General features: G+C 70.5%; 85 protein-coding genes (1 of these 85 cut by a window edge). 44 read left to right on the top strand and 41 right to left on the bottom strand.

What is annotated here, in order from left to right:
• Both ACIBQ1_RS48400 and ACIBQ1_RS48395 read left to right on the top strand, forming a co-directional pair.
• On the top strand, positions 1-187 hold a 187-nt coding region (locus ACIBQ1_RS48400), incomplete at its 5' end, for a hypothetical protein (protein ID WP_397288386.1).
• An 84-nt stretch (positions 188-271) separates the two neighbouring features.
• A complete protein-coding gene (locus ACIBQ1_RS48395) occupies positions 272-820 on the top strand; it encodes a hypothetical protein (RefSeq protein WP_397288384.1) in 549 nt (182 codons plus the stop codon).
• Here the strand turns inward: ACIBQ1_RS48395 and ACIBQ1_RS48390 are convergent.
• The 4 genes from ACIBQ1_RS48390 to ACIBQ1_RS48375 all read right to left on the bottom strand — a co-directional run bounded on the left by ACIBQ1_RS48390 (position 777) and on the right by ACIBQ1_RS48375 (position 4,055).
• Positions 777-1,520: a TetR/AcrR family transcriptional regulator gene (locus ACIBQ1_RS48390; RefSeq protein ID WP_397288382.1), complete on the bottom strand. Its 744-nt coding sequence runs from the start codon at positions 1,518-1,520 to the stop codon at positions 777-779. The genes ACIBQ1_RS48395 and ACIBQ1_RS48390 overlap by 44 nt on opposite strands.
• Positions 1,521-1,852: 332 nt before the next feature.
• The gene (locus ACIBQ1_RS48385; protein WP_397288380.1) at positions 1,853-2,491 is read right to left on the bottom strand and encodes an HNH endonuclease family protein; all 639 of its coding nucleotides are present in this window, start codon (positions 2,489-2,491) and stop codon (positions 1,853-1,855) included.
• Positions 2,492-2,812: 321 nt separating this feature from the next.
• Positions 2,813-3,448 carry a LysE family translocator gene (locus ACIBQ1_RS48380; RefSeq protein ID WP_397288378.1) on the bottom strand — a complete coding sequence of 212 codons (636 nt, stop codon included), beginning with the start codon at positions 3,446-3,448 and terminating at the stop codon, positions 2,813-2,815.
• Between the two features lie 211 nt (positions 3,449-3,659).
• Complete coding sequence (locus ACIBQ1_RS48375) at positions 3,660-4,055, bottom strand: STAS domain-containing protein (RefSeq protein WP_397288376.1); 396 nt, start codon at positions 4,053-4,055, stop codon at positions 3,660-3,662.
• Between the two features lie 415 nt (positions 4,056-4,470).
• Between ACIBQ1_RS48375 and ACIBQ1_RS48370 the strand changes: the two genes are divergently transcribed.
• On the top strand, positions 4,471-5,253 hold the full coding sequence (locus ACIBQ1_RS48370; protein WP_397288374.1) for an ArsR/SmtB family transcription factor: 783 nt from the start codon (positions 4,471-4,473) through the stop codon (positions 5,251-5,253).
• A 151-nt stretch (positions 5,254-5,404) separates the two neighbouring features.
• On the opposite strand, the gene ACIBQ1_RS48365 is transcribed toward ACIBQ1_RS48370, so the two are convergent.
• The 3 genes from ACIBQ1_RS48365 to ACIBQ1_RS48355 form a co-directional block, all read right to left on the bottom strand.
• Positions 5,405-5,953: a hypothetical protein gene (locus ACIBQ1_RS48365; protein WP_397288373.1), complete on the bottom strand. Its 549-nt coding sequence runs from the start codon at positions 5,951-5,953 to the stop codon at positions 5,405-5,407.
• 147 nt (positions 5,954-6,100) lie between these two features.
• Positions 6,101-6,754 carry a C39 family peptidase gene (locus ACIBQ1_RS48360; protein ID WP_397288371.1) on the bottom strand — a complete coding sequence of 218 codons (654 nt, stop codon included), beginning with the start codon at positions 6,752-6,754 and terminating at the stop codon, positions 6,101-6,103.
• 51 nt (positions 6,755-6,805) lie between these two features.
• The gene (locus tag ACIBQ1_RS48355) at positions 6,806-8,353 is read right to left on the bottom strand and encodes a glycoside hydrolase family 88 protein (protein ID WP_397288369.1); all 1,548 of its coding nucleotides are present in this window, start codon (positions 8,351-8,353) and stop codon (positions 6,806-6,808) included.
• Between the two features lie 280 nt (positions 8,354-8,633).
• On the opposite strand from ACIBQ1_RS48355, the gene ACIBQ1_RS48350 reads away from it, so the two are divergent.
• The 8 genes from ACIBQ1_RS48350 to ACIBQ1_RS48315 all read left to right on the top strand — a co-directional run bounded on the left by ACIBQ1_RS48350 (position 8,634) and on the right by ACIBQ1_RS48315 (position 23,443).
• On the top strand, positions 8,634-11,048 hold the full coding sequence (locus tag ACIBQ1_RS48350) for a PQQ-dependent sugar dehydrogenase (RefSeq protein WP_397288367.1): 2,415 nt from the start codon (positions 8,634-8,636) through the stop codon (positions 11,046-11,048).
• A 66-nt stretch (positions 11,049-11,114) separates the two neighbouring features.
• Positions 11,115-12,908 (top strand): glycosyl hydrolase family 28 protein, encoded by a 1,794-nt coding sequence (locus ACIBQ1_RS48345; RefSeq protein WP_397288365.1) that lies wholly within the window; start codon positions 11,115-11,117, stop codon positions 12,906-12,908.
• Positions 12,905-14,086: a carbohydrate-binding protein gene (locus tag ACIBQ1_RS48340; RefSeq protein ID WP_397288363.1), complete on the top strand. Its 1,182-nt coding sequence runs from the start codon at positions 12,905-12,907 to the stop codon at positions 14,084-14,086. The genes ACIBQ1_RS48345 and ACIBQ1_RS48340 overlap by 4 nt, the downstream gene beginning before the upstream one ends.
• Entirely contained in the window at positions 14,083-15,894 is a 1,812-nt protein-coding gene (locus ACIBQ1_RS48335) for a glycosyl hydrolase family 28 protein (RefSeq protein WP_397288361.1), read from the top strand. Before ACIBQ1_RS48340 ends, ACIBQ1_RS48335 begins: the two co-directional genes overlap by 4 nt.
• Complete coding sequence (locus tag ACIBQ1_RS48330; protein WP_397288360.1) at positions 15,891-17,843, top strand: glycoside hydrolase family 28 protein; 1,953 nt, start codon at positions 15,891-15,893, stop codon at positions 17,841-17,843. The genes ACIBQ1_RS48335 and ACIBQ1_RS48330 overlap by 4 nt, the downstream gene beginning before the upstream one ends.
• Positions 17,844-17,852: 9 nt before the next feature.
• On the top strand, positions 17,853-19,985 hold the full coding sequence (locus tag ACIBQ1_RS48325) for a discoidin domain-containing protein (RefSeq protein WP_397288358.1): 2,133 nt from the start codon (positions 17,853-17,855) through the stop codon (positions 19,983-19,985).
• Complete coding sequence (locus ACIBQ1_RS48320; protein ID WP_397288356.1) at positions 19,982-21,682, top strand: CBM35 domain-containing protein; 1,701 nt, start codon at positions 19,982-19,984, stop codon at positions 21,680-21,682. Before ACIBQ1_RS48325 ends, ACIBQ1_RS48320 begins: the two co-directional genes overlap by 4 nt.
• Positions 21,683-21,697: 15 nt before the next feature.
• A complete protein-coding gene (locus ACIBQ1_RS48315) occupies positions 21,698-23,443 on the top strand; it encodes a glycoside hydrolase family 75 protein (protein WP_397288354.1) in 1,746 nt (581 codons plus the stop codon).
• A gap of 48 nt (positions 23,444-23,491) precedes the next feature.
• Here ACIBQ1_RS48315 and ACIBQ1_RS48310 read toward each other — a convergent pair whose 3' ends face one another.
• Positions 23,492-25,108: an AMP-binding protein gene (locus ACIBQ1_RS48310; protein ID WP_397288352.1), complete on the bottom strand. Its 1,617-nt coding sequence runs from the start codon at positions 25,106-25,108 to the stop codon at positions 23,492-23,494.
• 85 nt (positions 25,109-25,193) lie between these two features.
• On the opposite strand from ACIBQ1_RS48310, the gene ACIBQ1_RS48305 reads away from it, so the two are divergent.
• On the top strand, positions 25,194-26,054 hold the full coding sequence (locus tag ACIBQ1_RS48305; protein ID WP_397288350.1) for a LuxR C-terminal-related transcriptional regulator: 861 nt from the start codon (positions 25,194-25,196) through the stop codon (positions 26,052-26,054).
• A 7-nt stretch (positions 26,055-26,061) separates the two neighbouring features.
• On the opposite strand, the gene ACIBQ1_RS48300 is transcribed toward ACIBQ1_RS48305, so the two are convergent.
• Positions 26,062-27,324 carry an ABC transporter substrate-binding protein gene (locus ACIBQ1_RS48300; RefSeq protein WP_397288348.1) on the bottom strand — a complete coding sequence of 421 codons (1,263 nt, stop codon included), beginning with the start codon at positions 27,322-27,324 and terminating at the stop codon, positions 26,062-26,064.
• Between the two features lie 42 nt (positions 27,325-27,366).
• Positions 27,367-28,227: an AraC family transcriptional regulator gene (locus ACIBQ1_RS48295; protein WP_397288346.1), complete on the bottom strand. Its 861-nt coding sequence runs from the start codon at positions 28,225-28,227 to the stop codon at positions 27,367-27,369.
• Positions 28,228-28,321: 94 nt separating this feature from the next.
• Here ACIBQ1_RS48295 and ACIBQ1_RS48290 point away from each other — a divergent pair, with 94 nt between their 5' ends.
• The 3 genes from ACIBQ1_RS48290 to ACIBQ1_RS48280 all read left to right on the top strand — a co-directional run bounded on the left by ACIBQ1_RS48290 (position 28,322) and on the right by ACIBQ1_RS48280 (position 30,929).
• On the top strand, positions 28,322-29,098 hold the full coding sequence (locus ACIBQ1_RS48290; RefSeq protein ID WP_397288344.1) for a phytanoyl-CoA dioxygenase family protein: 777 nt from the start codon (positions 28,322-28,324) through the stop codon (positions 29,096-29,098).
• Between the two features lie 209 nt (positions 29,099-29,307).
• Entirely contained in the window at positions 29,308-30,777 is a 1,470-nt protein-coding gene (locus ACIBQ1_RS48285) for a hypothetical protein (protein ID WP_397288342.1), read from the top strand.
• A complete protein-coding gene (locus tag ACIBQ1_RS48280; protein WP_397288340.1) occupies positions 30,774-30,929 on the top strand; it encodes a hypothetical protein in 156 nt (51 codons plus the stop codon). The genes ACIBQ1_RS48285 and ACIBQ1_RS48280 overlap by 4 nt, the downstream gene beginning before the upstream one ends.
• A gap of 13 nt (positions 30,930-30,942) precedes the next feature.
• On the opposite strand, the gene ACIBQ1_RS48275 is transcribed toward ACIBQ1_RS48280, so the two are convergent.
• Positions 30,943-31,284, bottom strand: coding sequence for a DUF5713 family protein (locus tag ACIBQ1_RS48275; RefSeq protein ID WP_397288338.1), 342 nt, complete (start codon positions 31,282-31,284; stop codon positions 30,943-30,945).
• 208 nt (positions 31,285-31,492) lie between these two features.
• Between ACIBQ1_RS48275 and ACIBQ1_RS48270 the strand changes: the two genes are divergently transcribed.
• On the top strand, positions 31,493-31,786 hold the full coding sequence (locus ACIBQ1_RS48270) for a hypothetical protein (RefSeq protein WP_397288336.1): 294 nt from the start codon (positions 31,493-31,495) through the stop codon (positions 31,784-31,786).
• Positions 31,787-31,997: 211 nt separating this feature from the next.
• Positions 31,998-33,011 (top strand): hypothetical protein, encoded by a 1,014-nt coding sequence (locus ACIBQ1_RS48265; protein ID WP_397288334.1) that lies wholly within the window; start codon positions 31,998-32,000, stop codon positions 33,009-33,011.
• A gap of 29 nt (positions 33,012-33,040) precedes the next feature.
• On the opposite strand, the gene ACIBQ1_RS48260 is transcribed toward ACIBQ1_RS48265, so the two are convergent.
• Entirely contained in the window at positions 33,041-33,205 is a 165-nt protein-coding gene (locus ACIBQ1_RS48260) for a hypothetical protein (RefSeq protein ID WP_397288332.1), read from the bottom strand.
• A gap of 301 nt (positions 33,206-33,506) precedes the next feature.
• On the opposite strand from ACIBQ1_RS48260, the gene ACIBQ1_RS48255 reads away from it, so the two are divergent.
• Positions 33,507-34,340: a DUF5829 family protein gene (locus tag ACIBQ1_RS48255; protein ID WP_397288330.1), complete on the top strand. Its 834-nt coding sequence runs from the start codon at positions 33,507-33,509 to the stop codon at positions 34,338-34,340.
• A gap of 107 nt (positions 34,341-34,447) precedes the next feature.
• Here the strand turns inward: ACIBQ1_RS48255 and ACIBQ1_RS48250 are convergent, their stop codons facing one another.
• Entirely contained in the window at positions 34,448-34,822 is a 375-nt protein-coding gene (locus ACIBQ1_RS48250) for a hypothetical protein (RefSeq protein ID WP_397288328.1), read from the bottom strand.
• Positions 34,823-34,997: 175 nt separating this feature from the next.
• Between ACIBQ1_RS48250 and ACIBQ1_RS48245 the strand changes: the two genes are divergently transcribed.
• Complete coding sequence (locus ACIBQ1_RS48245) at positions 34,998-36,149, top strand: hypothetical protein (RefSeq protein ID WP_397288326.1); 1,152 nt, start codon at positions 34,998-35,000, stop codon at positions 36,147-36,149.
• Between the two features lie 160 nt (positions 36,150-36,309).
• On the opposite strand, the gene ACIBQ1_RS48240 is transcribed toward ACIBQ1_RS48245, so the two are convergent.
• Positions 36,310-36,792, bottom strand: coding sequence for an Lrp/AsnC family transcriptional regulator (locus tag ACIBQ1_RS48240; RefSeq protein WP_397288325.1), 483 nt, complete (start codon positions 36,790-36,792; stop codon positions 36,310-36,312).
• Between the two features lie 214 nt (positions 36,793-37,006).
• On the opposite strand from ACIBQ1_RS48240, the gene ACIBQ1_RS48235 reads away from it, so the two are divergent.
• From ACIBQ1_RS48235 to ACIBQ1_RS48220, 4 genes are all read left to right on the top strand, one after another.
• Positions 37,007-37,987: an aldo/keto reductase gene (locus ACIBQ1_RS48235; RefSeq protein WP_397288323.1), complete on the top strand. Its 981-nt coding sequence runs from the start codon at positions 37,007-37,009 to the stop codon at positions 37,985-37,987.
• 77 nt (positions 37,988-38,064) lie between these two features.
• Positions 38,065-38,736 (top strand): TetR family transcriptional regulator, encoded by a 672-nt coding sequence (locus ACIBQ1_RS48230; RefSeq protein WP_397288321.1) that lies wholly within the window; start codon positions 38,065-38,067, stop codon positions 38,734-38,736.
• The gene (locus tag ACIBQ1_RS48225) at positions 38,733-38,933 is read left to right on the top strand and encodes a ferredoxin (protein WP_397288319.1); all 201 of its coding nucleotides are present in this window, start codon (positions 38,733-38,735) and stop codon (positions 38,931-38,933) included. The genes ACIBQ1_RS48230 and ACIBQ1_RS48225 overlap by 4 nt, the downstream gene beginning before the upstream one ends.
• Before the next feature lies 1 nt (position 38,934).
• Positions 38,935-40,206, top strand: a complete 1,272-nt coding sequence (locus ACIBQ1_RS48220; protein ID WP_397288317.1) for a cytochrome P450 — start codon at positions 38,935-38,937, stop codon at positions 40,204-40,206.
• Between the two features lie 157 nt (positions 40,207-40,363).
• Here ACIBQ1_RS48220 and ACIBQ1_RS48215 read toward each other — a convergent pair whose 3' ends face one another.
• From ACIBQ1_RS48215 to ACIBQ1_RS48200, 4 genes are read right to left on the bottom strand one after another with little or no spacing between them, the layout of a single operon-like run.
• A complete protein-coding gene (locus ACIBQ1_RS48215; RefSeq protein ID WP_397288315.1) occupies positions 40,364-42,931 on the bottom strand; it encodes a family 78 glycoside hydrolase catalytic domain in 2,568 nt (855 codons plus the stop codon).
• 7 nt (positions 42,932-42,938) lie between these two features.
• A complete protein-coding gene (locus ACIBQ1_RS48210; protein ID WP_397288313.1) occupies positions 42,939-43,766 on the bottom strand; it encodes a carbohydrate ABC transporter permease in 828 nt (275 codons plus the stop codon).
• Positions 43,763-44,653, bottom strand: coding sequence for a carbohydrate ABC transporter permease (locus ACIBQ1_RS48205; RefSeq protein ID WP_397288311.1), 891 nt, complete (start codon positions 44,651-44,653; stop codon positions 43,763-43,765). The genes ACIBQ1_RS48210 and ACIBQ1_RS48205 overlap by 4 nt, the downstream gene beginning before the upstream one ends.
• Before the next feature lie 32 nt (positions 44,654-44,685).
• Positions 44,686-45,951, bottom strand: a complete 1,266-nt coding sequence (locus ACIBQ1_RS48200) for an ABC transporter substrate-binding protein (protein WP_397288309.1) — start codon at positions 45,949-45,951, stop codon at positions 44,686-44,688.
• A 201-nt stretch (positions 45,952-46,152) separates the two neighbouring features.
• On the opposite strand from ACIBQ1_RS48200, the gene ACIBQ1_RS48195 reads away from it, so the two are divergent.
• Entirely contained in the window at positions 46,153-47,271 is a 1,119-nt protein-coding gene (locus ACIBQ1_RS48195; RefSeq protein WP_397288307.1) for a LacI family DNA-binding transcriptional regulator, read from the top strand.
• 108 nt (positions 47,272-47,379) lie between these two features.
• Here the strand turns inward: ACIBQ1_RS48195 and ACIBQ1_RS48190 are convergent, their stop codons facing one another.
• Entirely contained in the window at positions 47,380-47,754 is a 375-nt protein-coding gene (locus tag ACIBQ1_RS48190; RefSeq protein ID WP_397288305.1) for a DoxX family protein, read from the bottom strand.
• A gap of 122 nt (positions 47,755-47,876) precedes the next feature.
• On the opposite strand from ACIBQ1_RS48190, the gene ACIBQ1_RS48185 reads away from it, so the two are divergent.
• The 3 genes from ACIBQ1_RS48185 to ACIBQ1_RS48175 all read left to right on the top strand — a co-directional run bounded on the left by ACIBQ1_RS48185 (position 47,877) and on the right by ACIBQ1_RS48175 (position 49,393).
• Positions 47,877-48,524, top strand: coding sequence for a MarR family winged helix-turn-helix transcriptional regulator (locus ACIBQ1_RS48185; protein WP_397288303.1), 648 nt, complete (start codon positions 47,877-47,879; stop codon positions 48,522-48,524).
• Positions 48,521-48,805 carry a hypothetical protein gene (locus ACIBQ1_RS48180; RefSeq protein WP_397288301.1) on the top strand — a complete coding sequence of 95 codons (285 nt, stop codon included), beginning with the start codon at positions 48,521-48,523 and terminating at the stop codon, positions 48,803-48,805. The genes ACIBQ1_RS48185 and ACIBQ1_RS48180 overlap by 4 nt, the downstream gene beginning before the upstream one ends.
• A 153-nt stretch (positions 48,806-48,958) precedes the next feature.
• Positions 48,959-49,393: a dioxygenase gene (locus ACIBQ1_RS48175; RefSeq protein ID WP_397288299.1), complete on the top strand. Its 435-nt coding sequence runs from the start codon at positions 48,959-48,961 to the stop codon at positions 49,391-49,393.
• 66 nt (positions 49,394-49,459) lie between these two features.
• On the opposite strand, the gene ACIBQ1_RS48170 is transcribed toward ACIBQ1_RS48175, so the two are convergent.
• A complete protein-coding gene (locus tag ACIBQ1_RS48170) occupies positions 49,460-50,482 on the bottom strand; it encodes a LacI family DNA-binding transcriptional regulator (protein WP_397288297.1) in 1,023 nt (340 codons plus the stop codon).
• A 173-nt stretch (positions 50,483-50,655) separates the two neighbouring features.
• Between ACIBQ1_RS48170 and ACIBQ1_RS48165 the strand changes: the two genes are divergently transcribed.
• The 9 genes from ACIBQ1_RS48165 (at position 50,656) to ACIBQ1_RS48125 (ending at position 61,182) form a co-directional block, all read left to right on the top strand.
• A complete protein-coding gene (locus ACIBQ1_RS48165) occupies positions 50,656-50,832 on the top strand; it encodes an endo-1,4-beta-xylanase (protein ID WP_397288295.1) in 177 nt (58 codons plus the stop codon).
• 29 nt (positions 50,833-50,861) lie between these two features.
• Positions 50,862-52,145, top strand: a complete 1,284-nt coding sequence (locus ACIBQ1_RS48160; protein WP_397288293.1) for an ABC transporter substrate-binding protein — start codon at positions 50,862-50,864, stop codon at positions 52,143-52,145.
• A 7-nt stretch (positions 52,146-52,152) separates the two neighbouring features.
• Positions 52,153-53,106, top strand: a complete 954-nt coding sequence (locus ACIBQ1_RS48155; protein WP_397288291.1) for a carbohydrate ABC transporter permease — start codon at positions 52,153-52,155, stop codon at positions 53,104-53,106.
• On the top strand, positions 53,103-53,936 hold the full coding sequence (locus tag ACIBQ1_RS48150; protein ID WP_397288289.1) for a carbohydrate ABC transporter permease: 834 nt from the start codon (positions 53,103-53,105) through the stop codon (positions 53,934-53,936). The genes ACIBQ1_RS48155 and ACIBQ1_RS48150 overlap by 4 nt, the downstream gene beginning before the upstream one ends.
• A gap of 20 nt (positions 53,937-53,956) precedes the next feature.
• Positions 53,957-56,227 (top strand): glycoside hydrolase family 3 N-terminal domain-containing protein, encoded by a 2,271-nt coding sequence (locus ACIBQ1_RS48145; RefSeq protein WP_397288287.1) that lies wholly within the window; start codon positions 53,957-53,959, stop codon positions 56,225-56,227.
• Positions 56,228-56,235: 8 nt separating this feature from the next.
• On the top strand, positions 56,236-57,735 hold the full coding sequence (locus ACIBQ1_RS48140) for a glycoside hydrolase family 43 protein (protein ID WP_397288390.1): 1,500 nt from the start codon (positions 56,236-56,238) through the stop codon (positions 57,733-57,735).
• A gap of 106 nt (positions 57,736-57,841) precedes the next feature.
• Complete coding sequence (locus ACIBQ1_RS48135) at positions 57,842-59,035, top strand: cytochrome P450 (RefSeq protein ID WP_397288285.1); 1,194 nt, start codon at positions 57,842-57,844, stop codon at positions 59,033-59,035.
• A gap of 7 nt (positions 59,036-59,042) precedes the next feature.
• Positions 59,043-59,735, top strand: coding sequence for a TetR/AcrR family transcriptional regulator (locus ACIBQ1_RS48130; protein ID WP_397288283.1), 693 nt, complete (start codon positions 59,043-59,045; stop codon positions 59,733-59,735).
• A 178-nt stretch (positions 59,736-59,913) separates the two neighbouring features.
• Positions 59,914-61,182: an SGNH/GDSL hydrolase family protein gene (locus ACIBQ1_RS48125; protein WP_397288281.1), complete on the top strand. Its 1,269-nt coding sequence runs from the start codon at positions 59,914-59,916 to the stop codon at positions 61,180-61,182.
• A 19-nt stretch (positions 61,183-61,201) separates the two neighbouring features.
• Here ACIBQ1_RS48125 and ACIBQ1_RS48120 read toward each other — a convergent pair whose 3' ends face one another.
• From ACIBQ1_RS48120 to ACIBQ1_RS48105, 4 genes are read right to left on the bottom strand one after another with little or no spacing between them, the layout of a single operon-like run.
• Entirely contained in the window at positions 61,202-63,103 is a 1,902-nt protein-coding gene (locus tag ACIBQ1_RS48120; RefSeq protein ID WP_397288280.1) for a hypothetical protein, read from the bottom strand.
• 20 nt (positions 63,104-63,123) lie between these two features.
• On the bottom strand, positions 63,124-64,005 hold the full coding sequence (locus tag ACIBQ1_RS48115) for a carbohydrate ABC transporter permease (RefSeq protein ID WP_397288278.1): 882 nt from the start codon (positions 64,003-64,005) through the stop codon (positions 63,124-63,126).
• The gene (locus ACIBQ1_RS48110; RefSeq protein ID WP_397288276.1) at positions 63,992-64,864 is read right to left on the bottom strand and encodes a carbohydrate ABC transporter permease; all 873 of its coding nucleotides are present in this window, start codon (positions 64,862-64,864) and stop codon (positions 63,992-63,994) included. The genes ACIBQ1_RS48115 and ACIBQ1_RS48110 overlap by 14 nt, the downstream gene beginning before the upstream one ends.
• Positions 64,861-66,210, bottom strand: coding sequence for an ABC transporter substrate-binding protein (locus tag ACIBQ1_RS48105; RefSeq protein ID WP_397288274.1), 1,350 nt, complete (start codon positions 66,208-66,210; stop codon positions 64,861-64,863). The genes ACIBQ1_RS48110 and ACIBQ1_RS48105 overlap by 4 nt, the downstream gene beginning before the upstream one ends.
• A 124-nt stretch (positions 66,211-66,334) precedes the next feature.
• Between ACIBQ1_RS48105 and ACIBQ1_RS48100 the strand changes: the two genes are divergently transcribed.
• On the top strand, positions 66,335-67,108 hold the full coding sequence (locus ACIBQ1_RS48100) for a FadR/GntR family transcriptional regulator (RefSeq protein WP_397288272.1): 774 nt from the start codon (positions 66,335-66,337) through the stop codon (positions 67,106-67,108).
• Positions 67,109-67,464: 356 nt separating this feature from the next.
• Positions 67,465-68,334 (top strand): glycerophosphodiester phosphodiesterase, encoded by an 870-nt coding sequence (locus tag ACIBQ1_RS48095; protein ID WP_397288270.1) that lies wholly within the window; start codon positions 67,465-67,467, stop codon positions 68,332-68,334.
• Between the two features lie 58 nt (positions 68,335-68,392).
• Here the strand turns inward: ACIBQ1_RS48095 and ACIBQ1_RS48090 are convergent, their stop codons facing one another.
• Positions 68,393-68,824: a MarR family winged helix-turn-helix transcriptional regulator gene (locus ACIBQ1_RS48090; RefSeq protein ID WP_397288268.1), complete on the bottom strand. Its 432-nt coding sequence runs from the start codon at positions 68,822-68,824 to the stop codon at positions 68,393-68,395.
• Between the two features lie 101 nt (positions 68,825-68,925).
• Between ACIBQ1_RS48090 and ACIBQ1_RS48085 the strand changes: the two genes are divergently transcribed.
• Positions 68,926-70,374, top strand: coding sequence for an MFS transporter (locus ACIBQ1_RS48085; protein ID WP_397288266.1), 1,449 nt, complete (start codon positions 68,926-68,928; stop codon positions 70,372-70,374).
• Positions 70,375-70,571: 197 nt separating this feature from the next.
• Here the strand turns inward: ACIBQ1_RS48085 and ACIBQ1_RS48080 are convergent, their stop codons facing one another.
• The 4 genes from ACIBQ1_RS48080 to ACIBQ1_RS48065 are packed head-to-tail and all read right to left on the bottom strand — an operon-like array spanning position 70,572 to position 73,917.
• Positions 70,572-71,726, bottom strand: coding sequence for an NAD(P)/FAD-dependent oxidoreductase (locus ACIBQ1_RS48080; RefSeq protein WP_397288264.1), 1,155 nt, complete (start codon positions 71,724-71,726; stop codon positions 70,572-70,574).
• Positions 71,723-71,923, bottom strand: coding sequence for a ferredoxin (locus ACIBQ1_RS48075; RefSeq protein ID WP_397288262.1), 201 nt, complete (start codon positions 71,921-71,923; stop codon positions 71,723-71,725). The genes ACIBQ1_RS48080 and ACIBQ1_RS48075 overlap by 4 nt, the downstream gene beginning before the upstream one ends.
• A 19-nt stretch (positions 71,924-71,942) precedes the next feature.
• Entirely contained in the window at positions 71,943-73,142 is a 1,200-nt protein-coding gene (locus ACIBQ1_RS48070) for a cytochrome P450 (RefSeq protein ID WP_397288260.1), read from the bottom strand.
• A 25-nt stretch (positions 73,143-73,167) separates the two neighbouring features.
• A complete protein-coding gene (locus ACIBQ1_RS48065) occupies positions 73,168-73,917 on the bottom strand; it encodes an SDR family NAD(P)-dependent oxidoreductase (protein ID WP_397288258.1) in 750 nt (249 codons plus the stop codon).
• A 75-nt stretch (positions 73,918-73,992) separates the two neighbouring features.
• On the opposite strand from ACIBQ1_RS48065, the gene ACIBQ1_RS48060 reads away from it, so the two are divergent.
• Positions 73,993-74,556, top strand: coding sequence for a TetR family transcriptional regulator (locus ACIBQ1_RS48060; protein WP_397288256.1), 564 nt, complete (start codon positions 73,993-73,995; stop codon positions 74,554-74,556).
• Between the two features lie 138 nt (positions 74,557-74,694).
• Here ACIBQ1_RS48060 and ACIBQ1_RS48055 read toward each other — a convergent pair whose 3' ends face one another.
• Complete coding sequence (locus tag ACIBQ1_RS48055; RefSeq protein WP_397288254.1) at positions 74,695-74,853, bottom strand: hypothetical protein; 159 nt, start codon at positions 74,851-74,853, stop codon at positions 74,695-74,697.
• Positions 74,850-75,053: an alpha/beta fold hydrolase gene (locus ACIBQ1_RS48050; protein WP_397288252.1), complete on the bottom strand. Its 204-nt coding sequence runs from the start codon at positions 75,051-75,053 to the stop codon at positions 74,850-74,852. The genes ACIBQ1_RS48055 and ACIBQ1_RS48050 overlap by 4 nt, the downstream gene beginning before the upstream one ends.
• Before the next feature lie 182 nt (positions 75,054-75,235).
• On the opposite strand from ACIBQ1_RS48050, the gene ACIBQ1_RS48045 reads away from it, so the two are divergent.
• The gene (locus ACIBQ1_RS48045; protein ID WP_397288250.1) at positions 75,236-78,100 is read left to right on the top strand and encodes an AfsR/SARP family transcriptional regulator; all 2,865 of its coding nucleotides are present in this window, start codon (positions 75,236-75,238) and stop codon (positions 78,098-78,100) included.
• 75 nt (positions 78,101-78,175) lie between these two features.
• Here ACIBQ1_RS48045 and ACIBQ1_RS48040 read toward each other — a convergent pair whose 3' ends face one another.
• From ACIBQ1_RS48040 to ACIBQ1_RS48005, 8 genes are all read right to left on the bottom strand, one after another.
• Positions 78,176-79,459 (bottom strand): MFS transporter, encoded by a 1,284-nt coding sequence (locus tag ACIBQ1_RS48040; RefSeq protein WP_397288248.1) that lies wholly within the window; start codon positions 79,457-79,459, stop codon positions 78,176-78,178.
• The gene (locus ACIBQ1_RS48035) at positions 79,456-80,607 is read right to left on the bottom strand and encodes an FxsB family cyclophane-forming radical SAM/SPASM peptide maturase (protein WP_397288246.1); all 1,152 of its coding nucleotides are present in this window, start codon (positions 80,605-80,607) and stop codon (positions 79,456-79,458) included. The genes ACIBQ1_RS48040 and ACIBQ1_RS48035 overlap by 4 nt, the downstream gene beginning before the upstream one ends.
• A 252-nt stretch (positions 80,608-80,859) precedes the next feature.
• Positions 80,860-81,321 carry a hypothetical protein gene (locus ACIBQ1_RS48030; protein WP_397288244.1) on the bottom strand — a complete coding sequence of 154 codons (462 nt, stop codon included), beginning with the start codon at positions 81,319-81,321 and terminating at the stop codon, positions 80,860-80,862.
• Between the two features lie 113 nt (positions 81,322-81,434).
• The gene (locus tag ACIBQ1_RS48025; RefSeq protein WP_397288243.1) at positions 81,435-82,232 is read right to left on the bottom strand and encodes an ABC transporter permease; all 798 of its coding nucleotides are present in this window, start codon (positions 82,230-82,232) and stop codon (positions 81,435-81,437) included.
• On the bottom strand, positions 82,229-83,185 hold the full coding sequence (locus ACIBQ1_RS48020) for an ATP-binding cassette domain-containing protein (protein ID WP_397288241.1): 957 nt from the start codon (positions 83,183-83,185) through the stop codon (positions 82,229-82,231). Before ACIBQ1_RS48020 ends, ACIBQ1_RS48025 begins: the two co-directional genes overlap by 4 nt.
• A gap of 93 nt (positions 83,186-83,278) precedes the next feature.
• Positions 83,279-83,803 (bottom strand): EXLDI protein, encoded by a 525-nt coding sequence (locus ACIBQ1_RS48015; protein WP_397288239.1) that lies wholly within the window; start codon positions 83,801-83,803, stop codon positions 83,279-83,281.
• 66 nt (positions 83,804-83,869) lie between these two features.
• Positions 83,870-84,757 carry a DNA-3-methyladenine glycosylase family protein gene (locus ACIBQ1_RS48010; protein ID WP_397288237.1) on the bottom strand — a complete coding sequence of 296 codons (888 nt, stop codon included), beginning with the start codon at positions 84,755-84,757 and terminating at the stop codon, positions 83,870-83,872.
• Between the two features lie 203 nt (positions 84,758-84,960).
• Positions 84,961-85,914 carry a LysR family transcriptional regulator gene (locus tag ACIBQ1_RS48005; RefSeq protein ID WP_397288235.1) on the bottom strand — a complete coding sequence of 318 codons (954 nt, stop codon included), beginning with the start codon at positions 85,912-85,914 and terminating at the stop codon, positions 84,961-84,963.
• Positions 85,915-86,010: 96 nt separating this feature from the next.
• Here ACIBQ1_RS48005 and ACIBQ1_RS48000 point away from each other — a divergent pair, with 96 nt between their 5' ends.
• The 3 genes from ACIBQ1_RS48000 (at position 86,011) to ACIBQ1_RS47990 (ending at position 88,824) form a co-directional block, all read left to right on the top strand.
• Positions 86,011-86,535, top strand: coding sequence for an SRPBCC domain-containing protein (locus tag ACIBQ1_RS48000; RefSeq protein WP_397288233.1), 525 nt, complete (start codon positions 86,011-86,013; stop codon positions 86,533-86,535).
• A gap of 316 nt (positions 86,536-86,851) precedes the next feature.
• Positions 86,852-87,985, top strand: coding sequence for a globin domain-containing protein (locus ACIBQ1_RS47995; protein WP_397288231.1), 1,134 nt, complete (start codon positions 86,852-86,854; stop codon positions 87,983-87,985).
• Entirely contained in the window at positions 87,982-88,824 is an 843-nt protein-coding gene (locus ACIBQ1_RS47990) for a DivIVA domain-containing protein (RefSeq protein ID WP_397288229.1), read from the top strand. Before ACIBQ1_RS47995 ends, ACIBQ1_RS47990 begins: the two co-directional genes overlap by 4 nt.
• Positions 88,825-88,856: 32 nt before the next feature.
• Here ACIBQ1_RS47990 and ACIBQ1_RS47985 read toward each other — a convergent pair whose 3' ends face one another.
• Both ACIBQ1_RS47985 and ACIBQ1_RS47980 read right to left on the bottom strand, forming a co-directional pair.
• On the bottom strand, positions 88,857-90,047 hold the full coding sequence (locus ACIBQ1_RS47985) for an ABC transporter permease (protein ID WP_397288227.1): 1,191 nt from the start codon (positions 90,045-90,047) through the stop codon (positions 88,857-88,859).
• Positions 90,048-90,089: 42 nt separating this feature from the next.
• Positions 90,090-90,701, bottom strand: partial view of an ABC transporter ATP-binding protein gene (locus ACIBQ1_RS47980; protein ID WP_397288225.1) — the 3' portion only. The gene runs 54 nt beyond the window's last position; 612 of the gene's 666 nt are visible here — the last part of the coding sequence; the start codon falls outside the window, past its right edge — the gene reads right to left on this strand; the stop codon is at positions 90,090-90,092.

Raw genomic sequence — 90,701 nt, 5'->3', positions numbered from 1 at the left:
CCGCCACCACTCCGACGGCCGCACCGTCCTGCTCATCACCCACCGCCTGGCCAGCGTCCGCTACGCCGACCGCATCTACGTCCTCGACCACGGCAAGATCACCGAACAGGGCGACCACCACACCCTGATGGCCCTCAACGGCCTCTACGCCGACCTCTACACCCTCCAGGCCACCGCCTACCGCTGACTCTCCGGACAGTACTTGCACAATGTTCAAGTCGCGCCTACCGTCAGACTTGAACATTGTGCAAGTCGTCCCCGGGAGGGTCCCATGCCGGTTTCCGTCGTCATCGCGTCCACGCTGCAGTACGCGCTCGCGGTGCTGTTCTTCGTCATGTCCGTCATCGTCCACACCCACGGAGAGCGGGCCCAGCGCGCCGCCGAAGCGGTCGTGACCCGGCAGGGTCTGCCGGCCGGCGTGCTCGCCCGGCACGGGGTCAAGTTCGCGGAGAGCGTCGTGGAGCTGCTGTTCCCCCTCGCCATCTCCGCCGCCCTGGCGACGCTGGCCTCACTCGGCCTCGCGGGGAGCGGGACCGGCCGGATCCTGTCGTGGATCGCCGCCGCGGTCCTCATGACCGCGGGCGGGTTCGTCACCGGCGGTCAGGTCTTCGCGGCCCGCTACGTCGAGGCGGCCTTCAAGAGGTCCGAGGAGCCGGGCGTGCGGGAGCTCGACGGGAGAGAGGTGGTGCGCGCGGCGGCGGAGGCGTTCCCCGCGATCGCGCGCCCGCTGATCGTGATCCGGTTCGTGCTGACGACCGTGGGCTCGCTGGCCGTCATCATCCTGCTGGCGACTCCGGCCGCGAGCGCGTACGTCCATTAGCCGCGTTAGCCGCGTCAGCCGCGTCAGCCGCCACCAGCCGCGCCTCCAGCCCGTCGAGGATCGTGCGCAGCCCGAACTCGAACGAGTCCTCGTTCGGCAGGGAAGGGGCGGCCTCCATCGACGGCGTGGTGCGCGCCCGCAACCGGGGGAACTGCTCGGCGATCTCGCTGATGCGCGCGATGGTCTCGCGCAGCTGCTGCTCCTCGTCCGCTCCGGCCCTGCGCAGCCGGGCCCGCCACGCCAGCTCCGCCGCCTCGCCCTGGGCGGCGCCGATGACGAACATGAGCACGGTCGCCGCCGCCTGGTCCGCGTCCGGCCCGCTGAACCCGGCGGTCTCGTAGACGGCCAGGCAGCGGTCGTCGTAGCGGGCCTTGTTGGGGCCGTGGATGAGGTGGGTGCTCATGGCCGGGAGCATCCAGAAGTGGCGGCCCAGCATGCCGTGCGCACCGGCGGCCAGCGCCGCCGCGGCCTCCCGCCAGCCGACCTCGGCGAGGTCGGGCAGCTCGATCTCGTCCCACACGTGGTCGGCGGCCAGCACGACCAGCTCGTCCTTGCTCTTGACGTGCCAGTACATCGCCGTGGCCGCCGCCCCCAGCCGGCTGCCCAGGCGCCGCATGTTCAGCCCGTCCACGCCTTCGGCGTCCAGCACCGAGACGGCGGCCCGGACGATCTGGTCCCGGGTCAGGGTGTCACGCGGCATGCCCCCAACCTACCGCCCACCCCCCTGCCCTTCCGCTGCCCGACCTGCCGCCTCCCGAGCCACCGTCTCCCGAGCCATTCGCTCAGAGTGGTCGCCTCCGGGTTTCCACCTCCGGGCTGTGGCCATCTGGGACATCGCCATCTGGGACATCGCCACTCGGGTGGCCGCCGCTGGGAGCATCAGCACCTGACCCGCCGGCACCTGACCCGCCGCCGGACCTCTCGCCTGCCAGCCGTGGAGGGCGGCCGACGAGAGGTCCGTGAGGTGGGGTGCGGATCGGACGGAGACGTGAGAGCGCGCGAGCACCATGCGCCTCCGGCAGAGCGGCGGTGTCAGCAGGAGGTGAGCATGTCGCCCAGCGCCGCCTTCTCCGAGCTGTCGGTGCTCAGCCCCCAGTACCACTTGACCTGGATCCAGGCGCGGGCGTACCGGCAACGTTCGGCGGTGCGGGGCGGCTGCCACTCGGCCGGGTCCTGGTCCGACTTGGACTGGTTGACGTTGTCCGTGACGGCCCACAGCTGGGGGCCGCCCAGGTCGTTGGCGAACTGCTGGCGGCGGGAGGTCGTCCACGCCCACGCGCCCGAGGCCCAGGCCTCGGCGAGCGCGACCATGTGGTCGATGTCGACGTCGGAGGCGGCGGTCCAGGTCGCGCCGTCGTACGGGCTGTACCAGGAGCCGGAGGTGGCGGCGCAGGAGGAGTTGGTCACGACATTGGTGCCGTCGCGCTTGAGCACTTCCTCGCGGGTGTTGCAGGAGCCGCTGATCGTGATCCAGTGCGGGAACAGGTCGCGGTCGTACGTGCTGCCGTGAGATTCGGCCGCCACCGTGAGCTGGGCGAGGCGGGTGGCGGCGGTGCCGGCGGAGGGGATGTTCGGGGGGATCGCGGCGGCGGGTTGGGTGGCCACCGTGAGGGTCAGCGCGGCGGCGCAGGCAACGGTGAGGGCGGCAGGTAACACGCGGTCGCGGTGCATGAGGGGTCGGCCCTTCTGCCGCCGTCCTCGGCCGGCCACAGGCGCCGGTCAGGGGCGAGGAGGGCGGGCACCTCGACCGTGTCATTGTCCGCATTAGTCCATATATGGCCAGGTTTGCTGAGCTCGCAGGGAGGTGTCGGGCGATTCCTGACATGAGCAGTCATGCGGCCATTGACGCGTCCGTCAACGTTGGAATGACGTTCATCGCCCCGTCACGCGCCCCCCGAAACGGCGGCCGTCACCATCCCGAACGGCCGCCCGCACGCAAACCAGCGGGTGTCCGCCTCGCACCGACATGCGGTGCCGCTCCGCTCCGTGGGCTCACCGCTCGACGGCCAGTCGCACCCCCAGGCCGATGAAGATGCCACCCGTGGCGACGTCCACGCGGCGGCGGGCGGCGGCCCTGTGGCGCAGCCAGCCGCCGATCCGCCCGGCGAGCACCCCGACCGCGCCGTCCACCACGAACTCCAGCGCGATGAGAATGGCCCCGAGGATGGCGAACTGCAGCCACACCTGGCCCAGTTGCGGGTTGATGAACTGGGGGAGGAAGGCGATGGTGAAGGTGACCATCTTCGGGTTCAGCAGGTTGGTCAGCAGCCCGCTGGCGAACGCCCGGCGGCCCGACATCCCACCCCCGCTCTCCACGGGCATCTCGCTCTCGACCCCCTTGCGGTTACGGAGCATCTGCACGCCGAGATAGATCAAGTACGCGGCTCCGACGATCCGTACCACGGTGAAGGCCACCGGCACCGCCTCGAAGAGAGCCGCCAGTCCCGCGGCCGCCACGGCGACGTGGACGGCCTCGCTCGTGGCCACCCCTGCCGTGGCCAGCAGACCGGCACGCGGACCGCCGCGCATCCCGCAGCCCAGGATGAACAGCATGTCGGGCCCGGGAGTGATCATGGCGACGATCGTGGTCAGAGTGAAGAGCACCAGCAGGTGTGAGTCGATCGGCATGAGTAAATCATCCCAAATGTCCACGCCAGAGCTTGCCCCGGAGAGCGATCAGGAGGACTGGCTCAGTCGTCCTCCAGGAGAGTGGTCGGCTTTGGGCCGGTGGTTCGGGTGGGGCGGCTTGCGGCTGGGTGCGGGGGGTCTGGAACCGCTGCTCCGTCTTGACCGAGTGCGGCCGGAGCGTTTCGGAGGGAAGTGCCCCGCCTCTTCAGGCTCAGCAGGGGCCGCCGGCGTCGACGGAGCCGAGTGATTCGCGGGACGTGCCGCTCAGGGCGGCGAGTACGGCCTCTTCCACTGTGCCGTGCACGTGCAGGACCGTGTGCGCCCACGTGAGCTCCATGATCCGTGCCAGCTTCGGATCCGGGGCGGCCAGGTGCAGGCCGCCGCCGTGCTGGCGGGCGAAGGCATGGGTGTTGAGCAGGACGCGAAGGCCCGCGCTGCCCATGAACTGCGCCTCGCTGAGGTCGATCACCACGTGCTCGCCGGGCTGCCGCCTGCTGTCGCGGATATGTCGATCGAGCTGCCCGGCGGTGGCGACGTCGACTTCGCCGGCCACCGAGATCACGCTCACGCCCGGCAATCTCTGAATGGCGAACGTCAGATCCGGCATGCGGTGCCCACCGATCGGAATCCGGAGACGATGCACTGTTATGGCTTGCCCGTATCGCACCATATCCGGGCGCCCGCCTTTCGCCTAGACATCAGCACTTACTTCTTCCCGGCCGGCGATCCCCGCCCGGCATTCCCGAGGTGAGCAGGGGATTCAAAGAACCCACACGATCCGTGCAAGACCGGCCCGGCACAGTGGAACGTACGGGACGAGTGATTGGCGGTCGGACATATTCAGCACGCGAGAACGGACAGAAATACGAATATCCGCGACGCCGCGAATTTCGGTGTCGCTCTCCCCGAGTTTGACCGCGCTCGCCATGATCACGGATGCGCTCGCGGGCCGATATCGCGGTCTGCCCCAATCGTGGCGACGGACGATTCAGGCGCGGGCAGGCTGGCGGTCGAAGGAGGCGGTGCGGCCGCTGGGCGCGCCCGGCCACTCGGTGGTGCCGGACAGCGTCGTGCCCCGGGCCCCGGTCGATGACGTCTCCGTTCAGGAGCAGATCGACCGCCTGCGTGACATGCCGCCCGACCTCCTGCTCAAGGATCTGGAGCAGGCGTTCGGGCCGCTGCCCGCGCACTGGCACGCCGCCGCCGACCGGCCCGATCGCTGGTTGCGCGGGTACGCCGGCGCGCTGGCCGACGTGTGGGCCACCGCCGAGCCGTTGTGGAGAAGGGCGCGCCCGCTCCTCGACCGGGAGGTCGCGCGGGTGGGCGTCGCGAGCGTGCGCGGCGGCGCCGACGCGCTGCTCGGCTCGCTCGCCGGGCGGCTCGTCCGCGACGCGAAAGGCCTGGTCATCGAGGGGGTCGCGGCCGGTGTCCACGAGCTGGGGGACCGGTCGCTGGTGCTCGTGCCGATGCTGGCGGGCAAGGACGCGCTGATCGTCGGGCTGGACGACCCGGAGGCGGTGTGGATCGGGTATCCGGTGCCCACGGCGGGAAGGCTGTGGCGTACGGACAGCGACGACCTCTCGGAGCTGCTGGGACCGGTGCGGGCGGAGCTGCTGCGTGCGCTCGACCGGCCCATGACCATGACCAGGCTGGCCGGCGGCATGAACATCCCGCCCAGCAGCCTCACGTTCCACTGCGACCGGCTGGTCGCGGCGCGGCTCGTCGCCCGCGAGCGCCGGGGCCGCGAGGTGTGGATCGACCGCACGCCTCGGGCGGGGGCGCTGCTGGAGCTGTGCCTTCGCTGAGCTGAAGGTGCGGCGGCCGCCGTTCAGGAAACGGGCCCGCCTGCGATCAGGGTCGCCGTTCAGGACTCGGGCGCGCTCGCGATCAGGGTCGCCGTTCAGGAAACGGGGGCGCCCGCGGTCGGGCGCGCCCCGTTCGACGAGCTCGAAGTGCTCAGCCGGCCGTGGTGAACTGGTTGAACAGCGGGCCGTCGAGGTTCCAGCCCGGCTCGTTGGCCAGGATCTTGTCGGTGTGCGAGTCGATGGCCAGGCGCCACTTGTTGTTGTTCGACAGGCGGAAGATCTTCACCGTCTTCCCGGGGGAGGCCGCGGCGGGCGCGTACCCGAGGATGCCCTCGTAGCGGAACTTGCCCGAGGACACGAGCGACTCCCGCTCGGTGACGGAGCCGGTGACGATGTAGGAGGCCTTGTTCTCCCAGCGCAGCCGGAAGAGCGGCTTGCCGCCCGCGAAGGGGGCGCGCGAGATGTAGTAGAGCGGGGTCTGGGTGACCGACCAGCCGTGCTTGGTGATCGCGGTCTGCTTCTCCGCCTCGTTGCTGGTGTAGAAGAACCCGCCGTCCTTCGTCATCAGCTCGTAGACCTTCACCCGCTGCTCGGCGACGCTCTGGGCCGACGCCGTGGCGGCGGACGCCTGCGCGGCGACCCCGAAGGACAGCGTGGCGCCGAGCGCCACGGCGAGCCCGAGGCCGACGGGACGGGTCATCCGGCCGAACGATATTGCCATGAAAGCTGTTTCCCTCCGAATGGGTGGCGATGCCCGGCCAGCTAACAGCGTGCTGCGTAGGCGCCTCGTCCATTTCGAGTAACGTCTAAGGGTTGCCGGCCGGCCTGGCATCGTAGGGGGCGGTCGTCACCGCGACGGGAGCGGCTTGGACAGCTCGAACATCCCGCCGAGCCCCTTGCCGGGGAGGTCGAAGACGACGGCGGCGAGGTCCTTGGCGGGGATCACGTGGGTGCCCGTGGCGCCCCGGCGCGGGTTCGGGTCCCAGACGGTGATCGTGCCCTTCGCGGTGTCGTAGCCGTAGGCGACGATGGCGTGCCCGAAGTCGCGCTTCTTCCTGCTCCAGGGCAACCGGTTGCCGAGGACCGCGACGATCGTGGGCCTCCCGAGCACGCCGACCGCCTGGGAGACCTGCGCCATCAGCGCGGCGGGATCGTCCTTCGCGTACGCGAGCCGGAACCGGTAGCCCTTCGGCCCGACGTACGCGTTGAGGACGGCCACCACGTCCTCCCGCTTGGTCGAGCGGGCCGCGGCGCTCGTCTTCATCTCCTCGGCCAGCTGGTCCTGGCCGCGCTTGACGCCGAACGCGCGCAGCACGATCGAGGCGGAGGCCGGGGCGCAGTAGTAGCTCGTCCGCTGCGCCTGCCCCTTGATGCCCACCGAGCCCGTGCCTGCGGGGACGAGCAGCCGGGCGGTGGGCGGAACCGCCGCGGCGGGCGGAGCGGCGATGGGCAGGACGCAGGCGGCGAGGGCGGCGCCGAGGACGAGTCTTGCGGAACGCACGCGGTCTCTCTCCGTGTTGCAGGCGATACGGAAGTGACCAAAATACACACCTCAGCGGCTCAGCTGCTCGTTCATGATGAGGAACGCCCCCAGCCCGTGGAAGTCGTTGACCGGCCGGGCGCGCCCGAAGTAGTAGCTGAGCGAGTCGCCGGCGTTGGTGCCCTCGCTGACGCCGACGAGGTTCGTCCGCCCGTCGGAGCCGAGCGACACCTGGGCCAGCACCCCCTGGTAGCCGCGGTCCGCGTTCGCGCGGTAGGAGGCGTCCACGTACCCGCGCTCGACGGCCCGCGAGATCGTGTACGTGTACATCGCCGAGCACGACGTCTCCGTCCAGTTCGACGGGTTCGACGGCTCGGTGACCACCTGCCACCAGCGGCCCGTGGCCGGGTCCTGCCAGCGGGCGTACGCGGGCACGAGCTCGCGCAGGATGTCGATCAGCGCCGCCCGGCGCGGATGGTCGGCCGGGATCAGTTCGAGGATGTCGGTCACGGCCATCCCGAACCAGCCCATCGCCCGGCACCAGGAGATCCCGTTCGTGTTGCCCAGCGCGGGTTTGACCCAGGACGCGGTCGGGCCGCCCGGCTCGTCGTAGGCGTGGTAGAGCAGCCCGGCGGCCTGGCCCGACGTGCGGCGCAGGTGGCTCCAGTAGATCTCGAGCTGCTTGGCAGGCTCGGTGCCGGTGAAGGAGTCGCCCGCCACCCAGGCGCCGTACCGGGCGAGGAACGGGTCGGCCATGTAGACGCCGTCGCCCCAGAGCTGGCCCTCGCGGGAGGCGGAGGTGGAGTGCCACCAGCCGCCGTCGGAGGTGCGCGGGTACGTGTTCAGCCGGGTCCTGATCTTGGCCGCGGCCGTGCGGTAGCGGGCCTGCCCGGTCTCCCGGTAGAGGGCGAGCAGGACGTTGCCCGCCTGCATGCTGTCGAGGTTGCCGAAGCTCTGGGAGATGCCGCCGGAGGAGTCCACGAACCGGTCGGCCCAGTCCTTGATGTACTGCAGGTAGCGGGGCTCACCCGTGCGCTGGTAGACGAGGTACTGGCCCCACAGGTAGAGGCCCTGCGGGTAGCTCCAGCCGCCGAGCGTGCCGGGGGAGAAGCGGGCCATCGTCGAGTCGACCATCGCCCTGGACCAGTCGGTGCCCGTCGAGGAGTCCACGCTCAGCGAGTCGAGGTTCGGGCCGCCGTTGGCGGTGGTGGCCGTGGCCCTGACCGCGTTCGCGCCCGCCGCCAGCGTGACCCGTACGCTCGCGGTCCGCCAGGAGGTCCAGGAGCCGGTGCCGGGGAAGGACAGGGTCGTGCTCGTGCCGCCGGCGGCGACGGTCATGGGCCGGTCGGCGCCCGTGCCGTTGGCGTAGCGGAAGGTCAGGCTCTGGGGGCCGGCGGCGGAGGCGCTGACGGCGAACTCGACGGAGGAGCCGGCGAGGTTGTCGTAGTTGACGAAGCCGGCGCCGGTGAACCCGGCGTGGTTCGACTCGACGGCGCCCTGCGAGATCGTCCCGTCCTCGGCCTCGTAGAGGGTGGCCGCCGCGGCCGAGCTGACGGCAACCGGTTGCAGGAATAACAGTCCGCCGAGTGCTGCGGCGGTGATTGCGCGAAGACGTCCCATGTATCACTCCGGGTCTGACGAGCTGTGATGCCGTGCCGCCGGTGCGGTCCTGCACGATCGTCGCCGCATGGCTCCGATCTCCTTGCGCACTTCAGGCATACATCCCGGCGCGCCGCCCTGTCTACCGGTCGATGTCATCCGATGTATCGATGCAACAAAGTTAGGAAACTTTCCTAAGCAATGGACCGTTCCAACTATTGACGGACATAGCGGTTTATGGCAAACGTTTGGAAAGCTCCCCTTCCTTACACCAGGCATCACTCTCAGCCAGGAGCGCCCGATGAACTTCAGCAAGTCCCGGGCCTGCGTCATCGCCTGCTTACTCGCCCTGGGAACGGCCCCGGCCCTTCCTGCGGACGCGGCGCCCACCCGGTACGAAGCCGAGAACGCGACGATCTCCCAAGGGGCCGTCGAGTCCAACCACGCCGGCTACTCCGGCACCGGCTTCGTCAACGGCGACAACGTCGCCGGTTCCTCCACCGAATGGACGATCAACGCCCCGGCCGCGGGCACGGCCACGCTGGCCTTCCGCTACGCCAACGGCACCGGCGCCGACCGGCCCAGCGACATCGCGGTCAACGGCACGACCGTCGCCGCCGCCCGGTCCTTCCCCGCCACCGGCGCCTGGACCACGTGGACCACGATCACGCTGACCGCCCAGGTCACCGCGGGCACGAACACGATCAGGGCCACCGCCGCCGGTTCGGGCGGCAACCCGAACTGGGACTACCTCGACGCCGAGGTCCAGTCGTCGAACTTCACCGACTACCAGGCGGAGTCCGCGACGATCTCGCAGGGCGTCGTGGAGTCGAACCACGCCGGGTTCACCGGCTCGGGCTTCGTCAACTACGACAACGTCACCGGCTCCTCCGTCGAGTTCGCCGTCAGCGCGGCGGCCGCCGGCACGCAGAGCCTGACCTTCCGCTTCGCCAACGGCACCACCACCGACCGGCCGATGACCATCACCGTCAACGGCACCGCGGTCGCCACCGCCCGGTCCTTCCCCGGCACCGGCGCCTGGACGACCTGGCAGGAGATCACCGTCGACGCGCCGCTGAACGCGGGCGCCAACACGGTCAAGGCCACGGCCACCACCGCCAACGGCGGCCCGAACCTCGACCGGCTGCGGGTCACCGGCCCCGGCGACACCGAGAAGCCGACCTCGCCGGGCCAGCCGTCGTGCTCCGACATCACGCACAACGCCCTGACCCTGGCCTGGCCGCCGTCCACCGACAACATCGGCGTGGCGGCCTACGACATCTACTACCTGGGCCAGCAGATCGCGACCGCCCCCGCGCCGCCGTACCGGCTGACCGGGCTCAACCCGAACTTCACCTACCAGCTGTCGGTGTTCGCGCGTGACGCCTCCGGGAACGTGTCGCTGAGCAGCCCGGAAGTGACCTGCCAGACGCAGCCCGCGCCCGCCGACGACCCGCCGTCGCAGCCGGGGCAGCCCACCGTCAGCGGCGTGCAGGCCGCCTCGGCGACCGTGACCTGGAGCGCCTCCACCGACGACAACGGCGTGCGGGCCTACCTGGTGCGCGACAACGCCACCAACGCCGTGCTCGCCACGGTGACCGGCACCCCGCCGGCCACGACGGCCAGCGTGCCGCTCGAGTGCGCGCACACGTACCAGGTGCACGTGGTCGCGCGGGACACGGCCAACCAGCTCTCCACGCCGAGCGCGCCGTCCGCGTCGTTCACCACGGGGAGCTGCGGCACCGTGCCGCAGACGCCGACCAGCATCGCCGGCGGCTGGGACGTGCCGTGGGACATCTCCTGGGCACCCGACGGCTCGTACGCGCTGGTGACCGAGCGCGACACGTTCAAGGTGTTCAAGGTGACCCCGTCGGGCACCAAGACGCAGGTCGGCACCGTGCCCAACGCGCAGACCACCGGCGGCGAGGGCGGCCTGATGGGCCTGGACTTCTCGCCCACCTGGAACGGCACGAGCGACCAGGAGGTGTTCTTCATGCACACCGCCTCCGAGGGCAACCGGGTCGCGAAGATGAACTTCAACGGCACCGCGCTCAGCGGCTACGCCGGCATCTTGCAGGGCATCGACAAGAACCGGTACCACAACGGCGGGCGCATCAGGTTCGGCCCCGACGGCTACCTGTACGTCAGCACCGGCGACGCGCAGTCGTCGAGCAACGCGCCCGACCTCGACTCGCTCAACGGCAAGATCCTGCGCATCACCAAGACCGGCGCCGCCGCGCCCGGCAACCCGTTCGGCACCCGCGTCTACAGCTACGGCCACCGCAACCCGCAGGGCCTGGCCTGGGACTCGGCCGGCCGGCTGTGGTCGTCGGAGCTGGGCAACTCCTCGCGTGACGAGCTCAACCTCATCCAGCCGGGCAAGAACTACGGCTGGCCCACCTGCGAGGGCACCTGCAGCACCTCCGGCATGACGAACCCGAAGTACACCTGGAGCGTCTCCGAGGCCTCACCGAGCGGCATCGCCATCGTCAACAACACGGTCTTCATGGCCGCACTGCGCGGCGAGCGGCTGTGGCGCATCGTGCTGAACGGCGAGAACGTCTCGACGGTCAACTCGTACTTCAACGGCACGTACGGCCGGCTCCGCGCGGTCGAGAAGGTGCCCGGCGCCAACGCCATCTGGTTCGGCTCCACCAACTCCGACAACAACGGCGACGGCTCGGCCGACACCATCCGCCGCTCCAACATCCAGTAGTCACCCCCCTCATCGCCGGCGGCCGCGCCATCGCGCGGTCGCCGGATCCACCCCCCGGAGCCTCCGATGCCTCCCTCCAGAAGGGCCGTGCTCAAAGGAGCGCTGCTCGTCCCCGTGCAGGCGGGCGCCGTGCTGCCGCCGGCGCCCGCCACGGCCCAGACGCTCGACTCCTCCTGGGACCAGGTGCCCGCGATCCTGGCCAGGATCGTGCCGCCCACCTTCCCCGACCGCACGTTCCCGATCACCGATTACGGTGCCAAGCCGGACAACTCCACCGACTGCACGGCCGCCTTCCGTTCCGCCATCGCGGCCTGCAACGCGGCGGGCGGCGGCACGGTGCTCGTGCCCGGCACCGGCAAGTTCCGCACCGGCAAGATCCACCTGCTGTCCGGCGTGCGGCTGCACGTCGAGGCGGGCGGCACGATCCGGTTCAGGTCGGACGCGGGCTCGTACCTGCCGACGGTCTTCACCCGCTGGCAGGGGATCGAGTGCTTCAACTACTCGCCCTTCATCTACGCCAGGAACCAGACCGACCTCGCCCTGACCGGCACCGGCACGATCGACGGGAACGCGGCGGCCGGGCCCTGGTTCGACTTCGACGACCGGCGCGGACCCGACTGGGACCGGCTGCAGCAGCAGGCCGTGGACGGCGTGCCGGTCGAGCAGCGCCAGTTCGGCGACGGCCACTACCTCAAGCCGAACATGATCCAGTTCTACGGCTGCCGGAACATCCTCGTCGAGGACCTGGACATCAGGAACCCCGCGATGTGGACCATCCACCCCGTCCTGTCCAGGAATGTCACGGTCAGGCGGGTCAAGATCTACAGCCGGGGCGCGATGGTGGACGGCGTCGACCCCGAGTCCTCGTCGGACGTGCTCATCGAGGGCTGCACGTTCGACACCGGCGACGACGGCACCGTCATCAAGTCGGGCCGCGACACCGACGGCCGCCGCGTGGGTGTGCCGTCCACCGACATCGTCATCCGCGACAACGCCTACTACGGCCGCTGGGGCGCGATCACGGTCGGCAGCGAGATGTCCGGCGGCGTCCGCAACGTCTTCGCCGAGAACAACCGCATCCTCGCCGGCGCCGGCTACCACTCCTTCTACGCCCTCTACCTGAAGACCAACAACCGGCGCGGCGGGACGGTGGACGGCGTGCACGTCCGCAACCTGACGGGCGGCCCGTGCGACCGGGGCGGCTTCTACATCGACATGAACTACAGCCTGACCGGCCCCGGCAACGGCCCGATCGTCAACCCGGTCATCCAGAACATCACCGTGGACGGGCTGAACATCGACGACTCGCCGTTCGCGATCAAGCTGTCGGGCTCCGCCGCCAGCCACATCCGGAACGTGACGATCGCCAACAGCACCTTCACGCGGATCGACACGCCGGCCCCCCAACTCTCCAACGCCGACAACGTCGTGCTGCGCGACGTCCGCGTCAACGGCGTCCTGTACGGGGGCTCCCCGCCGGGCAACCGGTACGAGGCCGAGAACGCGACGATCTCGCAGGGCGCCGTCGAGTCCAACCACGCCGGGTTCTCCGGCACCGGGTTCGTGAACTACGACAACGCGGCCGGCTCGTACGTGGAGTTCGCGGTGAACGCCGCCGCGGCGGGGACGGCGACGCTCACCCTCCGCTACGCCAACGGCACCACGGCCAACCGGGCGATGGACATCGCGGTCAACGGCACGGTCGTCGCCGCGGCCAAACCCTTCAACGGCACGGGCGCCTGGACCACCTGGCAGTCCACCACGGTCTCCGCCCAGGTGGTCGCCGGCGCCAACACCGTCAGAGCGACCGCGACCACCGCCAACGGCGGCCCCAACCTCGACTACCTGGAGGTCCAGTGAGTGTCACCCGCCGTCAGCTCGGCGCCCTGGTCGGGGCCGCGTTCCTGGCCCCCGCCCTGCCCCCCAGGCCCGTCTGGGCCGCCACCTCGGCCGTCGCCCCGGCCTGGAAGCTCATGTGGGCGCCCGACCCGGCCGCCGTCGGGCTGCGCGCGTTCGAGACGCTCGAGGACGACCGCGCCGACTCGCACCCGGCCGGGCAGCCCCACATCTACGTCGAGGGCGACGCCTTCCGCTTCAACATGCACACGGTCGACCGCGACACGTCGACGGACCGGCAGCGCCAGGAGGTCACCGGCAACCGGAACCCGGACGGCTACCTGCGCTGGCTGACCGGGGAGACCTGGCGCGTCACGTACTCCATGTACATCCCGAGCTCGCTGAAGGCCACGACGACCTTCACCCACATCAGCCAGACCAAGATGCCGGGCACCGGCACCAGCCCGATCACCGTCACGTCGCTGCGCCGCGTGAACGGCGTCCAGACCATCGAACACAAGATCTTCGAGTCCGACACCCTGGTGGGGCGCACCGAGCTCGAGCCGCTGCACGACAAGTGGATCGACGCCGAGTACGAGATCAAGATCGGCGACGGCAGCTCGGGCTCGGTGCGCTGGGTGCTGCGCAGCGGCGGCGTCACCCTTGTGGACGCCACCAGGACCGGCGACACCTTCCTCGGCGACCGGGTCCGCCCCAAGTGGGGCATCTACCGCTCGCTCGGCGACACCTCCGGCTCCCTGCAGAACTGCTACCTGCTGCTCCGCGACATGCGCGCCTACAAGCAGGTGCAGGCCACCGCCACCCGGCTGGAGGCGGAGAGCGCGACGATCTCGCAGGGCGTCGTCGAGTCGAACCACGCGGGGTTCTCCGGCACCGGGTTCGTCAACTCCGACAACGTGGCGGGCGCGTATGTCGAGTGGCGGCACGACGCCGCCGCGGCCGGTTCCGCCACGCTGACCGTCCGGTACGCCAACGGCACCGGCGCCGACCGCCCCGTGGACGTGGCCGTCAACGGCCGCGTCGTGGCCTCCGGCCTGTCCTTCCCCGGCACCGGCGCCTGGACCACCTGGGCCTCCCGCAGCGTGGTCGCCGACCTCGCCGCCGGGTCCAACACCGTCCGCCTCACCGCCGCCACCGCGGGCGGCTGCCCGAACCTCGACTACTTAGAGGTGGTCCAATGACGATCTCCCGGCGTGACCTGCTCAAAGCCGGCGGCGTGGCGGGCGGCGTCCTCCTGGCGGGCACCGGCACGGCCCGCGCCGCCGCCGGGCCGGCCGGCCCTGTCACCGGGGTTGCCGCCGCTGCCTCGCCGTGGGATCGGGTGCCCGAGATCCTGGCCAGGATCGTGCCGCCGGCCTTCCCCGACCGCACGTTCCCGATCACCGATTACGGCGCCAAGCCAGACAACTCCACCGACTGCACGGCCGCGTTCCGCGACGCCATCGCCGCGTGCAACGCGGCCGGCGGCGGGCGCGTGGTGGTGCCGGCGGGAACGTTCCGCACGGGCAAGATCCACCTGCTGTCGAACGTCAACCTCCAGGTGAGCGGCACCATCAGGTTCCGCACGGACCCCGGCTCCTACCTGCCGACGGTGCTGACCCGCTGGGAGGGCATCGAGTGCTACAACTACTCGCCCTTCATCTACGCCAACGGCCAGACCAACGTCGCCATCACGGGCACCGGCACGATCGACGGCAACGCGCCCGCCGGCGACTGGTCGTCGTGGGGGAGCGGCGGCGCGGACCGCGACCAGCTCAGGTCCTGGGGCGCGAACGACCACCCGGTGGCGCAGCGCCAGTTCGGCAGCGGCCACAAGCTGCGGCCCAACCTGATCGGCCTCTACAACTGCACGGCGGTCCTGGTCGAGGGCGTCAACCTGCGCAACCCGGCGATGTGGACCCTGCACCCGGTCTACTGCACCAACGTCACCGTCCGGAACGTCACCTTCTACTCCACCAACTCCCAGGGTGACGGCTGCGACCCCGACTCCTGCACCGACGTGCTGATCACCGGCTGCGAGTTCGACACCAACGACGACTGCGTTCCCGTCAAGTCGGGCCGCGACCGCGACGGCCGCCGGGTGAACCGCCCCTCGCAGAACATCGTGATCCAGAACTGCAAGTTCAGCGGCCGGTGGGGCGGGGTGACCATCGGCAGCGAGATGTCCGGCGGGGTCCGGGACGTGTTCGCCGAGGACTGCGAGTGCAACGCGCCCGACTTCCCCGGCCGCTACCCGGTCAAGTACGCCCTCTACGTCAAGACCAGCTTCAACCGCGGCGGCTTCGTGGACGGCGTGCACCTGCGCCGCATCACCGGCCACGACCTGGAGCGCAGCGCCCTCTACGTCACGCTCAACTACGAGACCTCAGGCTCCCTGCCGCCGGTCGTGCAGAACCTCACCGCCGACGGCCTCACGATCGACGGCGCGGCCAAGGCGTACGACCTGGACGGCCGCTCGACCGACCACATCAAGAACGTCACGATCTCCAACAGCACGTTCACCGGGATCACGACGGCCACGCCGACCGCCTCGAACGTCGACAACCTCGTGCTGTCCCGGGTGACCGTCAACGGCAAGGACATCTCCACCACCCAGCCGCCGGCCGGCACGCGGTACGAGGCCGAGGACGCCGTGATCTCCCAGGGCGCCGCCGAGTCGAACCACGCCGGCTACTCCGGCACGGGGTTCGTCAACTCCGACAACGTGACCGGCGCGTACGTGGAGTTCGCGGTGAGCGCGGCGGCGGCCGGCAGCCGGGCGCTCACGATCAGGTACGCCAACGGCACGAGCACCAACCGGCCGTTCGCGGTCACCGTCAACGGCACCGCCGCCGGATCCGCCGTGAACGCCCCCGGCACCGGCGCGTGGACCACCTGGGTGTCCACCGCCGCCACCGTGCCCCTCGCCTCCGGGGCCAACGCCGTCCGGCTCACCGCCACCACCGCCGGCGGCCTGCCCAACCTCGACTATGTGGAGCTCCAGCCATGAAACCGCTCGCCAGAGCCCTGCTGGTATGCGCTCTCGCCCTGCTCGGAGCCGCGCCCCTCCCGGCGCAGGCCCTCGCCGAGTTCAACGTGCGCGACTACGGCGCCACCGGCAACGGCTCGACCAACGACGACGACGCCATCGACCGCGCCATCAACGCAGCAAGCGCGGCCCCCGGCGGCACGGTCGTCTTCCCCTCCGGCCGCTACCGGGCCCGCACCATCCACCTGAAGTCGAACGTCACGCTCCGGCTCGACTCCGGCGCGACCCTCCTGGCCGCGAGCAGCGGCATGGACGCCGCCGAGTCCAACCCCAACGACGACTACCAGGACTACGGCCACAGCCACTTCCACAACTCGCTCATGTGGGGCAGCGGCATCACCGACTTCCACATCACCGGCACCGGCACGATCGACGGCGACGGCAACCTCATCACCGGCAACCCGTCCTCCGGCCAGGCCGACAAGGCGCTGACGCTCACCGAGTGCTCGAACATCAGCATCGAGGGCGTCACGTTCCGGCGCGGCGGCCACTTCGCCGCCCTGATCAACGGCTGCCACGACATCACCATCGACAACCTCAAGACGATCCACAGCAGCAGCGGCGTGCGCGACGGCATCAACCTGATCAACAGCTGGAACGTCACCGTCACCAACAGCCGCATCGAGGCCAGCGACGACGCCCTGGTGTTCAAGAGCGACTACGCGCTCGGCCACACCTACACCAGCCAGAACGTCCGCGTGCGCGACACCACCGTCTACTCGCACGAGAACAACGCGCTCCAGTTCGGCTCGGAGACCTGCGGGAGCTTCCGCGACTTCCGGTTCGAGAACATCACCGTGCTGGGTGCGGGCAAGGCCGGCATCGGCATCGTGTCCATGGACGGCGCGATCATCGAGGACATCCACTACGACAACGTGACGCTCACCAAGACCACGTCGCCGTTCTTCTTCAAGATCGGTGAGCGGAAGCGCTGCCCCGGCTCGCCCCCCGCCGGACGGATCCGGAACATCACGATCTCCGACGTGACCGGGACCGACCTGACCGCGCCCGTGGTCACCGGCACGGTCGGCGCGTCCGACTACACCAGCACGCTGACCGGCACGCCGTCCGTGGACCTCGGCCCCGGCATCACGTTCCGGAACGTCGACCTCACCGTCCCCGGCGGCCACCCCGCCTCGGAGGCGAGCAGGGTGCCCGGCGAGTTCCTCACCACGTACCCGCCGCGCGACTACGGCGCGCGCCCCTCGTACGGCTACTGGATCAGGCACGCCGCCGGCATCACGCTCAACGGCGAGACCCGGTTCGACGACAACGACAACCGGCCCTACGTGATCGCCGACGACGCCTCCGACGTGCAGGTGAACGGCGTCGTCGCGCAGCGCGGCAGCGGCAGCGCCTACGACGTCGGATTCAGCGGCGTCACCGGCTACGCCGTGCGCGACAGCGCCAACACCTCCGGCGACGCGCTGCGCGTGCGCGCCACCAACTCCACGCCGGTCCCCGGCACCCCGGAGAGCCTGTACGCCGAGGCGGAGGCGGGCACGGTCACCGCTCCCATGCAGGTGGCCGCCGACACGGCCGCGTCCGGCGGCTCGTACGTGACCGTCGCCGCCGGCAACAACAGCAAGTCGAGCGCGCCCTCCACCGGCTGGACGACGATCCCGTTCACGGTCGAGCACGACGGCAGATTCGCCGTCTGGGCCCGCGTGATCGCCGCCAACGACGGCGACGACTCGTTCTGGGTGCGCTCGGGCACCGGCTCGTGGACGAACTGGAACAGCGTCCCGATCGGCACCTCCTGGCACTGGGCCAAGCTGCCCGTCACGTACGACCTGGCGGCCGGAGCACGCACGATCACCTTCGCCTACCGCGAGGACGGCGCCCGCCTCGACCGGGTCGCCATCTCCAGCGACCCCGCGTTCAACCCCACTGGCACCCCCAGATCCTAGGAGAGCACCATGAGACGCACGGCGACGCTCGCCGTCTTCGCGCTCCTGCTCGGCCTGATCACCGCCCTCCCGGCGCGGGCCGACCTGCAACACCCGCGCCAGGCGTTCCTGCGCAACTCGATCTCCGGCCTCTTCCTGCACTGGGGCGAGCGGACCTCGCCGCAGCACACCAGTTGCAGCGCGTGGGAGGCCGACGTCACCAACGGCGGCTGGAGCGCCTCCTACTGGGTGAACGAGGCCAAGAAGCTGCACGCCCAGTACATCGTGCTGGCCACCTTCCACAGCCGGCTCGGCTACGCCCGGCCGTACCCGTCGGCGATCCCGGGCTCCTGCCGCACCACGCGGGACTTCCTCGGCGAGCTGATCGACGCCGCCGACGCGCAGGGCCTGAAGGTCATCCACTACATGACCGACGACCCGCAGTGGCACAACGAGGGACTGTCGTCGGGGTCGTGGCTCAACTCCTCGGCCTTCTCCGGCTACGTCGGCCACGACGTGGACCTGACCACCCGCGACGGGTTCGGTGAGTTCAGCTACCTGCAGTTCTTCGAGCAGATGCAGCGCTATCCCAAGCTCGCCGGGTTCTGGATCGACAACGACAACGCCTACTGGGAGCGCAACGACCTCTACGCCAAGATCTACCAGCAGCGCCCCGACATGACGATCTCGAACAACAACGAAGACACGCCGATCATGGACATGATCAGCAACGAGCAGAAGACCGGCATGACGCCGTCGTACGACTACCCGCAGGCGGTCTACACGGCGCTTCCCCGGCTGATCGAGGCCGACTTCAAGCTGCCCACCGGCGGCCCCTGGTGGTACGGCGGCTCCGACCAGGCCGTGGACCGCAAGCTCACGCTCGGCCGGCTCATCACGAACGCGGGATCGTCGGTCAAGGCGCTGATGGCCGAGACACCCATGGTCAACGGCAAGTTCCCCGCCCAGCAGGTCAGCTTCAACAACTTCGCGAACACGTACCTGGAGGAGATCTGGGAGTCGCTCGGCGGCACCGAAGGCGGCGGTTACATGTTCGGCGGGCTCAAGCCGGGCTTCTGGAACAACGGCGCGCACGGCGTGACCACCGTCGCCAGGAACGACCCCGACCGGCACTACATCCACGTGATCACGCCGCCGTCCGGCAGCACGCTGTCGCTGCGCGACAACGGCTACCGCGTCAGCTCGGTGACGAACCTGCGCACGGGCGCGCCGGTCGCGTTCACGCAGTCGGGCGGCACGCTGACGCTCAGCGGGATCTCCGCCTGGGACCAGTACGACACCGTCTTCAAGGTCGTCACCGGCGGCCGCCAGGGCATCCACACCGGCGTCACGCTGTCGGCGAGCTCGTCCACCAGCGGCCACGGCGCGGCGGCGGCCGGCGACGGGAACTACCTGACCTACTGGGACAGCGACGCCGCCGAGCCCGCGCGGCTCACCTTCGACCTGGGCGCGGCCAAGCCGATCCAGTACCTGGCGCTCAACCAGCGGGAGGACTCCACCGTCTACCCGTCGTCCGGCTCGGCGCGGATCTCCGGCTACCAGGTGCACGTCAGCAACGACGGCTCGACCTGGGGGAGCGCGGTCAAGACCGGGACCGTGCCGAACGCGCGCGGCGTGCAGTTCATCGACCTGAACGGGGTCACCGCCCGCTACGTCCGGCTCTCCAAGACCGGGCACCACGGCGTCGCCCGCTGGCGGGTGGACGAGGCATGGGTCGGCGGCCAGTACGCGGGCGGCGACGGCTCCACCGGAGCCCGCTACGAGGCCGAGAACGCGACGGTCTCCCAGGGCGCCGTCGAGTCCAACCACGCCGGCTACTCCGGCACCGGCTTCGTCAACGGCGACAACGTCACCGGCTCCTACACCGAATGGACGATCAACGCGCCTGCCGCCGGGACCGCCACGATCGCCCTGCGCTACGCCAACGGCACCACGACCGCCCGCCCGGCGGCCGTCACCGTGAACGGCGGCGCCGCGCAGACGCGCGACTACCCCGGCACCGGCGCTTGGACCACCTGGGCGAGCGACACGTTCACCGTCCCGCTCAACGCCGGGGCCAACACGCTGCGGGTGACCGCGACGACCGACGGCGGCAACCCGAACCTCGACCGCATCGACGTCACGACGGGAGGCGCCTCATGAAAGCGTTACTCGCGGCACTGGCGCTGGTCGCCACGTGCCTGACCCTGCCCGCGGCCCCGGCCGCCGCCTCGGACAACGGGCTGTCGATCAGGCCCGCGATGGGCTGGAGCAGCTGGAGCTTCGTCCGCCGCTGGCCCGACGAGACCAAGATGAAGGCCCAGGCGGACGCCCTGGTCAGCAGCGGCCTGGCGGACAAGGGGTTCGTCTACATCAACCTCGACGACTTCTATCAGAAGTGCGACTCCAACGGCTTCGTCGTCGACGACTACGGCCGCTGGGCGGTCGACACCGCCAAGTTCCCGTCCGGGATCAAGGCGCTGGCCGACTACGTGCACGCCAAGGGGCTGAAGTTCGGCTTCTACGTCACCCCGGGCATCGCGAAGAACGCCGTCACGGCCAACAAGCCGATCGAGGGCACGTCGTACCACGCGCAGGACATCGCGGACACCTCGCAGACCCACAAGAACTACAACTGCAAGAACATGTACCGGCTCAAGTACTCCCACCCGGGCGCGCAGGCGTTCATCAACTCGTGGGCCGACCAGATGGCCTCGTGGGGCGTGGACTACCTCAAGATCGACGGCGCGGACGCCTCCACGGTCGCGGACGTGGAGGCGTGGGACAAGGCGCTGCGCCAGACGGGCCGGCCGATCAACTTCGCGCTCTCCAACAACCTGCCGATCGCCCAGGCCACCACCTGGAAGCGGCTGGCCAACAGCTGGCGCACCCAGGGCGACGTCGAGTGCTACTGCGGCCCCGGCCCGAACGGCAGCGGCTACCCGCTCACCGACTGGTCGCACGTCGTCAGCCGGTTCACCTCGGCCGCCTCCTGGCAGCAGTACGCCGGCCCCGGCGGCTGGAACGACTACGACTCGCTGCAGATCGGCAACGGCGACCAGGTCGGGCTCACCGCCGACCAGCGCCGCTCGCACATGACGCACTGGGCGATGGCCGCCAGTCCGCTGCTGCTCGGCACCGACCTGACCGCGCTCACCTCGGTCGACCTGGCGATGCTGAAGAACGACCGGCTCATCGCGGTCGACCAGGACGGCGTGGCCGCCGACCGCATCGTCAACAGCGGCGTCAAGCAGGTGTGGCGCAAGCGCGAGGCCAACGGCGACTACGTCGTCGCGCTCTACAACACCGGCACGTCGGGCAACTCCACGGTGAGCGTCACCTGGTCGCAAGTCGGCTTCACCGGCCCGGCCGCCGTCACGAACCTGTGGTCGGGAGCCTCGGAGGGCACCGTCAGCTCCTCCTACAGCGCCACCCTGCGCCCCGGTGAGACCCGCCTCATCCGCGCCAGGCCGGCCGCCTCCGCGATCCGATACGAGGCCGAGAACGCGACGATCTCGCAGGGCGCCGCCGAGTCGAACCACGCCGGCTACTCCGGCACCGGGTTCGTCAACGCCGACAACGTGACCGGCTCGTACGTGGAGTTCACCGTGAACGCCGCCGAGGCCGGCTCGCGCACCGTCACCATCCGCTACGCCAACGGCACCTCGGTGAACCGGCCGATGGCCGTCGCGGTCAACGGCGCCGTCGCCCAGACCCGCGACTTCCCCGGCACCGGAAACTGGGACGCCTGGGCGGACTCCACGTTCACGGTCTCGCTGAACGCCGGGGCCAACACCGTCCGCCTGACGGGCACCACCGCCAACGGCGGACCCAACGTCGACTTTCTCGACGTCTTCTGATCGGAAGGGACGCCCGTGCATCCCCCACGCTTACGCCGCCTGGTCATCCTGGCCGTCTCCTGCCTGGCCCTCACCGGCCTGGTCGCGTTACCCGCCCGCGCCGCTACGGTGCGGTACGAGGCCGAGAACGCCACCAACGTCCAGGGCGCCGCCGAGTCCAACCACGCCGGGTTCTCCGGCACCGGCTTCGTCAACAGCGACAACGCGGCGGGCCCGTACACCGAGTGGACGGTGAACGCGCCCGCGGCCGGCACCGCCACGCTCGCCATCCGCTACGCCAACGGCACCACCACGACCCGCACCACCGACGTCGCGGTCAACGGCACAGTCGTCTCGGCCGGGCGCACGTTCGGCCCCACGGGGGCCTGGACCACGTGGACCACCTCCACCCTGACCGCCACGCTCGCCGCGGGCGACAACAAGATCCGGATCACCTCGACGGGCTCGGGCGGCAACCCCAACCTCGACTACCTCGAAGCCACCATGGCCGACGTGCCCGCGACCGAGTACCAGGCGGAGGCCGCCACGCTGTCGCAGGCCTCGGTGGCGACCAACCACACCGGCTACACCGGCTCCGGCTTCGTCGACTACGTCAACGCCGCGGGCGGCTACATCGAGTGGTCCGTCAACGTGGCCGAGGCCGGCACGCACACCCTCACGCTGAGGTACGCCAACGGCACGACCGTCAACCGGCCGATGGCCGTCGCGGTGAACGGCGCCACCGTCCAGACCCGCGACTTCCCCGGCACCGGAAACTGGGACACCTGGGCGGACGCCGCGCTGACGGTCTCGCTGAACGCCGGCGTCAACACCGTCCGCGCGACCGGCACCACCGCCAACGGCGGCCCCAACGTGGACCGGCTCTCGGTCAGCGGCTCCGGGGGGCCCGACGGGCAGGCGCCGACCGTGCCCGCGGACGTCCGCGTCACCGGCACCTCGGCCTCCAGCATCACGCTGGCCTGGACGGACTCCGCCGACAACGTGGCCGTCACCGGCTACCGCGTCTACGAGGGGACGACCGTGGTCACGACCACGCCGACGGCCGGCGCCACGATCGGCGGGCTCACCGCCGGGTCCACGCACGCGTACACGGTCACCGCGATCGACGCGGCGGGCAACGAGTCCGGGCACAGCGCCGCGGCCACCGGCACGACCGGCGGCGGTGGCACCGGGCCGACGGCCGACCAGCTCCTCGCGAAGGTGACCGCGTGCAGCCAGATCTCCAACGGCAAGTACAAGACGGACTCCGACGTGAGCTCGGCGACGGTCGCGGTGTGCGAGAAGACCGGGGCCGTGTTCTGGAAGGGAGACATGGACATCGACTGCGACGGGGTGCGCACGTCGCAGTGCAACGAGGACACCGACTGCTGCTTCCAGCCGGACACGTTCTGCCACACCAGCGGGGACTCGCCGCTCAACGCGGCGCAGCTCGCGTACATGGTGGTGCCGAGCCCCAGCTCCGTCTGGGACTACCGGACGAAGGGCATCGGCTGCGGCACGGTGGTGGCGATCGTCTACAACGGGCAGGTGGAGTACGCCGTGATGGGTGACACGGGGCCGAGCGGGATCATCGGCGAGGCGTCCTACCGGACGGCCGCCGACCTCGGCATCAACCCCGACCCGAGCAACGGCGGCACGGACACCGGCGTCACGTACATCGTCTTCACCGGCTCCGGCACCAAGGTCGGGACCGTCGAGAACCACACCCAGGCGGTCAACCTGGGCCGCACGCTGGCCCAGCGCTTCCTCGACCAGAACTGACGCGCCCCTGGTGCGGCGCCGCGCCCGTGCGGCGCCGCACCAGGGATCTCATGAGCGGCCGAGGATGCCGGCGGCCCGCTCGCGCATCTCCACCTTGCGGATCTTGCCGGTGACCGTCATGGGGAACGCGTCCACCACGTGCACGTACCGGGGGATCTTGTAGTGCGCCAGGCGGTCCAGGCAGAACTCCCTGACCCGCTCGGCCGTCAGCGGCTCGGCGCCCGGCCGCATGACGATCCAGGCCATCAGCTCCTCCCCGTACTTCTCGTCGGGCACGCCGATCACCTGCACGTCGCTGACGTCCGGGTGGCCGTAGAGGAACTCCTCGATCTCACGGGGATAGATGTTCTCGCCGCCGCGGATGACCATGTCCTTGATGCGGCCGACGATGTTGACGTAGCCGTCGGCGTCCATGGTGGCCAGGTCGCCGGTGCGCATCCAGCGGGCGGCGTCGATGGCCTCGGCGGTGGCGTCGGGCTGGGCCCAGTAGCCGAGCATGACCGAGTAGCCGCGGGTGCACAGCTCGCCCGGCACGCCGCGGGGGAGCGCCAGCCGGGTCTCCGGGTCGACGACCTTGACCTCGATGTGCGGCATGACGCGGCCGACGGTCTCGGTGCGGCGGGCCAGGCCGTCGTCCCGCCGGGTCATCGTGGAGACGGGGGAGGTCTCGGTCATGCCGTAGCAGATGGCGACCTCGGTCATGTTCATCTCGCTGACGACGCGTTTCATGACCTCGACCGGGCACGGGGAGCCGGCCATGATCCCCGTTCTGAGCGTCGAAAGATCGAAATTTCCGGACTCGGACAGCAGGGCCAGCTCGGCGATGAACATCGTCGGCACCCCGTACAGGGACGTGCATCCCTCCGCCTGCACGGCGCGCAGCGTCGCCTCCGGGTCGAACCCCGGCGAGGGCAGCACGACGCACGAGCCGTGGGAGGTCGCGCCGAGGTTGCCCATGACCATCCCGAAACAGTGGTAAAGCGGCACCGGCAGGCACACCCGGTCGGCCTCCGTGTAGCCGACCAGCTCGCCGACGAAGTAGCCGTTGTTGAGGATGTTGTGGTGGGACAGCGTGGCGCCCTTGGGGAAGCCGGTGGTGCCCGACGTGTACTGGATGTTGATCGGGTCGTCGAACGTCAGCCACGCCGCCCGCTCCGCCAGCAGGGCCGGGTCGGCGCGCCTGCCGCTTTCGACCAGCTCGTCCCAGCCGGGCTCCCCGATGAACACCGCGTCCGCGAACCCGATCTCGCCGATCATCGCCCGGTAGTCGCTGGTCTTGTGCGCGACCGCGCTGACGAGCAGCCGCATGCCCGACTGCTTCACGACGTAGGCCAGCTCGTGGGCCCGGTACGCGGGGTTGACGTTGACCAGGATCGCGCCGATCTTGGCGGTGGCGTACTGGACGAGCACCCACTCGGCGCAGTTGGGCGACCAGATGCCGACCCGGTCGCCCTTGGCGATGCCGCGGGCCAGCAGGCCGAGCGCCACCTCGTTCACGGCGGCGTCGAGCTCCGCGTAGGTCCAGCGGCGCCCGGAGGCCACGTCCACCAGTGCCTCGCGCTCGCCGAACCGCGCCACGGCGCGCTCGAAGTTCTCCCCGATCGTCTCGCCCAGCAGGGGGACCTCGGACACGCCCGAGGCGTACGAGAGCAATGCATCAGCCATGACCGGAGAATTCCTCCGTACCCGGTCCGGCGCCACCCCCTTTCGGGGGTGGCTCTCGGCTACGGGCCTCGTCCATCCTGGTGTCATGGCCGCACCATACGCGCCCGCCGACCGTGAGGCGTTCCGAACCGCCGTCGGCCGCCTACGCCGTGTGACGGGGCTGCCGGTCGTGTTCGGCGGTGCGGTGGGGGCCCGCTCGCTCGGCGTCACGCTCACGGAGTTCAGCGGCACCCTGACCGGCGCGCTGCGCGGCCTGGTCGTCAGCGCGGGCAACGGGCTCGGCGGCCGGGTGATCACCACCGCGCGCCCCGGCAGCGTCGACGACTACGCCGCCGACCCGCGCATCAGCCACGAGTACGACAAGCCCGTGACCGCCGAAGGGCTGCGGGCCATCGCGGCCGTGCCGGTCACGGTGGACGGCGGGGTGTGCGGGGTCCTGTACGGCGGGATCCGCGAGCCCCTGTCGATCAGCGACCGCGTGGTGGAGGCCATGACCCAGGTCGCCGGGCGGGTGGGCTTCGAGCTGACCGTCCGGCGGGAGGTGGAGCGGCGGCTGGCCGAGATGGAGACGGCGGCGATCACCCGGGCCGCCCGCGAGTCGCCGACCGCCGCCGAGTGGGAGGCGGTCCGCCAGGCGCACGCCCAGCTCAGGGCCATCACCCAGGACGTCGCCGACGCCGGGATCCGGGCCCGCCTGCAGGACGTGTGCGACCGCCTGGCCCGCCCGAACGGCCGGCCCCCGGAGCAGCCGAGCCCGCTGTCGCCGCGCGAGCTCGACGTCCTCGCCCTGGTCGCCATGGGCTGCGGCAACGCGGAGACCGGGGTCAGGCTCGGGATCCGGCCCGAGACGGTCAAGAGCTACCTGCGCAACGCGATGCGCAAGCTGGGGACGCACACCCGCATGGAGACGGTCGTCGCCGCCCGCCACCGCGGCTTCCTGCCCTGACCCGGGGTCAGCTCCCCTGAGGGCGAGTGCTCCAGTATTCGTCGGCGGCCGCCTGGATGTCGGTCAGGACCTTCTGGTAGCTGTCCGGCTTGACGACGAAGGCGCCGAAGCCGTCCAGCGCGGCGGTGAGCACCGGGGGCGGGGTGGCCTCGAAGTAGCGGTTCACCAGGCGGTACTCACCGCTGCCTGCCGCCTTGCTGACCTCGGCGATGGCCTGGTCGGCGATGGCGACCTTGGGGTTGGCCGAGACATCGCCCCTGGCCGTGGCCCACTTCTCCTGGGCGGAGGCCCCCACCCACCACTTGAGGTACTTCGTGCTCGCGCCGGGATCGGGCGCCTTGGCCAGCGAGCAGAGCGGGCCGCTCTCGAAGATCATCGACGTCTTGGGGAGCGCGGGGTTGACGTTCGGGATGACGAAGAAGCCGTAGTCGGTGCCCGCCTTCATGTCGCGCTGCGTCATGCTCGTGTTGAACCACGTGCCGAACGAGACCATCGCGGCCTTGCCGGTCTTGAGCACGTCGCCCGGGTCGGTCTTGTCACCGGGGTTGTTGAAGTACCCGGCGTCGATCATCGACTTCCACCGCTTCATGACGTCGACCACGCCGGGGTCGGTGTACTTGGCCTGGCCTGTCGCGAGCCGGTCGTAGAGGTCGGGGTCGGTGCCGGCCAGGAGCTGCTCGAACCAGACGAAGGAGAACAGCACCGACGTGTGGTAGAAGGCGGTCACGCCGTTCTTCTTGAGGGTGTCGGCGACCTTGATCAGCTCGTCCCACGTCGTCGGGGGCTTGAGCTGGTATTTGTCGAAGACGCTCTTGTTGTAGAACATGCCCCAGTACGCGGCGTTCAGCGGCACGCAGTACTGCTTGCCGTTCACCGTGTAGTACTTGGCCAGGTCCGCCGACAGGTCGCCGCTCTTGATCGCCTCCTGCCAGATGGCGGTGGTGTCCGAGACCTGCTTCTGCGCGACGATCTCCGCCAGCCGCCCGCCCGTCGTCCACGTGAACAGGTCGGGCTTCACGTCCGTGCGGAAGGACGCCTTGATGAACGCCTGGTACGTCGGTTCGTCGGTGTAGCCGACCGGCTTCATGGACAGGCCGATCTGCTGCTTGGACAGGCTGCCCATCTCGTCGAAGTATTTGCTCCAGGCGCCCTTGTCGTTGTAGAGCTTCAGCTCCGTCTTGCCGGCCGCCTGCTGGGGCGCGGACCCGCCGGAGGAGCAGGCGCTGAGAGCGAGGCAGATGACGGCGGCGACACCAAGTGACCGGATCATGCCCGGCCTCCTCTTCGATCTTGGGGGGATTAAGTCATCTAATCACTTGATATCTTGGCTGTCCATAGGGACGACCGCTCGCCGCGTAACCTCCCGGTAACATCGCGGGGCCAGGCCGTACCGCTCCTGGAAGAGCCGGCCGAAATACGACTGGCCGGAGAAGCCGCAGCGCTGGGCGATCCGGCCGATGCCCTCCGTCGTCGTGGTCAGCAGCAGGGCGGCGTGCTCCAGCCGCCGCCCGGCCACGAACCCGACCGGCGTGCACCCGTAATGCCGGCGCATCGAGCGGGCCAGATGTCCGGGGCTGACCGCGGCCAGGGCCTGCAGCCGGGGCAGGCCCTCGCGCAGGTTCTCCTCGCGCCGCATCGCGAGGCAGGCCGACACCAGCCAGCCGGGCCGCCGGTCCACGGCCGTCCCGTCGGCGGCCTCCAGCAGCGGGACGACCGCCGTCAGCAGCCCGACCAGGTCGAGCACGCGGGGCACGCCGGAATAGGCGGCCAGCACGCGGCCGAACCCGGCCGCCACCGGCCCGTCCAGGTCGGCGCGGGCCGACAGCGGGAGCTCGCGGCGGTCCCAGTCCGCCGGTCCCGCCAGCCCGGCCAGGTCGGCGAAAGCCCGCCAGCGCTCGCTCGGGAAGGCGATGTTGACGAAGCGCATGCCGTCGTCCGAGGCGAACTCGTGCCGGTCGTGCGGCCGTACCAGCACCAGGTCGCCCGCGCGCAGCGGCAGCTCCGCCTCGCCCACGCGCTGCGCGCCCGCCCCGGCGGTCACGAGGACCAGCTCGTGGAAGTCGGCGTGGGAGTGCGGCTCCGGCCGGTCCCTTCGGCCGCCCTTCACCGGCACCAGGGCCGCGTGGTACGGCAGGCCGGCCGCGAACTCGGCCCAGCGCAGGACGGTCGGCATGTCAGGAAATTAATACTTGTGGGGCGGCGATTACTAGTAACCCGTCCCGCGAAGACCGAAGAATCCGAGTGACGCCCACCCCTACAAGGAGCGCATGGTGAGAGTCGACCGGACCCTTCAGGACTACGACCGCGACGGCTACACGATCTTCCGCGACGTCCTCGACCGCGACCTGATCGCCGAGGCGAGCGACCACGTCGCCTGGCTCCAGGCCAGGCACCCCGACCTGAACGGCGAGGACCTGGGCACCGAGCTGGTCGCCCGCGACCCGTTCTGGGTGCGGCTGGTCGGGGACGACCGGCTGCTGGACATCGCCGAGCTCTTCGTCGGCCCCGACGTCGCGCTGTTCGCCTCGCACTACATCAGCAAGCCGCCGTTCTCCGGCAAGCCGGTCCTGTGGCACCAGGACGGCGCGTACTGGCCGCTGGAGCCGATGCGCGTCGTCACGCTCTGGCTGGCCGTGGACGAGGCCACCACGGAGAACGGCTGCCTGCGCGTGATCCCCGGCTCGCACCGGCAGGACCTGCACGAGCTGCGGCGGCGCGACGACATCGACAACGTGCTCGGCTCGGAGAGCGCGGTGACGGTGGACGAGTCGCAGGCCGTGGACCTGGTCCTCGCGCGCGGCGACGTGGAGGTCCACCACCCCAACATCCTGCACGCCTCCAACGCCAACACCTCGCCGCGCCGGCGCTGCGGCCTGACCATCCGCTACATCCCGACCTCGACGCGGATCACCAGCGAGGAGCAGCCGTTCGTGTCGGCCCTGCTGTTCCGCGGGGACCCGGGCGTGAACGTCTACCAGCCGTTTCCCGCGTACGTGGAGGGCGAGCACATGCCGTTCGCCGGAGCGGGTCATCACGCGCGGTAGACGACGTCCCCGTCGAGCATGGTCAGCCACGCGTCCAGGCCTCGGGCCGCCCCCCTTACCGGCCCATGGCACCGGCTCCAGCTCTGGCCGGCGCTCTCCCTCGGCGACCTCGTCCCGCCCGGCAGGAGCTCATGGCTGGGCATTCCTTCAGGCAAGTCGCGGCCCTGTCCGGGAGACGAGGCCGGGCGGCCTGCACTAGGAAGAGGCCCGTGGGATCTTCGCTTCGCTCATGGCTGCGCGCCGATCCATGGCGGGCGCTGCTGGTTCTGGTGGCCGCCTGCTACGGGGTCGCCCAGCTGATCGTGGTCACCCCCGGCATGGGGCTCGGGTGGGACGAGGTCGTCTACGTCAGCCAGGTCGATCCCCGCGTGCCGGCCACCGAGTTCATCGCGCCGCGGGCCAGGGGGATCACCCTGATCGTCGGCCCCTTGGTGGCGATCACGTCCTCCACGGAGGCGCTGCGGGTCTACCTGTGCCTGCTGTCGGCCCTGGCGCTCTACGCGTCGTTCGGGACGTGGCGCCGGGTGTGCCCGGGGCCGGTGGTGCCGCTCGCCGCGCTGCTGTTCGCGTCGCTGTGGCTGTCGCTGTTCTACGGCGGCCAGGTCATGCCGAACCTGTGGGTGGCCTTCGGCGCGGTGGCCGCCACGGGCTGCCTCCTGCGCTGCCTGCGGCCGGGCGGCGGCTGGGGCCCGGCGGCCGGGCTGGGCGCGAGCGTGGCGGCGGTGGCCGTGCTGCGCCCGCCGGACAGCGTCTGGCTGGCCCTCGCGCTCGCCCTGGCGGCGGTCCTGGCCAGGCGGTGGCGGGCCGGGCTCGCCGTGAACGCGGGGCTGGCCGCGGGCTGGGCCGACTGGATCGTCGAGGCGTACGTACGCTTCGACGGGCCGGCCGCCCGCTGGCACGCCGCGGGGGCGGCGAACGAGACCGGGCTGCACTTCTCGCTGCCAGAGCACGCCCGTGCGCTCAACGGCCCGCTGCTCTGCCGCCCTCCCGCGCACTGCGGGCCCGTCTCGCTGTCCTGGCTGCTGTGGTGGAGCGCCATCCCCCTCCTCGCCCTGCTCGGCCTGTACGCCGCCCACCGCCGGGGCCGCCTGGCCGAATGCGCGCTGCCTGCCGCCGCCGGCCTGCTGATGGCCGTGCCGTACGCCTTCCTGGTCGGCTACGCGGCGCCCCGCTTCCTGCTGCCCACGTACGCGCTGCTGGCGTTCCCGCTCGCGCACGGCGCCGTCTTCCTGCTGGACGGGCGGCGCGGGCCGGCCCGCCGCGCCGGCTGGGGCCTGGTGGCGGCGGGCGTTCTGGCCCAGTTCACCCTGCAAGGGATCACGCTCGAGAAGATCGCCGGGTGGCGGCTGTCCAAGCGCGAGGCCGACGCCGAGGTGGCCCGGGCGCTCCGCGTCCAGCCGCCCTGCCTGGTGTACGGGGAGCACGCGGCGATGATCGCCTACCGGACGGGCTGCGAGGCCCACGCGGTGCTGCGCTGGCCCCAGGAGGCGCAGCCGCCCGGCGCGGTCCGCGGCGCCCTGGCCGCGGGGAAGCACGTGGTCGCCGTCAACCGCGGCCACCCGACCCCGGCGCCGTTCCTCCGGTCCTGGGTCCGGGCCCGCCTGCCGGGAGCGCACCCGGGCAGGTGGCACGCGTACTATCCGCATCCCGAGGAGGGCGGCCGGCCGAGTGCCGGATGAACAGGTGGCGAGGGGAGGGACAGGACGAGGCGGACACCCGGGGCGAGGGGTTCGGCGCGGACCGCGCCGCCGTGCGCCTCGGCGGTCTCCCGCACGGCGACCAAGGGGACCGCTACCTCCCCGACGAGCCCTACCGGGTCATCTGCCCCTGAGCCGCGGTGTCCGTCACCAGTCGCGGGTCTCGATCAGCTCTTCCATGTCCGCGTCCGCGAACCCGTAGGCCGTCGCCACGAACCAGAAGTCCTCGGCGATCACCTCGCGCGCCACGGTCTCCATCTGGCTGCCCGCCGCCAGGAACTCGACCGCCAACTCGTTGAACTCGTCCGTCGCCGCCTGCGTGAAGGCGTAGAGCGCCGCGAGGTCCGACGGGCGCTCGGACTCGATCCGCTCGCACAGGCGCAGCAGGATCTCTGTGCCCTTGTCGACGAGATGGCGGGGGTAGTAGCCGTCCCCGTACATGCCCTTGAGGAAGGCGTGGCCGGCTGTCCGCTGGTTGGTGGGGGGCACCCTGATCTCCTTCTCGCCGTGACCCGGTGCTGCCGATACTGCCCGATCCCACCGACAACCACCCGCCCGGCGCCGCGTGGGCCAGGATTGATCGCGTGAACGCGAAGCCTGGGCGTCCGCGTCTGTTACGTGAGCTGAACGACCGCGCTGCGCTGGAGTCGCTGGGCTCGTCGGGAGCGCTGACCCGGGCGCAGGTGAGCTCGGCGGGATGCCCGTTCCCGGCGCGGCGGTGAGCGACGGCGGGTTCGACCGCGGCCGCCACGAGGTGGACGCCGCCTTCCAGGCTCTGGCGGACTGGCGGGCGGTGCAGGAACTCGCCGAGACGCACCAGATCGCGGCCGAGGACGCCGCGCGGAGCGTGGCGAGGGCGGCGAGAGAGGTGGCCGCGGAGATGGCCTTCCTGGACGAGCCGGCCCGGCGGATCGCCTTGGGGGTCGCGTCCATCTGCGCCGTCCTCGATCCCGAGCCGGTCGTGCTGGGCAGCCACGTCGGTTCCGCCTGAGGCGACGCGCTCGCCGGTCGCGTTCAGCGGGCTGTCGCCCGCATGTGCCTGGCGCGGCCCCGGGTGGAGGCGAGCACGATCCCGGACCGCCCCGTGGTGCGCGGCGCCCTGCTGGCCGCGGTCGAACAGGCACGCGACCGGGTGTTCTTCGGCGATCTGTGAACTATGGTGTTTTCGCGGCGATTCGAGGGTGCCCGGCTACTCTGCCACAATGTCATTCCCTTACCGATCACCTGGCGCGCTCGCGCTCGCGCTGGCCGCGGCCCTCACCACCCCTTCGATCGCGCAAGCGGCGCCCATGACCGCGGCGACCGACCGGGTCTTACGGGTCTACAACAACAACATCGAGAACCTGGTGAGAAACAACGCCGACGGCTCGTGCACCCGGGTCTCGGGCCCGGACCACCTCGCGTCGATGCTGGTCGACGACAGCGGCAAGACGGGCACCTCCGGCGTGCAGGCTCCCGATCTCCTGATCGTGCAGCAGGTACGAGGCACCGGACAGGCCACGGCGTACGCCGACCAGCTCTCGGCCATGTTCGGATATCCGGCGGGCACCTACAAGGCGCTCGTGGCCTGGGACGACCCCGAGGCGTGGGGCAGCACGCACAAATGCAGCCAGCAGGCGCTCGGCGACCTGAAGAAGAAGCAGACCAACGGGATCATCTACAACACCAGGACGCTGAGCCTGGCGGCGGCCGACGTCTCGAAATACTGGAGCGCGGGCTGGTTGAAGCCCGGGACATCGTACGGCGGCGGGGCCGGATGCACCCTCTACAAGCCGCCGAACAGCGACGACGGCACCACCAACCAGTACAAGTGGAAGCGCACGAGCGCTGTCGCGGCGAGGTTCACGATCAAGGCAACGGGGACGACGGTCTTCGCCGCGACCATGCACCTCCCGGAGCAGAACGGCGCGAACGCCTGCGCGGGCGATGACTACACGGGCATCGCGAACTCCGGCATCCATGTCGGCGCGGACGCCACGAGCCTCATGAACGCGTCCACGATCCGCGTGATCGGGATCGACGCGAACCGCGCGAACATCGCCTCCACCACTCTCAGCGGCTTCGGCATGACCGGCTATGGAGCGAAAGCGACCAGCGGCTCCAGGAAGATCGACTACCTCTTCGTCAAGGGAGCCGTACAGTCGTCGAGCATTGATCACACGGTGAGCAGCACGAAGTCGAACCATCTCGCGCTGTACGGATTCATCGAGTTCTGACGCGCGCCACCCGCGAGCGGGCGCCCCGGTCAGGCTCGGACGAACGCCGCGGCCGGCTCGGCATCGCGCCGGGCGAACTCGGCCCATTCAGGCGGCCTGACCGAGCCGCACACCACCGCCTCGACCCGGGCGACCCGGGCGACCATCTCCGCCGGGTGCGGGCGATCGCGCAGGTCACGCCAGTAGGACCGCACCCGGCTCCGGAGGTCGGTGGCGCGACCCAGGTAGAGGATCCGGCCGCGCCGGTCGCGGAAGCGATGGACGCCGGGCTCACGAGGCGGCCGCGCCGCCGCCCGGACTCGCTACATAGCCACTATAGGATCGCCACATTGGCAGTATGGGTCCTGTCAAAATGATAGTAAAGGTGATCATCCGCGTTTTACGATCATTCCCATGCTGATTCGCCGGACATTACGGATGATGACCGCTGTCGCCGCGACCTGCACCGTTGCGCTCGCCGGGGGTGCGGGGACGGCTCAGGCAGAAGAGTCCCGCGTGTCGTCCCAAGGGCAGTTGCTGTTCTACAACCACGCCTACAGCGTGGTGGACCGCGAGACGGCCGACGCCGTCGAGAACTCCACCTACCTGCGCGAGTTCGCCAACTTCGAGGTCCGCACCACGACCGGTGGCGGGTTGACCTGGAAGGGCCGCTACCTCAAGGGCCGCGAGACCTACATCGAGCTGTTCGGCGAGGGCGACCTGCCCGGCCAGGACGCTCTCTTCGGCTCCGCCGGGCTGGCCGTCTCGACCGAGCGCGTCGGCGACCTGGCCAAGGTGACCGCGGCGCTGAAGGCCCAGGGCATCTCCGACCCGGCCGAATACCGTCAGACGCGTGACTTCGGCGATGGCGTGCCGATCCCGTGGTTCGACACCATCCGCACCACCTCCGCCCAGTACGAGGCATTCGACCCGTGGTCCATGGAGTACTTCCCGGAGTACTTCGCGGACCCGCGCAGCCAGACCGAGCCGGAGAGCTACCCCGGTGACGTCAGCCGGGAACGCTACCTGCCCGACGCCTACCAGGACCACCTGATGCGCGACATCACCTACATCCGCATCGGCGTCACCGCGCGGGACCTGGCCAACACGGTGCCGCTGCTCAAGGCGGGCGGATTCGACGTCGCGACCACCGGTGGCGGCGCCATCGCGACCGGCGGCGGCACCACCGTCCAGCTCGACTCCGTCGCGCGTGAGCAGGCGGGCCTGAAGCAGGTCTCCATGTCGCTCAACCGCTCCGTGGAGACTCGTACCGAGGAGCGGATCGGGCGTTCGACCCTTGCCGTGGGCCCGGGCGCCCGCGCCGAGTGGACCTTCGACGCCCCGCAGTAAAGCCCCATAGCGCCACCTCCTCCTGTACGCGCCCGGCCGGCGACGACATCGAGCGTCGCCGGCCGGGCGTCGTCGTCCCGCGTCCCGTCTCGCGAGGGCAGAAGGGATCAGCCAGGGCCGGCGTTCCGGCGCGCGCTCCACACGGCCGGCCCGGCCGGCAGGACGAGGACGCCGGCGAGCCGCAGGACCCCCTGGAGCGGCACGGCATCGACGATCGCGCCGCCGGTCGGCGCTCCGAGACCGGGCACCACCGGCCCCGAAGTCCAGCGGAAGACCGAGGCCGCGTTCGAGGCCACCCGGGACACCCTGGCGTCACTGCCGCGCCGCGGCATCCGCGACGGCGACCTGCCCGCCGCATCGGACGTCGACGCCTCGGTGGAGCTGCCGTTCACGACGGTGCTCGGACCGCGCGTACGCGAACGCGCCGGCCACGACCCCCAGCGGCTCGCCACGGCGATCGACTTCACGATCAAAACGCTCACGACATCCGCGCCCTGACTGCCCGAACGACGTCCAGGGGCTCCTCAGGGTCGCGTCGCCACGCACGATCCTCGAGGCGGTTCATCGTGAGGGCCCTGACTTACGTCAGGTCCGTAAATGTCGCCCACGGTCGCTAGCGTCCGCCTTCACAGGTGATGATCGCGATGGAGGGACGAGATGCCGGAACTGATCCGCAGCGTCGAGGACGAGGTCCCGACCTCGTACGGCGGCTTCGACCTGAACGACGCATCCGGCCTGGGCGACGACGCTGACCGGGAGAGCGAGTCCGGCGCCTTGCTGACCGGGCCCGGTGGCATCGCGCTGGGCTGTGTCGGCCTGGTGAGCAAGGTCCGGGCGCGGATGGCCCGCGTACGGATGGAGGCCTGGAACGCCGAGCCCGGGGTCGAGGACGCACCCGGCGCGCCCTGGGCGGAGGCGGGGCAGGTCCTCTATCTGAGCCCGGGTGGCATCGTGGAGTCGCGCTGCCCCGGACTCAGCCCCACCGGCCAGAAACTGCTGCTTGGCCCGCCGTTTTGCGCCTACGGACTGCGCGTCTACACCGGTGCGGTGCGTACCCGGCCGGCCGCGTGGGACGACAGCGAGATCGAGGCCGTCGAGGAGCACTGGCTGCTGCGGTTCTGGCCGCTGGCCGACGCCGCCGGTCCCGCCCTGCGCGCGGAATCGGAGGCGGGCGGGCCGGCGGCGGCCAGGATGCGCGAGATCCTTCCGCTCGCTCGCGGCTCCCGCGCCCCGCAGCCGGGGCAGTGGCCCGCGCTGCGGCCGCACCCCTGGGCCGATCCCGACACCTCGGTGATCAGGTACAACCCTGAGGTGGATCGCCTGGAACGCGTTCCGGGCGACGAGGCCGGACCCTCGACCCCCGACGAAGCCTGGCGGCGCGTCGAGGAGACGCTGGGCGACCTGCGGTACGACATGCTCGGCAACCTGCCGCGGAACGTGGAATCCTGGTCGCGGTCGAGTCTGGAGTACTACGCCACGGAGTTGCGCGTGGACAGGCGCATCGGCCGGGAGCTGAACCCGGACGACGCTCCCACTCTGGTGCTGAAAGCGTCCAGCGTGCGTACCGTCCTGGTCGGGCCCGGTCAGGGACACAGCGGCCGGGCCTGGGTGTGGGCCAAGGACGAGAACGCGCACGCCGACGTGCTGTCGGTGGACCGGCAGGTCGTCGCCCGTGACGCCACCCGGATGAACAGCCTGCTGACCGGGATCGTCACTATCCTGCGGAACGAGAACGATTTCGTAGAGGTCCGGGCGGCGACAGAGGCGGAAGCCGCCCGAGTGATCACGGTCGAACGGCTGCGCGGCTGACCGAGGCGAAGGCGTGCCGGTCGCGCAGGGCCGCGGTACGCGCCGACCGGCGCATTTCAACGTGCGGACCGACGACTGCTCGACCTCAAGACCCAGGTCGGTGACCAGGCGGGAGTTCGGAGCCCCCTGAACGCTTGTGGCCCGGCCCGCCGCCGGAGCATCAGTCCAGGGGGAGGGGGCGGCGTGGTACGGGCGCGGTGTGGATGAGAGACGTGGTCGTGTGACCGTACGGGGTGAACAGGTCGAGGATCGGTTCGAGCTCGTCGACCGCCCGCAGGTGCATCGTGAAGTAGAAGCAGTCGTCGCCCGTCATCCGGTAGCACTCGACGATCTGGGGAACCTCCTGGGCGATCTTGGAGATGCGGTGCAGCTCCCGGATCGCCGGGCGGATGCGAACCATCACGGTGACCGGAAAGCCCACGGCCCGCGGGTCGACCTCGGCGTGATAGCCGGTGATCACTCCGGTCTCCTCCAGCCGCTGCACCCTGTCGGCCACCGCGGGGGCCGAGAGGGCGACCCGGCGGCCCAGCTCGGCGAAGCTCACTCTGGCGTCGACCTGCAGCTCGGCGAGGATACGAAGGTCGAGGGCGTCGATTCCCTTGGATTCGTGTGCCCGCTCGGGCCTGATCTTTCGATTCGCCATTCTCCTAAATTACGGGTTGGCCGACGATGGGGGTCATGCCGCTCACCGGCCCTCGCGCCGTCCTGTCCGCGGCGCCTCCACGGACCTACTTCATCGGGAGCGCCGCACGTGCTCGGCAGGCCGCCCCCGCGATGACCGACCCGGTCGCGCCGCTCCATCGGGAACGTTCGGCCTCCGCGGTGAAGACCGCGCTCTCACAGGAAGATAAGACGAAATGCGATACGTGAAGCTGGGCTCGTCAGGACTGCGGGTCTCCCGGATCTGCCTGGGCATGATGACGTACGGCGATCCGGGTTCCCGGGAGTGGATGCTGCGCGAGGACGCGGCCGAGCCGATCGTGCGGCGCGCGGTCGAGGCCGGTGTGACGTTCTTCGACACCGCCGACATGTACTCCGACGGCGTGAGCGAGGAGATCACCGGGCGGCTGCTCGGCAAGCTCTTCGCCCGCCGCGACGACTACGTTCTCGCCACGAAGGTCTACTTCCCGACGGGGCCGGGCCCGAACGACCGAGGGCTGTCCCGCAAACACGTGCTGTCCGCCATCGACGCCTCGCTGACCAGGCTCGGAACCGACTATGTCGATCTGTACCAGATCCACCGCTGGGACGACGAGACACCGATCGAGGAGACCATGGAGGCCCTGCACGACGTGGTGCGGGCCGGCAAGGCGCGTTACATCGGCGCCTCCAGCATGTACGCCTGGCAGTTCGCCAAGGCGCAGCACACCGCTCAGGCAGCCGGCTGGACCAGGTTCGTGTCGATGCAGAACCACTACAACCTCGTGTACCGGGAGGAGGAGCGGGAGATGATCCCGCTCTGCCTGGACCAGGGGGTGGGCGCCATCCCGTGGAGCCCGCTGGCGCGCGGACTGCTCACCGGGAGCCGCCACCGCGACGGCCGGCGGCGCACGGTCCGATCCGGCAGCGACCCGCTGGCCGACAGCATGTACGAGGACGCGGACTTCGACGTCGTCGACGTGTTGCGGGCGGTCGCCGGCGAACGAGGACTGCCTCCGGCACAGCTTGCGCTCGCATGGCTGCTCGGGAGACCCGCTGTGAGCGCGCCGATCGTCGGGGCGAGCAAGGTGGGCCATCTGGACGACGCGATCGCGGCGGTGGAGGTGTCCCTGAGCGAAGAGGAGGCGGCCCGCCTGGAGGCCCCCTACCGGCCACATCGAATCATCGGGCACTCCTGAAAGCCGGCCGCCGCAAGATACGGCCTTCGGCGCGTCCAGGCATTGACGAATGAAATGAACAATCTTTAAATTCACTCATGGGTCGCATCGCGGGCGTCACGGCCGCCGAGACGCGGGAGCGGTTGTTGAAGGCGGCTGCCGAGGTGTTCGCCGCGCGTGGGTACGACGGCACGCGCGTGGCCGACATCGCCGCCGCCGCAGGGGTGAGCAACGGCGCGCTGTACGCGCACTTCGGCTCCAAGGCCGAGCTGCTCGTCGCCGCGCTGCGCGCCCACGGGCGGCGGATCCTGGCCGGCCTGTTCGCGGCCGACCCCGACCGGTCGGTCGCGGAGCTGCTCCTGGTGCTCGGGCGTCGGCTGCCGCGCCCCCGCGAGGCCGCCGGTTACCTCGTCGTCGAGGCGCTGGTCGCGGCCAGGCGTGACGAGGATGTCGCCCGCCCGATGCGCGACTACGTGGGCGAGCGGGCCGACTGGATCGCCGAGCTGGTACGCGCGGGCCAGGGCGACGGGGAGCTGGACCCCGGGCTGTCGCCGGACGCGCTGGCCCATTTCTGCCTGCTGCTGGCGATGGGCAGCGCGCTCATCACGCCGGACCTGCACGGCGTCGACGAAGCCGAGTGGTCGGCCCTGCTGACCCGCGTCGTGGCCGCCGTCGCCCCACCCGACGGAGCCGTCGCCCCGTCGGACGAAGTCGTTGCCCCGCAGGACAGAGCCGTCGACCCGTCGGACCGAGAGGAGCACCCGCGGTGAAAGTACAGATCGATCCTGGGCGCTGCCAGGGACACGGCCGATGCTACGACCTGGCCCCGAGCCTGTTCGGCGAGGACGACGAGGGCTACGGGCAGGTCGCCGGCGACGGTGTCGTGCCGCCGGGCGAGGAGCCGGCGGCGCGCCGGGCGGCGGCCAACTGCCCGGAGCGAGCGATCGACCTCGTGGAGGAGGCGTGAGATGACCGTTGACGACCGTTTCAGCGAGGACTTCCGGGACACGGGGGACGACCGGCCCCTCGGCACGCGCAGCGAGATCGTCACCGGTCCGGTGGCCGACTGGGCGACCGACTTCTCCCACCTGGAGCCCGAGTGGGCCGCGGACCCGTACCCGATCCAGGACGAGCTGCGGCAGCGCTGCCCGATCGCGCACACCGAGCGGTTCGGCGGCGGCTGGCTGCCGACGCGGCACGAGGACGTGGCCGCCATCGCGTACGACACCGAGCGTTTCTCCTCGCGCTCGATCATCATGAGCAACTTCCGGCCGCCCCGCGAGGTGGCCCCGATCGGCGGCTCGCCGCCGATCTCCTCCGACCCGCCGTTCCATCACGACGCGCGCAGGTTGCTGCTGCCGGCGTTCACCAAGACCGCCGTCGCCAGGCGGGAGGCGGCGACGCGGGCGTTCTGCCATTCGCTCATCGACGCGTTGGCCGGCCAGGACGTCGTCGACGCGGCCCGCGACTACGCCCAGCACATCCCGGTACGGGTCATCGCCGACATGCTCGGCTTCCCGCCCGAGGACGGGCCCCGGTTCCGCGAGTTCATCGAGAACGTGCTCGAAGGCGTGAACCTGCCGCCGGAGGAGCGCATGGACCGGATGGAGCAGCTGTTCGACTATCTGCTCGTCCAGATCCGCGACCACGTGGACCACCCGCGCGACGACCTGACGACCTACCTCATCGACGCCGAGCTGTACGGGCAGAAGCTGCAGTCCGCGCACGTGGCCGGGACGATGGCGCTGCTGCTCATCGCCGGGATCGACACCACGTGGAGCGCGATCGGCGCCTCGCTGTGGCATCTGGCCAGGACGCCGCGGGACCGCGAGCGGCTGGTGGCCGAGCCCGGACTGCTGCCGACCGCGATGGAGGAGCTCCTGCGGGCCTACGCGCCGGTCACCATGGCGCGCCTGGTCAAGGAGGACATGAGCTGGAACGGCGTCGACATGAAGGCCGACGACTGGGTCCTGCTGTCGTTCCCGGCGGCCAACCGCGATCCGCGGCAGTTCGACCGGGCCGGCGAGGTCGTCATCGACCGCGAGGTCAACCGGCACACCGCCTTCGGCCTGGGCATCCACCGCTGCGTGGGCTCGCACCTGGCCCGCATGGAGCTGCGGGTCGCCCTGGAGGTGTGGCTGGAGCGCATCCCCGCCTTCAGCCTCGCCGACCCGGCGGCGGTCACCTGGGCCACAGGCCAGGTGCGCGGCCCGCGTACGCTGCCGCTCCGCATCGGCTGACCACGGCGCCGCGAGAGCGCGTCTGACCACGACGTCGCGAGAGGGCGGCTGACCACGGCGCCGCGAGAGGCCGGATGGGCTCGGCGGTGCCGAGCCCGTCCGGGCAGCTGGCGCCGGCACCCGGGCTCGGCGGCACCGAGTCCGGGCGCCGGGCGGCTCACATCGTCGTGGTGAACGTGTGGGTCCCGGCGCCCACCTCCTGCGGGATGGCCCCCGGCAGGTCCACCTCGGCGAGCGTCCCCGGGGGCACGGACGCCATGACCGTGAGCGTCTCGCCGTCCCGCTCCCACGAGACGGATGCGGGGCCGTACGGGGTGTCGAGGCGGGCCGAGGCGTGCGTGAGCTCGCCCCCAGGGCGGGGAGCCACGCGCAGGCGGCGGTAGCCGGGCGCGGCCGGGGCGAGCCCGGCGACGGTGCGGTGCATCCAGTCGGCCACCGCGCCGAGCGCGTAGTGGTTGAAGGAGGTCATCTCGCCGGGGTTGACCGAACCGTCGGGGAGCATGCTGTCCCACCGCTCCCAGATGGTGGTGGCGCCCATCGTCACCGGATACAGCCAGGACGGGCAGTTGCGCTGGAGCAGCAGCGTGTACGCCGTGTCGTACGCCCCGACCGAGCAGAGCGCGTCACAGACGAGCGGCGTGCCGACGAACCCGGTGCCGATGCGGTGGTCGTCCTGGACGACCAGCTCGACCAGGCGCCGCCCGGCCCGCTCCCGCTGCTCGGGCCCCTCCAGCAGGTCGAAGGTCAGGGCCAGGGCATAGGCGGTCTGGGTGTCGCAGGCCAGCCGCCCCGACGGCGTGACGAACTCCCGGCGGAACGCCGCACGCACCTCCCGGGCCAGGGCCGCGTAGTGCCCGGCGTCGGAGTCGTGCCCCAGCAGGGCCGCCGTCTCGGCCAGGACCGCGGCGGTGTGGGCGTGGTACGCGGTGGCGACGAGCGCGTGGTCGGTACGGGCCTTGCCGGGGTCGTCCGGCGGCGCGGCCGGGTCCAGCCAGTCGCCGAACTGGAAGCCCTCGTCCCACAGGTGGTCCTCTCCGGCCAGCCCGGCGACCTGGTCCACCCACGCCTTCATGCTCGGATACTGCCGGCCCAGCAGCCCGAGGTCCCCGAACCGCTGGTAGAGCGTCCACGGCACGAGCACCGCGGCGTCGCCCCACGCGGCGGTCGGTGAGACGCCGAACAGCAGCGGCACCCACGGCACGTAATGCGGCACGGTGCCCTGCTCGACCTGCTCGGCGGCCAGGTCGGCCAGCCAGGACGCGAGCGGGCCCGCGCAGTCGTACAGGAAGGCGGCGGCCGGTGCGAAGACCTGGATGTCGCCGGTCCAGCCCAGGCGCTCGTCCCGCTGGGGGCAGTCGGTGGGCAGGTCGACGAAGTTGCCGCGCATGCTCCACCGGACGTTGTCGTGCAGGCGGTTCAGCAGCGGGTCGGAGCAGTCGAACTCGCCGATGGGCCGCATGTCGGTGTGGCAGACGACGGCCACGACGTCGGAGGCCGGGTCCAGCTCGCCGGGCCAGCCGTCGATCTGGGCGTAACGGAAGCCGTGCGTGGTGAAGCGCGGCTCCCATTCCTCGGGCCCGTCGTCGCCGCGCAGCGTGTACTGGTCGAGCGCGGCGGCGTCGCGCAGCGGGCGCAGGGCGAGCGCGCCGTTCTCCAGGACCTCGGCGTGGCGGAGGGTGACGGTGTGCCCGGCCGGTCCCTGAACGCGGATGCGCAGACGGCCGGCGATGTTCTGGCCGAAGTCGAGGATCGTCTCCCCGTCCGGGCCGGCCAGCACCTCGACCGGCGCGAGCGTCTCCACGCGCCGGACCGGCGGGCCCGTCGGCGCGATGAGCAGGGCCGGGTCGTGCGTCAGGGAGTCGGCGGGCAGCCAGGCCGCGTCGTCGAAGCCGGAGCTCGACCAGCCGGACGGCAGCAGTCGGGCGTCGTGCCGCTCGCCGTCGTACAGGCTGGTGGCGGTGACGGGCCCGGTCGCGCAGCGCCAGCTTCCGTCGGTGGTCACCACGTCAGTGGTGCCGTCGGCGTAGGCGATCTCCAGTTGGGCGATGAAGGCGGTGCGGTCGCCGTACAGGTCTGTCTTGCCGCCGCGGAAGCCGATGCGGCCCCGGTACCAGCCGTCGGCGAGGGTGGCGCCGATGGCGTTGCCGCCCTCGGTCAGCAGGGCGGTGACGTCGTGCGTGCGGTAGCGCAGGCGGTGGCCGTAGCTGGTCCAGCCGGGGGCGAGGACGTCGTCGCCGACGACCTGGCCGTTGATCTCGGTCTCGTGAATGCCGTGGGCGGTGACGTACAGGCGGGCCCGCTCGACCGGGCCCCGGACGGTGAAGCCGCGGCGCAGCAGCAGCGCGGGGCCGTCGGGCAGGCCCAGCAGCTCCAGCGGCGGGGCGGCCGCGCCCGCCGTCCAGTCGGCCGGCTCCAGCAGCCCGGTCTCCGCCCACGACCAGGCGCTCCAGTCGCTGACAGAGCCGTCGCGACCGTGCACGCGCACCCGGACGCCGCGCTGTTCGCGCGAGCCCAGCGGCGCGCCCGGCCAGGACACGAGCACCGACTCCGCCGACTCGACGCGGCCGCTCGCCGTGCCGTCGCTGAGCTCGATCTCGTACGCGGCCTGCCGCCAGCCGGGGAGCTCGGTGGTGATGGTCCACGACAGGCGCGGAGCGCTTTCGCCGATGCCGAGGGGGTCGTGGTGGTGTTCGAAGACGGGCGCTTCGACATGCACGAGGGTCACGGGTCTCCTAGCCCTTGATGGCGCCGGCGGTCATGCCGGCGACGATCTTGCGGTTGAAGAAGATGAAGAGCAGCAACGGTGGGATCGTGATGAGCACGATGTCCATGAAGAGCAGGTTCCACTGGGTGTTGTACTGGCTCTGGAAGTTGTAGAGGGTGACCTGCACGGTGGCGTTGTCGTCGCCGGGGGTGAAGTACAGCGGGTTGACGAAGTCGTTGAAGATGGCCACCGAGCTGGTCAGGATCACGGTGATGGTGACCGGGCGCAGCAGCGGGAAGATCACCCGGAAGAAGAGCGAGAGGCCGGTGCAGCCGTCGATCTGGGCGGCCTCGTCCAGTTCGCGCGGGATGGCCGCGATGAACGCCCGGAACAGCAGCACCGCGTACGACAGCCCGAACGCGACCTCCACCAGGATCAGCCCCGGGAGGGTCTTGAACAGGCCGAGGGCCTGCAGCAGCCAGATGGTGGGCACGATCGCGGGCGGGATGATCAGCCCGGACAGCACCAGGAAGTTGGCCACCGAGCCGAGCCTGCCCGAGCGGCGCTGCAGCACGAACGCGGCCATGGAGGCGAACACCACGATCAGCGCGACCGACGCGACGGTCAGGACGGTGCTGTTGACGTAGGCGCGCAGCAGCACGTAGTCGCGGGCCTCGATCACGTCCACGAAGTTCTGCACGATCGGCCAGTTGGCCGGCCAGGCGAAGTCCAGGTCGGTGGCCTGCGTCTGGTCCTTGACCGCGGTCAGCAGCATGAGCGCGAACGGGATGAGGAAGATGACCCCGGCCAGCACCAGCGCGATCGCCTCCGCGCCGAGCCTTCTCAGTGCGGTCATGCGGCCACCTGCCTCTTGCCGAGGAAGTAGTTGAGCGGGACGACGATGATGGTGACGACGACGAACAGCAGCACGTTGCCGGCGGTGGACAGGCCGAAGAAGCCGGCCTGGTACTGCTTGTAGATGATCGAGGCGATGGTGTCGCTGGTGAAGCCGGGGCCGCCGCGGGTCATCGTCCAGATGAGGTCGAAGGAGCGCAGGCCCCCGATGAACGACAGGATGATGACGGAGTAGGTGGCGGGCCAGCTCAGGGGCAGGGTCACGTGGCGGAAGCGGTGCCAGGCCCCGCCGCCGTCCACGGCCACGGCCTGGTAGTAGTCGCGGGGGATGGACAGGATGCCGGCGATGTAGATGACGGTGGCGATGCCGACGCCCTTCCACACGTCGACCAGGGCGACCGACAGCAGGGCGGTGTTGGCGTCGCCGAGCCAGTCGGGGCCGTCGATGCCGACCAGGGCCAGGGCCTTGTTGACCAGGCCGGTGTCGGGCCGCAGCAGCGCGCTGAAGGTGATGCCGACCGCGACCGTGGAGACCAGGACGGGGAAGAACACCACCGAGCGCAGGAATCCGCGCAGCCGCAGCCTGCTGGTGAGCAGCACGCCGAGGAGCAGGCCGAGGACGACCTTGAGGCCGCTGGTGACGACGGCGTAGAAGAGCGTGTTGACGAAGCCGATGCGCAGGTTCTGCTCGGACAGGAAGTCGCGGAAGTTGTCCAGGCCGACGAAGGTGCTGTCGAACAGGGTCCAGCGGGTCAGCGCGAAGTAGAAGGCCATCACCGTCGGCACCAGGAAGATCACCAGGTAGACGACGGCGGCCGGCAGGTACAGCGCGTACGGGTAGGCCGACCTGCGCTTCGCCGAGCCGGTGGGCGGCCGCGTGAGTGCCACGCCGGGCCCCGTGCGGGACCCGGCGTCCTTTGTCACCACCCCGCGAGCCCCAACTGCTTGGCCTGCTTCTCCACGTCCTTGTCGTACTGGGAGGCCCCCTCGGCGGCCGGGGTCAGCCCGGAGCCGACGGCGACGGTGATCTGCTCCAGCGACGGGCCCTTGACCGGGGAGAGGAACTCCAGCGCGGGCGCGGTGGCGCTCCTGTCGATGTACGCCTGCAGGTCCTTGGCCACCTGCACGGCGTTGTCCGGCAGCTTGGCGCCCTGGATGCGGTACGGCCCCGCGGGCTGGACGACCTTGCTGATCGCGTCGGTCGCGGCCGTCGAGGCGACGAAGGCCAGGAACTTCTTGGCCGCCTCAAGGTTCTTGGTGGTCTTGGGGATGTAGACGCCGGACGGTTCCCAGATGGTGGCGCCGTCCTTGGCCGCGTCGGTGCCCGGGATGCCGAAGAAGCCGATGTCGGTGGCCGCCTGCGGCATCGAGGCCACCAGCGGCGGCACCTGGGCGCTGAGCATCGGGTAGTGCGCGCCCTTGCCCTCGACCAGCAACTTCATGCCCTGGTCGGCGGTGGCCGACCCGTAGCCCTCGTTGAGGTAGCCCTTGGCCTTCACGTCGGCCAGGTGCTGGAACCCGGCCTGCGCCGCCGGGGTGGTGGCGAACTTGGCCTTGCCGGCGGTGTAGTCGGCCGCGAAGCTCGGGACCGCGGCCTGGACGTTGTAGAAGTCGCCCAGCACGAACAGCTGCGAGGTCCAGGTGTCCTTGAACGTCGAGATCACCGGCGCGATCCCGGCCGCCTTGATCTTCTCGTTGTTGGCCATGAACTCGTCCCAGGTCTTGGGGACCTGCAGGCCGAGCTTCTCGTAGACCTTGCGGTTGTAGAGGATGCCGCCGCCCATGGCGGTGCCGGCGGGCACGCCGAACACGTGGTCGCCCTGGGTCACGACAGGGAGGAAGTCCTTCTGGACGTTCTGCAGCACCGGGTCGCCGGTCAGGTCGACCAGGGTCTGCGACGGGTTGAGCGCCTGGAGCAGCGACCCGGAGTTGTACCAGAACACATCCGACATGTCGCCCGTCGAGAGTCTGGTCTTGACGATGTTGTCGCCCTCGCTGCCGCCCGGCCGCGTCTCGGTCTCGATCTTTATCTTGGGATTGGCCTGCATGAACGCGTCCGTCATGGCTTTGGCCGTGTCGACCGTGGCCTGGCCGTTGTCCACGAGGAACTTCAGGGTGACCGTGCCGTCGGCTGCCGGCTCTGAGCCCGAGCCGGAGCCCGAGCCGCAGGAGGTCAAGGCCGTCATCGTAAGAACGGCCAGAGCCGCTCCCAGCATGCGGTGAGAGGTCTTCACAACGCCCCTCCGGGTCCGTTGAATCGTTTTAACGCCCCCCGATGCGAGTTAACGTAAGCGTTACAGGGCGAGGCGTCAAGGCACGATTTGAGGAACGGTCCCCAATCGTGATCCACGTCGGATGCGCTGACTCGCGGCTGTCCGATCTCTTGAATGGGTAACGTTATTCATCGCGGCATCGGCCTGGAGCTCGTACAATCGGGTCGCGTCGAGTCGAACGGGGTGCGTCACATGGTCACGCGCGACGGGCGGCGGGTGACGATCACCGATGTGGCCAGCCACGCCCGGGTCTCCACCACCGCCGTGTCGAAGGTGCTGCGCAACGCCTACGGGGTAAGCGAGGCGATGCGCGTCAAGGTGCAGGCCGCCATCGACGAGCTCGGCTACCGTCCGCAGGCCGCGGCCCGGGCGATGCGGGGGCGCACGTTCACGTTCGGCGTGGTGCTGCCGCACATCAGAAACCCGTTCTTCGCCGACATCCTCGACGGCCTCGACGAGCAGATCGCGGGCGCCGGCTACCAGGCCATCATCGTCCAGGGCAGCGGCAGGGACACCGAGGCCGAGGTTCGCGCCATCGACGCCCTGGTGGACCGGCAGGTCGACGGCATCCTCGTCGTCGCGCCCGTCATCGCCAGGGTCCGGCTGGAGGAGATGGCCAGGAACACGCCCACGGTCGTGCTCGGCCGCCACGACCGTTCGGCGGTCTACGACTCCGTGCTCGACGACGACGAGGCGGGGGCCGAGCTCGCGGTCGAGCATCTCATCGCGCTCGGCCACCGCAGGATCGCGCACATCACGCAGAAGGACGTCGGGTCCGTCCGCTCGGTGACGCTGCTGCACACGATCAGGGCCAGGACGTACGAGCGGGTGATGGCCGAGCACGGCCTGGCCGGGCACGTCGCCCTCGCCGCCACCTCCTACACCGAGGAGGGCGGCCATCAGGGCGCGCGCGAGCTGCTGGCCCGCTCGCCCCGGCCCACCGCGATCTTCGCGGGCGCCGACCAGGCCGCGTTCGGCGTGCTCGCGGCCGTCCACGAGGCCGGGCTCGCCGTCCCCGGCGACGTCTCCGTGGTGGGCTACGACAACGCCCGGGCGGCGGGTCTGTCGCACATCTCGCTGACCAGCGTGGACCAGGACGGGGTCATCATGGGCAAGACGGCGGGCCGGCTGCTGCTGGAGCGCATCGAGGGCCGCACGACCGCGGTGCGCTTCTCCGTCACCCCGACCCTGGTGACCCGCCGCTCCACCGCCCCGCCCCCGGCCCCCGCCTGACCCCTGGCCCCCGCCCGACGCCCGGCCTCCGCCTGACGCGCGGGTCGTGCTCGTTCGGAAGGGCCGGGCTCGGAAGGGCCGGGGAGGACGGGCGGGGGAGGGTGGTCGTCAGAAGGAGTACGGGCCGAAGCGGCCCCAGGCCACCACGGCGGCCAGCAGGAGGAGCACCGCGTTGGCGATGATCATCTGGTACTCCTTGCGGCGGGCGTGCGTGACCGCGGCCCCGGCCATGACCACGACCAGACCGGCGGCGGCCAGCGGCGTCAGCACCGGGACGATGCCCAGCGCCGCGGGCAGGATGAGCCCGATGGCGGCCAGCAGCTCCAGCGCGCCGATGCCCTTGACGGCGCCGGCGGAGAAGTCCTCCGTCCAGCCCATGCCGGACGCGGCCAGCTTCTCCTTCGGCTGGGACAGCTTCATCACGCCGGCTCCGAGAAAGAGCAGGGCGAGGAGGCCGGCGATGATCCACAGAACGACGTTCATCGGGATTCCGATCGATTGCGAGATGACTTAAAGCTTCAACCGGAATGTACGCAGCTGCCACTTGAAGCGTCAAGCGTGATCCGGGGCGCGATCACTTGATGCGTCAAGTTAGAGTGGGTGGTATGGAGGACCCCGAGGAGCCGCGCTGGCTTGCCGCCGAGGAGATGGAGAGCTGGCTGAGCCTGGTCAGCGTGCTGATCAGGTTGCCGGCCGCGCTGGACGGGCAGCTGCAGCGCGACGCCGGGATCAGCCACTTCGAGTACCAGGTGATGGCGGGGCTGTCGATGACGCCCGACCGGGCCATGCGCATGAGCGACCTGGCGATGATCTCGGAGGGGTCGCTGTCCCGCCTGTCCCATGTCGTCAACCGGCTGGAGAAGCGCGGCTGGGTGCGCCGCGCGCCGGACCCGGCCGACGGCCGTTACACCCTGGCCGTCCTCACCGAGGAGGGCTGGGAGAAGGTCGTCGAGACCGCTCCCGGGCACGTCGAGGCCGTGCGCGGCTTCGTCTTCGACCCCCTCACCAAGGCGCAGATCCGGCAGCTCCGCGACATCGGCCGCCGCATCACCCGCGCCATCGACCCCGGCGGCATGTGCCCCGACCAGCACCCGGCCACCGCACACCCGAAACCGGACCCTGCGCCCAACGGTCCCCCCGGCCCTGCCCCCGACGGTCCCCCCGGCCCTGCCCCCGACTGGGCCTCCGACTCTGCGCCCGATCCTGCCCTCGACGGTGCCCTCGATCCTGCCCTCGACCAGGAGCCTTCATGACCTCCATCCTCAACCCGGACGTCCCCGCCGGGGCGTACGACGCGTTCCTGCCGGGCGCGCTGCCCCTGGCCCGCGCCCAGCGCCCGTGGACGCCCGCCGACGGTGCCGTTTCGCCGTCAAGATGGAAGGGCGCGTGGTACGTTGATCACGTCAGGTACCGCCGGACGGGCGGGAACGGAGCCGGAAGGCTCGAAAGCCTGTGGAGACCCGGTAAGACCACCTCGGTGGCCCAGGTCGGGGAAGCAGGAAGCCGCAGAAGTGCCGTGTGCGGCACAGGCTGAGTCTTCGGCATTCACGCCGAAGAGCGCGTCAATACACGATGAAGTACGACACCCCCGACGCGAGCGCGCTCGCCCGGCGGGGCTGCGAGGTGGACCGACAGCGAGCCGGTCCACCAGCAGCCCAGTCTCGATCACGGGGCCTGGGTGCCGCTGATGGCCATGTACCCGCTGGGCGACATCCCGGTGCTGCAGCTCAGCATCCCCACCCACGACCCCGACCGGCTGCTGCGGCTCGGGGAGCGGCTGGCCCCGCTGCGGGAGGAGGGCGTGCTGGTGATCGGCTCGGGGTTCATGACGCACGGGCTGCCCTTCGTCACCCCCGAGATGCTCCACCGGGGCGCCGTCCCCGCCTGGTCCTCCGACTTCGACGCGTGGGCCGCCGACGCCCTGGCCAGGGGAGACGTGGGGGAGCTGGCGGCGTTCCGGACCCGCGCCCCCGGCATGCCGTACGCCCACCCGACCGTCGACCACTACATCCCTTTGTTCATCACGCTGGGGGCGGGCGGACGGGCGGACCGGCCGGTGACGACCGTCATCGACGGCTACATGATCGGCTTCTCCAGGCGGTCCTTCCAGACGGCGGCGTAACGCTCAGGGCGGCGAAGAAGGCGCTGGCGCCCCCGATACGTACGGAAAGAATCCAGAAAGTTTCGGTCAGCGTGACGGCGGCGCGGTGCTGGCCCGGACGATCAGTTCGGTGCCCAGCTCGACCCGGGTCTGCGGCAGCGGCTCGCCCTGCACGAGCTTCATGAGCATGCCGGTCGCCGCGGCGGCCATCTCGATGAGCGGCTGGCGGACCGTGGTCAGCGGCGGGACGGCCCACTCCGCCGAGGGCAGGTCGTCGAAGCCGACGACGCTCAGGTCCTCGGGGATGCGCAGGCCCAGTTCATAGGCGGCGCGATAGACGCCGACGGCCTGCCCGTCGTTGCAGGCGAAGATCGCGGTCGGCGGGTCGGGCAGGCGCAGCAGCCGGTGGGTCTGGGCCAGCCCGCCCTCGATGATGAAGTCGCCCGAGCCGATCAGGTCGGGGTCGGCAGGCACCCCGGCCAGGTCGAGCGCGGTGCGGTAGCCGTCCAGCCGGGCCCGGCTGGACAGGGCCCAGTCGGGGCCGGTGATGACGGCGATGCGGCGGTGGCCGAGGTCGAGCAGGTGGCGGGTGGCCGACAGCCCGCCGCTCCAGTTGCCCGCGCCGACCGAGGGCACGCCGGGCCTCGGGTCGCCCGACGGGTCGAGCAGGACGATGGGGATGTCCCGGGTGACGAGCTGGTCGCGCTGCTCCTCGGTCAGGCCGGAGAACACCGCGATCACGCCCGCGGGCCGGCGGCTCAGCACGCCCTCGATCCAGCCGTGCCCAGGGCCGGAGCGCTGCTGCATGTCGGAGATCACCACGGCCAGATGGTGCTCGCGGGCGACCTGGTCGACCCCCTTGATCATCTCGATCGGGTAGTCGCCGCCCAGCGCGTGGAACACCACCTCCACCAGGGCGGACGCGTTGACGCGCCGGCGCTGGCGGCGGTAGCCGTGGCGGCGGATGAGGCTTTCGACGAGAGCGCGGGTCTCGGGGGCGACCTCGGAGCGGCCGTTGACCACCTTGGAGACGGTCGCGGTGGACACGCCGGCCAGCTCGGCGAGCTGCGTGATGGTCAGCGGCTGGGACGGCTCCTCGGTGGCGGTCATGGCCGCAGTCTAACGGGAGAGTTTCGGTAAATGGGTCCGATTGTTTCGGCGATCTTACGAGGAGGTTCTTGACGGGTTTCGGGAATCAGACCTAGAGTCCGGGCTTAACGATCGGACTTTGAACCGAAACTTTCTGACGCGCTTGCGAACCCCCTCATTCGAAGGAGCGCTGCATGAACCGACCATCCGCCAAACGCGGCATGACCGCGGCGCTCACCGAGTGGGACTACACCGACAAGTACTCGTGGATCCCGGCGTTCTTCCCTGGCGAGGGCGCCGCGCTGCCGTACGACGAGGACTTCCGCCAGAAGCCCGCCTACTTCGCCATAGCCACAGCGCTCCGCTCCTGAGCGCCGGACCCCCATCGAAAGAGATCGTCGTGAAGTTCCGCAACGTAACACCGGTCGTGCTCGCCGCGGCCATCGCCCTGTCCACGGCCGCCTGCGGAGGCGGAGGTGGCGGCACCCCGTCCCAGCCGTCCGGTGACGGCGGCAAGTCGTTCGAGTTCTGGTCGTTCTCCGGGATCAACCAGAAGGCCTCCGTCGACGACTACCAGAAGCAGAACCCGGGCGTGCAGATCAAGCTCACCGAGGTGGGCAGCTCCGTGGAGACGGCGCAGGCGCTCACCACGGCGCTGGCCGGCGGCAAGGTGCCCGACCTCGTCCTCATCCAGGGCGACGACCTGCCCAAGTTCGTCCAGCAGCCCCAGAACTTCTACGACCTGCGCCAGCTCGGCGCCGACAAGATCAAGGGCGACTACCTCGACTGGGTGATGAGCGCGAGCACCGCCAAGGGCGGGGAGATCATCGGCATCCCGACGGACGTGGGCGGCATGGCCGTCGCCTACCGGACGGACCTGTTCAAGGAGGCCGGGCTGCCGACCGACCGCGAGGAGGTGGGCAAGCTCTGGCCCACCTGGGACGCCTTCATCGAGACCGGCAAGAAGTACACCGCCAAGACCGGCAAGGCGTTCGTGGACAACGCGGCCACCAGCGTGTTCTACCAGGCGGTCAACCAGGGGCCGCAGAAGTACTACGACCCCTCGGGCAACGTCGTCTACAGCACCAGCCCGCAGGTCAAGATGGCCTTCGACCTGGCGATCAAGGCCGCGCAGGCCGGGATCACGGCCAAGCAGAGCTCGTTCTCCGAGGGCTGGAGCGCGGGCATGGGCAAGGGCCAGTTCGCGGTGATCTCCGCGCCGTCGTGGATGCTGGGCGCGATCCGCAGGAACGCCCCCGACACCAAGGGCAAGTGGGACGTCGCCACGATCCCCGGAGGGGCGGGCAACTGGGGCGGCAGCTACCTGGCCATCCCCAAGGGCGCCAAGAACGCCAAGGCGGCCTGGGACTACATCACCAAGACCCAGTCGCCGCAGGGCCAGCTGGGGCACTTCGTCGACTCCGGCTCGCTGCCCACGACCCCGTCGGTCTACAAGGACGCCCAGCTCACCGGGCTGAAGGACGAGTTCTTCTCCGGCGCGCCGATCGGGACCGTCTACACGAACTCGCTGCTCGGGCTCAAGCCGTTCTACATCGGCCCGGACAGCTCGGCCATCGGCCAGGAGCTGCAGAACGCGATCACGAACGTCGAGCAGGGCAAGGGCGACCCCGCCAAGGCCTGGGACTCGGCGCTGGCCAACGTCAAGACGGCCATCGGCAAGTAGGACCAGCGTGACGACGAGCCTCAGCACGCCGCGGGCGGTGGAGACGCCGCCCGCGCTCACGACGCGGGTGCGGCAGAGCATCGGCGAGCGCATCGCCCCGTACATCTACATCGCCCCGTTCTTCCTGATCTTCGCGGTCTTCGGACTGGTTCCGCTGCTGTTCACGTTCTACGTGGCGCTGTTCGACTGGAACCCCATCGGCGATCACGTCTTCATCGGCTTCGACAACTTCAGCCGCCTGCTCGCCGACGCCCGGTTCTGGAACGCGGTCAGGAACACGATCAGCATCTGGGTGCTGTCCACCGTCCCGCAGCTGGTGCTGGCGCTGCTCCTGGCGCACCTGCTCAACCACGCGCGGCTGCGGCTGGCGGTGTTCTTCCGGATGTCGATGCTGGTGCCGTACATCACCTCGGTCGCGGCCACCACGATCGTCTTCGCCCAGATGTTCGACCGCGACTACGGCCTGCTCAACTGGCTGCTCGGGTTCGCCGGCGTGGAGCCGATCGACTTCAAGCAGTCGGTCTGGGGCAGCCACCTGCTGATCGCCGTGATGGTGACCTGGCGCTGGTTCGGCTACACGACCCTGCTCTACCTGGCCTCCCTGCAGGCGATCCCGCGCGCCATCTACGAGGCGGCCGCGGTGGACGGCGCGGGCGGATGGAAGCAGTTCCGCCACATCTCGATCCCGTCGCTGCGGCCGGTCATCGTGTTCACGGTCGTGACCTCGACGATCGGCGGCCTGCAGATCTTCACCGAGCCGCTGCTGATCTCGCGGGCCGCGCCGCTGACGTGCGGCCCCGTCCGGCAGTGCCAGACGCTGACGCTCTTCCTGTACGAGCAGGGCTTCGGCCAGTTCCAGTTCGGCTACGGCGCCGCCATCGGCGTGGCCCTGTTCGTCCTCGTCATCGTCGCCGCGACGGTCAACTACCTCCTGTCCACCCGCATCCGCCCGGAGCGATGATGACCGCCAAGAGCAATCGGGTCCGCTGGTGGACCTACCTCCTGCTGGGGCTGGCCGCGTTCGCCTGCGTCTTCCCGCTGTACTGGATGTTCGTGGTGGCCACGACCGACACGGCGACCGCCACCCAGCTGCCGCCGGAGATCGCGCCGGGCGGCAACTTCTTCCACCTGGCCGAGCTGGTGTTCACGACCGTGCCGTTCGTACGCTCGATCGTCAACAGCCTGATCGTGGCCGGGACGATCGGCGTCGGGCACGCGGTGCTCTGCTCCCTGGCCGGGTTCGCCTTCGCCAAGCTGCGCTTCCCCGGCCGCAACGCGCTCTTCCTGATCGTCGTGCTCACCATGACCGTGCCCACGCAGCTCGCGGTCATCCCGCAGTACATGATCATCTCTGCCCTGAACTGGGTGGACACGTTGCAGGCGCTCATCGTGCCCGGCCTGGCCAGCGCGTTCGGCATCTTCTGGATGCGCCAGCACCTGTCCACGACGATCAGCGACGAGATCCTTCAGGCGGCCCGCATCGACGGGGCGAACACCTGGCAGATCTTCTGGCGCATCGCGTTCCCGCTGGTGCGGCCGGCCGCGTTCGTGCTCGGGCTGCTCGGCTTCGTCACCTCGTGGAACGACTTCCTGTGGCCGTTCATCGTGCTGAAGTCGCCCGAGATGTACACCGCGCAGATCGCCATCAAGGCGCTGCAGAACAGCCTCGACGTCGACCTCGGCCTGGCCATGTCGGGCTCTTTCCTGGCCACCTTGCCGCTGCTGGTGCTGTTCGTGTTCGTCGGCAGGCGGATGGTGGCCGGGATCATGGACGGCGCCTTCAAAGGCTGATCACTCACTTTAAGGAAGTCATGACATTCGTGAATGAGCCGTGGCGTGACCGCGGCCGCCCGTCCGCCGAACGCGTAGAGGCCCTGCTGGCCGAGATGACGCTGGAGGAGAAGGTCGCGCAGCTCGGCTCCGTGTGGGTCCAGACCGACGACCCCGGCAACGTCGCGCCCCTTCAGGACCGCTTCGCGGCGGTGGACGGGGTGGAGGAGCGGCTGCGCGGCGGGGTCGGGCATCTCACCCGCGTGTACGGCACCGCGCCGCTGTCGGCGGCCGAGGGCGCGGCCCGGTTGCGGAAGCTCCAGGAGCTTGTAGTGGCCTCGAACCGGCTCGGCGTTCCGGCCATCGCCCATGAGGAGTGCCTGACGGGGTTCGCGACGTTCGGGGCGACGGCGTATCCGACGCCGCTGGCCTGGGCGGCGACGTTCGATCCCGGTCTCGTGGAGCGCATGGCGGCGGCGATCGGCGCCGATCTGCGGGCGGCGGGCGTGCACCAGGGTCTGTCGCCGGTGCTGGACGTCGTGCGCGACTACCGGTGGGGGCGGGTCGAGGAGACGCTGGGGGAGGACCCGTACCTGGTGGGCAAGATCGGGGCGGCCTACGTGCGCGGGCTGGAGGGCGCCGGGGTCATCGCGACCCTGAAGCACTTCGCCGGGTACGCGGCCTCGCGGGCGGCCCGCAACCACGCGCCCGTCAGCATCGGGCCGCGCGAGCTCGCCGACGTGGTCCTCCCGCCGTTCGAGGTGGCGCTGCGCGAGGGCGGGGCGCGTTCGGTGATGAACTCCTACACCGACCTCGACGGCGTCCCCGCCGCCGCCAGCGCGGAGCTGCTGCGGCGGGTGCTGCGGGAGGAATGGGGGTTCGAGGGGACGGTGGTGTCCGACTACTGGTCGGTCCCGTTCCTCGCCTCCATGCACCGGGTGGCCGAGGACGTCGCGGCGGCGGGCGCGCTCGCGCTGTCGGCCGGGATCGACGTGGAGCTCCCCGAGACCCGCGGGTACGGCCGCAACCTGGTCGAGCAGGTGAAGGCGGGCCACGTGGACGAGGCGCTGGTGGACGAGTCGGTACGCCGCGTGCTCCGCCAGAAGATCGAGCTCGGCCTGCTGGACGGCGGCCCGCTCGTCCCCGACGGCGCCGAGGACGTGGCCCTGGACAGCGCGCGCAACCGGGAGCTGGCCGCCGCCGTCGCAGAACGTTCCATCGTGCTCCTGGCCAACGCCGGCCGGGCCCTGCCCGTCGACCCGCTCGTGACCGGGCGGCTGGCGGTCATCGGGCCGTGCGCCGACGACCCGCGTACCCTCATGGGCTGCTACTCCTTCCCCAACCACGTGCTCGACCGCTTCCCCGAGCACGGCATGGGGCTGCCGGTCGCGTCGATCCTGGAGGGCCTGTCGGCCGAGTTCCCCCATGCCGACGTGCGGTACTCCCTCGGAGCGGAGGTGTCGGGCGACGACGGCTCGGGGATCGAGGCGGCGGCCGAGGTCGCGGCCGAGGCCGATCTGGTGCTGCTGTTCGTCGGTGACCGGGCCGGGATGTTCGGCGGCGGCACGTCGGGGGAGGGCTGCGACGCCGCCGACCTGCGGCTGCCCGGACTCCAGCCCGACCTGGTGGAGGCGGTCTTGGCGACCGGCACGCCGACCGTGCTGGTCGTGGTGTCCGGCCGGCCGTACGCGCTCGGCGCCTACCAGGACCGGGTGGCCGCCGCGGTCCAGGCGTTCTTCCCCGGCGTCGAGGGCGCGGCGGCGGTCGCCGGGGTGCTCAGCGGGCGCGTGAACCCGTCCGGGCGGCTGCCCGTGCAGATCCCGTACTCGCCGTCCGTCAACCCGTCCACCTACCTCCAGCCGCCCCTGGGCAGGAAGGCGGAGGGCATCACGGTGCTCGACCCGACCCCGGCGTACGCGTTCGGGCACGGGCTGTCGTACGCGGCGATCACGTACGAGACCATGTGGACGTCGCAGGCGGAATACGGCACGGACGGAGAGGTGGAGGTGCGGGTGACCGTGCGCAACGCCGGTGACCGGCGGGCCGAGGAGGTCGTGCAGCTCTACGCCTCCGACCCGGTGGCGCAGGTCACGCGGCCAGCCCAGTGGCTGGTCGGCTTCGCCCGCGTGCCCCTGGAGCCGGGGGAGACCCGCGAGGTGGCCTTCGGCGTGCCCGCCGAGGCGTTCTCGTTCACCGGGCTCGGCGGGCGGCGGCTCGTCGAACCGGGAGAGATCGTGCTGTACTCCGGGCCGTCGGCCGCCGACCTGCCGCTGAGCGCGTCGATCCGGCTGACCCTCGGAAAGGGGCGCTGAACGTGCGCATGTTCGACAACCCGGTCGTGGCCGGGTTCCACCCCGACCCCAGCGTGTGCCGGGTCGGCGAGGACTACTACCTGGTGTGCTCCAGCTTCGAGTATTTCCCGGGCGTCCCGATCTTCCACAGCCGCGACCTCGTGCACTGGCGCCAGATCGGCAACGTCCTCGACCGGCCCGCGCAGCTGCGCCTGCCGCCGGACCTGCCCGCCTCCGGCGGCGTCTACGCGCCCACCCTCCGCCACCACGACGGCCTCTTCTACCTGATCACCACCAACGTGAGCGGCGGTGGCAACTTCATCGTCACCGCCGAACGCCCCGAAGGTCCCTGGTCCGACCCGGTCTGGATCGACCTGCCCGGCATCGACCCCGACCTGACCTGGGACGAGGACGGCGCCTGCTGGTGCGCCTTCTCCGGCACCCAGGTGGCGCGCGTCGATCCGGCCGAGGGCAAGGTGCTGGAGGGGCCGTACCAGGTCTGGTCCGGCACCGGCGGGAAATATCCGGAAGCGCCGCACCTCTACCGGGTGGACGGCTGGTGGTACCTGCTCATGTCCGAGGGCGGCACCGAGCGCGGCCACGCCGTGTCGATCGCCCGTGCCCGCTCGCCGCGCGGCCCGTTCGAGCCCGGCCCGGTCAACCCGATCCTGACGCACCGCGGCACCGACCGGCCCGTCCAGAGCACCGGCCACGCCGACCTCGTGCGGGCCGCCGACGGGACCTGGTGGATGGTCCTGCTCGGCACCCGCCCGCGCGGCTACACGCCCGAGTACCAGGTCCTCGGGCGGGAGACGTTCCTCACGCCCGTACGGTGGGAGGACGGCTGGCCGGTCGTGGGCCCCGTCGAGGAACGCCATCCGGCGCCGGCCGCCTGGCACCCGCTCCCGCCCGAGCCCCCGCGCGACGACTTCGACGACCCCTCGCTCCGTCCCTGCTGGATCTCGCCGCGCAGCCGTCCGGACGGCTCCTGGTCGCTGACCGAGCGGCCGGGGTGGCTGACCCTGCACGCCACCGGCCCGACCCTCGACCGCCCCGGCCACACCTTCGTCGGCCGCCGCCAGCAACACCACGACTGCCGCGCCACCGCCCGCCTGGACCCGGGCTCGGGCACGGCCGGGCTGTCGGTGCGGATGGACGAGGCCCACCACTACGACCTGGAGGTGCACGGCGGGCTGGTGCGGGTGGTCGCGCGCATCGGCCCGCTCCGGCAGTGCCTGGCCGAGCGGCCGGTGCCCGCCGGGCCGCTCACCCTCGCCCTCGACTTCCGCACCCGCGACATCCTGCCGCCGTCCGTCGTCTCGCCGGCCGACGAGCCGGTGGGGGTGTCCGGCCGAGGACCGGACACCATCGCCTTCTCGGTGGACGGGGCGCTCCTGGCCGAACTGGACGGCCGCTATCTGTCCACCGAGGTGGCCACGGGGTTCACGGGGCGGGTGATCGGGATGTACGCGACGGAGGGGAGCGCCGGCTTCGACTGGTTCGATTATCGGCCGGCTGACCTTTCGTGATGCGATCTTCCTCCCGAAGGGCGTTTAAGGTGCTTCCCTTATTAAGGCAGTCGCCTTAGGGTGGGGGCGACTTGTCAACGACATTGGGGGCGTCATGACCGAAACCATGCCCGATTACCCCTTCCCCCGTACGACTGCACTGGAGCCGCCGAAGGAGTGGGCGGAGTTGCAGGCCGGCTGCCCCGTGGCCCACGTGCGGCTGCCCAGCGGCGACGCCGCCACCCTGCTGACCCGCTACGACGACGTCCGCGCCCTGCTCGCCGACACCACCTTCCAGCGCGGAGGCGAGGGCGCGGCGCGGGTGTCCACGACGGAGGACGGCGGGATCTTCTCCCGCCCCAGCACCACGAGGTTGCGGGAGGGCGAGGGCCATCTGCGGTGGCGGCGGCTGCTCAGCAAGTCCTTCACCATCCGCAAGATGGAGTCCTGGCGCCCCCGGGTCCAGCAGATGACCGACGAGCTCGTCGACGACCTGCTCAAGTCCGGCTCGCCCGCCAACCTGTCGGTCCAGCTGGGCCTGCCGCTGCCGGTGCGGGTCATCTGCGCCCTCGTCGGCGCCCCGAGCGAGGACCAGGACAAGTTCGCGCACTGGTCCCAGGTGATGCTGACGCTGACGCGCTACACGCAGGAGGAGGTGCAGCGGACGTACGAGGAGTTCGGCGCGTACGTCTCGGCCCTCGTCGACGAGAAGCGGGCGGATCCCGGCGACGACCTGCTCAGCGAGCTGACCCAGATCTCCGACAGCGAGGACGGCCGCCTCAGCCAAGAGGAGCTGATCACCACGGTGATGGCGCTGCTGCTGGCCGGGCACGAGACCACCTCCAACATGATCGCCATCATGGCCGCGATGCTCCTGGCGGAGCCGGAGCGCTACCGGGCGGTCATCGACGACCCGGGGCTGATCCCCGGCGCCGTCGAGGAGGTCCTGCGGCTGGACAGCACGCTGAGCGTGGTCGGCTTCCCCAGGGTGGCCACCGAGGACTCCGAGTTCGCCGGCACCGCGGTGCCCGCGGGCACCACCGTGATCCCGTGCCGGCCCGCGGCCAACCGGGACCCGCGCAAGTTCGCCGACCCGGACGCGTTCGACCCGCGCAGGGACAACGCCAACCAGCACCTGACCTTCGGCGCGGGCCCGCACTACTGCCTCGGCCAGCCGCTGGCCCGGCTGGAGCTGCAGGTCGTGCTCGGCACGCTCGTCCGCAGGCTGCCCACCCTGCGCCTGCGCGACGGCGCCGACGAGCTGCGGCTGCGCACCGGGTTGCTGTCGGGCGGGCTCCAGGACGTGTGGGTCACGTGGTGAGCTCGCGATGACGGTCCAGGCCTCCGCGCGTTCGGTGAGCGCCAGGAGCGCGATCATGCGGGCGGCGGAGCGCCTGTACGCCATGGAGGGCTTCGCCGGGGTGTCGATCCGGCAGATCGGCGAAGCCGCCGGGCAGCGCAACAAGTCCGCGGTGCAGTATCACTTCACCTCCCGTGACGAACTCGTCAAGGCCATCCTGGCCGAGCACGCCGAGGCCATGGAGGCGCACCGGCTGGCGATGCTGGGCCGGCTCGGGGAGCCCGGCGAGATGTCGACGCGCGACCGGATCCGCTGCGTCGTCCTGCCTCACATCGAGCATCACATCGACCTGGGCGTCCCCTCCTGGTACGGCCGCTTCCTCGCCCAGGTCGTGGTCGAGCCCGCGCTGCGCGAGTACGCCGTCAGCGTGCACCTGGAGCGGCCGTCCCTGCGCCGCCTGTACGACGCCACGCGGGGGCCGGTCGAGCCCGACCCCGGCCGGGTCGCACGGCGGGAGGCCATGACCCGCGTGCTCATCGTGCACATGTGCGCCGAACTAGAACGCGACCTGGCCACAGGCAACACCACCGCATTGGGACGCGACCTGGCCGCCGGGCACGCCACCGCCGCGTTCGCCGCGACGGCCTGGAGGCGGCTGGGCGACGACCTCGTCACGGCCGTCTGCGGCCTCCTCGGCGCCCTGCGATCAGACCCGCGCTGACCACCGGGCAGGGCTGAAGGCACGGGCGCCGCGACTTGGCTGTTCGGCGGCGGTGCGTGAGACGGCAGGGCATCGGCGCTGAAAGTTTCACCCCCGGCGTTGACCGCGAGGACAACCTGTCGTACCTTCCCTACCGAAATATTCGATATCTGCCCGAAATATTTCGGGAGGCCGGTCTATGGGTAGGGCGCTGAAATTGGCCATCGTCGCGGTTCTGGGACTCGCCATGGGCACGGCCGGGGCAGCCGACGGGGCGGCGTCGCCCGGTGGGCACTGGGTCACCACCTGGACGGCGATGCCGCAGCTCACCGAGCCGGGCAACATGCCGCCCGCGCCGTACACGCAGGAGAACCTGGTCCTGGCCGACAGCACGGTGCGGCAGACCCTGCGGGTGTCGGCCGGTGGGAAGCGGTTCCGGCTGCGCTTGTCCAACGCGTTCGGCGGCGCGCCGCTGCCCGTCACCCGCGTCACCGTGGCGCTCCCGAGCGGCGGGAAGGCCGGGGTGAGCGCGATCCAGCCGGAGACCGTCCGGCCGGTGACGTTCTTCGGCCGCCCCTCGACGGTCGTGCCGGTCGGGGCGCAGGTCGTGTCCGACCCGCTCGACCTCGCGCTGGCCGCGGGCACCGTACTGACCGTGACCCTCTATCTGGCCGACGGCCAGGCCTCCACCAGCATCACCTCGCACCCCGGCTCCCGGACCACCTCCTACCTCGCCCGGGGCAACCAGGCCGACGCGGCGGACCTCGCCGGCGCCACCCCCGTCGACCACTGGTACTTCCTCAGCGGCCTCGAGGTCTGGGCCAAGCCCGCCACCTCGACGCTCGCCCTGGTCGGCGACTCGCTCACCGACGGCAGGGGCTCCACCACCAACCAGAACAACCGCTGGCCGGACCAGCTCTTCGACCGGCTGCAGGCCGACCGCCGCACCGCCGGCGTCGCCTTCGCGAACCAGGCGGCGGGCGGCAACCGCGTGCTCAACGACGGGCTGGGGCCCAGCGTCCTGGCCCGGTTCGACCGCGACGTGCTCGCGCAGAGCGGCGTGAGGTGGCTGATCCTGTTCGAGGGCGTCAACGACATCGGCACCGCGGAGGCCACCCAGGAGGCCCAGAAGCGGATCGCCGACGAGCTGATCGCCGCCTACGACCAGATCGTCGTGCGCGCCCACGCGCAGGACATCCAGGTGTACGGGGCCACGATCACGCCCTTCGGCGGCAGCTTCTACGACGATGCCCAGGGGCATCGCGAGGCGGCCCGGCAGGCGGTCAACGACTGGATCCGCACCGGTGGCGCGTTCGACGCGGTGATCGACTTCGACCGGGCGCTCCGGGATCCGGCCGATCCCCGGCGGATGCTCGCGGCCTATGACGTGGGCGACCATCTGCATCTGAACCCGACGGGTTACCAGGCGCTGGCGGACGCGGTGCCCGCGCGGTTGCTGCACAGGTAGCCGCCCGCGACTGGGGCTGTCAGTCCCACGGCTGCCGGTAGGACGGCCGGTAGGCGTGGAGGCGGAGGCGCAGGGTCAGGGTGACGGTGGTGCCGGCCGGCAGCTCCACCGTCAGGTGCGGGCCGTGCACCGCGGTCTCGGTGACCGACCGCGCCGGCTCGCGGTGGACGTACTCGGTGTCGTGGCCCGTCCAGTCCGGCTCGGCGGCCGTGGCCGCGACGCCGGCGATGTCGTGCTCCCCGAACGCCCCCGCCTGCACGATCAGCACCCGGTCGGCGGTGGCGGAGAGGTTGACGAGCGTGACCACCGTGGCCTCGGGCTCGATCGAGCTGACGAGCGCCGCCACCTGGTCCGGGACGCCGGGCCGGCGGCGCGCGGCGTCGAAGTAGCGGACCCTGGCCTGCTGCAGCCCGCCGTTGTAGATGACCTGCGGGCCGCCCCACATCAGCTGCGTGAGGGCCTCGGTCACCACGGGGTTGACGTTCTGCCAGAGGTGGATGTCCGATTCGGGCAGGTCGCGGTCGGCGTTGGCGAGCAGCAGGGCGATGCGGCGGCGGGCCTGGGCGTGCGCGGCGGCGAGGATCCGCTCGGGATAGCCGGGGTTGTCGCCGCGCAGGTACGCGTACCAGGGCTCCTCGTGCCCGGCCTCCTCCTTGTCGCGGAACGGCCGCACCGTCGCCCAGTCGTAGCCGGTCGCGGCGCGCAGCGCGTCCAGTCGGGCGCGGTCCTCCGGAGCGCCCGTGTGGTGCCAGAGCGCGAGCGGCACCGAGGTCTGGACCGGGTTGTAGTCGAACCAGCCCTTGTCGCTGTGCCGGTAGGGGACCAGCAGCGTCGGCACGGCCACGTCGGGGCCGAGGTGGGCGCGCCAGCGGCCCTGGTTGGCCGAGTCGCTGTCGTCGAACGGCAGCTTCACGCCCCTGGCGATGACCGCGTCCAGCAGTGACCTGACGAGGTTCAGGTAGTCGTCGTCGCGGGTGGCCAGGGCGGCGCTGAGGGCGCCGACGGCCGCCGCCTGCCCGATGCTGTACATGCCGTGCGGCCAGGTCCAGCCGTAGTGGCCGCCGTACCAGCGCCCGTCGAGCAGGCTGCCGACCACGCCGTCGAGGCCGACGTTGTCGGGGACGACGCCGCCGTTCTCCTCGGCCCGGCGCTGCCAGGCGCCGACGTACTCGCGCAGCCAGGCGGCGTACCGCTCGTCCCCCGAGACCAGGTAGGCGTTGCAGACCAGCCCGGCCACGCTGAGGTTGCCGACCGCGTCGCCCCGGCCGAGACGGCGCTGCATCTCGGCGCCCAGGCGCGGGTCCTCGGCGAGCGGCGGCACGGGCGCGCCGTCCGGGACCAGCCAGTCCAGCGGGTAGCCGTACTGCGCGGCCTCCGCCTCCGTCCACGGGTACGCGGGCGAGCCGGACACGCCTTCGCGCGCCCCCAGGCTGCCGTTGTGCGGGGCCTTGATGATGCGGCGATCCGGGTCGTAGTTGCCCTTGGCCGGGTCGAGGTAGAGGTCGGCGAACCTGGTCGCCCGCCCGGCCCAGGCCCCCGGGTCGGCGGCGGTCAGGAAGTACGTGAAGAGCAGGCTCTCGCCCTGGTGGAACCAGTCGTAGCCGATCTCGAACTCGTCGGCGAACATGCCCAGCCCGGTCATCTGCCCGACGACGCCGTGCCAGTGCCGGGCGCTGCGATCGAGGAGGTCGTCCGCGCCGCCCAGCAGGTAGAGCTGCGGCCAGTTGAAGAACGGCTCGAAGAAGTCGTCCGCGCCGTCTCGGGAGGACAGCCGGCCGGAGTACCGCAGCGCGCCGTCCGGCCGGGTGTAGCGGTCGGAGAACAGCCGCCACCCGCTGTCCAGCAGGTCGAGCAGGGCACGCTGGGCCAGCGCCCACGCCGGGGGGTCGAGGACGGGGACGCTCGCTTTCACGACGGTCATGGAACTCCTAGAAGAGGCGGTCATCCCTTGGTCGCGCCGGCGGTCAGCCCGGCGACCAGGAAGCGCTGGGAGAAGAGGAACACCAGCAGCACGGGAGCGATGGAGAGCAGGGTGGCCAGCACCAGCTCGGGCGGCTGCACCTCGGCGTTGGCGCCGACGACGGGGTTGAACGTGGGGGTCGCGGCCAGCATCTGCGTGAGCCCGACCTGCATGGGGTAGTTGTCGCTGTCCGGCAGCATCACGTACGGCAGGAAGAAATTGTTCCAGTTCGTCACGAAGCTGAAGAACGCGACCAGCGCGACCACCGGCCTGGCCAGCGGCAGCGCCACCCGCAGGAACGTCGCGCTCTCCCCGCACCCGTCCAGCCGCGCCGCGTCGAGCAGCTCGCCGGGGACGCTGGTGGAGAAGTAGATGTAGGTCAGGTAGACGCCGAACGGGAAGAACGACATCGGCAGCACGACCGAGGCGGCCCGGTTGACCAGGCCGGCGTAGCTGAGTTCGAGGAAGATCGGCAGCACCAGTGCGGTGCCCGGCATCAGCATCACGACCAGCGTGACGATCAGCAGCAGCCGCCTGCCGGTGAATCGCATCAGCGCCATCGCGTAGCCGGCGGGGATGCTGACCAGCAGGGTCAGCGCCACGGAGAACGCGGCGTACGTGACGGAGTTCCCCATCCAGGTCAGCACGGCGCCGTCCTGGAAGGACATGAGGTGCCGCCAGTTGGCGAGGAGGGAGCCGAGCGAGCCGGGCGAGAGCGGGTCGCCGTGGACGAGGTCGGCCGGGCTCTTGGTCGAGGCGAGCAGGAGCCACAGCATGGGCACGACGAAGAACACCGCGAACGCCAGCAGGAACGCGACGACGAGCACTTTCGCGACAGCCCGCGCGGGGTCAGTCCGTGTCAAAGAGACCTCCCCGCGCGACGAACAGCCCGGCGCAGCACAGCGCCACGATGAGCAGGTCGACGGCGATCGCCGCGGAGCCGTTGAAGTCGTTCTGGTTGAAGGCGTACAGGTACGCGAGCTGGTTGATGGAGTAGTCGTTGCCCACCACGCCGAAGCTCGCCTGGGAGACGAGTTGCGGCTCGACGAAGAGTTGCGTGCCCGCCGCCAGGGAGAGGATCAGCATGTAGACGATCCACTTGCGCAGCATCGGCAGCTGCACCCGCAGCGCGATCTTCACCGGCCCGGCGCCGTCCACCCGCGCGGCCTCGATGAGCTGGTGGGGGATCGTGTTCAGCGCGCCGTACATGACCACGATCCAGCCGCCCGCGCCGGTCCAGAACGCGATCACGGTGAAGATCCACGGCAGGTGACCCGGCGAGATCACCTGGACGAACGTTTCGCCCCAGAGCGCGCGGACCAGGTCGGCCACCGGGCTTACAGACGGGTCCAGCATGAACAGCCAGAGCAGCACGCTCGACGCGCCCGCCAGCGCGCCCGGGACGTAGTAGACGAACCGCAGCGCGGCCCGCGACCAGCCCGCGGTGAGCCGGTGCACCAGCAGCGCGAGCACCAGGACCAGCACGGTCAGGGTGACCAGCCAGAGCACGAGGTACGTCGCCACGTGCTCGACGGCGGCCGCGAACCGGTAGTCCTGCGCGGTCCTGACGAAGTTGGCGAACCCGGCGAAGGCCCCGCGGGCGTCGGTGAAGGCCAGGTTGAGCGCGTACACCGTGGGCACGATGCCGAACGCGACCAGCAGCACCACGTACCCGGAGACGAACACGTGCCCGGCGGAGAGCCGCAGCCTCGATCCGGTCACTTGGTGACCTGGTATCCGAAGACCTGGGCCTGCTGCTCGATGGCCGTCTGCCACTCCGGCAGCAGCGACTCGACCGTCTTGCCCGCGGTCTGCCCGGGGATGACGGTCTTGGCCCAGATCGCCTCCTGGCTGAACTCGGGCGAGCCCCACCCGGGCCACACCTGCCCGGCGGCGGCCGAGATCGGGCCGGCGAGGTCGCCGGCGTAGTAGCCGCTGTCCTGCTGCTTCTTGATCCACTTGGTCGCGGCGGGCGTGTACGCGGGATAGCCGGGGGAGAGCTCGACCTGGTACGCGTCGGCCGTGGCGACCCAGCCGAGGAAGTCCTTGGCCGCGTCGAGGCGCGCGCTGTGCCGCGACAGCCACCAGGTGCCGCCGCCGACGTTGCCGGTCACCGGCGTGCTCTGGTCGGACCAGCGCAGGGCGTTCCCCACGGCCAGCTCGCCCTTCGGGGTCTTGAGCGTGCCCTGGAACACCGCGCCGCCGTACCACGCCGGGCCGGGCAGCATGAGCACCTTGTCGCCCTGGCTCTTGGCGAACTCGGGGCCGAACAGGGGCGACATCGACATGGTCTTGTTCGCGACGAGCTTGTCCATCATCTTCGCGGTGCGCACGCACGCGGCGTCGGTCGCCTTGACCGTGATCGCCTTGGGCCCGGTGACCTGGTTGGCCGGGCACTGGCCGCCCCACATGTAGATCTCCGGCGCCCACGCGTCGCCGGCCGTGCCGATGAGGTAGCCGGGATGCTCGGCGGCCACCTTCTCGCCCAGCGCCTGGTACTCCTCCCAGGTGGTGGGCAGCGAATAGCCGAACTTGTCGAGCAGCTTCTTGTTGTACCAGAGCACGACCTGGGCCAGGTCGTTGCGCAGGCAGTAGACCGTGCCGTCCACGGTGCACACGTCGAGCGCGCCCTTGGCGAAGCCGCTCAGCGTGGCGTCGTCGAGCAGGCCCTTGTCGAGCGGGGCGACGAACGCGTTGTCGCCCTGCGAGGCCCAGGACGCGGTGTTGTTGTCCGTGGTGAACACGACGTCCGGCCAGCCCTCGCCGGCCCGGTCGAACAGCTGCACCTTGGTCTTGAGCGTGTTGGAGCCGTTGGCGTTGCCGTCGTAGGTGACGATGTCCAGCTGCACGTCGGGGTGCGCCTTCTGGTACGCCTTCGCGGCGTCGAGCCGGGTGGAGTCCACCCACACCAGGAGCTTGCCGTCCTTCTGCTCGGCGGGGGCGAAGCCGTACCGCGATGCGGCGGCGCCGGTCGTCTTCGCGGGACTCGGGGCGTTCGGGGGAGCGCAGGCCGCGACGGCGAGCAGGGCCGCTGCCGCGGTGACCGCCAGGTGGGTGCGTCGTCTCATGGGGCTTCCTTCGGACAAGGCGGCTTGAGGTACGTAAACGCCGTGTTTCGGGATATGACATCATACGTGTGACGTATTCACAATGCCCTACACTGAAGGGCGTTCGGGCGGACGGGAGGATGCGTTGACTCAGCACGCGACGACGGGGCCGTGGGATTCGACGCGGGGTTCGCAGCCGCCCGAGAGGGCCGGCAAGCGGCCACCGCGCCGGGTCCGCGGGGCCAAGCTGGGCACCACCGTGGTCGAGCAGCTGGTCGACGACATCGTCCGGGGGGCGCTGCCGCCCGGCTCGGCGCTGCCGCCCGAGGCCGACCTCTGCGAGGAGTTCGGCGTCAGCCGGACGGTGATCCGCGAGTCGGTCAAGGTGATCCAGGAGAAGGGCCTGGTCAGGATCGAGCACGGCCGCGGCACCCAGGTCACCGACCCCCGGCAGTGGAACCTGCTCGACGACGTCGTGCTCACCGCCGTCATCGCGCACGACGAGAACGTGACGTTCCTGGACGAGCTGGTGTCCGTGCGCACCGCCCTGGAGGCCGAGATGGCCGCGGCCGCCGCCCTGGCGCGCACCCCCGACGACGAGGAGCGCATCGGCGCCGAGCTGGCGGTCATGCGGGCCAACCTCGCCTCCACGCCCGACTTCGCCGCCGCCGACGTGCGCTTCCACGACATGATCATGGCCGCGTCACGCAACCGGCTGGGGCGGGCCATCGTCAACAGCATCCACGACAAGGCCCGTACGAGCATGCTCTACCACGGCGAGTACAACGAGGCCGTGATGCGCCAGACGCTGGCCGAGCACCAGGCCATCAAGGACGCGATCGCGGCCGGCGACCCGGAGGGGGCGGCGGCCGCGATGCGCAGGCACATCACCGACTCCTGGAACCGCCGCCGCCCGTGACGCCATAGATCCGCGGGTCCGGCTCCATCTGGACGGGTGAGACCCGAGGACGGTCGTACGCGAGTGCATGCCCAACGGCGGTCCCGCCCACAACATGGACGGCAACCGGCGCCTCCCCGGGCAGGGCTCGGTCGACGACTTCCGGGTGGTGGCGGAGCACCGGGACAAGAAGGGCATGACCGCCCAGGCCGGGGCGGCGGGTCCGGCACGTCGGCAAAAAGTTCGTGCTGACATCCGCGACACGCCGTATCGAACCGCTCTTTGCTGCCATTAGTGGGCACTTTTCGACGTAACTCGACATAAGTGGCCCGTGTCGGGTTCGGGGTGCGCGTAGGGGCCTGGCCGGAGGAGGGCCCATGTATCGTCCGCTTGGTGCCGTCGTCATCACCGCTATGACCGTCATGGCCGTCATGGCGAGCGCCGCCTCCGCCGCGCCGTGGGAGGTCGACAACATCGCGCATCGGGGCGGATCCGCGTACGCGCCCGAGAACACCATCGTGGCCTGCACCGTGGCCCGGACCCAGCGGGCGACCATGTGCGAGTTCGACGTCCAGCAGACGAAGGACCACCGGCTCATCCTGATGCACGACCCGACGCTGGCCCGCACCACCAATGTCGAGCAGGTCTTCCCCGGGCGGTCCCCGTGGCGGGTCTCCGACTTCACGCTCGCGGAGATCCAGCGCCTGGACGCCGGCTCGTGGTTCTCCGCCCGGTTCAAGGGCGAGGGCGTGCCCACTCTGGAGCAGGGACTGCGGGCGCTGAGCAAGAGCCAGGTCGGGCTGCTGCTGGAGATCAAGCACGATCCGACCAACCCGGACATCGACAAACGCGTGGTCGCCGAGCTGCGCAAGCACCGGAGCCTGTGGTCCGGCAAGCGGCTGGCCGTGCAGGCGTTCAACTGGGAGTCGATGCGGTCCCTGCACGCCATGATGCCCGACCTTCCCATCTCGCTGCTCGGCAAGCCGGCCGCCGACCGGCTCGCGGAGCTGGCCGAGTTCGCCGACGCGGTCACGGTGCCGCACGCCGGCCTCACCGCGACCTACGTCAAGCAGGTCCACGAGCAGGGCATGCGGGTCTACACGTGGACGACGGACCGGCGGGCCGTCATCCGCCGCCTCATGTCGTACGGCGTGGACGGGATCATGACCGAGCGGCCCGACAGCCTCGACGCCGTCAAGCGCCGGGCCATGCGGATGGTCATGAGGGCAGGCGCAGGCCTGCTGTGAGGTCGTCCGCGGCGGCTCCCGGGTGCGGCGGGTCCCAGGGCCGTGGCCGGGGCGGTGGTCAGTGCTCGATGCTGGCGTTGAAGTGGGCCAGACCCCGGGCGAACGCGGCCAGTTCCTCCGGGGTCCAGTCCTTCAGGACCGTGGCCAGGCCGTGGATCCGGTACGCGCGCTCCCCGGCGACGCGCCGCAACCCCTCCTCGGTGATGCGGAGCTTGCGGGCCATCCCGCCCTCGGGGTCGGGGATGCGTTCGGCGAGTTCCTCGCGGAGCAGGACCGCGGTCTGCCGGTTGACGGTGGAGGTGTCGAGGCTGAACGCCTGCGCGAGCTGGCCGATCGACATCGGCCCCTCGGCCTCGAGGCGGCTGAGCAGGATGTAACTGCTGCCGCGCTCCAGCCGACGTTCGGATGGAGGCGCGGACATGGACGCCAGCTCCTTGTATCGGCCGATGAGCATGAGCTCGCGCTCGATGTCAACGATCTCCTCGCGCATGGATACCTCCCAACGGCGCTCAGAATATCCGCCTATATGGGGATGTGTAGGATACATACCATATGCATCGTGCATATAATTTTGCGAGATACGGGGGACTCATGAGTTCAACGCGTGCCGCACAGTCCAGTGGAGCGATCATCAGCGTGCTGGCGGCGGCGGGCATCACGGTCTCGCTGATGCAGACCCTGATGGTGCCGCTGATCGCGACCCTGCCGGTTCTTCTGCACACCACGGCCGCCAACGCGTTCTGGGCCATCACCGCGACCCTCCTGGCCGGCGCGGTCGCCATGCCCGTCTCGGGGCGGCTCGGCGACCTGTACGGCAAGCGCCGCGTCATGATCGTCAGCGCGGTCCTGCTGGCCCTCGGCTCCCTGGTGTGCGCCCCCGCCAACTCGCTGACCCCCATGGTGATCGGCCGCGCGCTGCAGGGGCTCGGGATGGGCGTGATCCCGCTGGGCATCGCCATCATGCGGGACGTGCTGCCGCCGCAGCGGCTCGGCTCGGCCATCGGACTGATGAGCTCCTCGCTCGGCGTGGGCGGAGCGCTCGGCCTGCCCGCCGCCGCGCTCGTCGCCCAGTACGTGAGCTGGCACGCGCTGTTCTGGGGGGCCGCCGGGCTCGGCCTGGTGATGTGCGTGCTCATCTTCATCGTCGTACCGGAGTCGCCGGTCAAGTCGCCGGGACGTTTCGACTTCGTGGGGGCGGTGGGACTGGCGGCCGGCCTGGCGCTGTTCCTGCTGCCGGTCTCCAAGGGCAGCGACTGGGGCTGGACGAGCGGCATCACGCTCGGCATGTTCGCCGCCTCGGCGGTGATCCTGCTGCTGTGGGGATGGTGGGAGCTGCGCGTGTCCGCCCCCCTGATCGACCTGCGCACCAGCGCGCGGCGCCAGGTGTTGCTGACCAACCTGGCCTCCGTCGTCATCGGCTTCGCCATGTACGCGATGTCGCTGATCACGCCTCAGCTGCTGCAACTGCCCGAGGCCACCGGGTACGGCCTGGGCCGGTCGATGGTCGAGGCCGGACTCTGGATGGCCCCCGCCGGGCTGGTCATGATGGCGATCTCGCCGGTGGCAGCTCGCCTGTCGGGGGCTCGCGGGCCCAAGACGTCCCTGCTGCTCGGGACGCTCGTCATCGCCTCCGGCTACCTCCTGGCCCTCGCCCTGATGGGCCACGCGTGGGGCGTCCTGATCTTCTCGTCCGTGGTCAGCGCCGGGATCGGCTTCGCGTACGCGGCCATGCCGTCCATCATCATGAGCGCCGTGCCGCGCACCGAGACGGCCGCCGCCAACGGGCTCAACAGCCTGATGCGCTCGATCGGCACGTCCTGTGCCAGTGCCGTGCTCGGGGCGGTGCTGGCCAACCTGACGGTCGACCTCGGATCGGTGACGGTGCCGTCGGAGATCGGGTTCCGGGCCGGTTTCCTCATCGGCGGCGGGGTCGCCCTGGTGGCGGCGCTCATCGTCCTGACCATCCCCGGCCGCCGCGCCGCCGCGCCCCAGCCCGCCGGCCTGCCCACCGACACCGACCAGGAGGTCCGCGCCCGCTGACCCCGGCACTTGGGACGCCCTGCCCGGCGAGCCTCACGAAAGGCCCGCCGAGCAAAGGTGCCCCGCCGGTCAGGTGGCCCGCCAGGCAAGGCGCCCGCCAGGCAGGGGCGAGCCCGGCAGGCAGGGACGAGCCCGGCAGGCAGGGACGAGCCCGGCAGGCAGGGACGAGCCCGGCAGGTACGTCAGCGGCAGACGTGCTACGCCGTGCCCAGCCGGCCGCGGCGGAGGCGGGCGGCCTTGGCCATGTTCCAGCCGAGCACCGCCGTGACCACCCCGTCCTGCCGGTAGAGGGCGACGAAGCGGTTCTGCTCCGGGTCGCCCTCGACCACGCTCACCTCCGCCTCGGGCGACGGCAGCCCGTGAACCTGGATCTTGACGTCGTACTGGTCGGTCCAGAAGTACGGGACGGGCGCGTAGGACACGTCCTCGCCGAGGATGTTGGCGGCCACGACCTGGGCCTGCTCGACGGCGTTGGTCCGGTTCTCCAGCCGCAGCCGCCGGCCGAGCCCCTCGTGCTGCCAGGAGGCCACGTCGCCCACCGCGTAGACGCCGTCGGCGGCGCGGCAGCGGGAGTCGCACTCCACGCCGTCGCCCAGAGCCAGCCCGCTGTCGCCGAGCCACCCGGTCGCGGGGCGGGAGCCGATCGCCACCACCACCGCGTCGGCGGGCAGCAGCTCGCCGGACGCCAGGCGTACGCCCGTGACCCGGCCGCCCTCGGCGGCCAGGCCCTCGACCGCGACGCCGAGCCGCAGCCGGACGCCGTGCTCGACGTGCCGCCTGGTGAGCAGCGCGGCGGCCGGGTCGCCGAGCTGGTCGGCCAGGACCGCACGCCCGAGGCCGACGAGCGTGACGTCGAGGCCGAGACCGCGCGCGGTGGCGGCCACCTCCGCGCCCAGCACGCCCTCGCCCACGACGACGAGGCGCGGCCCTTCGAGCAGGTGGGCGCGGAGGGCGAGCGCGTCGTCCAGGGTGCGCAGCACGTGCACGCCCGCCAGCCCGTCCTGGCCGGGCAGCCGGGACGGGGTCAGCCCCGTGGCCAGCACCACGGCCTGCGCGCGCAGGGTCCGCCCGGACGCGGCGGACACCTCCCGCGCCGCCGGGTCCAGCCGCACGGCCGGGTCGCCGAGGATGAACCGCGCGCCCAGCTTGTCCAGCTCGGTCCCGGCCCGCAGGTGCGCCCGCTCGCTCTCCCACGCGCCGGCCAGCACCTGCTTGGACAGCGGCGGGCGGTCGTAGGGCGGGTGCGGCTCGGCGCCCAGGACGGTCAGGCCACCCTGGTGGCCCTTGCGGCGCAGCGCCTCCGCGACGGCCAGGCCGCCGGCGGAGGCGCCCACGATCAGGACGTCCGTCAAGACTGCCCGTCCAGGGTGATCGCGGCGGCCGGGCAGACGTCGGCGGCCTCGCGTACGGCGGCGTGCAGGGGCTCGGCCGGCGACGGGTCCAGCAGGATCACGATCCCGTCGTCCTCGCCCTGGTCGAACACCTCGGGCACGAGCAGCACGCACTGCCCTGCCCCGCAACATTTGTCCGTGTCGACGGTGACGTTCATGAGAGGGTTCCTTTCGGTTCTACCAGCGCACCGGGACCTGCCGCAGACCGCCGACGACGAGCCCCTCGCGGCGCTTCAGCTCCTCGGCGGGCACGGCCAGCTCCAGCGTGGGCAGGCGGTTGAGCAGCACCTTGAGCACGGTCTGCAGCTCGGTGCGGGCCAGCGACTGGCCCAGGCAGGCGTACGGCCCGGCGCCGAAGATCAGGTGCGGGTTGGGGGAGCGGGTCAGGTCCATGTCGGCCGCGTCCTCGAACGCGCTCTCGTCGCGGTTGGCGGCCGACAGGCTGCACACCACGGTGGTGCCCTTCGGCAGCGTGGTGTCGGCGATGTCGACGTCCTCGCTGATGTAGCGGGGGATGCCGAAGCCGAAGTTGGCGTCGTACCGCAGGCACTCCTCCACCGCCGGGCGGATCAGCGACGGCTCGGCCACCAGCCGCTCCCAGCGGGTGCGGTCGGCCAGCAGCATCGCGACCATCTTGCCGATCATGTTCGCGGTGGTCTCGTGGCCCGCGACCAGCAGGCCCTTGGCGGTCATCTGCATGACCTCCTCGGTGACCTGGCCGTCGAGCGCGCCCACGAGCGAGATCAGCTCGCTGATCAGGTCGTCGCCCGGCTCGGCGCGCTTGGCCGCGACGTGCGCGCGCATGTACGCGGCGAACTCGGCCTGGGCGGCGTCGATCTCCTCCTGGGTGAACTTCGTCAGGCTGAGCAGCGTGTCCGACCAGTACGCGAACTTGTCGCGGTCGGACTCCGGCACCCCGAGCAGCTCGCAGATCACCCACACCGGCAGCGGGAACGCCAGACCGGCGACCAGGTCGGCGGGAGGGCCCTGCTTGACCATCTCGTCGACCAGCCGGTCGGCCATCGCCTCGATCCCCGGCTGCATGGCCGAGACGCGCTTGGCGGTGAAGGCCTTGCCGATCAGCTTGCGCCACTCCCGGTGGGCCTCGCCCTTCACGCCGGCGCCGCCCTCGTTGCCGAACACGCCGCCGGACTCGTTCGAGGTGATGTTGGCGGCGTCGTCGGCCACGAGATGGTGGGTGAAGCGGGGGTCCGACAGCAGCTGCTTCACGTCGGCGTACCGGGTGAGCAGCAGCGCCTCGTCGCCGCTGGCCAGCTTGATCGGCGCGACCGGGCAGCCCCGGCGCAGGCCGGCCCACTCGGCGGGTGCCTCCAGGGCGCCGGGGGCGGGGAACGGGTAGTGCGGGGCGTTGCTCAAATCTCCTCCAGGAAGCTGGGTGTGGTCAGGCCGCCGACCAGCCGCCGTCGACGGGGACGATCGCCCCGTTGACGAACGAGGCGGCGTCCGAGGCGAGGAAGAGCGCGGCGTCGGCCATCTGCTCCGGCTGGGCCATCCGCTCGCCGAGGGCGAGCACGGGGCCGAGCCGGGCGGCGCCGGTGGGGTCGAAGGACGCGTTCGTGGCGATGTTGGTCATGGTGGGTCCGGGCAGGATGGCGTTGCAGCGGATGCCGTCCTTGGCGTGCGCCCAGGCCACGCTGCGGGTCAGGCCGACCACGCCGTGCTTGGACGCGGTGTAGGCGGCGCCGGCCGCCCCGCCGCGGATCCCGGCCTCCGAGGCGGTGTTGACGATCGCGCCGCCGCCCTGGCGCAGCATGTGCGGCAGCACCGCGTGGGTGACCAGGAACGTGCCGGTCAGGTTCACCCGCAGGACCCGCTCCCACAGCTCGACCGGGATGTCGGCGGGCAGCGCCATCGTGTCCATGATCCCGGCGTTGTTGCACAGCACGTCGACGCGGCCGTACGCGCCGATCGCCGCCTCGGTCAGCGCGGCCACCGACGCCTCGTCGGAGATGTCGGCGGAGACCGCGACGGCCGCCTCGCCGATCTCCTCGGCGGTGCGCTCCGCCGCCTCCTTGTCGATGTCGCAGACCACGACCCGGGCGCCCGCCTTGGAGAACCCCACGGCCATCGCCCGGCCGATCCCGGACCCCGCACCTGTGATCAGGGCGACGCGATCGTCGAATGTGCTCAAGAGCCCGTCCTTTCCTCAGCCGCCGCTCGGCCGGCCACAACCGGACAATGTTGTCCGGTTGCTACGATACCCGCTGTGCCCGAGTCACGTCGATCGAACAGAGGTCCGAGCGCCGCGGCGGAAAACCGGGCGGCGCTGGTCGCGGCCGCCCGGGAGGTGTTCGCCAGCGCCGGGTACAACGCGCCGCTGAGCACGGTCGCCCGCGCGGCCGGGGTCGGGCAGGGCAGCCTCTACCGGCACTTCCCCGACCGGATCAGCCTGGCGATGGCCGTGTTCGAGGACGGCGTCACGGAGCTGGAGGCGCTGGCGGCCCGGCCCGGCACCACGCTCGACGACCTGCTGGCGCTGCTGACCGAGCAGACCATCGCCTCGACCGCGTTCATCGACATGGTCACCGCCACGCCGCCGGCCGAGCCGGACCCCCGCATCCTCGACCTGCGCGATCGGGTGTCGAGGGTGCTGGCGGGCGTGCTCGGCGACGCCCGGCGCGCGGGAACCGTCCGCGCGGACGTCACGGCCGACGACCTGGTGCTGGTCATCGGCATGCTCGCCGGGGTCCTGGCCAAGATCTCGGCGCCCGCCCGGCGCGACACCGCCGCACGCGTGTGGGCGCTGCTGCGCCAGGGCATCGCGCCCTGAGCTCCAGGGCGTGCCCTGAGCGCCGGGGCACCGCGCTCTGCATGCCAGGCCATCGCGCTCTGAATGCCGGGGCACCGCGCTCTGAGTGCCCGGCGGCGCGTCACAGGTCGTAGTTGGCCCGCCCGAACATGAGCCGCTTCAAGAAGCGGCGTGGTCGCGTTCGAGTCCGTTGGCGAAGGTGTGCAGGTGGGGGCGCGTGGTGAACGACCAGTCGCAGTCGACGACCGCGCCGATGTCCTCCACGATCAACCTGCTGACCTTATCCGGGTGCCGGGTGGCGAACTGGTAGGCGTTCACCCGCCCAGTGAGTGACCCAGCACCGGCACCGGACCGACCCCCAGATGCCGGTGGAAGGCGACGACATCGGCTATGTAGTCGTTTCGCTCGTAACTGGTGGCGCGGTCGGATTCTCCGTGACCGCGCTGATCGAGCCCGCGATCACCTGCCACCGCGGCGCCAACGCCCCTGCAAGCGACGCGAACGCTGACGCGAATCATAGGAGTCAGCACCGTCAACCCACGGCTGAACGGCGGCCCATGGACAGCCCGTCCGTTTCAGAGGAGAGCCCTAACTCAAGACGAGCTACACCCATTCCCCCCTCGACCGCGAGTGTGCTGGTGCTCGACAATGGGCTTCGACGCCAACAGGCACCATGGAGTCAGCACAGGTGGGGTAGGACTTGAGCGAAGCGACTTTCATGATCCTCGGTCCGGTGGAAGTGCGCTGGTCAGATGGGCGAGAAGCGTCGTTGAACGGAAAGCAGCGCGCCGTGCTGGCTAGCTTGCTCCTTTATGCAAACACGCTGGTCCCCAAACAACGGCTGCTGGAGGCGTTGTGGGAGACCCCTCCCAACTCGGCCGTTCCTAACCTGCAGTCCTACATCGCGCAGTTACGTCGAGCGCTCCCACCGGGTACCCGGCTTCTCACCAGAGGAAAGGGATACCTCTTTGAGGCGACCCTCGAGGAGGTGGACCTGCTCGCCTTCGAGCAGGCTGCACGGCTGGCGCAGGCCGAGCACGACCAGGGCAACGTCTGGGGGGCCGTCCACCAATACGAAAGAGCACTCTCGCTATGGCGGGGAACGCTGGCCGAAGGCACCGAACTCGCGGGTCCTGCGCTCGCCCGCGCGACACAAGTGGAAGAACGGCGCTCAGCCATATGGCTGAGCTGGGCCGAGGCGAAGCTCAGCCTGGGCCGGCCCGCAGAGGTGATCGAAGACCTACGCGGCTTCGTGGCTGAGCATGCACTGAGCGAACGTGCGTGGCGTCTACTCATGCTCGCTCTTTCACAAACCGGGCAACGTGATGAAGCCCTGGCTGCTTACCGGCATGTACGTGCGGCGCTCGTCGACCAGTTGGGCATCGAGCCGACCAATCAGCTTCAGCAGCTCCACGCTGACATCCTGAACGGCACCGTGACTGTTACAAAGCCCGAAACGTGGCGCCCGGTCTGCCAGCTTCCCCCGGACATAGCAGACTTCGTGGGCAGAGCCGAAGAACTCCGTCAGGTGACCACGGTGCTGCGCCCGGCGGCCGAGCATACAGCGCCGGCTATCGCCGTACTGACCGGACCTCCGGGGGTTGGCAAGAGCACCCTGGCCGTTCACGCTGCCCACAAGCTTCGCGACGACTTTCACGATGGTCAGCTCTACCTCAGTCTCAGAACTGGTGACACCGTACGCGAACCCCTTGCTCTTCTCGCTGACGCGCTGCGTTCGCTGCAGAAATCAGGATCGGACATCCCTGACTCCGTGGAAGGCAGAGCGGCGCTGTATCGATCGCTGCTGGCCGATCGAGCCATGCTCGTGGTCCTCGATGACGCCGAGCACGAAGGGCAGGTTCGTTGCCTGCTACCTGGTACGCCGCGTAGCACCGTGATGGTGACCAGTCGAGGTCCGCTCTCAACTCTGGCAGGCGCCACTCGCATCTCGCTCGGCGTGCCCTCCGAGATGGCGGGCCGGTCACTGCTGGAACGGATCGCTGGGGAGGAGCGGGTCCAGGCCGAACCTGATGCAGCGCGAGCGATAGTACTGGCCTGCGGGCGACTGCCCTTGGCCATCAGGGTGGCCGGGGCCAGACTCGCCACGAGGCCGACCTGGCCGCTCCGGGAACTGGCCACACGGTTAACCGGCGGGCATCCTCTGGATGAACTGGCTTTGGGCGAGTTGGACATCCGTAAAACCTTCGCCGTGAGCTATCGGCTTTTGCCGGATCTTCCTCGCCGCGCTTTCCGCCTGATCGGCCTCGCCGGGATCGACAGCACCGCGGAGTGGATCGTGACGGCGTTGCTGGATGCATCCCCGCGCGAGGCGGACGCGTCGATGGAGGCGCTCGTTGCCGCTGGACTGTTGAGCGCGGGCGAATTAGATCAGAGCGGCCATTTACGTTACCGCATGCACGATCTCCTGCGGAAATTCGCGTACGAGCGGGCGCAAGCCGAAGATTCATCGGAGCAACGCGACCTGGCGATGCAACGGTTTGTCGACGAGTCGCTGGAGCGAGTACGTGTCGCGGGTCCTAAATATCCACCGCCGATGGTTCCCCTGATGGCGCAGTCGCATTCCAAGGGATGTTCCCACGGTGGCGTTGAATGGTTGTCGGCAGAGCGGGAGACGCTCTTGACCGCTATTCAGGTCGCGGCTCCGGAAGCTGCGGCGGAGCTCGCCCTTCGCCTTGCTCCGCTCCTTGTCACCAATGGTTTCCAGACAGACGCCGAAGATCTCCTGCAGAGCGTGATCCAGCGGGCGCCCGATCAGGATACGGCAATGCTCATGTACCTCGCTCTGGCCGATATCGAGCTGGACTGCGGACGCTTCCATCAAGCGCGGACCATGTTCCAAGCCGGGTTCAACCACTTCGCGCACGGAGACGACCCTCATTCGGCTGCCTACGCACTCACCGGACTGGCTGCGTGTGATCTCCTGGAAGAGCAACCCGAACATCAGACAGAGATCGACATCCGGAAAATCCTCTCGCGATTCAAGTCTACGGACGGCATCGGCGATCTGGTCGACAGCTTGATCGCCATATGTGGAGCGCGTCCGCCGGATCACCAGGAGGTTGTCCGCATCTTCCGGCAGGCATTACTGCTTGCCAAAGACCAGCAGTACCGGGAGCCCGCCATGCGATTGCTACGCATCCTGGTCACTGGAATCATCTGTTTTCGTGAACATGACTTTCAAGGAGCGGTCGCTCGTTATAGGGAAGCCCTCGACGCCACCCAAGTCCTGGGTTGGGGTCCAGGCGAACGCTACGTGCTGCGGCGGTTGGGTGAGTTTTACCATGCCGCCGGCAGATACGCCGACGCCATAGACGCGCTCCACCAGCTGTCGCTCCTGTCCGCAAGGGCCGGCGATGTCTACGGCGAGGCACTATCCGCCTTTTCCCTTGGTGAACTCGTTCTCGAACGCGGTCAGCGACAAGTAGCGGCAGAATATTTCATGCGCTGCTACGACCTCATGGACAAGCACGGACATCCAACCTGGCCGGCGCGTGCACGTCGGATGATCGATATCACTCGCACCGAGCAAGGGTCCGAAGCGTGACTTGATCGACACAGCTGCTGAAAGGCGCCGCCTGCCACTCATCGCCGGTGACCGTGGGCGCGGGTGAGTGAGGAGTCACCTGGCCTGTGAAGGCACGCGGGCCAGCGTGGCGAGCAACGCGATCCCGCCCATCGCGACGGCGGCAACTATCAGCACGGGGGCTGGCCCCCACAACTCCAGCAGGTACCCCCCGGCCAAGGCGCTGAGTGGGCTCAGCCCCGACGCCAGCGTCGCCGGAACACTCGTGGCCCTCCCCATCAGTTCCTGCGGTGTGAAGGAGATCATGTAGGTCATGGTCGCGACGTCGAGAACTCCTGCGATCAGGCCGACGCATCCCCATCCCGCGGCCAGCATGGGCGGACCCGTGGCGAACGCGATGATCGCGATCGCACCGAGCCAGAGCCAGCAGCCCAGCCTCAGCACGGTGACCGGGCCGATGTGCCGGAGCACTTGTGGGGCGACCATGGTGCCCACGACACCGCCTACCCCCGTGGCTCCGAGAATCAGACCGACGGCGGCGGGCGATGCCCTTGCTGATGTGGCCAGCACGATGATCAGGATGCTGAGCATCTGCCACAGCAGGTTTGTGGAGGTGAAGACAGTAACCGCCAGCCTGAGAAAGGCATCACGCCAGATCCAGCGCGCACCCTCGGCCATGTCTTGGACGGCGCTACGGACACCACGCATGCGGCCGGTGCTCGCACTCTGGACGGCTACGTGCTCGGCAATCGTGACGTTCGTATGCCCGTGCGCTTCGGACTGATCGTGAACGCCCACCCCTGGCTTCGCTATCTCAAGCGCAGGCCGACGGGCGCTGAGGATGGTCGCCGCTGCGACCACCTGGGCGGCCAGCCCCACCACGAACGGGAAGGCATGGCCCAAACCGAGCAGGAAACCGCCCGCAGGCTGGCCAACCAGCGTGGCACCCGTCTGCACCCCCTCGTTTCTCGACACCGCCCAAGTGACATGCTCCTTCGGGACGATCTCAGCGATCGCTGGATCGAGCGCGCGCTGATGAAGGACAGTCAATGTTCCCTCGACCGCTACCGTTGCCCACAGCACCGGCAACCATGGACCCTCCGTGGCGACCACCACGACAAACACACCGATCGCCGCCGCTCTGCCGAGCTGGGAGATGACCAATAGCCGCCGCCGATCGTACCTGTCCACCAGTACGCCGAACGGAAGCGTGAAGATCAGGTGGGGTGCCATCGAAGCGAAGCGCACCCACCCCGCCAGCAGGGGCGAGCCGGTCAGGAGCAAGACGAGCAGCGGATAGGCTGCCACGCTCGCTCGTGTGGCCACAGTGGCCAGGCCTGATCCCGCGAACAGCAGCCAGAAGTCACGCCGCCAGCTCACGTGTCGGCCTTGACACGTCCAACAATGTGACTGATCAGCTTCATCAAGTCGGGGCAGTAGACCGACGGGTTGAGAAATCCGCGCCCCTCGCGATAGCGGTGCGGATAGAGACCACCGCCACAGATGCTGCTCAGGGAGCACGCCCTGCACTGCTCGCTGAGCGCCTCGAGCCCTATCTGCCGGACCGCCACCGAGGGGTGGTCCAGCGCGCGGTCGAACGGGTGGTCGCGTACGTTGAGCCCGGTGTCGGGCGCGCCGTCGAAGGCGGCCTTCAGCGAGTCGACCTGCTCGATGGAGCCGTCGGTCTCGATGACCAGCAGGCGTGCGGGCTGCAGCCCGATGGCCTCCGTCAGGCTGTGCCCGCCCAGCGCCATGCGGATGACGCTCTCAAACAGCCGCACCCGCGTCTGTCTGTTCGGTGCCGTGTACCACCGCTCGAAGATCTCCAGGAGCCAGTCCGCATACGGCGTGTCACCCTCGTCGGCCGTACGCTTCGGAGGAGGGCTCGACCAGGTGCCGTGCGGCAGCAGGAAGTCGACGGCGGGCGGTCGCCACCTGAGCAATTCCTCGTAAGTCGCGATCGGGTCGTTGTCCAAGTCGATCGTGCACAGCAACCCGCGGAACAGCGGCCGGTGGAGTGCGGAGCCAAGGAGGGCCAGCCCCCGGGCCACCGTCTCGTAGGAGCCGCGCCCTCCCGCGTAACGCCGGTGCCGGTCGTTGTCCTGTTCGGCCCCGTCGAGGCTGACGCTGAGCCCGATGCGCCACGCAGCCGCGACAGCCAGGAAATCCTCGTCGATCAGGGTCCCATTGGTCTGCATGCCCACCTCGACCTGCGCATCCGGCTCCAGCGCGTCGCGCAGACCGGCGACGAACCCCTTGATCCGTGAGGCGCCCGCGAGCAGAGGCTCCCCTCCGTGGAGAACCACATTCACGGAGGGGAGCCCGTGAGCTCGGGCGTGCTCGGCGATCCGATCGATCGTCGCCTTCATGGTTGCCGGGGTCATCACCTTGTCACGGGAAGACCAGCTCTGGTCAGCCATCTCGTACATGTAGCAGTAGTCGCACGCAAGATTGCATCTGCTGTGAATCTTGATCACGAACTGCGTGAACGGCAGCGGCTGCCATCCCGCTCTTCGCAGAGCTTCCATGTCCAGAGAGTCCGGCCATTCGGCGGCTTCCCTTCGCCTAGGGGAGGACACCGGTGACTCCATTGCACGCCCCATTCAACTCGCTTGTCTATCTGGGTTTTCTAGAGGGAGCTGTTGAACCAGCCTTCAGAAGCGGAGTCGGCCATTTCGGCGATGACGGCTTCGAGTGCGGTGAGCTGGGTTTCCATGATCAGACTTCCCTTCAGTTGGTGCGGTGAATCGCGTTTCCAACTGTGGCAAACAACGCCATAATCAGGCCATCAGCTCGCCATAACCATTGTTTCCGTAAATGTCGGCTGACCTTCTCGGCACCCAGATATCGGCCGAGGTGGGCGACGTGGTTGAGGTGGGCGTGGAAGGCTTCGGCACCCTGTGCAACCACGTCGTCGCCGGTCCCGTGCCGATCCCCGAGGAGTACGGCGCGCAGCCCAGCGTCTCGGAGGATGCGATCTCCACGGCGTTCGGCGGCGACTGGGAGTTTCGTGGAATCCAGCGCGCCGCCATCTGAAAGCGCTCGCCTGCTGAGATCGTCGTGGCCGCCTGTCCGGCGCGGACCATGTGCCCGTGTGCTCCGCGCATGAAGGTTTCGCCCCATTGGCCCAGGTCGGTCAGCTCGCTGGTGACGCACTGGTACTCGTACAGGTCCAGCCCTGCTCCGGTTGCGCGCGACAGGTCGGCGGCGGCAACGTCGGTGATGACGTCGGCGGCGCTCATCGTAGTGCTCCGATCGTCAAGACGGCGTTCCCGCAGGTCGACCAGGACTTCGGCGGTTTCGCTCCAGACAGACCCCGGTGCGGGAGCCGGATCGACCGGGCCCCCGCACCGCGTCACTGGCTGACCGCCCTCTTGTACAGGCGTGTGGCGAGCGGGGCGAACACCACCAGGATCAGCACCGCCCAGAGCAGCGACACCGTCACCGCGTGCTGGAGCGGCCACGCCTGGGGGCGCGTCGCGGCGGCGTTGCCGAACAGCTCGCGAGCGGCCTGCACGACGGTGGAGACGGGGTTCCATTCGGCGATGGGCCGCAGCGGCCCCGGCAGCCGGCTGCTGTCGACGAAGGCGTTGGACAGGAAGACCAGCGGCATCGACACGATGGTGGCGATGTTGTTGAACACCTCGGGGGTGCGCAGGGCCAGCGCCACCGTCGCCGTCACCCAGGAGAAGGCGTAGGCGAAGAACAGCAGCAGCAGGAAGCCCAGGACGGCCTCGATCGGCGAGGTGTGGATGCGCCAGCCGACGGCCAGCCCCACGAGCGCCATCACGACGATGGTGGTCACGTTCATGAGCGCGTCGCAGATGGTCTGGCCGACCAGCACCGCCGAGGGCGCCATCGGCAGCGTGCGGAACCGGTCGAAGATGCCCTTCTGCAGGTCCTGGGTGAGGGTGTAGCCGGTGATCTGCGCGCTGGTGACGATGGTCTGGACGAAGATGCCCGGAATCATGTACTCGCGGTACGACATGCCCGGCAGCTCGATCATGCTGCCGAAGACGTACGCGAACAGCAGCACGAACACGATCGGCAGGATGATCACGCCGCCGAACAGGTCCGGGGCGCGTCTGATCTTGAGTGCGTTGCGCTTGGTGATCGTCATGCCGTCGGCGAGCGCGATCTGGAGGGCGTTCATCGGGCGGGCTCCTTCTCGGCGGCGGCCGCGTGGCCGGTGAGGGTGAGGAAGACGTCGTCCAGGGTCGGGCGGCGCAGCCCGGCGTCGCGGACGGTGACGCGCTCGGCGGCCAGCAGGCCGAGCGCGGTGGTGAGCGCGGTGGTGCCGCCGGTGATCGGGACCGTCACGTGCAGCGCGGCGGGGTCGATCCGTACCTCCCCGAAGGGCGCCAGGGCGCGCCGCGCGGCCACCAGGTCGCCGGCGCCGGCCACGGTCAGCTCGATCCGGTCGCCGCCGACCTGGTCCTTCAGCTCGTCGGCGGTGCCGAGCGCGATCACGTGGCCGTGGTCGACCACCGCGATCCGGTCGGCGAGGCGGTCGGCCTCCTCCAGGTACTGGGTGGTCAGCAGCACGGTGGTGCCGCCCGCGACGAGCTCGGAGATGATGTCCCACAGGCTGACGCGGGCCCGGGGGTCCAGGCCGGTGGTGGGTTCGTCGAGGAAGAGCACGGGCGGGTCGGCCACCAGCGCGCCGGCCAGGTCGAGCCGGCGCCGCATGCCGCCGGAGTAGCCCCGCACCGGGCGGTCGGCCGCGCCGGTCAGGTCGAAGCGCTCCAGCAGCTCACGGGCGCGCTGCTTGCTGCGCCTGGCGCCCAGGTGGTAGAGGCGGCCGACCATCTCCAGGTTCTCGGCGCCGGTCATGTGGTCGTCGACCGCCGCGTACTGGCCGGACGCGCCGATGTGCGAGCGCAGCCGGTCGGCCTGCGCGACGACGTCCAGGCCGGCGACGGTGGCGCGGCCCGCGTCCGGTCTCACCAGGGTGGTCAGGATCCGCACCGTCGTGGTCTTGCCCGCGCCGTTGGGGCCGAGCAGGCCGAACACCGTGCCCTCGGGGACGGACAGGTCCATCCCGTTGAGGGCGACGACGTCGCCGTACTTCTTGACCAGGCCCTCGGCATGGATGGCGGGAGGCATCGCTGGATTTCTCCTCTTTATTGGGGGATTAACCATGATTTATGAGCATGACGGGATGGCGGACGGTCGCCCGCCCGCTTTCATCGGCGGGTTCTAGATGTCGAGATCCTCGACGGCGGGCCGCTCGGCCACGTCGGCGATCAGGTCGTAGAACTCGTCGGGGATCTTGCCGCGCAGCTCCTCGACCGTGCCGACGACCTCCAGCGTGGCCGCGCCCTGCACGAAGCCCCACCGCGTCTCGCCGAGGCCGAGGTAGCCGCGCCAGGTGGTCACCCAGTCGTCGGACTCCGAGCCGCTCACCCAGTCGGGCGAGCGGTCGACGTGCAGGACGAACCTGCCCTTGCGCGACCGGTAGACCCGGAACATCTCCACCTGCCCGCTGCGGCTGGTGCGGCCCCACTCGCCGAGCAGCACGCCGGAGAAGCGCTGCTTGCGCCCGGCGCCCTGGCCGACCTGCACGATGATTTCTTCGTAGCCCTCCTGGCGGCCCTCCTCCATCTCGACGTAGCGCCGCAGCGCCGCGCTGATGGCGGCCGACAGTTTGCCGCCGGCGAGCTCCTGTGCCCGCTGGAAGATCGGCAGATCCTCGTCCGACACGTAGATCGTTTTGTTCGGCATCGTCTCATCCTCATCCCGTATACGTATGAGTTTACGTATACGGGAGCGAGTTGGCAACGGGGAAGGTCAGTCCCGGTCGTCGAAGACCCCGTAAGAGGTGGCCCTGAAGAGGAAGGAGGCCCAGGACCGGTAGGGCCGCCAGGCCTCGGCCAGCTTCCGGTACGCGCTCGGCGGCGCGTCCTCCGGCAGCCCGTACGCCTCGCGCAGGATCGCGAACAGGCGCGGCTCGTCGCCGGGGAACGCGTCCGGCGCGCCCGCGCCGCGGATCAGGATCAGGCCGGCGGAGAACGGCCCCACGCCGGGCAGCGCGCGCAGCTCGGCCAGGGCTTCCCGCGGGTCGAGGGAGCGCAGGTGCTCGCTGGTGAGCACGCCGTCGAGCGCCGCCTGCGCCAGGCCGCGCAGCCACTCCTCCTTCTGCGCCGGCAGCCCGAGGCCCCCGGCCTCCAGCAGCGACACCGGCGGGGGGAAGGCCGAGTGCGCCTGCCCGTCGACGGTGACCTTCGCGCCGTACCGGTCCGCGATGCGCTGCTTGATCCGCGAGGCGACGAGCATCGACGAACGCTGCACGATCACCGCCCAGCACGCGGCCTCCCACGGACTCCAGAAGCACACCGGACGCAGGCCGGGGCTGCGGCGCTGCAACTCGCCGAGCATCGGGTCGGCCTCGCCGAGCTTGGCGAAGCCGGCGCCGTCGACGTCGAGCGACAGGATCCGCGCCACCTCGCCCCGGATCCTCGGCCCGGCGGGCCGCGTCGTGGCCACGGCGACCCCGCCCGGCGCGCCCGTCACCGTGACGCCGATCGGCAGCCAGTCGGATTCGGCGCAGTAGGCGAAGCGCATCGCCCGCCCGTCGGAGGGCAGCGCGCTGGTGGCCGGCCAGTCCTCGATGAAGCGCAGCGACGCGTCGAAGTCGAACGGGCCCTCGGCGGTGAGCGTGAATCCGTGCGTGGTCATGCGCGTATGGTAGGGGCCGCCGGCAAGGGCCGGCGCCGACGGCCCCCGGCTCGATCATCCGGTCATGAGGTCCGGCTCCTCGCCGCCCCGTCCTGCCCTGGCCCGCCGCAACCGGCCGCCGGCAGGGCAACTGCCGCCATCGCGGTGCTCGTCAAGCATCGACTCGTCGCGTTCCGGAAAGGGGGCCGCTCGTACGCGCCGGGCTACCAGGTGCGCCCGGCGTGCTGGAGCCGGTCGCGGACCCGGACGACGTGCGGGTTGGCGTCGGCGCCCGGCCGCTGGACCAGGAAGAGCGTGTTGAGCGGCGGCTCGGCCGGGTCGTGGAGCAGGGTGAGCCTGCCGGAGGCCAGGTACTCCTCGCACAGCGAGCGGGGCAGCACGCTGTAGCCGGCGCCCGCGTTGACCGCCGACAGGACCGCGTACAGGTTCGGCACGGTGACCGCGGCGGCGGCGGAGAGCTGCTTGCCGAAGACCTGGCGCCAGTAGCGGCGCACGATGGGCAGGTCCTCGGCGTAGGTGATGAGAGGGACGTCGCGGAGCGCGGTGCAGGGATCGGCTGCCGCGGCCGGGTGCGTCTGGACGCGCCGCGCCCAGTCGGGCGCGGCGACGAGTACGTACTCCTCGTCTGCCAGCGGGACCGAGGCCGGCGTGCGGCCTCGGGGGCGCCTGGTCGCGATCACCAGGTCGTGGCGGCCCGCGCGTAGTTCCTCGATCAGCGGCTCGGTCAGCCCCGTCGCGACGCGCAGTCGCACGCCCTCGGCGACGAGCGGCGCCAGTGCGGGCAGGACCCGGACGCAGAGCAGCTCGGAGGGGCCGGCCAGGTGCACGGGAGCGGTGTGCCCGGAGAGCAGGCCGCTGCGGCCTTCGAAGGAGGCGAGGGCGTCGAGGGGGTCCGAGACCTGGGTGGCCAGTTCGTGGGCCGGTTGGGTGGGCTCCACGCCGCGGGGGAGCCGGGTGAACAACTCACGTCCCGTCTGCTGCTCCAGCGTGCGGATCTGGGCCGTCACCGTCGGCTGGGAGAGCCCGAGCAAGGGCGCCGCGGAGGTGAACGATCCGGCGCGGTAGACGGCCAGGAAGGTACGCAGCAGGTTCAGATCGACGTGGGACGGAGCCCGCGCCCGGCCGGCGTCTTCCATTGGGATGTCGATGTCGGTCATCGATCCTCCTATTGGTTCTCCGATGGCTTAGGTGTCTAGCGTAGGGGGAGTTGCCCAGGTGGCGGCGCCGTCCGCCCTGTGAAAGGAAAATCCGCGATGACCACCCAGAACGCGATCAACTGGCCCGAGCGTTACCTGCCGGGCACCGGCGACAACTTCGTGTCCAACGAGGTGATCGTCAAGGGCCCGAGCGCCGCCGGCGTCTGGCGCTACCTCGTCGACACCTCCACCTGGGAGTCGTACTACGACAATGTCGCCGACATCAGCTTCCCCCAGGGTGGCGGCCCCGAGCTGGGTGAGGGCGTGCGCTTCAGGTTCGGCACCTTCGGCTTCCCGCCCCTCGACGCCCAGGTCGTCGAATTCCAGCCGCCGGGGGAGGGCTTTCCCGGTCGCCTGTCCTGGACCGCCGCGCAGGGCGGCAGGCCCGAGGAGCAGCTCGACGTCCTGCACGCCTGGCTGGTGGAGGACCTGCCCGGCGGCCGGGTGCGGATCCTCACCCAGGAGACCCAGATTGGCCGGCCGGCCGCCGAACTGGCCGCGCAGAGGCCGAACCCCATGCTCAACGGCCACCAGGCCTGGCTGGACGGCCTGGTCCGCGCCGCGACAGCCACCAGGGCATAACGAGACAGGTAGCCGTGCCCTGGCCGGCAACCTCACCGTGAGCGTTCTGGGCACCGGGATCAGCGATCGGGTCGGCCCGGTCGTCCGGTGGTTCCGGACGTCGCCCGCCCGCGTGGGCCTGCCTGCCGCGAGCGGGCGTCGATCGGGCCGGGTGGCGATTGTCGTGGCAGCTCAGGAGGGTGCGCGCGGCGCTCGCCGGTACGGGGCCGCGCCGGGCGGGTCTGGGTTATGCCCGGCGATTAATGGACATTCTGACTTGACGTGTCTAGACTTGGTCAGGCACGTATTTCCCGATGCTTGCGCACGGGGGGACTTGTTGAGTTTCACGCGACTCAGAGACAACTTCGAGCTGGTCGCCAAATATGGGGACAGCGTGCCGCTCTATTTATTCTCGGATCTGTTCCTGCGCGTCCCGGGATACCGGGAAATGTTTCCGGTCAACATGCGGAACCAGCGCGATCGGCTCATGGGGGCGCTCGGGTTCGCGGTGGAGCACGCGGGGGGCCTGCACGAGATCACGCCTTATCTGCACCACCTCGCGCGCAGCCACCGGAAGCTGGGCGTGGCGAACGAACATTACGTGCAGTGGAGCGCCAGCGTGGTCAGCACGATGCAGCGCTTTTCCGGCAACGCATGGGACGACGGGCTCGACCGGGAATGGCGGGAATTCCTGGGCGCGCTTTCCCGCGTGCTGGTCGACGGGGCCGAACAGGACGCCACCAAAAGGCCCGCGCGCTGGTCCGCCGAGGTGATCAGCCATGAGCGCAGGGCCGTCGACACGGCGGTGCTGCGATTGCTGGTCGACGCGCCGTTCGCCTATGTTCCCGGGCAGTCGGCGCCGGTCGAGGTGCCGCAGTGGCCGAATCAGTGGCGGTACTACTCGATGGCCAACGTGCCCCGGCAGGACAACACCATCGAATTCCACGTGAAAGCCGACGGGGCCGTGAGCAGATCCCTGGTCTGCGACATTCAGGAAGGCGACACCATACGACTTGGCGCGCCGGTCGGCACGCTCACGCTCAATCCCGACACCGGACGGAACATTCTGCTGGTCGCCGGCGGCACGGGGTTCGCGCCCATCAAGGCGATTCTCGAGCACGTGACCCGATTGCCGGTGCCGCCGTGGGTCTCGGTGTTCGTCGGCGCGCGCGAACCCGACGGGCTCTACGATTTCGAAACCCTGCGCACCTGGGCCGCGAAATATTCCTGGCTCAGCGTCAGGGCCGCTCTTTCCGAAACACACGACCAGGATCTCGCCGCCTCAGGGACGGTCAGCGAGGTGATCGCCGGATACGGCCGGTGGGACGCGTACGACGCCTATGTCTGCGGACCGCCCGCCATGGTCGACGGCACGGTCGAGGTCCTGCGCGGAAATGGGTTCAGCGACAACCGCATTCGCCTGGAGAGGTTCGCGAGTGAGGCCGTTCCGTCACAGAGGTTCGCTGTATGAATGACCCGGTCGAGCAGTTCCATGCCACGTACTCCAGCCGGCCGGACAACGACGGTGACGAGGGCGGCGCGGTGGCCCGCTGGTCCGAGCCCGGCGGCGAGACCGATGCCTCCTGGGAGGAGCCGCAGTGGGACGAGCCGCAGGCGGCGGCCTCGGCGAGCAGCCGCTCGCCCGAGCGGCTCACGCCCGCGCAACTGCGGGCCGTCGTCTTCCGCCGTGCCCCGCTGGGCCGCCGCGGGCTCGACGAACACCAGGTCAACAACCTCCTCGACCGGGTCGAGGAAGAGCTGACCCTGCTCACGCAGGAGAAGAAGGCGCTCCTGGCCGAGGTCGCCCTGCTGCGCGAGTACGTCTCCGACTCCTCCGCCATCGCCGTACCCGCCCAGCAGCAACAGCCGACGCCCGCGCCGCGTGCCGAGGCCGACGCCACGACGCCCGCGCGTCGGGAGACCGGGCTGTCGCGGGTGGAGCAGGCGGGGCACGTGGAGTCGCAGACGGTGGCCAGCCGCATGCAGGAGGCGCACGTCTACGCGGCGAGCCTGCTGTCACAGGCCCAGCAGACCGCTGACCAGTACATCCAGGACGCCCAGCGGTACGCCAGGGAGCTCATCGAGGACGCCCGCTATCGCAGGGGCGAGATCCTGAGCAAGGCGGGGCCGGAGCAGGCGACTCCGGAGGAGGAGACCTGGGAGCGGGAGGCCGCCCGGCTGCGGGCCGCCAGCCAGCAGTATCGCGGCAAGTTGCGGGACTACTTCGAGCTGCTGCTGATGAACCTGGACGAGTGGGAGACGGCCGAGGAGATCGGCGGTCCGCCGGACACCGGGCGGTTGCCTGAGTGAGCCCGCCCGGAAGGCCCCGCCGGAATGCAGGGTCAAGCGCTCAGGGCCACCGTCGGGGGGACGCGGGCCGCGCGTAGCGCGGGGTAGATGCCGGCCAGGGCGCCGATCAGCACCGTGGTGGCCAGGCCGCCGCTCAGCGCCCACATCGGGACGACCGTCGGCAGCCCGTTGAGCTGGGCGTAGACGAACGTGGCCAGCGCGCCGAGCAGGACCCCCGCGCCCCCGCCGAAGGCCGACAGCAGCAGCGCCTCCACCAGGAACTGGTTGCGCACCTGCCCCCTCGTGGCGCCGAACGATCTGCGCAGGCCGATCTCCTTTCGCCGCTCCAGCACGGCGACCACCATCGTGTTGGCCACCCCCACCCCGCCGACGAACAGGGCGACCGCCCCCAGCCCGAGCATGAGCCCGGTGAACGCGCCCGCCGCGGCGGCCTTGGCCTTCAACGCGTCCGACGGGCGGCTCACCTTGGCCTCGTTCGGGCTCTCCGGGGTGACCGTACGGGCCAGCATCGCCCGTACGCTCTCCACCGCCTCGTCGGCCGAGCGCTCGTAGACGGTGGTGGGGTGGCCGTCGTGGGCGAGGTACTCCTTTGCCGCGGGGAAGCCGACGAGCGCGGACCGCTCGACCTCCTCGGCCAGCGGCATCCTGTCCAGCACGCCGATGACGGTGAACCACCTGCCGCCGATCCAGACCTGGGCGTTCGGGGTGAGCAGGCCGAGGCGTTCGGCGGCCACCGCGCCCAGGACCACCACCGGTTGACGTTCGGTGGCGGCGTTGAGCCAGGTGCCCCGGCGGACCCGGCCGTCCAGGGTGGTGAGCAGGTCGAGGCTGGTGGCCTGGACGGTGATGCCCAGGGAGATGCCGCTGGGGATGAGGTCGTTGCGGCGCACGGTGGTGCCGGTCTCGGCGGTCTGGGCGGCGGCGGTGACGCCGTCGATGCGCTTGACCATGTCGGCGGCGTTCTCGGGGAGCTTGACCTTGTCGCCGAAGAGGCTGTCGCCGGGGGAGACCCTGAGCAGGTTGGTGCCGAGCTCGTCGAGCTGGCGCAGGAGCTTCTCCTGGCTGGAGGCGGAGATGCCGACGACCGTGACCATGGTGGCGATGCCGATCGCGATGCCGAGCGCGGCGAGGACGGCCCTGGCCGGTCTCGACCGCAGGCCCGAGGTGCCGAGCCTGGCCAGGTCCGTCGGCCGCAGCCGCGCCGGGCGCAACGCCGTGCTCACGGCGCCCCCGTCCCCGTGCTCACGGCGCCCCCGTCCCCGTGCTCACGAGACCTCGGATCTGACCAGGCCGTCGCGTACGCGGATGCGGCGCGGGCAGGCCATGGCCACCTCGGGGTCGTGCGTGATGATCGCGATGGTGATGCCCCGCGCGTTCAGCGTCCGGAACAGCGACAGCACCTCCGAGCCCGCCTCGGAGTCCAGGTTCCCGGTCGGCTCGTCGGCGAGCAGCAGCGGCGGCCGCCCGGCCACCGCGCGGGCGACCGCCACCCGCTGCATCTGGCCGCCGGACAGCTGGTTCGGCCGGTGGCCCAGGCGGTGGCTCAGCCCGACCAGGTCGAGCGCCGCCTCGGCCCGCTCGCGCCGCTGCCGCCGGGACAGGCCGGTGTAGAGCAGGCCGTCGGCCACGTTGTCCAGCGCGGACAGGCCGGGGGAGAGATGGAACTGCTGGAAGACGAAGCCGATGTAGCGGGCGCGCAGCGCCGAGAGCTGGCTGTCGGACAGCGTGCTCACGTCGTAGCCGGCCACCCGTACGGTGCCCGAGGTCGGCCGGTCGAGGGTGCCCGCGATCTGCAGCAACGTGGACTTGCCCGAGCCGGACGGGCCGACGATGGAGACCATCTCGCCCTTGCGGATGGTCAGGTCCACATTGCGCAG

This window comes from Nonomuraea sp. NPDC050153, assembly GCF_044460125.1.
Taxonomy (GTDB): Bacteria; Actinomycetota; Actinomycetes; order Streptosporangiales; family Streptosporangiaceae; genus Nonomuraea.
This window is presented reverse-complemented; position numbering and strand designations above follow the sequence as displayed.

What these genes read in the sequence shown, in the direction of transcription:
- ACIBQ1_RS48390 (WP_397288382.1), bottom strand. Translation starts at nt 1,520, where the DNA reads ATGCCGCGTGACACCCTGACCCGGGACCAGATCGTCCGGGCCGCCGTC.
- ACIBQ1_RS48075 (WP_397288262.1), bottom strand. Translation starts at nt 71,923, where the DNA reads ATGAACGTCACCGTCGACACGGACAAATGTTGCGGGGCAGGGCAGTGC.
- ACIBQ1_RS48240 (WP_397288325.1), bottom strand. Translation starts at nt 36,792, where the DNA reads ATGGCGAATCGAAAGATCAGGCCCGAGCGGGCACACGAATCCAAGGGA.
- ACIBQ1_RS48330 (WP_397288360.1), top strand. Translation starts at nt 15,891, where the DNA reads ATGAAACCGCTCGCCAGAGCCCTGCTGGTATGCGCTCTCGCCCTGCTC.
- ACIBQ1_RS48120 (WP_397288280.1), bottom strand. Translation starts at nt 63,103, where the DNA reads ATGACCGTCGTGAAAGCGAGCGTCCCCGTCCTCGACCCCCCGGCGTGG.
- ACIBQ1_RS48105 (WP_397288274.1), bottom strand. Translation starts at nt 66,210, where the DNA reads ATGAGACGACGCACCCACCTGGCGGTCACCGCGGCAGCGGCCCTGCTC.
- ACIBQ1_RS48170 (WP_397288297.1), bottom strand. Translation starts at nt 50,482, where the DNA reads ATGACCGCCACCGAGGAGCCGTCCCAGCCGCTGACCATCACGCAGCTC.
- ACIBQ1_RS48030 (WP_397288244.1), bottom strand. Translation starts at nt 81,321, where the DNA reads ATGAGCGCCGCCGACGTCATCACCGACGTTGCCGCCGCCGACCTGTCG.
- ACIBQ1_RS48280 (WP_397288340.1), top strand. Translation starts at nt 30,774, where the DNA reads ATGAACAGGTGGCGAGGGGAGGGACAGGACGAGGCGGACACCCGGGGC.
- ACIBQ1_RS48270 (WP_397288336.1), top strand. Translation starts at nt 31,493, where the DNA reads ATGCCCGTTCCCGGCGCGGCGGTGAGCGACGGCGGGTTCGACCGCGGC.
- ACIBQ1_RS48235 (WP_397288323.1), top strand. Translation starts at nt 37,007, where the DNA reads ATGCGATACGTGAAGCTGGGCTCGTCAGGACTGCGGGTCTCCCGGATC.
- ACIBQ1_RS48295 (WP_397288346.1), bottom strand. Translation starts at nt 28,227, where the DNA reads ATGCCGACCGTCCTGCGCTGGGCCGAGTTCGCGGCCGGCCTGCCGTAC.
- ACIBQ1_RS48005 (WP_397288235.1), bottom strand. Translation starts at nt 85,914, where the DNA reads ATGACCGACATCGACATCCCAATGGAAGACGCCGGCCGGGCGCGGGCT.
- ACIBQ1_RS48020 (WP_397288241.1), bottom strand. Translation starts at nt 83,185, where the DNA reads ATGCCTCCCGCCATCCATGCCGAGGGCCTGGTCAAGAAGTACGGCGAC.
- ACIBQ1_RS48350 (WP_397288367.1), top strand. Translation starts at nt 8,634, where the DNA reads ATGAACTTCAGCAAGTCCCGGGCCTGCGTCATCGCCTGCTTACTCGCC.
- ACIBQ1_RS48335 (WP_397288361.1), top strand. Translation starts at nt 14,083, where the DNA reads ATGACGATCTCCCGGCGTGACCTGCTCAAAGCCGGCGGCGTGGCGGGC.
- ACIBQ1_RS48300 (WP_397288348.1), bottom strand. Translation starts at nt 27,324, where the DNA reads ATGATCCGGTCACTTGGTGTCGCCGCCGTCATCTGCCTCGCTCTCAGC.
- ACIBQ1_RS48125 (WP_397288281.1), top strand. Translation starts at nt 59,914, where the DNA reads ATGGGTAGGGCGCTGAAATTGGCCATCGTCGCGGTTCTGGGACTCGCC.
- ACIBQ1_RS48265 (WP_397288334.1), top strand. Translation starts at nt 31,998, where the DNA reads ATGTCATTCCCTTACCGATCACCTGGCGCGCTCGCGCTCGCGCTGGCC.
- ACIBQ1_RS48095 (WP_397288270.1), top strand. Translation starts at nt 67,465, where the DNA reads ATGTATCGTCCGCTTGGTGCCGTCGTCATCACCGCTATGACCGTCATG.
- ACIBQ1_RS48345 (WP_397288365.1), top strand. Translation starts at nt 11,115, where the DNA reads ATGCCTCCCTCCAGAAGGGCCGTGCTCAAAGGAGCGCTGCTCGTCCCC.
- ACIBQ1_RS48210 (WP_397288313.1), bottom strand. Translation starts at nt 43,766, where the DNA reads ATGACCGCACTGAGAAGGCTCGGCGCGGAGGCGATCGCGCTGGTGCTG.
- ACIBQ1_RS48190 (WP_397288305.1), bottom strand. Translation starts at nt 47,754, where the DNA reads ATGAACGTCGTTCTGTGGATCATCGCCGGCCTCCTCGCCCTGCTCTTT.
- ACIBQ1_RS47990 (WP_397288229.1), top strand. Translation starts at nt 87,982, where the DNA reads ATGAATGACCCGGTCGAGCAGTTCCATGCCACGTACTCCAGCCGGCCG.
- ACIBQ1_RS48305 (WP_397288350.1), top strand. Translation starts at nt 25,194, where the DNA reads ATGGCCGCACCATACGCGCCCGCCGACCGTGAGGCGTTCCGAACCGCC.
- ACIBQ1_RS48380 (WP_397288378.1), bottom strand. Translation starts at nt 3,448, where the DNA reads ATGCCGATCGACTCACACCTGCTGGTGCTCTTCACTCTGACCACGATC.
- ACIBQ1_RS48245 (WP_397288326.1), top strand. Translation starts at nt 34,998, where the DNA reads ATGCCGGAACTGATCCGCAGCGTCGAGGACGAGGTCCCGACCTCGTAC.
- ACIBQ1_RS48310 (WP_397288352.1), bottom strand. Translation starts at nt 25,108, where the DNA reads ATGGCTGATGCATTGCTCTCGTACGCCTCGGGCGTGTCCGAGGTCCCC.
- ACIBQ1_RS48015 (WP_397288239.1), bottom strand. Translation starts at nt 83,803, where the DNA reads ATGCCGAACAAAACGATCTACGTGTCGGACGAGGATCTGCCGATCTTC.
- ACIBQ1_RS48290 (WP_397288344.1), top strand. Translation starts at nt 28,322, where the DNA reads ATGGTGAGAGTCGACCGGACCCTTCAGGACTACGACCGCGACGGCTAC.
- ACIBQ1_RS48395 (WP_397288384.1), top strand. Translation starts at nt 272, where the DNA reads ATGCCGGTTTCCGTCGTCATCGCGTCCACGCTGCAGTACGCGCTCGCG.
- ACIBQ1_RS48355 (WP_397288369.1), bottom strand. Translation starts at nt 8,353, where the DNA reads ATGGGACGTCTTCGCGCAATCACCGCCGCAGCACTCGGCGGACTGTTA.
- ACIBQ1_RS48230 (WP_397288321.1), top strand. Translation starts at nt 38,065, where the DNA reads ATGGGTCGCATCGCGGGCGTCACGGCCGCCGAGACGCGGGAGCGGTTG.
- ACIBQ1_RS48010 (WP_397288237.1), bottom strand. Translation starts at nt 84,757, where the DNA reads ATGACCACGCACGGATTCACGCTCACCGCCGAGGGCCCGTTCGACTTC.
- ACIBQ1_RS48135 (WP_397288285.1), top strand. Translation starts at nt 57,842, where the DNA reads ATGCCCGATTACCCCTTCCCCCGTACGACTGCACTGGAGCCGCCGAAG.
- ACIBQ1_RS48195 (WP_397288307.1), top strand. Translation starts at nt 46,153, where the DNA reads ATGGGTAACGTTATTCATCGCGGCATCGGCCTGGAGCTCGTACAATCG.
- ACIBQ1_RS48175 (WP_397288299.1), top strand. Translation starts at nt 48,959, where the DNA reads ATGGCCATGTACCCGCTGGGCGACATCCCGGTGCTGCAGCTCAGCATC.
- ACIBQ1_RS48365 (WP_397288373.1), bottom strand. Translation starts at nt 5,953, where the DNA reads ATGACCCGTCCCGTCGGCCTCGGGCTCGCCGTGGCGCTCGGCGCCACG.
- ACIBQ1_RS48385 (WP_397288380.1), bottom strand. Translation starts at nt 2,491, where the DNA reads ATGCACCGCGACCGCGTGTTACCTGCCGCCCTCACCGTTGCCTGCGCC.
- ACIBQ1_RS48145 (WP_397288287.1), top strand. Translation starts at nt 53,957, where the DNA reads ATGACATTCGTGAATGAGCCGTGGCGTGACCGCGGCCGCCCGTCCGCC.
- ACIBQ1_RS48185 (WP_397288303.1), top strand. Translation starts at nt 47,877, where the DNA reads ATGGAGGACCCCGAGGAGCCGCGCTGGCTTGCCGCCGAGGAGATGGAG.
- ACIBQ1_RS48375 (WP_397288376.1), bottom strand. Translation starts at nt 4,055, where the DNA reads ATGCCGGATCTGACGTTCGCCATTCAGAGATTGCCGGGCGTGAGCGTG.
- ACIBQ1_RS48130 (WP_397288283.1), top strand. Translation starts at nt 59,043, where the DNA reads ATGACGGTCCAGGCCTCCGCGCGTTCGGTGAGCGCCAGGAGCGCGATC.
- ACIBQ1_RS48200 (WP_397288309.1), bottom strand. Translation starts at nt 45,951, where the DNA reads ATGACGGCCTTGACCTCCTGCGGCTCGGGCTCCGGCTCGGGCTCAGAG.
- ACIBQ1_RS48220 (WP_397288317.1), top strand. Translation starts at nt 38,935, where the DNA reads ATGACCGTTGACGACCGTTTCAGCGAGGACTTCCGGGACACGGGGGAC.
- ACIBQ1_RS48180 (WP_397288301.1), top strand. Translation starts at nt 48,521, where the DNA reads ATGACCTCCATCCTCAACCCGGACGTCCCCGCCGGGGCGTACGACGCG.
- ACIBQ1_RS48035 (WP_397288246.1), bottom strand. Translation starts at nt 80,607, where the DNA reads ATGGAAGCTCTGCGAAGAGCGGGATGGCAGCCGCTGCCGTTCACGCAG.
- ACIBQ1_RS48085 (WP_397288266.1), top strand. Translation starts at nt 68,926, where the DNA reads ATGAGTTCAACGCGTGCCGCACAGTCCAGTGGAGCGATCATCAGCGTG.
- ACIBQ1_RS48000 (WP_397288233.1), top strand. Translation starts at nt 86,011, where the DNA reads ATGACCACCCAGAACGCGATCAACTGGCCCGAGCGTTACCTGCCGGGC.
- ACIBQ1_RS48025 (WP_397288243.1), bottom strand. Translation starts at nt 82,232, where the DNA reads ATGAACGCCCTCCAGATCGCGCTCGCCGACGGCATGACGATCACCAAG.
- ACIBQ1_RS48325 (WP_397288358.1), top strand. Translation starts at nt 17,853, where the DNA reads ATGAGACGCACGGCGACGCTCGCCGTCTTCGCGCTCCTGCTCGGCCTG.
- ACIBQ1_RS48090 (WP_397288268.1), bottom strand. Translation starts at nt 68,824, where the DNA reads ATGCGCGAGGAGATCGTTGACATCGAGCGCGAGCTCATGCTCATCGGC.
- ACIBQ1_RS48140 (WP_397288390.1), top strand. Translation starts at nt 56,236, where the DNA reads ATGTTCGACAACCCGGTCGTGGCCGGGTTCCACCCCGACCCCAGCGTG.
- ACIBQ1_RS48050 (WP_397288252.1), bottom strand. Translation starts at nt 75,053, where the DNA reads ATGATTCGCGTCAGCGTTCGCGTCGCTTGCAGGGGCGTTGGCGCCGCG.
- ACIBQ1_RS48165 (WP_397288295.1), top strand. Translation starts at nt 50,656, where the DNA reads ATGAACCGACCATCCGCCAAACGCGGCATGACCGCGGCGCTCACCGAG.
- ACIBQ1_RS48320 (WP_397288356.1), top strand. Translation starts at nt 19,982, where the DNA reads ATGAAAGCGTTACTCGCGGCACTGGCGCTGGTCGCCACGTGCCTGACC.
- ACIBQ1_RS48150 (WP_397288289.1), top strand. Translation starts at nt 53,103, where the DNA reads ATGATGACCGCCAAGAGCAATCGGGTCCGCTGGTGGACCTACCTCCTG.